Source organism: Dictyobacter formicarum, from assembly GCF_016587435.1.
Genome location: NZ_BNJJ01000003.1, coordinates 57,672 through 173,014, shown reverse-complemented (window position 1 = coordinate 173,014; position 115,343 = coordinate 57,672). Strand labels below are relative to the sequence as shown.

The 115,343-nt window shown below is 49.6% G+C and carries 107 protein-coding genes and 1 pseudogene (2 of these 108 cut by a window edge); 55 read left to right on the top strand and 53 right to left on the bottom strand.

The window, feature by feature from the left end; genetic code table 11:
- The 11 genes from JMI88_RS05865 to JMI88_RS05815 all read left to right on the top strand — a co-directional run.
- Positions 1-2,504, top strand: partial view of a protein kinase domain-containing protein gene (locus tag JMI88_RS05865; RefSeq protein WP_201360860.1) — the 3' portion only. The gene continues 1,072 nt to the left of window position 1, outside the view; the window shows 2,504 of its 3,576 coding nt (coding positions 1,073-3,576); its start codon lies off the left edge, out of view; the stop codon is at positions 2,502-2,504.
- Between the two features lie 830 nt (positions 2,505-3,334).
- On the top strand, positions 3,335-4,153 hold the full coding sequence (locus tag JMI88_RS05860) for a glycosyltransferase family 2 protein (protein WP_236022849.1): 819 nt from the start codon (positions 3,335-3,337) through the stop codon (positions 4,151-4,153).
- Positions 4,154-5,161 (top strand): glycosyltransferase family 2 protein, encoded by a 1,008-nt coding sequence (locus tag JMI88_RS05855; protein ID WP_201360857.1) that lies wholly within the window; start codon positions 4,154-4,156, stop codon positions 5,159-5,161.
- Between the two features lie 101 nt (positions 5,162-5,262).
- Positions 5,263-6,399 carry a glycosyltransferase family 4 protein gene (locus JMI88_RS05850; protein WP_201360855.1) on the top strand — a complete coding sequence of 379 codons (1,137 nt, stop codon included), beginning with the start codon at positions 5,263-5,265 and terminating at the stop codon, positions 6,397-6,399.
- On the top strand, positions 6,387-7,604 hold the full coding sequence (locus JMI88_RS05845; RefSeq protein ID WP_201360853.1) for a glycosyltransferase family 4 protein: 1,218 nt from the start codon (positions 6,387-6,389) through the stop codon (positions 7,602-7,604). Before JMI88_RS05850 ends, JMI88_RS05845 begins: the two co-directional genes overlap by 13 nt.
- A gap of 22 nt (positions 7,605-7,626) precedes the next feature.
- Positions 7,627-9,720, top strand: coding sequence for a hypothetical protein (locus JMI88_RS05840; RefSeq protein ID WP_201360851.1), 2,094 nt, complete (start codon positions 7,627-7,629; stop codon positions 9,718-9,720).
- Positions 9,701-10,477, top strand: coding sequence for a DUF8471 domain-containing protein (locus JMI88_RS05835; protein ID WP_201360850.1), 777 nt, complete (start codon positions 9,701-9,703; stop codon positions 10,475-10,477). Before JMI88_RS05840 ends, JMI88_RS05835 begins: the two co-directional genes overlap by 20 nt.
- Positions 10,478-10,564: 87 nt before the next feature.
- Complete coding sequence (locus tag JMI88_RS05830) at positions 10,565-11,419, top strand: polysaccharide deacetylase family protein (RefSeq protein WP_201360848.1); 855 nt, start codon at positions 10,565-10,567, stop codon at positions 11,417-11,419.
- Complete coding sequence (locus JMI88_RS05825) at positions 11,403-12,425, top strand: glycosyltransferase family 2 protein (RefSeq protein ID WP_201360846.1); 1,023 nt, start codon at positions 11,403-11,405, stop codon at positions 12,423-12,425. The genes JMI88_RS05830 and JMI88_RS05825 overlap by 17 nt, the downstream gene beginning before the upstream one ends.
- Entirely contained in the window at positions 12,358-13,917 is a 1,560-nt protein-coding gene (locus JMI88_RS05820) for a lipopolysaccharide biosynthesis protein (RefSeq protein WP_201360844.1), read from the top strand. The genes JMI88_RS05825 and JMI88_RS05820 overlap by 68 nt, the downstream gene beginning before the upstream one ends.
- Positions 13,918-14,031: 114 nt before the next feature.
- Positions 14,032-14,916 (top strand): glycoside hydrolase family 16 protein, encoded by an 885-nt coding sequence (locus tag JMI88_RS05815; RefSeq protein ID WP_201360842.1) that lies wholly within the window; start codon positions 14,032-14,034, stop codon positions 14,914-14,916.
- A gap of 119 nt (positions 14,917-15,035) precedes the next feature.
- On the opposite strand, the gene JMI88_RS05810 is transcribed toward JMI88_RS05815, so the two are convergent.
- Positions 15,036-16,319: a cation:proton antiporter domain-containing protein gene (locus JMI88_RS05810; RefSeq protein ID WP_201360841.1), complete on the bottom strand. Its 1,284-nt coding sequence runs from the start codon at positions 16,317-16,319 to the stop codon at positions 15,036-15,038.
- Between the two features lie 752 nt (positions 16,320-17,071).
- Between JMI88_RS05810 and JMI88_RS05805 the strand changes: the two genes are divergently transcribed.
- Both JMI88_RS05805 and JMI88_RS05800 read left to right on the top strand, forming a co-directional pair.
- Positions 17,072-17,905 carry a class I SAM-dependent methyltransferase gene (locus JMI88_RS05805; protein WP_201360840.1) on the top strand — a complete coding sequence of 278 codons (834 nt, stop codon included), beginning with the start codon at positions 17,072-17,074 and terminating at the stop codon, positions 17,903-17,905.
- 194 nt (positions 17,906-18,099) lie between these two features.
- A complete protein-coding gene (locus tag JMI88_RS05800) occupies positions 18,100-18,852 on the top strand; it encodes an MBL fold metallo-hydrolase (protein WP_201360838.1) in 753 nt (250 codons plus the stop codon).
- Positions 18,853-18,979: 127 nt separating this feature from the next.
- Here the strand turns inward: JMI88_RS05800 and JMI88_RS05795 are convergent, their stop codons facing one another.
- A complete protein-coding gene (locus JMI88_RS05795; protein WP_201360836.1) occupies positions 18,980-19,762 on the bottom strand; it encodes an SDR family oxidoreductase in 783 nt (260 codons plus the stop codon).
- A gap of 153 nt (positions 19,763-19,915) precedes the next feature.
- On the opposite strand from JMI88_RS05795, the gene JMI88_RS05790 reads away from it, so the two are divergent.
- Positions 19,916-20,845, top strand: coding sequence for an RNA polymerase sigma-70 factor (locus tag JMI88_RS05790; RefSeq protein WP_201360834.1), 930 nt, complete (start codon positions 19,916-19,918; stop codon positions 20,843-20,845).
- 114 nt (positions 20,846-20,959) lie between these two features.
- The gene (locus tag JMI88_RS05785; RefSeq protein ID WP_201360832.1) at positions 20,960-21,106 is read left to right on the top strand and encodes a hypothetical protein; all 147 of its coding nucleotides are present in this window, start codon (positions 20,960-20,962) and stop codon (positions 21,104-21,106) included.
- Positions 21,107-21,136: 30 nt separating this feature from the next.
- On the opposite strand, the gene JMI88_RS40030 is transcribed toward JMI88_RS05785, so the two are convergent.
- Positions 21,137-21,268, bottom strand: coding sequence for a glycoside hydrolase family 15 protein (locus tag JMI88_RS40030; RefSeq protein ID WP_268905967.1), 132 nt, complete (start codon positions 21,266-21,268; stop codon positions 21,137-21,139).
- A 115-nt stretch (positions 21,269-21,383) separates the two neighbouring features.
- Entirely contained in the window at positions 21,384-21,659 is a 276-nt protein-coding gene (locus tag JMI88_RS05780) for a hypothetical protein (RefSeq protein ID WP_201360830.1), read from the bottom strand.
- A gap of 109 nt (positions 21,660-21,768) precedes the next feature.
- On the opposite strand from JMI88_RS05780, the gene JMI88_RS05775 reads away from it, so the two are divergent.
- From JMI88_RS05775 to JMI88_RS05755, 5 genes are all read left to right on the top strand, one after another.
- Positions 21,769-22,020: a hypothetical protein gene (locus JMI88_RS05775; RefSeq protein ID WP_201360828.1), complete on the top strand. Its 252-nt coding sequence runs from the start codon at positions 21,769-21,771 to the stop codon at positions 22,018-22,020.
- 21 nt (positions 22,021-22,041) lie between these two features.
- Complete coding sequence (locus JMI88_RS05770) at positions 22,042-22,284, top strand: thioredoxin domain-containing protein (protein ID WP_201360827.1); 243 nt, start codon at positions 22,042-22,044, stop codon at positions 22,282-22,284.
- Between the two features lie 185 nt (positions 22,285-22,469).
- Positions 22,470-23,150: a response regulator transcription factor gene (locus tag JMI88_RS05765; protein WP_201360826.1), complete on the top strand. Its 681-nt coding sequence runs from the start codon at positions 22,470-22,472 to the stop codon at positions 23,148-23,150.
- Positions 23,151-23,180: 30 nt separating this feature from the next.
- On the top strand, positions 23,181-24,716 hold the full coding sequence (locus JMI88_RS05760; RefSeq protein ID WP_201360825.1) for a sensor histidine kinase: 1,536 nt from the start codon (positions 23,181-23,183) through the stop codon (positions 24,714-24,716).
- A gap of 221 nt (positions 24,717-24,937) precedes the next feature.
- Positions 24,938-26,068, top strand: coding sequence for a PAS domain-containing sensor histidine kinase (locus JMI88_RS05755; protein WP_201360824.1), 1,131 nt, complete (start codon positions 24,938-24,940; stop codon positions 26,066-26,068).
- A 176-nt stretch (positions 26,069-26,244) separates the two neighbouring features.
- Here JMI88_RS05755 and JMI88_RS05750 read toward each other — a convergent pair whose 3' ends face one another.
- Positions 26,245-27,144 carry a hypothetical protein gene (locus JMI88_RS05750; RefSeq protein WP_201360823.1) on the bottom strand — a complete coding sequence of 300 codons (900 nt, stop codon included), beginning with the start codon at positions 27,142-27,144 and terminating at the stop codon, positions 26,245-26,247.
- A gap of 711 nt (positions 27,145-27,855) precedes the next feature.
- Between JMI88_RS05750 and gvpJ the strand changes: the two genes are divergently transcribed.
- The 5 genes from gvpJ to JMI88_RS05725 all read left to right on the top strand — a co-directional run bounded on the left by gvpJ (position 27,856) and on the right by JMI88_RS05725 (position 32,547).
- Positions 27,856-28,086 carry a gas vesicle protein GvpJ gene (gene gvpJ / locus JMI88_RS05745; protein ID WP_201360821.1) on the top strand — a complete coding sequence of 77 codons (231 nt, stop codon included), beginning with the start codon at positions 27,856-27,858 and terminating at the stop codon, positions 28,084-28,086.
- Between the two features lie 234 nt (positions 28,087-28,320).
- Positions 28,321-28,869 carry an Hsp20/alpha crystallin family protein gene (locus tag JMI88_RS05740; protein ID WP_201360819.1) on the top strand — a complete coding sequence of 183 codons (549 nt, stop codon included), beginning with the start codon at positions 28,321-28,323 and terminating at the stop codon, positions 28,867-28,869.
- Positions 28,862-30,997 (top strand): CDC48 family AAA ATPase, encoded by a 2,136-nt coding sequence (locus JMI88_RS05735; RefSeq protein ID WP_201360817.1) that lies wholly within the window; start codon positions 28,862-28,864, stop codon positions 30,995-30,997. The genes JMI88_RS05740 and JMI88_RS05735 overlap by 8 nt, the downstream gene beginning before the upstream one ends.
- 142 nt (positions 30,998-31,139) lie before the next feature.
- Positions 31,140-31,412, top strand: a complete 273-nt coding sequence (locus tag JMI88_RS05730) for a gas vesicle protein GvpO (RefSeq protein WP_201360815.1) — start codon at positions 31,140-31,142, stop codon at positions 31,410-31,412.
- Positions 31,413-31,440: 28 nt separating this feature from the next.
- On the top strand, positions 31,441-32,547 hold the full coding sequence (locus JMI88_RS05725) for a GvpL/GvpF family gas vesicle protein (RefSeq protein ID WP_201360813.1): 1,107 nt from the start codon (positions 31,441-31,443) through the stop codon (positions 32,545-32,547).
- 25 nt (positions 32,548-32,572) lie between these two features.
- On the opposite strand, the gene JMI88_RS05720 is transcribed toward JMI88_RS05725, so the two are convergent.
- The 7 genes from JMI88_RS05720 to JMI88_RS05690 all read right to left on the bottom strand — a co-directional run bounded on the left by JMI88_RS05720 (position 32,573) and on the right by JMI88_RS05690 (position 38,770).
- Complete coding sequence (locus tag JMI88_RS05720) at positions 32,573-33,466, bottom strand: hypothetical protein (RefSeq protein ID WP_201360811.1); 894 nt, start codon at positions 33,464-33,466, stop codon at positions 32,573-32,575.
- A 30-nt stretch (positions 33,467-33,496) separates the two neighbouring features.
- On the bottom strand, positions 33,497-34,444 hold the full coding sequence (locus tag JMI88_RS05715) for a DUF6895 family protein (protein WP_201360810.1): 948 nt from the start codon (positions 34,442-34,444) through the stop codon (positions 33,497-33,499).
- Between the two features lie 112 nt (positions 34,445-34,556).
- Positions 34,557-34,883, bottom strand: a complete 327-nt coding sequence (locus JMI88_RS05710; RefSeq protein WP_201360808.1) for a hypothetical protein — start codon at positions 34,881-34,883, stop codon at positions 34,557-34,559.
- Between the two features lie 427 nt (positions 34,884-35,310).
- The gene (locus JMI88_RS05705) at positions 35,311-36,234 is read right to left on the bottom strand and encodes a hypothetical protein (RefSeq protein WP_201360806.1); all 924 of its coding nucleotides are present in this window, start codon (positions 36,232-36,234) and stop codon (positions 35,311-35,313) included.
- Positions 36,235-36,797: 563 nt separating this feature from the next.
- A complete protein-coding gene (locus JMI88_RS05700; RefSeq protein ID WP_201360804.1) occupies positions 36,798-37,037 on the bottom strand; it encodes a gas vesicle protein GvpG in 240 nt (79 codons plus the stop codon).
- Between the two features lie 4 nt (positions 37,038-37,041).
- Entirely contained in the window at positions 37,042-37,998 is a 957-nt protein-coding gene (locus tag JMI88_RS05695; RefSeq protein ID WP_201360802.1) for an ArsA family ATPase, read from the bottom strand.
- 10 nt (positions 37,999-38,008) lie between these two features.
- Positions 38,009-38,770 carry a GvpL/GvpF family gas vesicle protein gene (locus JMI88_RS05690; protein ID WP_201360800.1) on the bottom strand — a complete coding sequence of 254 codons (762 nt, stop codon included), beginning with the start codon at positions 38,768-38,770 and terminating at the stop codon, positions 38,009-38,011.
- A gap of 637 nt (positions 38,771-39,407) precedes the next feature.
- On the opposite strand from JMI88_RS05690, the gene JMI88_RS05685 reads away from it, so the two are divergent.
- The 4 genes and pseudogenes from JMI88_RS05685 to JMI88_RS05675 all read left to right on the top strand — a co-directional run bounded on the left by JMI88_RS05685 (position 39,408) and on the right by JMI88_RS05675 (position 41,489).
- Positions 39,408-40,409 carry a GvpL/GvpF family gas vesicle protein gene (locus JMI88_RS05685; RefSeq protein ID WP_201360798.1) on the top strand — a complete coding sequence of 334 codons (1,002 nt, stop codon included), beginning with the start codon at positions 39,408-39,410 and terminating at the stop codon, positions 40,407-40,409.
- Positions 40,410-40,430: 21 nt separating this feature from the next.
- A pseudogene (locus JMI88_RS40575) lies at positions 40,431-40,610 on the top strand (gas vesicle protein); the annotation flags it as partial.
- A gap of 261 nt (positions 40,611-40,871) precedes the next feature.
- Entirely contained in the window at positions 40,872-41,126 is a 255-nt protein-coding gene (locus JMI88_RS40570) for a gas vesicle protein K (protein WP_373323779.1), read from the top strand.
- A gap of 132 nt (positions 41,127-41,258) precedes the next feature.
- A complete protein-coding gene (locus JMI88_RS05675) occupies positions 41,259-41,489 on the top strand; it encodes a gas vesicle protein (RefSeq protein ID WP_201360795.1) in 231 nt (76 codons plus the stop codon).
- A gap of 109 nt (positions 41,490-41,598) precedes the next feature.
- On the opposite strand, the gene JMI88_RS05670 is transcribed toward JMI88_RS05675, so the two are convergent.
- Together JMI88_RS05670 and JMI88_RS05665 are read right to left on the bottom strand one after the other, a co-directional pair.
- The gene (locus tag JMI88_RS05670; protein WP_201360793.1) at positions 41,599-42,012 is read right to left on the bottom strand and encodes a hypothetical protein; all 414 of its coding nucleotides are present in this window, start codon (positions 42,010-42,012) and stop codon (positions 41,599-41,601) included.
- Between the two features lie 710 nt (positions 42,013-42,722).
- Complete coding sequence (locus tag JMI88_RS05665) at positions 42,723-43,493, bottom strand: SIR2 family NAD-dependent protein deacylase (RefSeq protein ID WP_201360791.1); 771 nt, start codon at positions 43,491-43,493, stop codon at positions 42,723-42,725.
- Between the two features lie 290 nt (positions 43,494-43,783).
- On the opposite strand from JMI88_RS05665, the gene JMI88_RS05660 reads away from it, so the two are divergent.
- Positions 43,784-44,671, top strand: coding sequence for an alpha/beta fold hydrolase (locus tag JMI88_RS05660; RefSeq protein WP_201360789.1), 888 nt, complete (start codon positions 43,784-43,786; stop codon positions 44,669-44,671).
- A gap of 135 nt (positions 44,672-44,806) precedes the next feature.
- On the opposite strand, the gene JMI88_RS05655 is transcribed toward JMI88_RS05660, so the two are convergent.
- The gene (locus JMI88_RS05655; RefSeq protein ID WP_201360787.1) at positions 44,807-45,526 is read right to left on the bottom strand and encodes a B3/B4 domain-containing protein; all 720 of its coding nucleotides are present in this window, start codon (positions 45,524-45,526) and stop codon (positions 44,807-44,809) included.
- A 372-nt stretch (positions 45,527-45,898) separates the two neighbouring features.
- On the opposite strand from JMI88_RS05655, the gene otsB reads away from it, so the two are divergent.
- Positions 45,899-49,153: a trehalose-phosphatase gene (otsB, locus tag JMI88_RS05650; RefSeq protein WP_201360785.1), complete on the top strand. Its 3,255-nt coding sequence runs from the start codon at positions 45,899-45,901 to the stop codon at positions 49,151-49,153.
- Between the two features lie 88 nt (positions 49,154-49,241).
- Here the strand turns inward: otsB and JMI88_RS05645 are convergent, their stop codons facing one another.
- Positions 49,242-49,988: a COG4705 family protein gene (locus JMI88_RS05645; protein WP_373323778.1), complete on the bottom strand. Its 747-nt coding sequence runs from the start codon at positions 49,986-49,988 to the stop codon at positions 49,242-49,244.
- 327 nt (positions 49,989-50,315) lie between these two features.
- On the bottom strand, positions 50,316-51,167 hold the full coding sequence (locus tag JMI88_RS05640) for an LLM class flavin-dependent oxidoreductase (RefSeq protein WP_236022847.1): 852 nt from the start codon (positions 51,165-51,167) through the stop codon (positions 50,316-50,318).
- Positions 51,168-51,433: 266 nt separating this feature from the next.
- On the opposite strand from JMI88_RS05640, the gene JMI88_RS05635 reads away from it, so the two are divergent.
- Positions 51,434-51,985 (top strand): GNAT family N-acetyltransferase, encoded by a 552-nt coding sequence (locus tag JMI88_RS05635; RefSeq protein WP_201360780.1) that lies wholly within the window; start codon positions 51,434-51,436, stop codon positions 51,983-51,985.
- Positions 51,986-52,276: 291 nt separating this feature from the next.
- On the opposite strand, the gene JMI88_RS05630 is transcribed toward JMI88_RS05635, so the two are convergent.
- The 4 genes from JMI88_RS05630 to JMI88_RS05615 all read right to left on the bottom strand — a co-directional run bounded on the left by JMI88_RS05630 (position 52,277) and on the right by JMI88_RS05615 (position 57,322).
- Entirely contained in the window at positions 52,277-53,320 is a 1,044-nt protein-coding gene (locus tag JMI88_RS05630; protein ID WP_201360778.1) for an aldo/keto reductase, read from the bottom strand.
- 313 nt (positions 53,321-53,633) lie between these two features.
- Positions 53,634-56,342, bottom strand: coding sequence for a peptidase domain-containing ABC transporter (locus JMI88_RS05625; protein WP_201360777.1), 2,709 nt, complete (start codon positions 56,340-56,342; stop codon positions 53,634-53,636).
- A gap of 7 nt (positions 56,343-56,349) precedes the next feature.
- Positions 56,350-56,928, bottom strand: a complete 579-nt coding sequence (locus JMI88_RS05620) for a hypothetical protein (protein ID WP_201360776.1) — start codon at positions 56,926-56,928, stop codon at positions 56,350-56,352.
- 121 nt (positions 56,929-57,049) lie between these two features.
- Complete coding sequence (locus JMI88_RS05615) at positions 57,050-57,322, bottom strand: hypothetical protein (RefSeq protein ID WP_201360775.1); 273 nt, start codon at positions 57,320-57,322, stop codon at positions 57,050-57,052.
- 727 nt (positions 57,323-58,049) lie between these two features.
- On the opposite strand from JMI88_RS05615, the gene JMI88_RS05610 reads away from it, so the two are divergent.
- The 4 genes from JMI88_RS05610 to JMI88_RS05595 all read left to right on the top strand — a co-directional run bounded on the left by JMI88_RS05610 (position 58,050) and on the right by JMI88_RS05595 (position 61,538).
- The gene (locus JMI88_RS05610) at positions 58,050-58,601 is read left to right on the top strand and encodes an RNA polymerase sigma factor (protein ID WP_201360774.1); all 552 of its coding nucleotides are present in this window, start codon (positions 58,050-58,052) and stop codon (positions 58,599-58,601) included.
- Complete coding sequence (locus JMI88_RS05605; RefSeq protein WP_201360773.1) at positions 58,594-60,099, top strand: hypothetical protein; 1,506 nt, start codon at positions 58,594-58,596, stop codon at positions 60,097-60,099. The genes JMI88_RS05610 and JMI88_RS05605 overlap by 8 nt, the downstream gene beginning before the upstream one ends.
- A gap of 132 nt (positions 60,100-60,231) precedes the next feature.
- Positions 60,232-61,131, top strand: a complete 900-nt coding sequence (locus JMI88_RS40025) for a hypothetical protein (RefSeq protein WP_201360772.1) — start codon at positions 60,232-60,234, stop codon at positions 61,129-61,131.
- Positions 61,132-61,310: 179 nt separating this feature from the next.
- Positions 61,311-61,538: a nitric oxide synthase oxygenase gene (locus JMI88_RS05595; protein WP_308438799.1), complete on the top strand. Its 228-nt coding sequence runs from the start codon at positions 61,311-61,313 to the stop codon at positions 61,536-61,538.
- Between the two features lie 309 nt (positions 61,539-61,847).
- Here the strand turns inward: JMI88_RS05595 and JMI88_RS05590 are convergent, their stop codons facing one another.
- Together JMI88_RS05590 and JMI88_RS05585 are read right to left on the bottom strand one after the other, a co-directional pair.
- Positions 61,848-62,468 carry a LysE family transporter gene (locus JMI88_RS05590; RefSeq protein ID WP_201360770.1) on the bottom strand — a complete coding sequence of 207 codons (621 nt, stop codon included), beginning with the start codon at positions 62,466-62,468 and terminating at the stop codon, positions 61,848-61,850.
- A 31-nt stretch (positions 62,469-62,499) separates the two neighbouring features.
- Positions 62,500-63,384 (bottom strand): TIGR03560 family F420-dependent LLM class oxidoreductase, encoded by an 885-nt coding sequence (locus tag JMI88_RS05585; RefSeq protein WP_201360769.1) that lies wholly within the window; start codon positions 63,382-63,384, stop codon positions 62,500-62,502.
- Positions 63,385-63,508: 124 nt separating this feature from the next.
- Between JMI88_RS05585 and JMI88_RS05580 the strand changes: the two genes are divergently transcribed.
- The 5 genes from JMI88_RS05580 (at position 63,509) to gltX (ending at position 69,893) form a co-directional block, all read left to right on the top strand.
- Positions 63,509-64,009, top strand: coding sequence for an Lrp/AsnC family transcriptional regulator (locus JMI88_RS05580; protein ID WP_201360768.1), 501 nt, complete (start codon positions 63,509-63,511; stop codon positions 64,007-64,009).
- Positions 64,010-64,822: 813 nt separating this feature from the next.
- Entirely contained in the window at positions 64,823-66,505 is a 1,683-nt protein-coding gene (locus JMI88_RS05575) for a penicillin-binding transpeptidase domain-containing protein (RefSeq protein WP_201360767.1), read from the top strand.
- 299 nt (positions 66,506-66,804) lie between these two features.
- The gene (locus JMI88_RS05570; protein WP_201360766.1) at positions 66,805-67,467 is read left to right on the top strand and encodes a dienelactone hydrolase family protein; all 663 of its coding nucleotides are present in this window, start codon (positions 66,805-66,807) and stop codon (positions 67,465-67,467) included.
- Between the two features lie 147 nt (positions 67,468-67,614).
- Positions 67,615-68,250: a P-loop NTPase family protein gene (locus JMI88_RS05565; RefSeq protein WP_201360765.1), complete on the top strand. Its 636-nt coding sequence runs from the start codon at positions 67,615-67,617 to the stop codon at positions 68,248-68,250.
- 122 nt (positions 68,251-68,372) lie between these two features.
- Positions 68,373-69,893, top strand: coding sequence for a glutamate--tRNA ligase (gene gltX, locus JMI88_RS05560; protein WP_201360764.1), 1,521 nt, complete (start codon positions 68,373-68,375; stop codon positions 69,891-69,893).
- Between the two features lie 91 nt (positions 69,894-69,984).
- Here the strand turns inward: gltX and JMI88_RS05555 are convergent, their stop codons facing one another.
- Both JMI88_RS05555 and JMI88_RS05550 read right to left on the bottom strand, forming a co-directional pair.
- Positions 69,985-70,857, bottom strand: coding sequence for an MBL fold metallo-hydrolase (locus JMI88_RS05555; RefSeq protein ID WP_201360763.1), 873 nt, complete (start codon positions 70,855-70,857; stop codon positions 69,985-69,987).
- A gap of 4 nt (positions 70,858-70,861) precedes the next feature.
- Positions 70,862-71,425 carry a TetR/AcrR family transcriptional regulator gene (locus tag JMI88_RS05550; protein WP_201360762.1) on the bottom strand — a complete coding sequence of 188 codons (564 nt, stop codon included), beginning with the start codon at positions 71,423-71,425 and terminating at the stop codon, positions 70,862-70,864.
- A gap of 314 nt (positions 71,426-71,739) precedes the next feature.
- On the opposite strand from JMI88_RS05550, the gene murI reads away from it, so the two are divergent.
- A complete protein-coding gene (gene murI, locus JMI88_RS05545; RefSeq protein ID WP_201360761.1) occupies positions 71,740-72,543 on the top strand; it encodes a glutamate racemase in 804 nt (267 codons plus the stop codon).
- A gap of 553 nt (positions 72,544-73,096) precedes the next feature.
- Complete coding sequence (locus tag JMI88_RS05540) at positions 73,097-73,978, top strand: TlyA family RNA methyltransferase (RefSeq protein ID WP_201360760.1); 882 nt, start codon at positions 73,097-73,099, stop codon at positions 73,976-73,978.
- A gap of 117 nt (positions 73,979-74,095) precedes the next feature.
- Here the strand turns inward: JMI88_RS05540 and JMI88_RS05535 are convergent, their stop codons facing one another.
- The 5 genes from JMI88_RS05535 to JMI88_RS05515 form a co-directional block, all read right to left on the bottom strand.
- On the bottom strand, positions 74,096-75,205 hold the full coding sequence (locus JMI88_RS05535; RefSeq protein WP_201360759.1) for a glycosyltransferase family 4 protein: 1,110 nt from the start codon (positions 75,203-75,205) through the stop codon (positions 74,096-74,098).
- 257 nt (positions 75,206-75,462) lie between these two features.
- The gene (locus tag JMI88_RS05530) at positions 75,463-76,293 is read right to left on the bottom strand and encodes a GNAT family N-acetyltransferase (protein ID WP_201360758.1); all 831 of its coding nucleotides are present in this window, start codon (positions 76,291-76,293) and stop codon (positions 75,463-75,465) included.
- Between the two features lie 81 nt (positions 76,294-76,374).
- On the bottom strand, positions 76,375-77,478 hold the full coding sequence (locus JMI88_RS05525) for a winged helix DNA-binding domain-containing protein (RefSeq protein WP_236022828.1): 1,104 nt from the start codon (positions 77,476-77,478) through the stop codon (positions 76,375-76,377).
- Between the two features lie 369 nt (positions 77,479-77,847).
- The gene (locus JMI88_RS05520) at positions 77,848-78,951 is read right to left on the bottom strand and encodes a hypothetical protein (RefSeq protein WP_201360757.1); all 1,104 of its coding nucleotides are present in this window, start codon (positions 78,949-78,951) and stop codon (positions 77,848-77,850) included.
- Between the two features lie 127 nt (positions 78,952-79,078).
- The gene (locus JMI88_RS05515; protein ID WP_201360756.1) at positions 79,079-79,219 is read right to left on the bottom strand and encodes a hypothetical protein; all 141 of its coding nucleotides are present in this window, start codon (positions 79,217-79,219) and stop codon (positions 79,079-79,081) included.
- A 335-nt stretch (positions 79,220-79,554) separates the two neighbouring features.
- On the opposite strand from JMI88_RS05515, the gene JMI88_RS05510 reads away from it, so the two are divergent.
- Entirely contained in the window at positions 79,555-80,499 is a 945-nt protein-coding gene (locus tag JMI88_RS05510; protein ID WP_201360755.1) for a universal stress protein, read from the top strand.
- Positions 80,500-80,553: 54 nt separating this feature from the next.
- Here JMI88_RS05510 and JMI88_RS05505 read toward each other — a convergent pair whose 3' ends face one another.
- From JMI88_RS05505 to JMI88_RS05490, 4 genes are all read right to left on the bottom strand, one after another.
- Positions 80,554-81,231 carry an HAD hydrolase-like protein gene (locus JMI88_RS05505; RefSeq protein WP_201360754.1) on the bottom strand — a complete coding sequence of 226 codons (678 nt, stop codon included), beginning with the start codon at positions 81,229-81,231 and terminating at the stop codon, positions 80,554-80,556.
- A gap of 277 nt (positions 81,232-81,508) precedes the next feature.
- Positions 81,509-82,954: a tagaturonate epimerase family protein gene (locus JMI88_RS05500; protein ID WP_201360753.1), complete on the bottom strand. Its 1,446-nt coding sequence runs from the start codon at positions 82,952-82,954 to the stop codon at positions 81,509-81,511.
- 2 nt (positions 82,955-82,956) lie between these two features.
- A complete protein-coding gene (uxaC, locus tag JMI88_RS05495; RefSeq protein WP_201360752.1) occupies positions 82,957-84,369 on the bottom strand; it encodes a glucuronate isomerase in 1,413 nt (470 codons plus the stop codon).
- A 17-nt stretch (positions 84,370-84,386) separates the two neighbouring features.
- Positions 84,387-85,706: a Gfo/Idh/MocA family oxidoreductase gene (locus JMI88_RS05490; RefSeq protein WP_201360751.1), complete on the bottom strand. Its 1,320-nt coding sequence runs from the start codon at positions 85,704-85,706 to the stop codon at positions 84,387-84,389.
- Between the two features lie 304 nt (positions 85,707-86,010).
- Between JMI88_RS05490 and JMI88_RS05485 the strand changes: the two genes are divergently transcribed.
- Complete coding sequence (locus tag JMI88_RS05485; RefSeq protein WP_201360750.1) at positions 86,011-87,069, top strand: LacI family DNA-binding transcriptional regulator; 1,059 nt, start codon at positions 86,011-86,013, stop codon at positions 87,067-87,069.
- A gap of 83 nt (positions 87,070-87,152) precedes the next feature.
- Here JMI88_RS05485 and modA read toward each other — a convergent pair whose 3' ends face one another.
- From modA to JMI88_RS05470, 3 genes are all read right to left on the bottom strand, one after another.
- Positions 87,153-87,995 carry a molybdate ABC transporter substrate-binding protein gene (gene modA / locus JMI88_RS05480; protein WP_201360749.1) on the bottom strand — a complete coding sequence of 281 codons (843 nt, stop codon included), beginning with the start codon at positions 87,993-87,995 and terminating at the stop codon, positions 87,153-87,155.
- Positions 87,996-88,501: 506 nt separating this feature from the next.
- Positions 88,502-89,368, bottom strand: a complete 867-nt coding sequence (locus JMI88_RS05475) for an alpha/beta fold hydrolase (RefSeq protein ID WP_201360748.1) — start codon at positions 89,366-89,368, stop codon at positions 88,502-88,504.
- Positions 89,331-90,041, bottom strand: a complete 711-nt coding sequence (locus tag JMI88_RS05470) for a TMEM175 family protein (RefSeq protein ID WP_201360747.1) — start codon at positions 90,039-90,041, stop codon at positions 89,331-89,333. The genes JMI88_RS05475 and JMI88_RS05470 overlap by 38 nt, the downstream gene beginning before the upstream one ends.
- Before the next feature lie 393 nt (positions 90,042-90,434).
- Here JMI88_RS05470 and JMI88_RS05465 point away from each other — a divergent pair, with 393 nt between their 5' ends.
- Positions 90,435-91,040 (top strand): CGNR zinc finger domain-containing protein, encoded by a 606-nt coding sequence (locus JMI88_RS05465; RefSeq protein ID WP_201360746.1) that lies wholly within the window; start codon positions 90,435-90,437, stop codon positions 91,038-91,040.
- Positions 91,041-91,483: 443 nt separating this feature from the next.
- Here the strand turns inward: JMI88_RS05465 and JMI88_RS05460 are convergent, their stop codons facing one another.
- The 3 genes from JMI88_RS05460 to JMI88_RS05450 form a co-directional block, all read right to left on the bottom strand.
- Positions 91,484-91,711, bottom strand: coding sequence for a hypothetical protein (locus JMI88_RS05460; protein WP_201360745.1), 228 nt, complete (start codon positions 91,709-91,711; stop codon positions 91,484-91,486).
- Between the two features lie 218 nt (positions 91,712-91,929).
- The gene (locus JMI88_RS05455) at positions 91,930-92,154 is read right to left on the bottom strand and encodes a hypothetical protein (RefSeq protein WP_201360744.1); all 225 of its coding nucleotides are present in this window, start codon (positions 92,152-92,154) and stop codon (positions 91,930-91,932) included.
- A 126-nt stretch (positions 92,155-92,280) separates the two neighbouring features.
- Complete coding sequence (locus tag JMI88_RS05450) at positions 92,281-92,793, bottom strand: NAD-dependent epimerase/dehydratase family protein (RefSeq protein ID WP_201360743.1); 513 nt, start codon at positions 92,791-92,793, stop codon at positions 92,281-92,283.
- A 161-nt stretch (positions 92,794-92,954) separates the two neighbouring features.
- On the opposite strand from JMI88_RS05450, the gene JMI88_RS05445 reads away from it, so the two are divergent.
- Positions 92,955-93,809 (top strand): C40 family peptidase, encoded by an 855-nt coding sequence (locus JMI88_RS05445; protein WP_201360742.1) that lies wholly within the window; start codon positions 92,955-92,957, stop codon positions 93,807-93,809.
- A 46-nt stretch (positions 93,810-93,855) separates the two neighbouring features.
- On the opposite strand, the gene JMI88_RS05440 is transcribed toward JMI88_RS05445, so the two are convergent.
- Complete coding sequence (locus tag JMI88_RS05440) at positions 93,856-95,031, bottom strand: FAD-dependent oxidoreductase (RefSeq protein ID WP_201360741.1); 1,176 nt, start codon at positions 95,029-95,031, stop codon at positions 93,856-93,858.
- Between the two features lie 428 nt (positions 95,032-95,459).
- On the opposite strand from JMI88_RS05440, the gene aroA reads away from it, so the two are divergent.
- Complete coding sequence (gene aroA / locus JMI88_RS05435; RefSeq protein ID WP_201360740.1) at positions 95,460-96,827, top strand: 3-phosphoshikimate 1-carboxyvinyltransferase; 1,368 nt, start codon at positions 95,460-95,462, stop codon at positions 96,825-96,827.
- Positions 96,828-96,851: 24 nt separating this feature from the next.
- On the opposite strand, the gene JMI88_RS05430 is transcribed toward aroA, so the two are convergent.
- Positions 96,852-97,616 (bottom strand): nucleoside phosphorylase, encoded by a 765-nt coding sequence (locus JMI88_RS05430; protein ID WP_201360739.1) that lies wholly within the window; start codon positions 97,614-97,616, stop codon positions 96,852-96,854.
- A gap of 359 nt (positions 97,617-97,975) precedes the next feature.
- On the opposite strand from JMI88_RS05430, the gene JMI88_RS05425 reads away from it, so the two are divergent.
- Together JMI88_RS05425 and JMI88_RS05420 are read left to right on the top strand one after the other, a co-directional pair.
- On the top strand, positions 97,976-98,281 hold the full coding sequence (locus JMI88_RS05425; RefSeq protein ID WP_201360738.1) for a hypothetical protein: 306 nt from the start codon (positions 97,976-97,978) through the stop codon (positions 98,279-98,281).
- A 66-nt stretch (positions 98,282-98,347) separates the two neighbouring features.
- Complete coding sequence (locus JMI88_RS05420) at positions 98,348-99,631, top strand: radical SAM family protein (RefSeq protein WP_201360737.1); 1,284 nt, start codon at positions 98,348-98,350, stop codon at positions 99,629-99,631.
- A gap of 256 nt (positions 99,632-99,887) precedes the next feature.
- Here JMI88_RS05420 and JMI88_RS05415 read toward each other — a convergent pair whose 3' ends face one another.
- From JMI88_RS05415 to ispE, 7 genes are all read right to left on the bottom strand, one after another.
- On the bottom strand, positions 99,888-101,042 hold the full coding sequence (locus tag JMI88_RS05415) for a glycosyltransferase family 9 protein (RefSeq protein ID WP_201360736.1): 1,155 nt from the start codon (positions 101,040-101,042) through the stop codon (positions 99,888-99,890).
- 14 nt (positions 101,043-101,056) lie between these two features.
- Complete coding sequence (locus JMI88_RS05410) at positions 101,057-101,893, bottom strand: GNAT family N-acetyltransferase (RefSeq protein ID WP_201360735.1); 837 nt, start codon at positions 101,891-101,893, stop codon at positions 101,057-101,059.
- Complete coding sequence (gene waaF / locus JMI88_RS05405; protein WP_201360734.1) at positions 101,874-103,238, bottom strand: lipopolysaccharide heptosyltransferase II; 1,365 nt, start codon at positions 103,236-103,238, stop codon at positions 101,874-101,876. Before waaF (JMI88_RS05405) ends, JMI88_RS05410 begins: the two co-directional genes overlap by 20 nt.
- Positions 103,239-103,495: 257 nt before the next feature.
- Positions 103,496-104,728, bottom strand: coding sequence for a glycosyltransferase family 9 protein (locus JMI88_RS05400; RefSeq protein WP_201360733.1), 1,233 nt, complete (start codon positions 104,726-104,728; stop codon positions 103,496-103,498).
- Positions 104,725-105,849, bottom strand: coding sequence for a lipopolysaccharide heptosyltransferase II (waaF, locus tag JMI88_RS05395; RefSeq protein ID WP_201360732.1), 1,125 nt, complete (start codon positions 105,847-105,849; stop codon positions 104,725-104,727). Before waaF (JMI88_RS05395) ends, JMI88_RS05400 begins: the two co-directional genes overlap by 4 nt.
- Before the next feature lie 56 nt (positions 105,850-105,905).
- Complete coding sequence (locus JMI88_RS05390; RefSeq protein ID WP_201360731.1) at positions 105,906-106,697, bottom strand: zinc ribbon domain-containing protein; 792 nt, start codon at positions 106,695-106,697, stop codon at positions 105,906-105,908.
- Positions 106,698-107,036: 339 nt separating this feature from the next.
- Entirely contained in the window at positions 107,037-107,960 is a 924-nt protein-coding gene (gene ispE / locus JMI88_RS05385) for a 4-(cytidine 5'-diphospho)-2-C-methyl-D-erythritol kinase (protein ID WP_201360730.1), read from the bottom strand.
- 285 nt (positions 107,961-108,245) lie between these two features.
- Here ispE and JMI88_RS05380 point away from each other — a divergent pair, with 285 nt between their 5' ends.
- Entirely contained in the window at positions 108,246-109,223 is a 978-nt protein-coding gene (locus JMI88_RS05380; protein WP_201360729.1) for a hypothetical protein, read from the top strand.
- Positions 109,224-109,300: 77 nt separating this feature from the next.
- On the opposite strand, the gene JMI88_RS05375 is transcribed toward JMI88_RS05380, so the two are convergent.
- Complete coding sequence (locus JMI88_RS05375) at positions 109,301-110,098, bottom strand: hypothetical protein (protein ID WP_201360728.1); 798 nt, start codon at positions 110,096-110,098, stop codon at positions 109,301-109,303.
- A 520-nt stretch (positions 110,099-110,618) separates the two neighbouring features.
- Here JMI88_RS05375 and JMI88_RS05370 point away from each other — a divergent pair.
- Positions 110,619-111,491 (top strand): tyrosine-type recombinase/integrase, encoded by an 873-nt coding sequence (locus JMI88_RS05370; protein WP_201360727.1) that lies wholly within the window; start codon positions 110,619-110,621, stop codon positions 111,489-111,491.
- Between the two features lie 66 nt (positions 111,492-111,557).
- Entirely contained in the window at positions 111,558-112,397 is an 840-nt protein-coding gene (locus tag JMI88_RS05365; protein ID WP_201360726.1) for a purine-nucleoside phosphorylase, read from the top strand.
- Positions 112,398-112,497: 100 nt separating this feature from the next.
- Here JMI88_RS05365 and JMI88_RS05360 read toward each other — a convergent pair whose 3' ends face one another.
- Positions 112,498-113,166, bottom strand: a complete 669-nt coding sequence (locus tag JMI88_RS05360) for a hypothetical protein (RefSeq protein WP_201360725.1) — start codon at positions 113,164-113,166, stop codon at positions 112,498-112,500.
- Positions 113,167-113,723: 557 nt separating this feature from the next.
- On the opposite strand from JMI88_RS05360, the gene JMI88_RS05355 reads away from it, so the two are divergent.
- Complete coding sequence (locus JMI88_RS05355) at positions 113,724-114,041, top strand: Sec-independent protein translocase subunit TatA/TatB (protein ID WP_201360724.1); 318 nt, start codon at positions 113,724-113,726, stop codon at positions 114,039-114,041.
- A 121-nt stretch (positions 114,042-114,162) separates the two neighbouring features.
- Positions 114,163-114,516, top strand: a complete 354-nt coding sequence (locus tag JMI88_RS05350; protein WP_201360723.1) for a 4a-hydroxytetrahydrobiopterin dehydratase — start codon at positions 114,163-114,165, stop codon at positions 114,514-114,516.
- A gap of 62 nt (positions 114,517-114,578) precedes the next feature.
- On the opposite strand, the gene ispF is transcribed toward JMI88_RS05350, so the two are convergent.
- Both ispF and ispD read right to left on the bottom strand, forming a co-directional pair.
- Positions 114,579-115,058: a 2-C-methyl-D-erythritol 2,4-cyclodiphosphate synthase gene (gene ispF / locus JMI88_RS05345; protein WP_201360722.1), complete on the bottom strand. Its 480-nt coding sequence runs from the start codon at positions 115,056-115,058 to the stop codon at positions 114,579-114,581.
- Positions 115,055-115,343, bottom strand: partial view of a 2-C-methyl-D-erythritol 4-phosphate cytidylyltransferase gene (gene ispD, locus JMI88_RS05340; RefSeq protein WP_268905966.1) — the end only. Its footprint extends 404 nt past the window's final position; only the last 289 of its 693 coding nucleotides appear in the window; its start codon lies off the right edge, out of view; its stop codon occupies positions 115,055-115,057. The genes ispF and ispD overlap by 4 nt, the downstream gene beginning before the upstream one ends.

Sequence of the window (115,343 nt, the reverse complement as noted above, 5' to 3'; positions counted from 1 at the left end):
CTGTTGCACAGCGGTCACGTACCACTTTCCGTGATGGTGTGTGTTTTGTCTCACTGGCCCCTATCTGTGATCATCAGCTGGTTATGTCCACGATTGCTCAACAGCTCGATGTGAAGGAAGAAGGAGAGCAGCCTATCCTGAAGTTGCTGATCGCGGCGCTGCGTGATCAGCAGCAGCTGCTTGTGCTAGACAATATGGAGCAAGTGGTGGCTGCAGCACCGATGCTCGCCGAACTTCTGGCAGCCTGCCCTGGCCTCAAGCTTCTCATTAGCAGCCGGGCTCTTCTGCATCTGCAAGGAGAGCATTCGTTTCTTGTTCAACCATTGGCTCTTCCCGACCTCGCTCATTTGCCCGAGCATGAGGTTCTCGCGCAGCAGGCTGCAGTCGCGATGTTTCTCGATCGAGCGCAGGCGATGCGACCAGACTTTTCTTTAACCGCTGACAATGCTAGTGTGATCGCTGAAATTTGTGTACGTTTGGATGGTCTTCCGCTTGCCATTGAACTGGCGGCAGCGCGCATCAGACTTATGCCACCAAAAGCATTGCTGGCACGGCTTGCGCAGCGCCTATCTGTTCTTACGCGAGGCGCTTCGAGCCTCCCTGAACGACAGCAGACACTACGCAAAACACTACAGTGGAGCTATGATCTGCTGGATATTTATGAGCAACGTCTCTTCCAGTATCTCTCCATATTTGTTAGCGGTTTCACTCTGGAGGCCGCAGAGGAGATCTGTGGTGAACTTCTGCTTGATGGCGGTGAAACAGAAGGTTCGGTCCTTGATGGATTGGACTCGCTCCTTGCGAAGAGTCTGCTACGCCTGGTAGAGTGGCCAGCTGGTGAGTCACGCCTGACAATGTTGGACACAATACGTGAATATGGACTGGAGTGCCTGACGGCAAGTGGAGAACTGGCGATCGTTCGGCAGAAACATGCGACATATTATCAGGCGCTGGCGCGCAAAGTGGGGGCGGATATTAATAGCCCCGAAAAAGAAAATTGGTTTCGTTTATTGGGGCGGGAAAAAGACAACCTGCTCGCTGCCTTGAACTGGTTGCTTGAGCAAGGTGAGATAGAGCAGGCCTTGCGCCTGTGCAATGATATTTTATGGTTCTGGTGGGCGCGAAACTATCCACGTGAAGGACGAATGTTCCTGGAACGGGAACTTACTGCTCATAGGAGTGATGAGCATGACGTCTGGGGATGGGGGCTGCAGACACTGGGTATTCAGGCCGACAATCAGGGTAATTTGACTCGTGCAGTGGAGCTCTGGCAAGTGAGTCTGGCATTGTTCCGCAAAGCCGGTGCAACACTGGGTATCGCCTGGGCACTCAGTAATATAGGCATTGCGACTATGTATCAGGGGGAGTATAACAGCGCGCGGCAATTCTTAGAAGAGAGCCTGGCTCTTTTTCGAGGACTGGAAGATCAGGGAGGCTGTGGTCCTTTGCAAATAGGGTCATCGTCAGTCTCAGGTGGGGTGCCGTTTACCCTTTTTCGTCTCGCTTCCATCGCAAACATCCAGGGGGACTACGCCAGGGCTCGTGCTCTCGCTGAAGAGAGCCTGCCGCTTCTCAGAGCAGCGGGGGATAGTAGTAGAATTTCTCCTGTTTTGGAAATCCTGGTATTGGTGGCTCTCAATCAAGGTGATTATGCCCGCGCTCAGACGTTCCTGGCAGAAAAACTCACACTCGATCGAGAACATGGCGTCAAACGGATTATCGGCACAACCATCTCGCTCCAGGGGCAACTGGCGCTCCTGCAGGGAAAAATTGACAGGGCGCATGACCTGCTTACAGAGAGCGTTGCCATCCTGAAGGAGATTGCCGCGAGCTGGATGCCATCTCAGGATAATCTGGCTGAAGCCCTCTCCCTGTTGGGGAGAATCATTGCTCGCCAGGGAAATTTAGCTCATGCACAGACTCTTCATGAGGAGAGTCTGGCGATGGCAAGGCATATGGCGACGCCACAGGTTGTTGCTTTTAGCCTGGAAGGGCTTGCCGAAGTTGCCGCCCAGACTAACCCTGCCAGGGCGGCACGGCTCTGGGGCGCCGCTGAAACTTTCCGCGAAACCAGAGGAACACCTCTACCGGCTGCCTGGCAACAGGAGTATAAGCGCGCGATCAAGGTTGCCCGGTCCTCTCTGGGTGCAAAGGTTTTCTCTGACCTCTGGGCGACCGGACGGAACCTATCGCTGGACCAGGTGCTCGATAACCAGAAGCCTATGCCGTTGCCTCCTCCTTCACCGCCTGCGAACGAAGTTGTCGCTCCTGCAGCGCCGTCTGATGCCGAACTCCCGCCAGCGGCGTCTGCTGTTGGACTGACACTGCGAGAGCTGGAAGTACTGCGTCTGCTTGCCCTGGGCCTGACCAGTGTACAGATAGCTGAAAGGCTTGTCCTCAGTACACGCACGGTTAACGCGCATTTGCGCTCAATTTATAGCAAGCTCAATGTTTCCTCGCGTGTCGCCGCGGTGCGTTACGCATTTGATAACCAGCTTGTTTGAACCGGGTTCAGGTACATTAGTCGCCAGGTAAAACGAACTTTAGTAGTTAGTTTTACCTAACCTCCTCTTGATTCAGATTTTCGCTCATCATGGATGTTTCTCTACCATCATGTTCTAGTTAGACTTGCCTACATGGCACCTCTATTAGAGATCTAACAATTAGGCAATTCTAACGATGTACATTTCTTGCCAGTCATCTATACTATTCCCCGGGTGGAAGAAAAGAGCTGTTAACGTCTACCGAATAATGAATAGGCCCACAATGATGTGAGTGTAAGAAGGAGATGTGAAAAGCGATACGTTGCAAGGGTATGTATGCAAAAATGTTATTGTGGTGGGGGATAAAGATACAATGAACGTATCTAGACAATATTGAGCAATGAGAAGCGGGAGCTCCTCATTGCTCAATATGTGTAACTGTATCATTTATATTTTCTTGGGCAGAGCAAGCCTCCAGAGCAGCTGGTATTACTGCAAAAATAGAGCCTGGCGCATTGATTGAGAGGCAATGTCAATTATGCCACTACTCGGAATGGGAAAATAATGGGGTCAATAGCTTACTCCCAGAACGTGGATTTTGATTCTCAGTGCTGATGAACGCATATTATGACATGCGTATGATGCAAATACATTCAAGTTTTTGTCCTCACAAAACTTTTACCTGGGAGAAACAAAGTATCAAAGGTTTTCAACCGATTAGGCGAAGATATATTCAGTACATTAGATCGCGATATTGCCCCATCAAGCAGTGGGATGGATGGGTATAGTTATGCAAGAGGAGGGCGGCATGTCTTCCACGTCAGAAGGCGTGGTACCTTGCCGTGACGAACATGGAAAAAGAAAAAATTGCCATTCTAATACCATGCTATAACGAAGAACAAGGCATCGCCAAAGTAATAGACGATATTCCCTATCAGACATTGAATAAATACGGCTACGAAGCCATCATTATCGTCATTGACAACAACTCTTCTGACCGGACTGCCGAAGTTGCAGCGAGCAAGGGTGCTCGTGTCATTTTTGAGCGTGTAAAAGGCAAAGGCAATGCAATACGCCGAGCATTCCAGTGTATCGACAGCGATACAGATTATATTGTTATGCTTGATGGTGACGCCACCTATCATGCTAGAGAAATGCTAAGGTTGATAGAACCTATCAGCAATAAGTTTTGTGACGTTGTTATTGGCTCACGCCTCGGCGGAAAGATCACGAAAAATGCTTTTAAGATGCAAAATCGTCTAGCAAATTGGATGTATACTTTTCTCGTAAGATGTTTTTATGGCGCGAACATCACTGATGTGCTAAGTGGCTACTTTGCCTGGCGGGGAGATGTGATCGTAGGGATGAGGGATCATTTAGAATCAGACGGGTTTAGTATCGAAATGGAAATGATCTCCAAGATGGTGAAACTCAACTACTCTATCTACTCAGTGCCAATTACCTATAGTATCCGTACCGGTGAGACAAAACTCGCTCCAATGAAAGATGGGCTAAAGATTCTTTATACTTTTTCTCGTAATCTTTTCTGGTCTCCTCCAAAGGAAGCACCTGGTAAAAAGGCTATTGTGAATGAGCACAACGGCAGAGAACACTCCCTGGCGCGCCAATTAATTGTGAGTGGGTATGCAGGGATGGAAAGTGAGCAGTAGATGACTCATCGAGCAGACGGCATTTCCGTAATTATCTGTGCATACACAGAAGAGCGTTTTGACAATCTTGTTATTGCCATTGAGTCAGTAAAACAACAGACTGTTCCTGCGCGAGAAATTATCATCGTTATTGATCACAATGCCCGTCTTCTGATGCGTATTCGGATTAAGGTCCCTGATGTTGTTGTCGTGGAGAATAGTGGAGATCATGGGTTGGCTGGTGCACGGAATACTGGCCTTGCTGTGGCTACTGGTTCTCTCGTTGCATTTCTTGATGATGATGCTATCGCAACACCAAGTTGGTTAGAACAACTCTGTGTGGGATTTGCTGATCATCGCGTTATTGGTACTGGAGGGACTCTTACTCCATTATGGGAGCTGAAGGAACCCGCCTGGTTTCCCGCTGAGTTTCATTGGGTTGTTGGTTGTTCTTATCTGGGTATGCCACAAACGGTTACAAGCATACGTAATCCAATAGGCGCGAATATGGCCTTCCGACGCCGGATATTCGATGAAATAGGGGGATTCCAGGCAGGAATAGGTCGGGTTGGATCACATCCCATCAGTGGCGAGGAGACGGAACTTTGCATTCGAGCGCGTCAGCTTCTGCCAGGTAGTATGTTTCTTCATCAACCTCAAGCCAACGTCTTTCACCACGTACCAGTTAAACGAACTACCTGGGACTACTTTTGCTTGCGCTGCTATAGTGAGGGCCTTTCTAAGGCAATAGTGACACAGAGTACAGGGACCAGAGATGGTCTTGCCTCAGAACGTGCGTATATGTTTCGCACATTGCCGATCGGAGTGCTGCGCGGTTTTTCTGATGGGCTATTTCGCCTTGATTTTGCTGGATGGGCGCGTGCAGGTGCTATTATTGCTGGCCTGTCAATTACTGTATGGGGATATGTTATCGGCAAGGCCAGTATCCATGTAGCGATAGATCATAAAAAGCTTGTCCATAAGATAATTCAAGAAAAACAAGAAAAAATGTTATCCGGTAAGTATTGAGGCTTATGCATACATAAATCTGCCAGCATGGAAAAAGTTTCTATATAGAAAAATATATATAGAAAAGGTATCCTTAGACATTTCCGAGGAGCAAAGTTGTCGTGGCTCAAGCAAAAAAATTGCGTGTACTAATGGTGACTGCGGTATATTTTCCTTTTATGGGGGGCATCCAGACCCATGTTCATGAGGTTGGGCGGCGCCTGGCGCAAAATGGAGTGGATGTAACTTTACTTACAACTGTGGCTCAGCAACCAGCGTCCCCTCTACCACGAGAGGAAGAAGTGGAAGGCATGCGTGTAATTCGTATACCATCATGGCCTTCTCAAACGGATTATTATATAGCACCCGAAATAGCTTCTATTATCAAACAGGGAAACTGGGATCTTGTTCACTGTCAGGGCTGTCACTCGTTTGTGCCTTTGTTTGCAATGTATGCTGCTAGAGTGGCCAGAATCCCTTACATTATGACCTTCCATACCGGCGGACACTCATCCAGTTGGCGCAACAGTATTCGTAGTGTGCAGTGGCAAATCCAACGTCCATTATTGATGCGTGCTACTAAACTTATCGGGGTATCGCGTTTCGAGGCTACCTATTTCCGCACGTTGCTTCGTCTTCCACAGGAACAGTTTACTGTAATTCCCAATGGTGCTGTAGTGCCGGAGGTTGTATCACGAGCTACTCCGGAGTCTGGAACACTGCTGATTACCTCTATTGGACGGCTGGAGAAATATAAGGGGCATCAGCATATGATCAGTGCTATGCCGAGGATTTTGGAGAAACGACCAGAGGCTAAGCTCTTGATTTTAGGTGTTGGCCCATATCAAGCAGTTTTGGAAGCAAAAGCTAGAGAGATAGGGGTAGCTGAGCGTGTCGAGATTCGTTCGGTTCCAGCCCATGATAGGCAAGCGATGGCGGACATTCTTTCACGATCGGCGCTTGTTACCCTGTTGAGCGAGTACGAAGCCCATCCAATAGCTGTGATGGAGGCCCTAGCACTTCAACGTCCCGTGTTGGTCGCAGATACCTCGGGTTTACGTGAGATAGCTGAACAAGGATTCGCTCGTGCCGTACCGTTGAAGAGTAGTTCCGAAGAAATCGCTCAGGCTGCACTCCAGCAGATTGAAGACCCCTTGCTTCCTCCCAGGCAGTTTGCGCTATCAACGTGGGATGATTGTGCGCAGAAATTGCTAGAGATATATGCATCAGCAGTGGAGAGGAAACTATGCGTATTTTAATGCTTGCTCAGTTCTATCCTCCTACTATTGGTGGTGAAGAGCGCCACGTGCGCAATCTTGGCATTGAACTGGTGAGGCGTGGCCATGACGTAGCCTTAGCGACGCTCTGGCATAAGGGGCAAGCTGAGTTTGAGATAGATCATGGCGTGCGTATTCACCGCATTCGTGGCACGATGCAGCGTATCGCCACGCTGTTTAGCGAACAAGGGCGTCAGTATGCGCCCCCCTTTCCAGATCCAGAGGCTCTCAATGCTATACGTCGTGTAATTCTCGTTGAGCGCCCTGATATTATTCATGCTCATAACTGGATTGTTCATTCTGTGACGCCATTAAAAGCCTGGAGTAAGGCAAAGCTTATTGTAACATTGCATGATTATAGTCTGGTTTGTGTGCAGAAGCGCCTGACCTATCAAAACCGTGTCTGTGACGGTCCAGCTTTTGTAAAGTGCGTCCAGTGTTCGAATGATTTTTATGGGATTGCAAAGGGGGTTCCGTCAACAGTAGCAAACTGGATATGGGGATTGGCAGAACGGCGGGTGGTGGATATGTTCTTGCCGGTGAGTGAGGCGGTTGCGCTGGGTACCCAATTAGCCAGGCATAAGGTGCCTCACCAGGTCATTCCGAATTTTGTGCCAGATAATGTGGCTACGTTGCGTGACGATGAACATCCATTATTAGCACAGTTACCTGATAAAGAATTTTTGCTTTTTGTGGGTGACGTGACACGAGATAAAGGTGCGGATGTGTTGCTACGAGCATTCGCAGGCTTGCGGAATCAAATTCCTCTGGTACTCATTGGACGACCAGGAAAAGACCTGGAGATAGAGTTTCCGCCCGGCGTGAGAGTTTTGCAGGGCTGGCCACATGAAGCCGTGATGGCGGCCTGGAATCGCTGTGCCATTGCGCTTGCTCCTTCGATATGGCCAGATCCCTGTCCAACAGTTGCCATGGAGGCCATGGCGTCTGGTCGGCCCGTAATTGCTTCCCGCATAGGTGGGCTCTCGGATATCATAGCCGATGGCGAAACAGGTTTTCTTGTTCCTCCGAATGATCCAGTGGCACTTCGTGATGCTATTCAGTGCTTGCTTGATGATCCGGCACGAAGAAGTCAGATGAGTATAAAGGCCAGACAGAGAGTTGCTGAATTTCAATCCAAAGCGGTAGTCTCGCGTATAGAGCGAGTATATCAGGAAGTATCTGCATGAAATATAGAAAGATGCAATACATATGAAAATAGTAACAGGTATAGATGAAGGAAGAGGTTCTTCATCTACTAGTGGATTGGAAGCAGCACAGAAAAAAGATACCAATGTAATCGATCGGCTGCTCAACAAACTTCCGCCACCTATGAGCCAGATGGGCATCGCTTTTCTCAATCGAGCGCACGACCCTGATCCGGAGGACACCTGTGTAGATAGGCAACAAGCAGGGAGGGCGTTAGTTTGTGGATGGTTTCCAGCGTTAACCTTGAGCTGTGCTCTCGGCCTATTCTCAACAGCCTATGCTTTTGCGGTAGCTCGTGATGGTAGATCTGGACTAGAGATTTTTTTTATGCTCGGTCTGTCGCTCATCCTTGCACCTGCTCTGATACGCTTGCTCTCACCCGCAGCAACACGTTTTGAGCGTATAGCTATTGTTTGTACGACAGGGATAAGCCTATATTTGGTGAAAGTGTTGACGAGCCCGGTGTACTTCTCAATGTTTGATGAATTTCTGCATTGGCGTTCAGCAGATGACATCAGCCAGACCGGGCATCTTTTCACCAGTAATACATTGCTTCCAGTCGGTCCATATTATCCAGGTGTGGAGATTGTCACGAATGCATTAAGTATGCTCAGTGGGATGAGCATTTTTCATACTGCCTTGATTGTTATTGGGGTTGCTCGTTTGCTCATGGTATTATCGCTCTTTTTGCTGAATGAGCGACTGACGAATTCCCCACGTATGGCTGGCATCGCCACTATTATTTACATGGGGAATCCCCATTTTCTCATGTTTGATGCTCAGTACGCATATGAATCGTTGGCGCTTCCGCTGTTGACGTTTGTTTTGCTCGCTATCGAACTGCGCCAGGTTGCTTCAGTACGTTTTAATGGCTTAAAACCGATGGCGCCCATTGTCATGTTTGCGAAGATACAACATAAATCACTCCGTGGCGATCTACGCTGGATGTTCGTGACTATTCTGATCGTACTGGCGACTGTTGCTGTTACGCACCATATAACGGACTTTTTTCTTGATGGCGTACTTGTTCTCTGGGCAATTATCTATATGTTCCTACGCCTGAAGCCACTGTATCGCTCCTATGTAGCCCGCATTGCTCTGATTGGCATGGCATTCTCTCTGGTAGTGGCTTTGCATATAGGTAATCCAGTCGTCGAATATATCTCCTCATTCATCAAACTGGCAGTAACAGAATTGAATCATATTCTGACTGGTATGAGCACTGCACGGCCGCTATTCCAGAGCTACACGGGGCAACCTACCCCGATCTGGGAGCGAATACTGACCCTCTTATCACAATTGCTTGTACTGTCAGGTTTCCCATTTGGATTGCTATGCCTCTGGTTGCGTTTTCGCAGAAATGCCCTAGCCATTACTTTTGGTGTGCTTGTATTGTGCTACCCACTTGTGCAGGTATTCCGCTTTACTACATCAGGGAGCGAGCTGGTGGATCGCTCAGCGGCATTTCTCTATATTCCTATCTCTACTGTATTAGCTATCATGATCATACAACTGTGGCCGACTCGTTGGCTCACATGGAAGCATCTTCTCTCTCTTACAACTACTCTTTTAGTGATAGCGTTAGGTGGCACCATACTTGGAGCGGGGCCATCGATGTCACTTCTACCTGGCTCCTATGCGGTTGCAGCTGATACACGGTCCATTGAGATGGAGGGTATTCAGGCAGCGACATGGACACGCACCTATCTTGGTCCCAATCAACGCATAGCAACTGATAGGACCAATCAGATCCTGGCGGCAACGTATGGTAAGCAAAGGATAGTTGATTCGATTGAAGATCACGTAGATGTGTCTCCCATTTTCTTCTCAACCCAATTAGGACCTGATGAAGCAGGCATAATTCGGACGGCAAAGATACATTTTCTGGTTGTTGATATGCGTATGAGTAAGGAGCGTCCGTTATTGGGATTTTACTTTGACGAGGCCGAAATAGGAGCGTATCAGCATACCAGGCCAGTTGATCCCCGTAGTCTAACCAAATTTAATGCTATCTCACAGCTCAATAAAGTCTTCGATAGTGGAAATCTTGTCATTTATGATACTGGAGGGTTAATTAATGCGCCAGAAAAACATTGATCTGCTATTGATAATGGCAGCTGTGATAGCAAACATCCTATGGGCTGTTTTTCCTTCCCTGCCTCATTTTATTGGCATCATAATAGCCCTACCTATAGTCCTCTTCATTCCAGGTTACTTGCTATGTGAAGTAATGTTTCAACAGCGAATGCCTGGCGTCTATCATCGGTTGGCATTCAGTCTGGCATTAAGTCTGGCTATTGTGATATTAAGTGGCTTTGCGCTCAATGTGCTCTCTACTGGATTGAACCTGGTCACGTGGACATTACTTCTAGATGTATTTAACACAGTTTTTTGTCTTGGTAGTTTTCTTCTGCGGGGTAAAGCACAGATAAAGAATAGTGGCGCGCGAAGAATTCACTTTGCTGTTCATGATTACATCTTTCTGGTGCTTGCCATTATTGTTGTTGCCGTCTCTTTCCAATACTCAACCAATAGTATCTTGCATCAATCAGGCGCGGGATATACACAGCTCTGGATGCTTCCTTCACAGGTAGATCGTAACAACTGGACGATCAATCTTGGGATGCAGAGTGAGGAGACGACTGTGAAGCAGTATAAGCTCTTAGTGATGGTCAATGGAAAACCGTTCAAAACCTGGTCATCAGTTTCGCTTGCCCCTAAGAGTATCTGGAAGCAACAGGTGTCATTGACACCAGATAAAACTGGCAAAGTCGATGCGAGTGCACGCCTGTATTTAGTAGATGCGCCGCAGGCTATATATCGAGAAGTGCACGTAACGCTTCAGAGAAAATAAGCTGCCAGTGAACATGTAGAGGATGTTCCTGGCTTGCTCGAAGCATGAATGTATCTGAATGATTTTTATTATCAAAGGGATAATCAGATGTCTATGTCTGTAGGAATGAAAAAGATTCCTATTTTGATGTACCACAGTATTTCGCATACGACCAATACGAGGTTCCGCCCGTTTACTGTTTCTCCAGAACTATTTATGGAGCAGATGAGTTATCTGGATGCTCATGGCTACACGCCAATAACAGTCACGCATTTTGTACAATCTCATGCCAATAATGTAGATGCTCTACCTGAAAGGCCCGTTATATTGACATTCGATGATGGTTTTGCTGACTTTCTCACACATGCAATACCCATATTACAGAAATATAACTTTACAGCGACGTTATATGTTTCAACCGCTTTTCTTGATGGCACAAGCCTCTGGCTGAGTAGAGAAGGTGAGTCGAAGCGGCGAACGTTGACGAGAGACGAGTTGCGACAAATTGATACGTACGGCATAGAATGTGGAGGCCATAGCCATCATCACCCTCAGCTTGATATGCTTCCTCCTCATGTGGCGCAAGAGGAAATTGTGACCTGCAAAGATAGCTTAGAACAAACGCTTGGCCATCAAGTGTACAGTTTTGCTTATCCCTTTGGCTACTATACTTCACAAATCCGACAGTGTGTGTATGCCGCGGGCTACACTTCAGCATGTGCGGTGAGGCATATGATGAGTTCTGAGCAGACCGATCCTTTTGCCCTGGCGCGCCTCTGGGTCAAGCCGACCACAACGCCTGATGTATTTGGCCAGTTGTTAGAAGGAGTTGGCCAGTCGGCACTCCAGACTTTCTATCTTCAGGTGCGTACCCCTGTCTGGCGCGCTATACGTCGTTGTTCATCGTTTGTTACCCCATATAAGTGGGTGGAAGGAGTGACCGTTCGTGGCTACAACATGTAATGTAACTGTAATTATTTGTGCCTATACACAAAAGCGCTGGGATGATCTTATCGCTGCTGTAGAGTCGCTGCATAAGCAGACACGCCAGCCAGATGAAATTATTATTGTAATTGATTACAATACCGAGCTTTTTGAGAGAGTACGCCAACGGTATCCGAATATTACGGTTATTGAAAATAGCCACTTGCGTGGCTTATCGGGGGCGCGTAATACCGGTGTGGCGATTGCACATGGCTCATATATCGCTTTTCTCGATGATGATGCAGAGGCGGAACCCCATTGGCTAGAACTTTTGTTGAAATGCTGCATCGATCCACACGTATTGGGTGTGGGTGGAACCGTGCTCCCGTGCTGGCAAGGCTCACATCCCGCGTGGTTCCCCTCTGAGTTCTACTGGGTAATTGGTTGCTCATATCAAACTCTTCTAGAAAGTCCCGTTGTTGTGCGCAACCCCTATGGGGGATGTACCTGTATCAAACGAGAAGTATTTCAGGAGACTGGTGGGTATCATGAAGGTATCGGGCGCGTTGGTATTAATTTTATGGGAGGGGAAGAGGCCGAGCTCAGTATTAGGGCTGTCCAGCACTGGCCGGAGAAAGTCTTTCTTCTCGAACCTAAGGCGCTTGTTTACCATCATATTTCAGCAGAACGCACCCATTTGCGCTATTTTCTCTCTCGTTGCTATGCTGAAGGACTTTCAAAAGCTCTTGTCAGTCAATATGTAGGTGCTAAAGATGGTCTCTCAGCGGAGCGTTCCTATGCTTTCGTTACTCTTCCATTGGCTGTGTCAAGATATATCGGTAGTGCATTGAGACATGGAGACCTTCATGATCTTTTACGCGCAGGTGCTATAGTATTGGGTCTCACTATGACTGCCACCGGGTATATTAAAGGATGCTTGCGGCGTCAGTCTGTCCGGCACTTGGGCATTCATACTGATGCCAATATATCTTTTCAGCCTACCTTGTCCTTCCATAATGGCGATTCTAAAAAGGTGCACTTTTAAAGGTGCGTCTTTACTTGAAGAAAGGGGACTGGTGGTGTTGAAGTTTTTCATCCATTGGTTTAGGGCCAATAGCGTTATTTTAATCAATACCAGTTCACTGGTTGGTGCGACAGCCATTACCTCTGGACTGGGCTTTATTTATTGGTGGGTTGCAGCTCGCTGGTTCCCTCCTGAAGCCATTGGAATAGCCTCGGCTTCTATCTCAGCGGTGACGTTGCTGGGTAACATGAGTATGCTAGGGCTGGGAACATTGCTGATTACGGAACTACCGCGCAATTCCAGGCAATCCGGCTCAATGATCAGCACTGCTCTGTTGGTAGTTGGTGCGCTAGGAGTACTGGTTGGATGTGTTTTTGCATTGATTGCTTCACATATCTCCACTGGTTTCCAACCACTAGGAGCAGAACCCATCGATACACTTACATTTGCGGCCGGGGTAGGTTTCTCTGCAATTACACTGGTACTTGATCAGGCTCTAATTGGTTTGCTGAAGGGTGGCCTCCAGTTCTGGCGCAACGCTTTTTTTGCTGTCTTGAAGCTTGCTGCACTTTTAGTGGTTAATTGGTGGCCCTCGAACCAGCCAGGTATGAAAATCTATGCAACGTGGATGGTGAGTAGTGGAATATCATTAGGATTAATTGCTGCGAATGTCGTGCTGAGAAGAAACTGGAGAAGCAAAAGTTACAGACCTCGTTGGTATCTTTTGCATAAATTAGGGCTTGCTGCAATTCAGCACCATATGCTGAATTTAACATTACTCGCTCCTACCCAACTCCTCCCGGTTTTAGTCACCTTTATGTTGTCTGCACGAATGAACGCATGGTTTTATGTGGCGTGGATGATTGCCTGCGTTATCTTTATCTTTCCTGGTGCACTTACTACAGTATTACATGCAACTAATGCAGCGCAGCAGACAACACTGGCTCGTAAAGCGAGGTTAACTATTGGTATCTCCCTGCTGGTGGCGCTATTGGCCAATCTGGTTCTTCAGATAGGTACGCAACAGATATTAGGGATTTTTGGGAAGGCGTATGCAAATGAAGCAGCGTGGTGTTTGCGGCTTCTGATCTTAGCCGCGTTTCCTCTGACGGTGAAAAATCATTACATATCAATATGCCGCATCCAGGATCGTATTATGACAGCCATGATAGCGATGATACCCGGTGGGTTACTGGAACTAGGAGCAGCAGCCCTTGGTGCGCATGCCTATGGCCTGCTGGGATTGAGCCTTGGTTGGATAATAGCGATCTGTATCGAGGCCATTTTTATGTTTCCTACTGTATATAAAGTTATTCGTTCTGTACAGCCAACAATGATTCAGACGCAGATAGAGTGGGCCACCATTCAGCCAGTGGATGTATGGCAGTTGGATACAAGGCCGCTGCCGACGATAAATATGCAGGAAAGCCTCTGGCTTGCAGAAACACTGCCTATACCAGCAGTTCAGTCTGGCTATTCTAAAGAAACCAGGCAACCTTCATCATTTTACTGATTGGCGTGATGTTGCGAAAATCGGTTTAATAGACACAAGCTTGCATAAAACATGATGAGCGTAGATAGCAATGGATGAAAGACTTGATCGATGTGAGATCGAAGGTCTCTAGTAATGGATAAGATAAAGCAACCAGCGCAAGACTTAGAATCCCCATCAATGCCAGTGAAGCATATGCGCAAAACCAGGTCCAGGAAATTCGTTTTCATCGGTCTGATTTGTTTCTGCCTTCTTCTATTTGTTATTGGGGGATATTTTCAGTGGGGGTACACTCCACCGCAGCTTCCTGGCTGGACATTAGTATTTGATGATGAGTTTGATGGAACAAGTCTTGATATGCAGAAGTGGAATATCGAAGATTCAGCTGCAGGTGGATATCAAAGCTGCTGCCTCGATTACGGGGTGCAGCGTTTTACTCCCCAGGCTCTCTCCCTTTCGCGGGGATCGCTGCGGATAACAACGAGACAGATACACAATATGGATGGTTATCTTTACACGTCTGGTGCTATTACCACCGAGAACAAATTCAGCTTTAAGTATGGACGGGTAGATATTCGAGCAAGGTTACCTAAAACACAGGGATACTGGCCTGCTCTCTGGTTGCTTCCCAAGCGCGTGGTAGGTATTGAACCTTTTGAAATAGATATTATGGAGTTATTAGGAAAAGATCCAAGAACTGTGCATATGACAAACTATTGGGGTACCAGCAAAAATACAGAAGGTTTTATTGGCCCGGATTTTTCACAGAATTATCATGAGTTTAGCGTTGTCTGGACACACACATCAATTAGCTGGTATATTGATGGGATGCCACGCTTTAAGTCAACGCAAGGCATATCAGATCAAAGCATGTACCTTATCATTAACTCGACTTTGGGAGGGAGTTGGGCCGGTAATCCCGATAAATCCACTGTCCTACCACAGTATATGGATGTTGATTATGTGCGTATATATCAGCCCACACCTGAGATATTAAATGGGCAAGTCCGGCGAGTCTAAGGAGCAGATATAAACTCTATTTGTGCTTGGCTCACTTTCATGGAGAAATGAAATGCGGTTTATTTGTGTCATGAAAGTGGAAACAGTGTAAATGATCGCATTTTCCTTGTCTTCCTGGCTTATGAGAGTTGCTCCTTTCCTGTTAATGGAGTTTCCACGACTGAAGCAGGATCTTCGGCTGTTTTTAGGGATTGCCGTTGCGTTTTATTTTTATAGCCGAGCATGGTCAGCAGTGGTGAAGATAGCATCGTTGTTGTGATGGCCATGAGCACAAGCATTGAGAATAATGCCGGTGAGAGCACTTTGAGTTCCAGGCCGAGGTTGAGTACGATCAGTTCAACCAGGCCTCGGGTATTCATTAATACTCCTACAGCGAGTGCTTCTCGCCATGTGTCGCCGCTGAGCCGAACGGCCAGCGTTCCACCACAAATCTTTCCCACGCAAGCAATGACGATAATCAAGAGGCATACCAACCAGAGGTCCAGGCCCTGGATCTGCGCTACTTGCGTTCTCAGTCCGCTGAAGACGAAGAAAAGGGGGAGGAAGAGGAATGAGTTGAGCTGGTCGATATGCCGTACATGGTTGGTGAAGAACACGTTGCGAGGCAATATAATCCCTGCGATAAAGGCTCCAAAGACAGGATGTATTCCAATCACGTTCGATATATATGCAGATACTAAAAGTAGCAAAATGCTGAAAGCGATAAATGTTTGTTGCGACTGTATTTTCCGGGCAACATATTTTAGCAGCGGCCGGACTGCAAGCCCCATTGTCAGGGTGAATGCGATGGTTTCTACGACGGTGAGCAGGCTGGCGAATATTCCTTTGGAGGTAATGATGGAGGCAACAATGGCCAGGAGACACCAGGCGACAACATCGCCGATGGAAGCGCTGGCTATTGCGATACTGCCAATTTTCGTATCGAGCATGCCTTTATCCACTAAAAGTCTGGCGAGAACAGGGAAGGCGGTGATTGACATCACTATGCCCATGAGTAGAATGAATGCAATTGGCGTAGCATTGGCACCGGCCAGACTTGTATAGAGAAATGGGGCCAGGCCAGCTCCTAAGAGCAGTGGAAAAAGCATTCCTGCGCCGGAGACGAAAAGCGCTTTGCGGCTCTGATGGACCAGTAATGATATATCCAGTTGGGCCCCTAATGAGAACATATAGAGCACAAGCCCGATATCTCCCAGTGTTTGCAAGGTGGGGAGTGTATTGGCTGCAAATAGTTGTGCCTGTAGGGCAGGAAAAAGAAGACCCAGCAAGGACGGTCCTAGCGCGAGTCCAGCAAGTATCTCTCCCACAACCCATTGTTGGCCAAGGCGCTGGCAAAGATAACCAAAGGCTTGTACTACTAGCAAGATGATGACTAGCTGCAGGAATATTTGCCCTGTGAGCATGTGGGCCTCCTCTACGTTTGCTGATGCATAGCTGGATCGCGCAATGGCTCTGATTTTGTATACGCCAGAGCTCTTGCATACATTATGGGTAATTATTTTTCATGCTTCGATACTCTTCTGCGGTATAAACGATGGAGTCCTGATTTTTAGTATAGTCTGTATCTTCGAGCATTCATGAGCACGCTTCGACAATGTCGGAATTGTCATCCATAATGCGCACGTCTTTTCTGTTATTCATGGATTACTTTCCGTTCAATACTGTGAGCATCGTGTGTATGGGGGCCTGGTTACTTTGAAGAGGTCACTATAACCGTTGTTGCGTTGGGCGAATACTTAATCGCATTGGTGAGCAGATTCGTGAGGATTTGCCCAATGTGGTCTTTGTCACCATAGACTGTTGTGTTGGTGCAGGTCATCTAATACCATGACTACTGGTCAAAGAGTTGGCAATGCTGCGTAGCTACGCAACTACAGAATGAACTTATCTTGCTGCCAAGGCGTACTAGTCTCGAGAAAGCACGCTGCTCACGGTGTTTAAGAGATCCATTTCCGATGCTTTTTTGCGTCCGGTGTGACCGGACATTGCACTTGTATGCTCGTCGCCTGACCATTTATACTGGAAGCGGGTCAGTCAGAGAAAAGTTTTTGAGTCGCAAGGGCAGCGAGGTGACACAGAACAGATGTCTCAGGGAAATGGATGTGAAGCTGCGTGTGATAGAGAAAAAGGATAAAACGAGAAAGGATTATATACATTGGATTATCTGCGTTTTACTTATGACCCTGGCCAGCCAGATACCGTCTCGGTATTTGATGAATGCTCACTTTGGGCTGCCAGATTCGGTTCTTTGCTCCTGAACAATCTGGAATTACATCCCAACTTGAACATATTAGACCTGGCATGTGGGACAGGCTTTCCGCTGTTTGAACTGGCTCATATGTATGGCACCTCTTGTCAGATAACCGGAGTCGATAGCTGGAAGGAAGCGATCGAGCGAGCTCGAACAAAATTAAACGTTTACCAGGTGCCCAATGTACAGCTTATTGAGGCAGATGCCAGACACCTTCCATTGCAGGATGAGACCTTTGACTTGATTGTTTCTAACCTTGGCATCAACAATTTTTCTGATCCGGAGGCCGTTGTAGCGGAATGCTTCCGTGTTGCCAAACCGAACGCTCGTCTTGTTCTGACGACAAATCCTGTCGGGCATATGCATGAATTTTATGAAATATTTCGGGCCACGTTGAAAGAACAACAAAAAAACATCTATTTAGAACGCTTAGAGAAGAATGAGTCCCACAGAGGATCAAAAGAAGCTCTAATCAAGTTATTGCAAAGGAGCGGATTTCGTATAGTTAATGCCAAAGAAGATCAATTTCAGCTCCGCTATCTCAACGGTCATGCCCTGTTCAATCATTCGTTAACAAAATTCGGTTTTTTAGGTGGCTGGAGACGTGTGGTTAATCCCGAGGACGAAGAGCAGATCTTTGCGCTGCTTGAACACAAGCTCAACCAGATCGCGGAGGCACGTGGTGAGCTTCGTATGACGGTGCCCATGCTCTACCTGGAAGGAGAGAAAGCTAATTAAGGAAAGCTCACCTTGTGCATGACAAGGTGGACGATGTTATATGCCGATGGGGGTATATTGAAAGTGCAATATGTTCTTTGTGATACCATTGAGGAGATACCTCTTCAATAGCCCTGCTAGCCGAACGGAGAGGGTAATAAACTCTCTTCCTCTAGGCTGCTTGAGAGCGAAAGGTGAAGAAATCAGGAGAAAATATGCAAATACAACTTATCCGTAGTGCAACGCTACGCATCACTTATGCCGGGCACCTTTTTCTTATTGATCCTTACCTGGCCGCAAAGCATTCTCTACCATCTTACGCTGGAAAGTCTCTTAATCCTCTGGTGGATCTTCCCTGTGCCCCGCAAGAAGTGCTTACAAATATAGAGATGGTTGTCATCTCGCATCTCCATTCAGATCATTTCGATCAGGCGGCCCGAGCAGTACTTGCCAGGGATCTGCCTATCTTTTGCCAGCCTGGAGATCAGGCGTTGATTGCCAATCATGGTTTCCAGCATGTAATGCCAATTGAGCAATCAGTAGTATGGAACGGTATCATCATCACGCGAACGCCGGCTCAGCATGGCAAGGGTGAGGTCCTTGCGGACATGGGCCACGTATCTGGCTTCATATTCCAGCATGAAAAGGAACCTACTTTGTATTGGGCCGGGGATACAATCTGGTATGAAGGAGTCAAAGAAACCATTGAGCAGGTGCGCCCGGATGTTATTGTCACGCATTCCTGCGGCGCTACCTGGAAGCAAAAAGGCTACATTGTGATGGACGCGGAACAGACCGTTGCTGTCTGCCAGGTCGCGCCCGAAAGTGTAGTAGTCGCAACGCACATGGATTCCGTCGATCACGCAACTATTTCGCGTACCGACCTGCGCACATTCGCTAGTAAGCACGGTATTCATGATACACACCTTTTGATTCCTCAGGACGGCGAAACGCTCACCTTTGATTGATTTTTAGCCGGCTTTTAGAACACAAAATCGGTAGTTCCTGGCTCACGCGCAACAGGCGGCACGCATCGTGGCGTCGATCGCACCTCTTTGTCGGCCGCTAAGGCGGGCTAGACCTGCTGTCGCGTGACTAACTCACCCGGTCGGCCAGGAACTCCTCCCAGGTCCGCTGGCCCACCGCTCGCCCGGGAGCCAGGTTGGCGCCGGACCCGAACGCGCGTGCGGCCTTGCCTGGCAGCCAGACCGGAATGATCGGTCGGTGCCGGCGACTGGCCCGCAGGTATCCGCGGAGCAACTCAGCCGCGCTGTACACCTTCGGCCCGGCCATGTCAGGCACCAGCCCGGCTGGCTCGCCGAGTGCCAACTCGGCGAGCCGGGCCGCCACCTCTCCGGCGTCGACCGGCTGGACCTGGAAACCGGCCGGGAGCGGTATCACCGGCAGCCTGACCATCTGCTGCGCCACTAGCAGGAGCAGGTCGTGGAACTGGGTGGCGCGCAGCGTTGTCCACGGCAGGCCGGAATCGGCCACCACGCGCTCGGCGGCCAGCTTGGACGCGAAGTAGCTGAACATGGCACGGTCGACGCCGCTGACAACTGGGATCCGGTCGGCGCCGACGACCGAGATGTACACCAGGTGTCGCGTTCCGGCCCGCGACGCCGCCCGGACCAAGTTCAAGGCCTTATCCTCGTCGCCCTTGCTGCTGCCCGCGCAGTGCACGATGATCTCGGCCCCCTTCACTGCAGTTTCGATCCCCTCGCCCGTGGCCAGGTCACCGTTCACGAACTCGATTCCCTCCCGGGCCTCGCGGCTGTTCCTGCTGAGTACCCGTACCTTGCAGCCAGCGTTCAATAGTCGGGGAACGACATGGTGACCGAGCGTACCGGTGCCGCCTGTGACCAGAATATGTTGCATAGTATTTCCTCTCTTATCTCTCTGTGCTTTGAATGCTTCTCAGTGGCTCGTACAGATAGGAGACGAGGGAGCGCGGGCAGATGTGACACACCACTCTGTTTGTTATCTGTCCTGATATGGGCCTATAATAAGACAAAAGGAGAAATGTAAGCAATGGATGAAGCCATGCGAAAGGGGAACCAGGGAGAAGAGTTCGAGCACTATCGCGTGCTGCTCTTTTCCATTGCCTATCGGATGACTGGGAGCGCGAGTGAAGCGGAGGATCTTGTGCAGGAGGCTTATCTGCGCTATCAGGCGAGTGCCAGCCAGGAGATAGTTTCCTTGAAGGCGTATCTCAGCACAATTATTACCCGTCTGGCGCTGGATTATCTGAAATCGGCTCGTGTTGCCCGCGAACAGTATATTGGAGTCTGGTTGCCCGAACCTATCCTCACATCGGAGGACGATGGGTTCCCTCTAGCAGACCTTGAGCAACAAGAAGCGCTTTCGCTGGCCTTTTTACGCCTGCTAGAGGCACTCAGCCCTCCAGAGCGCGCCGTTTTTCTCTTGCATGAAGTTTTTGATTACCCTTTTAGCGAAATCGGCAGCATGCTGGAGAAAAGCCCGGCCAATTGCCGCCAGATCTTTCATCGAGCCAGGCAGGCTTTGCAGGACAAACGTGCGCGTTTTGAGCCGGAGCCGCAGCGCCAGCGCCAGCTCCTGTTCAGTTTTCTTTCCGCCAGCCAGGCCGGGGATATCACGGCTCTGACCAGCCTTCTGGCTCAGGATGCCGTCTCCTGGTCGGATGGTGGCGGCAAAGTGCAGTCGAACCTCAAGCCTATCCATGGCCAGCAATCCGTGGCGCGTTTCTGGTGCTTCTGGCTGAGTCTGGCGCGCAAAAATCAGCGGCCTCTGACCTTTACGCTGGCCGAGATCAATGGCAGCCCGGCTATTCTGTGCTGGGAAGAGGGCAGCCTGGCCGTAGTCATCAGCCTGACCCTGAGCGCCGTGGGCATTCAGGAGATCTATGCTCTGCTGAACCCTGAGAAACTGACCTACCTGCAAAAACAGCTCTCCAGAGGACGAAGCAGTTTTGAGTCCTGAACCAGTGAGGGGTCTCGACAGCGATGTGTGTCTCCTGGCGTAGTGCTTCTCTGGCCACAAGAAGCGGAGCCTGCTCAGCTTGCCTGAGATAGGTAGGTTTATTGTATCTTCTGGGTGATCGAGTGTAATCTCTGTCAACTCTTGCTCCCCATCGATGCCATACATTGGCTGCAGCATGCCGCCGTTCTTCAATTGATGGCAGCGAACGTCCAGCCAGCCCATAAACGCTTCGGCTTCTTGAGCCAGGCCGAGCGTGAGTAAGCTATAGAGCGAGAAAGATGCGTCTCGTATTCAGGTGTAGCGGTAATCCCAGTTGCGTTTTCCCCCGCGCGACTCGGGTAAGCTCGTCGTGGCTGCCGCCACAATCGATCCGCTTGGTGCATAGGTGAGCAATTTCAAGACGAGGGCTGAACGCTGCACCATCTCGCGCCAGCGCCCCTGATACCCGCACTGCGAAAGCCAGTTTTGCCAGTAGTGCGAGGTTTCATGAAAGGCGGTCTGATAGGTATGCTCTGAGAGCGGCTGCGGCGCGTGTTTGTTATCCTGGCTGCTCTCCAGCAGAAAATGCAGGGTTTTGCCACTGTGAAGCGTAAACGTAGCCTTTCACTCCTCCTTGTCCATCAGGCTCAAGCGAGAGAGGTGAGGCGAGCTTGAGATGAAAGTCCTGATGCTGGAAGGTGGCTCCCCCTTCTGATTTATGGTTATCCTGGTGATGGCTAACACCCATCGTGGCCTGCTTGTTCTTGCCACGACCGCTCTTATGAGCCTTGCTGGCGCGGCCTTTCTGGGGAGAAATCGATGAAACCAGAAGCACTCAATTTTCGTATCGATCTTGATATTACTATCGTATTACGATATAAAAATTGAAAAGAGGAGCCATTGATGTGTCTTGATGGGCTCCCTGGAAAGTGGATAGAATTACGATGAGCACCCATCTGGTGATTGCCGTGCTAGGATTTCCTCTCTGGCTACGGATTACGCACTATATTAACTTGCTCTTTATCGGCTTGCTGATCCGCAGCGGTCTTCAAATCCTTGCGGCCTATCCCAGGCTCTACTGGAACGACAATAGTACACCCGGTAAGGAATGGATCAGGTTCACGAAAAAGAAGGTACCGCTGAAGGCTGCTCAGCATAATGAAGATTCTAGTGAATTCTATCAATCCAGATCCTAAAATAAAACAAAGGAGGATGCTATGCAGCATATGGAGTATCGAGAAGGTTGCGCAATGTTGCGCAAAGCTGGCTTCACCGAATTAGAGATAGAACGCTTGAACAAACTACGCACAGCGTATCATGAAGAAGAGCTTCATCCAATATCCGAGACGCCGCCGTGTGGAAGTTGGTTTAACCGAGCTATACGCAAGCTCGGCAGCCTATGCTTCCAGCTGGCCTATAGTGGAAGTATTTTCTGGCCGTATGATCATACCGCTTTCTGATGCTTCCCTTGCGTAGAAATAATTGTAGTATGGGTCGCTGCTATTGGTTCCTTCCGCAAAAACAGGGAGTGCCTGCCTGACGGCTAGGGGATAAAAATTCTTACCACGTTCTAACAAAAAGGTAGTAGAGTGAAAGTCAAGAGGATGGCTTGTCTCAGTATACCGGCATAGGCAGGGTAGTAAAGATGACAAAAATACTTGTTGTTGAAGACGAAAAGCAGATCATGAGTTTTTTGCGCCGGGGGTTGATGTACAAAGGGTTTGAGGTGATTGGCGCTGCAAATGGCAATGACGCCATCAGACAAGCACACGATGCTGCGCCGGATCTCGTTATTCTCGATATTATGCTGTCCGATTTCGATGGTTTTGAGATTTGCCGCTATCTCCGTTCTACAGGCAGCGAAACGTTGCCTATCCTGATGCTCACCGCCAGGGATGATCTCACTGATAAAATAGCTGGCCTGGATTGTGGTGCTGATGACTATATCACCAAGCCTTTTGACTTTGAAGAATTGATCGCCCGTATTCGCGCGGCCCTTCGTCGCGTCGAGAGTTTGCATCAGGCCAATCAGCGAATAGAAACAGGTGATCTTGTAATTGATACCAGCGCCCACCAGGCCTGGCGTGCAGGACAGCTCATTGAACTGACGAGGCGTGAGTATGATCTGCTCGAATTTCTCGCCCAGAATCCAGGACATGTATTGTCGAAGGAACGTATTTTTGAGCGCGTCTGGGGTTATGACAACGAGGCTGAACTGGAAGTTATTAAGGTATATATTAACTATTTGCGTTCGAAGCTAAATGCCGGTGGAAAACCAGATCTCATTCATGCTGTGCGTGGCATTGGATACGTTTTGAGAGCGTGAGTGTTCTCTTTTTCAGAAAAGAGACTGTTTATGAGTGATACTACGACTCAAGCTGAGAGCATATGTCGTTCTTTCTCTGGCTTCAAAAAAATGTGGCCATTGCGTAAGCGCCTGGCCCTCTGGAATGTCTTGATTTTTCTGCTTTCCTTCCTTATTTTGGGCTGCCTCGTTTTTGTTCTTGTCACTTCGTATCTGGAGACCAGTCTGGATAAGCGTTTGTCGCTGCAGAGCGAAAAGATGCAAATGGCGACAACCATCTGGTTCTCGTCGGGCCACCAGCTCGACGCTCAATTTTTCAGCCAGCTGCTACAGGGAGAGCCTGGGAACGAATTCACGGCGGACAATCCGTCATATATCAAGTTCATCGATATCCGAACAGGGAAGACACTCTACCATTCATACAATCTGAAAAGTGAAAGTTTTACTCTCGATCAAGCAGATGCGAAAATGATCCAGCAGGGGCAGAATGTGTTTCGTACGTACCAGCAAGATGAGAGTCAACAGGTCCGCACCCTGACCTTTCCAATATGGAATCATGCCCATGCCATCATTGCAATCGCTCAGGTTGGTGGATCTCTCGCGTCAATCAATGAAATGCAACACATCCTTCTCTTGTTCCTGGGTGGAGGAATGCTTGCTGCAGCCTTGCTGGCTTATGTCATCAGCTCTGTTGTCGCCAATCGAGAACTACGCCCATTGAGTAATTTAAGCACCACACTGCTCGATTTAAGCGCGGATGGCCCTGGTGTACGCCTTGCACCTACCTCATCGGCCACTGAAATACAACAATTAACCGACGCATTCAATCAAATGACGGAGAGGCTGGAAAGCAGCCTTCAGCTGCAACGCCAATTTGTTGCCGATATCTCACACGAGCTGCGTACCCCCCTCACGAATATTCGCGGACAAATAGACATTCTTTTAATGGACCGGGATCTCAAAGCTGATGTGTATCGAGATGTACGGGCAATCAATATAGAGCTCAAACGAGTTTCATGGCTGCTGACGAATCTTCTGCTGATAGCCCGGGCAGAAGTGGGCATCGTACCAGAGTTGAGTGAGAAGCATGTACAGGCTGTAGAGATAGACACGCTCCTCATAGAGATCTTACGACAACTTCAGGGAGATAAGCAGACGGTTGTGCTGGAAATGGGGCAATTAGAGCAGACAAGCGTGAAGGGTGATAGAGAACTGCTCAAACACATGATTCTGAATATCTTAGATAATGCGCTGCATTATACATTGGATGGAGGGCGCGTATCAGTAGAATTGACTACGCAGCATGATTTTCCTGGTAGTGTAAACAGCGCGCAATATAATCAGCACGCCACATGGGCAACGATTCACATCCGCGATACGGGTCCGGGTATCGCGCCCGAAGACATGCCGAATATCTTTGAACACTATTATCGTGCGGCGCAGTCAAACTCCCGTAGTAAGCATGGAGCCGGCCTGGGTCTCTTCGTTTCCCGTCTTATTGCCAGGGCCCATGGTGGTGATATCACCGTTGATAGTGAACTGATGAAGGGATCATGCTTTTATATCTGGTTACCAATGAGTCGTTAATTAAGCACCGAGACGTACTAGCGTCTCTAACGGATAATAAGGATCATCTTGTTATCTCATTTCTCCAGGCAGTTTCCCTTTCTTTCTTTCTTTCTTCTTGCCCTCGGCTGCATCGTTGTATCTTTCTTTTTCATCGGGCCGTAATGTCATTGTGGCTCTCTCTCCTAAACTGATATTGCCTGTTATTATTGGCCATGCCCGATGTTTTTAAGGATGATACCATGCTTCCAAACAAATCAACACAGCCTGATAGCTTCTGGCCGCAATATAAACCAGGTGAAGTACAAGCTCTCCTGAATAAGGATGAGCAATTTCATTTATGGATTGAAAATATCGCCGATATTATCACGGTTTTTAAAGCTGATGGCACCATTTTCTATCAGAGCGCATCTATTACACGCATCCTGGGCTGGGCGGTTGAGGAACGCGTCGGTCAGAATATATTTACAAATCCCATTACCCATCCTGACGACGTACAGGCGCAGCAGGCCTTTCTGATCGATGCCATCAATAATCCCAACAAAATAGTGACCAGCACTTTTCGTCTTCAGCGTAAAGACGGTTCCTCTTGTTATATCGAGGCGATTGGCCGTAATCTGCTGCACCATCCCCTGGTTCAAGGTATCGTTACAACTTACCGAGACATCACCGAACGAATGGAGTTAGAGAAACGGAAGGAAGAGTTTATACGCGTCGCCAGCCATGAACTGCGCATACCTATAACTAATTTAAAAGGTCATACACAGGTCCTCAAAATGATGCTTGAAGATCATGATGCTATGGAGGAGCCTATCGAGTACCTCTCTATTATGGATAAACAAATTGATCGTCTGACCAGGCTCATAAACGATCTGCTCGATGTAACGAAGATCAGTGCCAGCATGATGGACTATAAGGATACCCTGTTTGAGGTTGATGCTTTCATACACAATATAGTGACTCTGCTCCAGCACATCAGCCCACGGCACACACTCAGGATTACAGGACAATCCTATGCCACGCTCTGCGCCGATAAGGATCGCCTGGCGCAAGTAATGATTAACCTTATCATGAATGCCATCAAATATTCGCCCGACGCTCAGTACATCGACATAGAGGTAGCTTCTGAAAATGGTTGTGTACTGATACACGTGCGTGATTATGGGAAAGGTATACCCTTGCCTTATCAACAGAAGATATTTGACCGCTTCTATCGCGTTCCTGATATGGACACTGAGAGCAGTTCAGGCCTGGGCATTGGCTTATACGTTGCGAGAGAAATCATCGCACGGCACCACGGCGAGCTATGGGTTGAGAGCCAGCCAGGTGAGGGTTCAACCTTCTCCATTTCACTGCCAATCAATACCAGATAACCGGTCTGGATTTTTTCCCGCAGAGATACCACTCCAGGTTGACTTATGAGCGACGTGGCGAGGAGATTCGGGCGCGCTTTGCTGACGCCCTGACAGCCTTGTCCACTGATGAAGCGGTTCAGGCATCACCAGTGGACAAGTAGAAGGATCTTGAATGCAGTATAGTCTTCTTGAGGCTATCTGCCACTCCAGATGAGGATAAAATGATCTGCATTTCCTATCATTCCCCAACCTTCTGCTTTGGATGGCACCTTTTCGCGTTTCTTGCCCTTTAGCTTTGAGGCGATTCCACCCTTAATTATGTCTGCCTCCTTCAATGCCTCTAGCTTTTTGGCTGGAGCTCCACCTTTCTCTTTTACCGTGTCGACCGCTTCTTTAGTTGCCTGAGTGATATTCTTTGATAGCTGTTTGGGCTGGCTTAAAAACGCTATCGCTTTACGCAGCAGTTCCTGGACTACTTCAACTGCGCTGGTTAACTTTTGGAGAATATCATGGACCAAACCTACTTCCTCTTTTTTACCGACCAGTGGCGCGAGCTTATGAATGACACTGACGCCCTTTGTCGCCTTTGTCAGCGTCTCTTGTAGCTCATCAACTTTATCTGTGACCCTGTTCAATAGCTCCAGCGCTGTGCCAACCCCTCCTTGTTTATTGACAAGCGGTTCAACTTTACTTAAAAGCATCTGTCCTGTATGCGCACGCCTATCTACTGTATCCAGTATATCTCGCAGTGGCTTAAGGGCTTCTTTATTCTCTAGAAGCGGCTCGAGTTTATCTAGTATCTCTCTAGCTATCGAGACACTGAGTGTTATTTTCGTCAAAATTTCTTGGGCTTTGTTGACATTTTCAGCTACTCTACTTAACAGGTCTTGCGAGGGACCCTCACCTTCTTCTGGTTGTTCGGGCGTGCCCTTTTCAGGCTGTTCGGGCGTGCCCTGCTCTTCAGCAGGTTGTGCTGGTTGTTTAGAAGTATCCTGCTCTTTCTCGGTAGACTGTTCAGCCTGCTCAGTATTTGTCTGTGTGGCCTCGTGGGTAGAGGCGTTTTCAGCATTCTCTTTAACACCTTTATTGGTCATGTGTATCCCCTTTATGTATTGGTACAGATTGCAGTGCACCAACTCTTGTTTACAAACTTTTCTACTAATTTAAATGGCACGTACGTAGTAAAAGCTGTAAACAACAAACCTTCGAAGTTGCTCAAGTTTATCGGCCTCTTCCCAAAAGCCGTTCTGTTTTTGCTGCTTGAACATCTATACGATTTATTCACGCCAGATACCCACATTAAGAAAACTGAGTTGCCGGGGCGTTGATGTAATTGTAAATTACATCAATATATAGTCAATCTAAAAAGTTAACTATTGTAGTTGTTTTCCATTTAAGAATAACATATTTACACCCGGTCTAGCCTATTGATAATCCATTTGCGAGCGAGGAACTTCGGGAAAAGACGCGAGAAAGATTGGCCTGGCCTTGATGTAGCTTATTTAATCCTGGCAGAGGGTCGGAAACTTATGATGTTTTATCATCGTGTATAGATATAATAGGCAGCGAAAATAGAAATATTCCAATGCCTATCGGAACCATTTTCTATATGTTCAACCCGATGTAACTCACTTATTGTCGAGGAATAAGTAGCAGTTGCATGCATAAAAAGTTTTTAAGAATTTTTGAGGTTTCACAAATAGAATCTCAACCTCTAGTTTGAACAACGCATCAGGTCTAGTGTAGGTAAAAAGAACTATAGACACCTAAAAAGTCATACGCTTAAACAGCATGAGGAGGAAAAGATGCCGGTAGAAAAAGTTGGAATGACATCCAGTCTGGCAGACGTAATTGATCGCATTCTTGATAAAGGGATCGTCATCGATGCCTGGGTCAGAATCTCGTTAATCGGTATTGAAATTCTGACCATCGAAGCCAGGGTCGTCGTTGCATCTGTCGAAACATATATCAAATATGCTGAAGCCATCGGTTTAGTCGCCTCAGCATCAGAAGCAAGCGCAGCAGAGGCGAGCTAAAGAGCATTAAGTTTCTCTGAATTAGAAGAGGGAAAGATGCTGTAACGAAAGTCGTAGTGTCATCTGTCTAAGCTATGCTACTGCGCCTGGCCTGATTATTTATGCTGCCAAGATATGGATGCGGTTTTTCACCACGAAAAACTTCCTGGAGAAAAGAGGCAGGTTGAACGGTGTAAATAATCAAGCCGACGCGCTAAAAATAATGGTGAAACAAACAGCAGGGGAGGGAGTTGTATGGCAACAAAAGATGACGATCAAAAGAAACTACAGCAGAAAGAAAGTGAAGATAATTCCGGTACTAAACGTGGCTCTTTTACCGAGTTTTTTCGAGGCCTTGAATCGTTGCTTAACACGATTATTACCGTAGAAGAAGGGGAACAAGAACAGAAATATGAGGGCGAATCGAACGCCCTCGCAGGTCGTTTAAAAACAGGCTTTAGTCTTTCCATTAAAACCAACCTGCTAGATACCATCCCCAGGCAGCCATCCGAACCTGCAAGGGTCGTTACTCAACGGCCTATGGCTGAGGCGGAGATAGAGCCATTCGTTGATTTCTTCAATGAACAAGACCATGTGCTAATTGTTGTTGAACTTCCAGGGGTAGGCGAGGCAGACATACATGCCGAAGTTAATGGTGACATTTTTATACTTTCAATCACTAACAGCAATCGTACATATACCAAAGAGATTGTTTTGCCAGAGAATACGGATGCCAGCACTATAACAAAGAAATATACCAATGGTATCTTAGAAATAAGAATGAGTAAGATGCAACATGGCTGATACGATGGTTCAACTCAAAGTAGCTGAAGCAAATGCGCGCGATGTTGGCCGTGGTATTGCCCGTGTTGACCCAGATGTGATGGCTAAACTGGGTATCGACGACACTGGAGAGGTTACTAGTCTTAAAGGAAAGCGAGAGACAGTAGTCAAAATCATGCCAACGTTTCCAGATATGCGGGGACGTGGCATTGTCCAGATCGACGGTATCATCAGAGAAAATGCACAAATCGGCCTGGACGAACAGGTCAGGCTGGTCCGAGTTCAGGTCGCGCAAGCGCGAAAAATAACGTTGTCTCAATTATCTTCACTAGATAAAATGACTATTGATCGAGCCTATTTTTCCAAGCAACTGGCGACAATGCCTGTTACCAGGGGCGATAGAGTTCAGATCACCTTTCTCGGTACCAGAAAGCAAGATTTCAATGTGGTAGATACACAACCCGCTGGTGCGGTACTGATTACACCACAGACGACCATCTCCATCACTGGCGAAGGCAAAGCCACTGATGTGCGCATGACATATGAAGACATTGGGGGATTGGGAAATCAGGTAAAACGCATTCGGGAAATGATCGAGCTGCCTTTACGTTTTCCTCGCATCTTTGCTCGTTTAGGGGTCACACCCCCTAAAGGGGTACTTTTACATGGACCACCTGGCTGTGGTAAGACATTGATTGCCAGAGTAATCGCCAATGAAACCGATGCCACCTTCTTACATCTCTCAGGCCCTGAGATTATGCATAAGTTCTATGGCGAGTCCGAAGCTCATCTACGCAACATCTTTGAGAAGGCCAAACATAATGCTCCCACCGTTCTCTTTTTTGACGAGTTGGATGCAATTGGCCCTAAAAGGGAAGAGCTAGGTGGGGAAAAACAGGTTGAACTGCGCGTTGTATCTCAGCTTCTGGCCTTGATGGATGGTTTGGAGGAGCGTGGCCAGGTGATTATTATTGGCGCCACAAACCTTCCCGACATCCTTGATCCAGCTTTGCGCCGCCCTGGTCGGTTTGACCGTGAAATCGTGATTCCGATTCCTGATAAAAATGGGCGTAAGGAAATTATCACAATTCATACCAGAGGGGTGCCCCTGGCAGACGATGTAGACCTCGACCGATTAGCATTTCTCACCCATGGTTTTGTGGGAGCAGACCTGACCGCCCTGGCTCGTGAAGCCGCTATGTACGCGATCCGCCGCTTCCTGCCAAAGATTGATTTTGAGCACGGCATTCTTCCCGAACATGACATGCTCGCCCTTGAAGTAACGATGGACGATTTTTTGCAGGCCTTACGTGAGATTGAACCATCGGCTATTCGGGAGGTTTTTACGGAAATCCCAGAAATAGGTTTTTCTGACATTGGTGGCCTGGACGATGTCAAACGGATTTTGACTGAAACGGTTAAGGACCCCCTATATCATCCCGAGGTTTATGCCAGAGCAAATACAAAGCCTGCCAAGGGAATTCTGTTGTCCGGTGAGCCCGGCACGGGCAAGACGTTGATCGCCAAAGCGATTGCTAGAGAATCAGAGGTGAACTTTATTGCGATTTCGGGCCCAGAACTGATGTCCAGATATGTAGGGGAAAGCGAACGCGGTATTCGTGAAGTATTCAAAAAGGCCAGGTTGGCCGCCCCATGCATTTTGTTTTTTGATGAGATCGAGACCCTGATTCCCAGGCGCGGATTAAGTGCAGGCGACCAGGTCACGGAACGTGTGACAACCCAGTTTTTAACCGAAATGGATGGCATTGAGGAATTGCGGGGAGTATTGGTGCTGGCCAGCACTAATAGACCAGATTTAATAGATGCAGCCATGCTGCGGCCGGGACGTTTTGATCTGAAGATTGAACTGCCAAAACCTGATGTACAGGCACGTGAAGCAATATTTAAGGTCCATACCAGAGGAAAGCCTATCGCAAAGTCGATTGATATACACCACATGGCTCAGGAGGCAGAAGGGTTGGTTGGAGCAGATATTGCCTCGATTTGCCAGAGAGCAAGCTTGCTCGCAATTCAAGAATTCTTAGAGAGCAAAGAAGAAGACCTGGATAAATTACTGATCGAAGAGAAACATTTTATCGCAGCCAGAAGTGGTTCAACGGCAGATACATGGTGGCATTCTCGCCTATAGTTATTCGGGGAATCAGCGCTGAAACTGTGAAATTTTTGATAAATAGTGAAAGAATGCCACATAAATACCTGACTTTGACCCACTAAAGTACAGATGATACACTGAAAAAAGGTGTTCCACTAGCAGAATAGGATACGGAATTATGATCAACGCTGTCAAAGAGAAAGTCCTACAATTTTTGCAAGATACGCTTGAGATTAAAGAACTAGGTGAGGGTGTGAAAATTGTCGGCATTACAAAGATTGGCAATGGGTGGGTTGCCGAGGCGGAAGTGGTCGAAAGAGAACGTACCCTACCAGGACACCGCGTATTTAAAACTGAGCACTACATTGTTAAGTTAAATAAGGATCTTGAAGCCTATTCTTTCAGGCAGGCGAATCGCAGTCGACCAGAGGAGATGGAGGAATCGGAGTAGGGATAGCTCACCAATATGAGGGAATCATATGGATCGTAGAGAGCCAAAAATCAATGCACTTTCCACTTCCAACCAGCTAGAAAACAATCACGAAGAGCAGCCAGAACCAGGAACAAGCATGCTAGCTCTGCTCGAGCAATGCAGAATGGAGATGCAAAAAGTTGAGCAGCGATTTGCTGAGGTACAGGCACAATTTGAGGTTACTCAATCACGCTTTCAGGCGCTGCAAGTAGAGATAACAAAACAACACGCCCCACCTCCTCAAGCTGATTCTACAACTGCTTCTCATGTAGCTTCCCCGGAAGAGACGCCTGCTGCAGATTCTGTATATCCAACCTATGGATTATATGCCTATGGCTTCGTCAAAAAGAGCCCCCGTCATTTTGATATAGTCGGCATAGATCGCCAGAATAAAGTATATCCTGTGAAAGGCAATGGTCTCTCTGTAATAGTAAGTGAGATCAATATTAGCCAGTTCCAGGATCAGGTGAAAGATCTGTATACAGCCCTGACCCAAACTTCTGGCACGCTGCAGAACCAGGATGGAGCAATATTGCAGGCCCATGAAAATGTCATCGATGCTATTATGCAGTACACCACGATTGTTCCTCTCAAGTTCGGTACGATTCTAAAGGATGAAAAGGCCGCGCTAAAATTGCTAGAAGAGCAGGGGGAGCATTTTAAAAGCTTGCTCGCTAAGTTCCGGGGGAAGGTAGAATGTGGACTCAAGGTCTATGTTGATAAACGGGTTGTGCTGCAGCATATGATGCAGAGTGCTCCTGAACTTGCCGGTTCACAAGAACAACCAGAGCCACGATCGAAAGGGACCGCCTATCTATTTGCCAGAAAAAAAGAGGAGCAATTTAAGGAGCACGTCAATAACGAACTTCTCCGCATTGCCGAGCATATTTTTAATACATTCGGGCAAACGGCTTTCGATATGAAACAGAATAGCCTTCTCCCACAAAAAGCGACTGGCAAGAAGAAAGAGATGATCCTCAACGCTGTCTATTTAGTTGGACAAGAACAGGTTTCTACGTTCTATGAGCAGGCAAAAAGTATTACCGAGCAATATGCTCCCATCGAGCTAGAACTTGATTTCTCTGGTCCCTGGCCTCCATACAACTTCATGTGAAGTTGAGCAGCAAATATGCTGTGACTTAAAAACTTTGTGCCAGCACGAATTGGGGATGAGCGGTCTCAGCAATGGTCCAGAGGAAAGATACGGTAAGAGGCAGGTATATATAAAGGTCTGGCGAGCTTTGTTGCTCCGTTGATTGTAGCTGCGTCAATTCGTAGGCGAAAAACCCAAAGCGACCATCTGCTTGCTGCTGAGCGAGCAGAAAGTTCAGTCCTGATCTTCTGCTCTTATTTTCATACAGGTGAAGGTAGCGCATGCAGCGCAGAACTTGCATGCCTGTTTCAAGGTTATAGTCGCGAAAATAGTCGAGCATTATAATCGGGAGGAGCGAGGACAGCGTGCACATAAAGTCTGTTTTCAGTTCGCGTGTGACTTGTCCAAATTGTGTAGCGGCCGCTATGTTCTTTACCAGCATGTCAATGGTTGCATCGTCTGCATGAATGAGCTCGGATGGGGTCAGCGCGCGTAACGTGTACGCCGGCAATGGTGGATATAGACGTAAGCGCCGCAGCAGAAAGCGCACCAGAAAGAGCTCACTGGCCTCCTCTTCATTTTGATCCACATGCCCTTGCAATAACTCGCTGATTTTAGCCGCAAACAACTCAATCTGATCACTATGCACATCAAAGAAACGCAAAATACCGAGGGAAAACAATACCAGCGCGGGATCCGCATAGAGGAAATCCTGTGCCTCATCCATGTTCTCAGGTATGCACTGGCATACTTTGTGCGTATATGAGCTGGTGCACGGATAGCTCTGATCTTCGATCAGGGCTTGTTCGCAGATCCAGAGCCCCACCAGTATCTGGAAAGCATACCTGGGATTTAAAGTGGAAGCAGACTTTATCAGGTCTTGCGCTGCTATCAACCAATCTCGCGCTCGCGCACCAGCTGATCTTACCTGTTCAGACATCAGAGAACAAGACTCCATCGCTTATCCCTTCTATTTTGCGCTAGCTGACATTTTCAAATCCTGGTAGGTCAGAAAACTCGTGATGGCGTTCACAATAGTTGTATGATAGTTTTCCTCAAAGCAGTAATGTATGCTAGCGGTACTATCCAACTTATCCCGTTGCTCCTGTGAGTAGCGAGGTCCTGGAATCGAGCCATCTGGTAACTGGTGCTTTCTTATAGTTTCCCAGGCCAGATCAAAAACGGTACCAGGGTACCAGTGCAAGCAATAGCAATCGAGCAATAGCTCTCCAACCAGATCCCAGTTTTTGTTACGTAAGTACAATCCCAGCAATGTTTCGATACTCCATTGAATCGTTGCCAGGTGATCTCCCTGGAGAATGGGTGACGAAGAACGTCCAAAATCCGTGAGATAAAAAAGGGTGTGGGTAACGGCATACACATCAGTATCTGTTAAGTATGCCAGCTCAGGGGTCTGCGCCAGCAGCGTATTGTGATAGAGTTGCTCGTAGGAAGGCAGGGAATGATGGAACTGACCACAATCTAACATATGTCGACGATCTAATAATCTCATGGGGGTTGTTTCTGTAGCCGTAACGTATCTCTGATCAATCACGAGCTGAATAAGCTCTTTATAGTCCTCGGTAATGACATTACATTGTTGCAGGACGATGTATATCATCGTATAAATCTGAAAATATTCGGGCCTGCGTATGATCCGTTCTTGATATTGCGGCTGCTGCCAGACGCCGAAGATGAGTTGCAAGAAATGCTGTATGCGTGGCTCAACGTCTCCTTCTTTACTACGATAGTAAAGCATACATAAGAGCCCCAATTCACCTAATGCTTTGGTCAGATAGATGTCCGCTGATGGATTGTCAGACTTATCTGTGAGAGGATTAAACAGTTCTCGATGTTCATCTAGCCAATCTAATGCATGGTCATAGCAAAGATAGATTTGCTCGAATTTTTCAGCCATGAATCGACTATTCTCCCTATATTGGTGCCCTGGAAGCGACAACAATAGGCCTGCGCAATTTTTATCTGGCAAGACCTATTGTTGCTCTACAAAGCTGCTATATACGAAGCGCTTAGTCATGCTTTTTTTGCCAGACTAGAGCCCAGTGTCCAGTGTCTCCAATGAGTCCCCACTCTGATGATGGGTCTGTCTGTATATGTTGAACCTGATCGAACAGCGATTTCAAAGGCATATCCAGGTTTATCAGATTGGAATTCTTTAAAAAATCCAGAACTTGTAGGAGTGAGTTCTCTGCTTCTTTTGATTCACTTGCCTGCTCCTCGGCTTGAGCTTCTGGCTTCGATTCCTGACCGGATTTGCTACTTGTCTTCGATTCCGTACTTTGTTCTGACTTTCCGCTTGAGCTCTCTGTTTTTTTATCGCTATCCTGAGCAGCCATAAGTCCTCCTGAATGAAAACTGTGTTCTGCACTGACATTTAAGCACGTTCTCTACACCAACAACACGCAATAGACACTGTATGAAGACAATAATGCTGCTCTCACGGTTGTGAAACATGGCGTTGAGATTGATGCGCCAATTTTTACTCTATACCAATGAGAGGGGCCTGGATGCTAAATAGGTAGGAACAGGAGAGGAAGAACCCCCCAGGTTACCTGATACCCGGGTGTTCACTGACTGCATGTACGCCACACCAATCCACTGATGCATTGAGTCGCAGGCAGCCTTAAACCGTGTTAGCTGGCTGCTTGCTTTGATCTACATTGATAATAGAAGATAGAAGTAGCTTTGTCAAGGTTAGCTAATTACGCGAAAAAATCGTTGCCACAACAATGCTATGATTTTTCTGCCGGATAGCTCTCCTGTCTACTCCTCTTCTTTTTCTTCTTTCCAGACAAAAAGCATATGGCCTGGATAGCCAATGATTCCCGCTTCCTCTGGAATGTTCAGGCGCAAATTTTCAAGCTCCTTATGAAGATCCTCAACGTGTACATCTGGATTTATTATGTTCGCCTTTTTCAACGAGTCTAGCATGTCATCTTCTGATTTGGTAGTTTCCTTCTGAGCTTCAGCCTTGTCGCCGCTGGCTGGAACTTCAGGAGCAGGCTCTTTTTTAGTTTCTTTCTCAGTTTTAGCTTCAGAGGTAGGAGGAGCTATTTTCTGCTGAGGTTCTTTGCCGGCCTCAACTTCTGGTGCTGGTTCCACATACTGAGCCGGAAGGGCTATGATCTTCTCTAATGCGGATTGCACTACATCGACACCGGTTGTGGCTTTATCGAGTATAGCTTCGACCTTTCTAACGATCACTGTCACCTTATTCAGCAGGTTGCGTGCTGTACTGACTTCTGATTTCGATTTCTTATCGATAAGGGGTGCGGCCTTATCTAAGGCTTTAAAGACAACCGCGACCCTGTGCAAAATTGCTTGCAGCGTATCAACTCTGTCCTTGGCATTACTCAAAAGTCCCTGCAGATTATCCACGCTCCCCGTAAGCTTTTCCAGCACCTCTCTGATTGTTGAGGCATCTCCTCGTTGATAAAGTAGTGTCTCAATTTTATCTATGACATCTCTGGCTGTTTTGACGCCTGGCTCTACCTTGTTTAGTATCTCCTGTAGCTTTTTTATACTTTCTTGCTCTCCGAGCAGAGGAGCGGACTTCTCGAGTACATCCTGCACAACGTCGATTGCGGCAACCGTTTTATCTAGCGTGTTTTTAGCCAGGATAATGCTCTGTGCCAGCTTATCTATGAGCTCATCTCTATTTTTTTGATCAGATAGCAGATCGATCAATATATCCTGTGGTTTACTCTTTGTGGGTGCAACGCCGTCGGGCGTTTTTTGTGCTATCTTCTGGCTATGCGATGGTGTTTCTGTTCTTGCTTTTTTGTTATGCTCGCCTTTTGACCCATGGCTGCGAGATTCCTGAATAGCATTGGCCCCCGTTTGTAGGGCTGACTGTACTCCAGCTTGCAGATTATCTCTCATCGTCTCACTGGCATTGCTCAGGTTAGCCTTGAGTTTCCGTATGTTCTCCTGCAGCTCATCCTTTACTACCTCTTGAAGAACCTTGAGCCCTGCCTGTAAACCCGTATGCCGGGTACCGGTTCCTAAAAGATCTTGCACGCCCTTGAGGTCGCTTGCACCTTTAAGACCCTGTACCCCCTTAAGATCGTTTGCGCCTTTGAGACCCCGAACACCCTTAAGGTTGTTTGCGCCTTTGGAACCCCGGGCACCTTTGAGATCACTGGCACCTTTGAGTGCACGTATCCCCCTGATCTGCCTGTTTCTGTGCGCAGGATCTTTGGGCCGTTCTTTGTGTTCTGGCTCTCCCCATGCCTGTGGTTCTTCTGGATTCATGATTTGTGTTCTCTTTCTCTTGCCAGGTTAAGCCTCTCTACAAGCTGGTCTTCCCTTCTCTTGTACTCCTCTTCGGTGATTTGATCGGTGACAAATAATGTTTGCAGCATAAGGAGCTCTTCTTTTATCTTGGATTCATCTGTTAATTCCTCCTCTGCCATATTAGCAATGGTCCTAAGGATGCCAACAAAGCCTTTGACGGGTAGACCGATCAATAGATCATCGAGGATAAACATGACTTTAACCATCCTCTTCTGGCGTTCCAGTAAATAACCGTGTACTTAATGTTTGTAGTCTTGCAATGCCCTGAACTTCGGTGGCCTGTAAAACAACCTCTGTGATGGTATGGTGAAGAAAAATCTCCTTCATTTTCTGGATATATTGATCTTGAAAGCTTCTTCTTTGCTTCATAAAATCACACTCATCCTGAGGAAAGATATTGTTAATAATAATATCTTGAGATGGGATCTGCATTTTCTCCAGGCTGTGTATTAAGTCCTGTGTTTCCGAGACAGCCATTTTCTCAGGAATCGTGACTACCACGAACTCTGTTTTCTCCTCATTCTGTAAGAGTGAGTGAACCTTCTTCACCGTCTTTTTCATATCCACCAGAAACTTATCGGCACTCTCAATATGCTCTTTTTGCGCAAAGTGTCTGACCATGGTATGATACTTCCAGCGTAGAGTACCAAGAAACTTTATCCAGTTATCTAAAAGGTCCGGTAGCATAAGGAGCCGCAATGTATGGCCGGTTGGTGCAGTATCGACAAGGTACATCTCGTAGTCTGAGCTCTCCATAAAATCCATGATCTTTTTAAAGCTCATGACTTCATCCAGCCCGGGAATCTCAAGTTGAAAGAGCTCTTCGGTTTCTTCGTCCGCCAGATAGGTGCCTTGCTGCAAGATCTCTAAGATTTCGTTGCCATATTCCTCTTTAAACTCTTTAAGTACTTTGCTGGCATCTATTTCCATCGCGAAAAGGTTCGGCACCTGTTCAACAGCTGTGGGCTCGTTGCCAATAGTCTGCCCAAAGCTATCTGCCAGCGATGGTGCAGGATCGGTTGTAAAGAGCAGTACTTTGTGTTTCCGGGCCAGTTCTACTGCAGTAGCCGCCGCCATTGTGGTCTTGCCAACTCCCCCTTTGCCTCCAAAGAGAATAAATTGGAGTGATGACTGCGATACATGGCGTAATGACAAAGGATCCTCCTTACCATTTGACTACTAATTCCACAAAGTTGTAAGGAACAGCTGAAGAGTTATAGATTAGTAGCGTCCTGTTTTCATGTTCTTTTTGCAAATCGTTTACTTTTTGATCAAAATCACCTTCCTTTGCTTTATCTACTAAAAAGGCCGCATTCAAAAGGTTCATATCCCCATAAAGTTGGTTCTCTTTATAATCCAGACTCAGCGGTTTGATTGCGTCGAGCAATGCCTGTGTCTCCCTGGTTCTCTTTTGTTCGAGTGCCTTCTGTACCATTTCACCGATTTTGACACTGTCGGCATATTTTTTTTGCTTATCTTTTTCACGTAAGGCTGCTTCTTTCATTGTTTTTATGGTTTGGTTCTCTTCCACCACCTCGGCAAAAATCGCATCCATATCCTGCCAGCGAGCCCTTAAGCCCAGCTCTATCTTCCCTTGCATCTCTTGTAATAACTGAACAAGTTCTTGATGACGCTCCTTCAACAGCTTACTTATAATCATTTCTTCATCTGTAGCAATAGTACAATAGCGTACGGGGAGAACCGTATAGTCTTTCGCAACCGTTTCTAAGACCTGGGCATGGCCAGATACGTTATCCCTGGTGACATCATATTTTTGAATGGGTGATTTAGAAATTACTGCGGCAATATCCTGGTATGCCAGCGCATAAACTTTATCACCTCTGCCGCCAATACCAATCGGACCAAAATCCTGTTTGTTGTTGGTGGCAATGATACCATAAAGATAGAAGCCTTCTTCACCATTCATTGTTTGCTCCTTAAATTGTTTGAATGAGGAGGATATCTGCGATGCATCAACGCTCCTGGCCTGCGCTCCATATTTAGGACTAGCACACCTTTATTGATTGACAATCCCTTTTGTGTTCTCTCAATAAGAGGACTTTATCGACTTCAGCTTGAAGAGCTACTATAGACTATACTATCACTCAAATTGGAATTTTATCAAGCACAACCATCTCCAAATGTATCATTGAAACTCTACCAATAATTTACATATTTCTAGCAATAGATTCTCGACTGCAGTGCAGCATAACTATGCTTTTTCATACTTCGTTGTGGGAATGTTGGGTGCGGGTTTTTATGGATCAATCAAGCTTACAATGGAAGGGCTCGCATTTAATACTGCTAGCTTGTATACTAGCAGTATTAAATGCTATTCATTTGGATAAGCGAAGCTGCCTCGGAAGCCATTACCATTTCTGGAAACTAAGTCATTCCAAATGATGAGCTGTGGCGGCGCAGCGAGCCGCGTCCAGGTGGTGTTTCCAAATGCTTTTTACAGCATGGGGTGACTTACAGAGATAAAGTATGAGTTTTGTGATCTCGAACGCACATTCAATGCGCAATTTTGCCCGCGTTCCTGATTTGATATACCAGGAGATTTTATGACCAGTGGCATCTATATCTACGGCATTATCAAAACCAGTGATCCTCAAGAATCCCCGGGCTTCAGCATTAATAACGCAGCAGTTCCTCGGGTGTTTACTATAAACTTTCAAGGTTTAGCTGCTGTTGTGTCTATCAATCCCTTTACCCGCTACGAATCGCTCGAGCAAGAAAAAGCCGTCAAAGACCTGGCGATTCATAACCTTGTCGTTGAGAAAGCAATGGAACGATTTGTCATCCTACCAGTCAAATTTGGGACCATGGTAGAAACGAAGGATGAGGTGATGGCGTTATTGGACAAAGGTCAGGCCCTCTTTCGTGATATGTTGAGCCAGATGGAGGGACATATAGAACTGGATGTTGTGGCACGTTGGGAATTGCCCAAGATACTAGCCACTATCTCTCAGGAGAATGGCCAGGTGCGAGCAAAGCAACAGGAACTGACAGAAAAAGGTGGGAGCGTTAGTCTTGAGGATAAAATCATGCTCGGACAATATATTGGACAGGCAATGCAGACAAAGAAAGTGGAATATCAGCAGGCCATTTTGCGTGCCCTCCAACAGGAAGTGGAAAATGTCTGTCAGCATGATCTTGCCAGCGATGAGATGATCTTCAATGCTGCGTTTTTGCTGGATAAGCAGCGCGAGGACGTTTTTTATCGTGCTATTGATATCCTGGATCAAGATCTAGAGAGCCGTATTCATTTTCGCATCGTCGGTCCCCTGCCACCATATAGTTTCTCTACCATTGAAGTCCAGAGATTTGATCCAGCCAGTATTGAAGAGGCTAAGAAGACCCTTCGTCTACCTGCTGAGATCACTGATGAGTCGGTTCGCAATGCTTACCATCAACTAGCCAAAGAATATCATCCAGATAAAAGCAGCGCAGAGGAAGCGGGAGAATTCCAGCGTATCAACGCGGCCTACACCACCCTGCAAGATTTCGTTGAGAACGGCTTAATATATCCACAGGTCTATCAATGGCCAAATGAGATGAAGTAAAGCAGCGCATAATAATCCACAATGCGACTGCCAGGAGTGCCGATGGAAAATCAACGAAGACAGGTTGATGATCAGACAATCAGAAATTATCAGGTGACACTTCTTGAGCTTTTAGACAGGTTGATTGATAAAGGCGTGATGGTAAAAGGTGAGATTTTGCTCACGGTGGCCGATGTTGATCTTGTCTACCTTAATTTATCACTACTACTTGCTGCGGTGAAAACGGTTGAGCGTGCTGCGAGAAGTGGCGATCGCGGTGAAAGAGACATTCCTGCAAAGGAAGGGCCATCCCCGCAAGAGCTTTTAAACCAGTCGTCGGCTGCGCATAGCACTACTGCTCCAAAATCCGGAGAAGAGACAGATGTTCGCCACGCGCGGAACGCTCAACGCGATCATGACACAAGTGTCAAAGCGCCATTCCCTTTTAGTGATACCAGGCCACAACAACGTGCTGAATCCGGTATCAACATTGATCCTGAACATGTCGAAAAAGGGTTGGTGGCCTTAGTTTTAACCCTCGTCGACTTGATACGGCAATTGATGGAGAAGCAAGCTATTCGACGGATTGAGGATGAGCAACTGACGGAAACCGAGATTGAACGTGTCGGCAATGCCTTTTTTCTCCTGAATGAGAAGATCGCAGAATTGAAAAAGACGTTTGATCTCACCGATGAAGATCTCAACCTGAACTTAGGGCCTTTGGGTGATCTCCTATGAGTTTTATCAAAAGCTATCATGGCATGCCGTGTGGACATGAACTGGATTGTCTTCTCGATGCATCCAGCCCGTGTCTGAAAACAGTAATGGTATGCTCAACCCGCATAATCAAAGGAAGAGAAGAGGCTAATTATGGCAGAACAGGTTACTACTGCACAAACGACGAATGTAGCTGATCTCTTAGAGCGTATCCTTGACAAAGGAGTAGTTATTGTAGGAGATATTAAAATCAACTTGATCGATGTGGAACTTATAACCATCAAAATCAGATTGCTCGTTGCCTCAGTGGATAAGGCAAAATCACTCGGCATTAACTGGTGGGAAGAGGATCCATTTATTACTTCGCCCCGCATTAAATCCTGATACTTTTGCTTGATACGTGTGAACCCGCCGCAAACCACGAGGTGCAAACCTCTGGCCGATAGGCGGGTTTCTTTGTGGGCTTTAGCCAAAAATTCGTCTGACTTCCAGATTAGAGACCTTTTCTTCTCCAAAGGAGCAACCAGTGCCCTGATGCCAGCAGGAGACCCCACTCCTTTGGCGGCACAATTTTGCCTTGCTTGATTAGAGATTTTAACGAAGCATCCATATTGATTAGCTTCGCTTGCTTCAGAATTTCTAACACTTGATTTAGTGATTTGTCCGTTGCTTCAGGCTTGCCTTCCTGCTCTTCTTCCTGATCAGGTTTCTGTTCTGCATCAGTACGTTTTCCTTGCTTAGGTTTTTGTTCTTGCTTATCAGTTTGTTCAGATTTTTCTTTTTGTTCCTGGTCAGTATTTTGTTCAGATTTTCCTTTTTGCTCCTGGTCAGTATTCTGCTCAGGTTTTCCTTTTTGCTCCTGGTCAGTATCCTGCTCAGGTTTTGTTTGCTTTTTCCCGAAGCGCATAATTTCCTCCTGAGATCAGATAAAACCTATCGAGTACATAACATCATGAGAATGTTCCCTACACTGGCGGCATCTCTAAAGAGGAGGACATCTACAAAGAGCTTGCTTTAAACTGACCAGATATCTATAGTACACAAAAGTAAGAGGGAGGATCTGAATAGCGGGTTCCAGGAAGAAGATTTCATATATAATTGACCCTTTCTAAATATTCCCAGGTACCTCCTTGTTGTCTAACCTCTCATACATGGAGCTTGTTTACAAGTGCTTTAAGGAGTAAACAAGCGCACTCGCGATTTATTGTACGGTTGCTTTAACCTACACTGAGAATAGAACATGGAAATAGCTTTGTCAAGTTAGCTCTTACGCGGGGTGCAACGTAAATTTTTACAATTTCTTATACTAACGACCACAATCATCAGTGGAGCAATGATGCTCTTGCTCTAGGGAATGAGTTTTGCCCTGCTTTTTATTCCTCAACAACAGCGTTTGTTAAACGTTGTACCCGAACACGCTAATGTGATTCTGGCGCTCAATAATTCAGCTCTCTATCTGGGGATTGCTGGTGGTGCTGCTATGGGGGCCTGGCTTTGCGTTTCTTTGCGATTACATAGTTAGTCTCGATCGGCGTGATGAGCATGCTTCTGGCACTGCTCATCGTGGCAATCAACACTTGCCTGGACAAATGACATTCGCCCCCATGCTATGGAGATTTAATCAGCTTCCGATGGCCAGGTTTCTTGTATCAGGGCTGGCAGCATCACGCCAGCAGGGCCACACAGAAAATCCACATCTTCATGCAGAAGCGGCGTCTCTTCCGGGTTGACGAGGACCACACGCGCACCTCGTCGGACTGCGATTAGTGGCAGGGAGGCAGCTGGCTCGACGAGACCCGAGGTACCAACCGAGAGAAAGACATTGCTGTCCAACGCCGCTAACGCCGCATCATTGAAAGCCTGCACCGGAAGTACTTCACCGAACCATACCACATCTGGACGCAACCATCCTCCGCAGTTAGGACAACGCGGTGGAACCTCGCCAGTCTCCTCCCATCGTTCAATGACTGTACCTTCCTTAGCGCATTTTACGCGCTGGATGTTGCCATGAAGTTCTATTACGTCCTGGCTGCCAGCTCGCTGGTGCAGCCCATCAACATTCTGGGTAATCAACGTCAGGCGTGGAACGCGTTGTGCTAGATCTACCAGAGCGCGATGTCCTGCATTGGGCTCGACCTTCGAGACTAGCTCGCGCCGCCAGGCATACCACTCCCAAACGAGCTTGGGATCACGCTCGAACGCCTGCGGAGTTGCCAGTTTCTGTGGATTATATTTTGCCCATAGTCCAGTCATGACATCACGAAATGTTGGCACACCGCTTTCGGCAGAAATGCCTGCCCCGGTAAGCACCACCACATGTCGTGCCTCGCGCAGAGCGTCACAGAGCCCAAAAAAGCGAAAGCTTTCTGATTGATAATCGTTATCCATAACCCTCATCCCTTCTATCTGCGAAAAATTAACAAAACGACTCTCTTAGCTTACAAAAGCATTCATGCATGATTATATGTTATAAATGGATAATATGCAAGTAAATTGTATAAAGGTAAGTGTTGTATTCTTGATTAAATGCCTCAGCCTCTTGCCATTGGTTTGTGGATTGAGTATTATTTGACGGACACGCCAGCAATTAAGAGACAGTGCAGTATCTATTTAGCCGGGTCGTAACAGGCCGGGCTAATTTGCATGGCTGAAGCATGTTATTTCAATGGAGGGATACCATGAATACTATCAATAATACCGCAAACATCAAACCAGGTCGTGTGCAATCGGGTCGTGTGATAACCGAAGGCGACGAACTGTACTATGAAGTACGTGGCCAGGGACAACCGTTCCTGATAATCGCGGCTGGTGAGGGGAAGTATTATACAGCCGTTGCGGATTTGCTCGCGGACGAATACAAAGTTACTACCTACGATCGGCGCGCCAATGGGCGCAGTACAATGAACAATCCCCAGAATTTCGAGATCAGCCAGCAGAGTCGAGATGCGGTGGCTGTGCTGCATGCGGCCGGTGAGACCTCTGCCTTTGTGTTTGGTAATAGCGCCGGCGCTGTCATTGCGCTGGACATGGCGAAAACGCAGCCGCAGGCGGTGCGGGCAGTCGTGGCACACGAAGCGCCGCTAGCACGCGTGCTACCAGAAGCTCGGAAATGGCAGCGTTTCTTTGCCAGCATCTATATGACAGCCTTCCGCTTTAGCTCATCCCTGGCTACCTTTCAGTTTATGCTGGGTGCGCAGTTGCCCATCCTCCAACTGCTCAAGGCCAGCGGCGAGGCAAAGAAGCACGAAGAGGTGAGTAACGAACCCACCATCAGCGAGAAGGATGCAGCGGATGTCCAGATAAAGCTAGAATTGCTGCCAGTCACCAATTATCTGCCAGATGTTGAGTTGATCAAGCAAAACGGAATCAAGGTCTTCATCGCAATTGGAGAATGGGGACTGAAGAAAAATGCCTGGTATGCTCGAGGGGCTCGTATACTGGCAGGGCGATTGGGTTGCGAACTGGTAGCGTTCCCTGGTCACCACTATTCTTTGATCGATATGCCGAATGAATGGGCCGTTACGCTGCGTCGCCTCTTACACCAGGCAGAAACGGCCAACCGCTAGAATGCAGAGCTGGCATCAATCACGTTTGGTCACTGTAGTTGAACAAAAAAGTCAGCAGGAAATATATCTCTGCTGCCATCCCAGATGGTACTTCGAATTGATATATTTCCTTTTACGTTAACAAGAATATTGTTCTTAATCCTCTGGTAAGTAAATCAAGGCCGGGTTGTGCGCATCCAGGATGGAGGAAGTAAAGGTGCCCCCGGCATATTCCTTCACCAAGGTGAGCAGGTCATGCACGGCGGCCTCGATGTCATGGTGACCTGCGGCATGGTGCGCTTCGACGGTAATCAGGCACTCTCGCGTCTGCTCGACTGCAGCGCTGGACTCGCTCTGTCGCCAGCACCAGCGGCGTGCGACCACCTGTTTGGTTTCATCAGAGAACACCACCTCACCAGGTTCTGGATGATCTTCAGCGCTTTCGCCCAGCTCGCTGTAGCGCTCTGATCCATCGGCAAAATGTACCGTCACCGGTCCCTGCAGAGCACGCAACTCAAATACCGCCACAGGCAAGCCATAGCGAATGCTCACAAGATTACCAAGATCGACCAGTAGATTGATGCTCGGAATATCCCCTTTTTTTGTCAGGCGGCGCAACAGGGCTTCAGCGGCGCTACGGTACTGAGTTGGATCAACCCCAAAACCACGAAAAGCGCGCCGCCAGGCGGCCAGGGACTCAATCTGGCTCAGAGGAGTGTTGCCAATGCGTTCCAGGACCTGTTGCTGTTCGGTCTGATAGAGAGCCTGTACCTGCGCAGGAGTCGGTCCGTTTGTCACATTCCGTGCCAGAATAGCTCCACCAACGACTTGCGGATAGCGCTTCAAAATGTCCGGATGATATTGGAAGATATGCATCGCTGTCTCCACTTTTCGCAAAATTTATTTATAAAGCTCTTGCTCTGTATTATAAACGAAAAAAGGAAACAGGGCCAGATGTTATCAGATGAGGTAAGGAGGATGCTAAGCTTATCATTTATACTAGTGATTCTCAAAAGGTGGATGCATCTGAAATGATGTGTTTAAATTCGAGCAAAATAACAAACTCACTTTCATTTTTACTAGAAATTTGATGAAAAATATGGTACTTATATCAAGGTAAGCTACATTTCTGCGTTTAGACCAGCAGTATTTGTTGCTTTGCGATTTGCTGATAACAATCGACTAAAACACAAGTTTATACTACTGCTACTTCTCATTCTTCTCGTAAAGTCACATAGGCGGGCAACTATGGCGAAGCATATTGGTGACCTACCGCACGCGCTCAGTGAGGATGTGGCGCTGGCTCGACGTTTGGCTGGCAAGCAGCCGGCTGTTTTTCTCGACTACGATGGGACCTTGACACCGATCCGCGACCGGCCGGAAGACGCCGTGATTTCAGATAGCATGCGGAAGGCGGTGCAAAGGCTAGCCGAGCGGATGCCCGTGGTCGTGGTCAGTGGTCGTGATCGCAGGGTCGTGCAGGAACTGATGGGCATCAATAACCTGATCGTAGCGGGCAGTCACGGTTTCGATATTTGGAGTCCGGATGGTGGGGCCATACAGCGTGAGGAGGGTGCGTCTTTCGAGGGCTTACTGCGAGATGTGGAGACAAGGTTGCGTGCCGATTTGTCTGACCTTCCGGGCGTCCTGATCGAACCCAAGAAGAGTTCAGTGGCCGTTCATTATCGCCTTGTCGCAGAAGAAAAACGCCCTCGCGTCAAAAAGGTTGTTGATAAGATCCTTGGCGAGCACCCGGAGGAGCTCAAGGTTACTCCAGGCAAGATGGTCTTTGAGATTCAGCCCAAACTGGACTGGGACAAAGGCAAGGCGGTGCTCTACTTGCTTGAGGCGTTGGGCCTGGACCGAGATGATGTAATTCCCATCTATCTGGGTGACGACATTACCGATGAGGATGCTTTCAAGGCCCTGGAGGGGCGCGGCATCGGCATCTTTGTTGGTAGCGCCGATGACCCGGAGACCGCCGGTCGCACCACCTCTGCAGACTATGTGCTGAACACAATTGAGGAGGTGGAAGAGTTCCTTAACAGGCTTGCCACCCTGGAATCCTCAGACAGAAAACAAACGCTGCCGCGTGGAGGTAAGCCCAATCCACAGGACTGGATACTCGCTTATGATTCCTTCAATCCCGAGCAAGAGAGGTTGCGCGAGGTGTTGACCTCGACCGGCAACGGCTATTTCTGCACGCGTGGTAGCTTCGAGTGGGCCGATGTAGACGACGTTCACTATCCGGGCACCTACGCACATGGCTGCTACAATAAGGAGACAACCATCATGGGCGGTCGGCCGGTGCTCAACGAGGACCTGGTCAACCTTCCCAACTGGCTTGTGCTCAAGCTCCGCATCGGCGATGATGAGCCGATCAGTCTGAAGAATGTTGAGCTTCTGAGCTATCGGCACGAGGTGGATTTCCGGAATGCAACGGTGATGCGCAAGATGCGCTTCCGCGATCGCCGGGGCCGTGAAACGACGCTGGCCAGCAGGCGTTTCGTTAGCATGGCCGACATGCATCAGGGAGCTCTGGAGTGGACGATTACGGCTGAGAATTGGTCCGGCCCGGTAGAGGTTATCACGGCTCTCGACGCGCGCGTCTTTAACCAGGGCGTCGCCCGTTATCGCGAGCTTGAAGGCCGCCACCTGCATCCAGTGGCAAGCCGAACTCCACGTTGGGACACCATCTCCTTAGTTGCGTATACTCGTCAGTCTCGCATTTACGTAGCTGAGGCAGTAAGGACACGCGTGTACGGAGAGGCAGGCGAAATGGATATAGGGCGCAAGCGCTATCTGATGGAGGACTACGCCCATCAGACGCTGAGTTTTGATCTCCATCAAGGACAACCAGTCCGTGTCGAGAAACTGGTCGCATTCTATACCTCACGCGACCAGGCGATCAGCGAACCTCTGACCAACGCTGAGAAGATGGCCAAACGTTTTGGTACCTTCGATGAGGCCTTCGAACGTCATAAGCGTGCATGGAACGAACTGTGGGATGATTGCGATATCCGGGTGCCCAACGACGACCGGGTTCAGTTTCTGCTGCGCTTCCACGCCTCCCATGTTTTGCAGAGCTGCTCTCCCCATACGGCCGATCTGGACGCCGGAGTTGCCGCGCGCGGCCTCAACGGGGAGGCCTATCGCGGCCACATTTTCTGGGACGAGCTCTACGTCTATCCCTTCCTGAACTTCCGGCTGCCGAAGATCACGCGCGGCCTTCTGATGTACCGATACCGCAGGCTCAACGAGGCCCGCGCGCTGGCTCGCGACGCCGGCTACCGGGGCGCAATGTATCCCTGGCAGAGCGGCAGCGATGGCGAGGAAGAGACCCAGGTTGTGCATCTTAACCCGCGCTCCGGATTGTGGGAGCCGGATCTGAGCCGGAACCAGAGGCACGTAAGCGCGGCTATCTTCTACAATATCTGGCACTATATCCAGGCCACCGGCGATACCGACTTCCTGCTTGGTCCGGGTGCCGAGATGATGTTGGAGATCGCGCGTTTCTGGGCCAGCATCGCTCACTTCAACCCGGAACGTGGCCGCTACGAAATCCATGGCGTCATGGGTCCTGACGAGTTCCACGAGAAATATCCCGACTCGGATAAGCCCGGTCTGCATAATAACGCTTACACCAACGTGATGGTGGCCTGGATCTCGGATATTGCGAGCAGGTTGCCCGTCATGTTGGCAGAGCGCCGCCGCCGCGCACTTCGTGAGCGCATTAACCTTACCAGTCAGGAGATTGAGACCTGGAAGGATATGAGCCGCAAGATGTATGTCCCCTTCCATGACGATGGAATTATCAGCCAGTTCGAGGGCTGGGAAAATCTGGAGGAATTGGACTGGGAGGCCTATCGCCGAAAGTACGGCAACATCCAGAGGCTTGACCGCATCCTGCGTGCGGAAGGAAAAGAGCCCGACCGCTACAAGCTGTCAAAGCAGGCGGATACCGTGCTGTTGTTCTACCTGTTCCGGCCGGATGAGCTGAAGCAGATTTTTGATCGTCTTGGTTATGCTTGCACTCCTGAGATCATGCGCAAGAGCATCGATTACTACGATGCTCGCACCTCACACGGCTCCACCCTGAGCTTCGTATCGTATGCCGGGATCTTTGCAGATATCGACCTGGGGACCTCCTGGGAGCGCTACATGGTGGCATTAGAGAGCGACGTCGGCGACATCCAGGGCGGCACCACGGCTGAGGGTATCCACATGGGTGTAATGTCAGGGACGTTGGATCTGGTGCAGCGCAGTTATCTGGGCGAGGTGATTCGCGACGGCGTTCTTTACTTCAACCCCAAGGCCATAGACCATATGCGCGGCCTGACCCTCCCTATGCGCTTCAGAGGGCTACTGATCAACGTCACTGTCGAAGAAGGTCGCCTGCGCGTCGGCGCCGAGGTCAACAGCTTGAACCAGTCCGTGAAAGTGGGCGTCGGAAACCAGGTACGGGTGATCGGGTCCGGCGAAAGCTACACCTTCGATCTCTGAACTGAACCAGGGCAATTCTAATCTTCCTTGGGAAAGTGGCTTTGAGTTCCCATAACTGCCACTTTCCTACCCTTCGCGCTCGAAAAAGCTATGGTTGTTTGCCTTTGCTATCTTTGTGAGAGATGGTCAGATAGACGATAAAGCCAACAATCAAAATTGCTAGAACCAGACTGACCGTGCCCGTACCGATTCCAACGCCACCCGCACTTTTTGGTTTTCCCATCCAATCGGCAAACGAGGCACCCAGCGGCCGCGTTACGATGTAGGCGAACCAGAAGGCAAGGATCTCATTCAAACCCAGCAGCCAGTAGGCGAGGGCTGGTAAAGCGAATAATACGGCAAAGAGCATACCCGAAGATAAGTAACCCAGTCCCAGTGTGCTCGCGGTCATATCGCCCAGGGCTGTGCCGAGCGCGAATGTTGTAATTATGGTCGCCCAGTAAAACAGCTCACGGCGGAGCGTATAAATGCTATGGATAGACAGGGTTTTCTCGCTCGCGTACCAGACACCAAAAATAACAGCAAGTGCAGCTGCAAAGAACACGGTTGATACGAGATAGGGGATGCCTAATCCAATGTGTAGTACATCGGCGGCCATCGTACCAAATATGGCGACCATGACGACGGCTAGCCAGTAGATCGATGGCACATAGCGGCGTACTACAAGCTGCAATACGAGTGCGGCAAGCAAGCCAAGACCCCCGATAGCTACCGCGATAACAGGATCGATATGGTTGACCATGTAGTCAGAGGTTGTCTCGCCCATCGCGGTGGTTAGCAATTTAATGATCCAGAAGTAGACGGTAATTTCAGGAACCTTTTTAAGGACGTGCATAGCGCGATTGATAGGTTCAGCCTTTGCGCGCACCCGTGGCGCAAAGGTTTCGGCCTGCGCGTCAGCTTGATGCTGTGATATAGGATTGCTCATATACTAATTTTCCCCGATACTGGTAATTATGTTTCTGTCATTGCTTTTCATATGCGATTGTGAAACAAAAGAAATTTACTATTTCAGTTCACTTGTCGTATTGATCGTATCATATCGGGGATCGTCTATCACATGCTCTGGTACTCTTGAGCCAGGATCGCTATCAGACTCTGTGGAACGTGGCTAGATGACAGGAAGCAACTCGAACGAAAACGCTTGCGATCTGAGCAGGACTTATTCGGGAGGGCCGCGACGAATACGTTCTCGATACGCTTCAAATGATTGTTCTGTTACCTGACCTGTAGTTTCTAGTTCTATCCACCACGTTGCTCCGGCTTCACGATACTGCTGGACGAGTTCGATACTCTGGTGTCGATCCGTGGAGGGTGTAACATTCAACGCCACATCAAACGGTTCTGGCCCTGTGCGATAAGTATTGATATAGGCGACGGCGTCGCGAACTTCTGTAGGAGTAAGCATTTGACCAGTCACCTGATTGGTGGTCATGAGATAAATGCCATCCCAGCTAGCCGCCCTCTGCAGTGGCTTGCGGCGCGGCCACCCTCCAGCAAGCCAGATAGGAATGCGCGGAGATTGCAGTGGTTTGGGGAGCAAGCTAACGTCATGAATCTGATAGTGCTTGCCCTGGAAGCTAAAGACCTCACCGCCCCAAAGGCCATTTAAAACAGTCAGGCCCTCATCCAGTTTCTCTGCTCGAATCCTGGGATCAAAAGTCTCTCCGAAGGGGATAAAATCGAGATCATGATAGCCTAATGCGGCCCCAAAGATGAGGCGTCCGTTGGATAAGTAGTCGAGACCCACGCTCTCACGAGCTACCTGCCAGGGACGCCGGCGTGGCAAAGGCGTCAGGAATGCTCCGAGCTTGACCCGTTGGGTGCGCATGGCGATCGTAGCCAGAGCAATCCAGGGGTCCACAACCGGAAGCTCGGGATGCCCAGGCATAAAGATAGTATCCCAGAGAAAGAAACCGTGCCAGCCGGCCTCTTCAGCCTCGGCAGCCAGGTCTGCTAATTTGCGTGGATCAGCGAATGCACCAGCCGTCGGAATATCCAGCCCATACTTCATCACAGTCGACTCTCCTTTCAAGCTTTTATGATTGAATTTACTCTCATGTGAAATTTTAGCTGTTCTTAATGACACCTTCTGTCATATTTCCTTGCCATAGCATATGAATCTGACTGAGCCAGCTGGAGAAACACTGTATGGTAAAATAAAAAGCTACTCATACGCTGAACGAGTATGTAAATCGAAATGAACAGATAACGGCAGGCGACCCCTGCTTGCCTCTGTTTGCTTAAGTGCCATCGAGGCACTTCCGAAAGGAGATCGGAATGACCGCCAGCAGTAATCCACCGCGCGACCTATCTAACCAGAACGCAGTTCGTATCAAGCCATGGGGTGAGGGTGATCTGACCCTCTTGAAGCAATTACTGGGTGACCCAGAGATGACTACTCATCTTGGTGGCCCTGAGAGTGATGAGCAGCTCGCCAGACGCCAGATCCGCTACGAGCAACTCGCAGCATCTGGCAAAGGCCGGATGTTCAAGATTATCCATGAGGCTACCGGTGAGGCGGTCGGGTCGGTTGGCTACTGGGATAGTATCTGGCGCGAAGAGCCGATCTATGAAATGGGGTGGGCGGTGCTTCCCGCCTTTCAGGGACGTGGCATCGCGAGCGTAGCAACCGCTCAGGCCATCGCCAGTGCCAGGGCGGACGGCAAGCACCGGTTTCTGCACGCCTTTCCATCTATTGATAATCCACCATCGAACGCGGTCTGCAGGAAACTAGGATTCACGCTGGTTGAGGAATGTGAGTTCGAGTATCCAAAGGGCAACTTCATGCAGTGCAATGACTGGCGCCTTGACCTTTTCGAGCGTCGCTAGACTATCATCGGAATAACCAGACTGCCACGCATCTCGCGGTGCGCTCAATGAAGCGCATCGCGTCTTCTCATGCTCTCAATTTGGGTGGGGCTGGTTTTGGAGTGAAAAGCCCATTCGCAAAAATACGCTAAAATATCGCTGGTATTGACGCTCAGGTGCAGTGCCGCCGGCCTCATGGAGCAAGAAAGGTGGGTGGAATGTTTAGAAGAAATCTATGCGCTGGCAGAAATTACCAGCGCACAGAAAGAAAACTAGCAGGTAGCTATTGAGCGTTTGGCCTGCTCATCTGGCTTATCGCTCCTTGTAGTAAGGGACGGCTAGAGGGTTGCGTTCAGCAAAGGGGCGTTGATGCCAGTATGGGTAGATGGTTGGAATTTCGCTGGCCTTATCGAGCTTATCGACCTGCTCGGCAGTAAGATTCCAGTCGACCGCGCCGAGATTGTGTTTGAGTTGCTCTGCGTTGCGAGCACCAACGATAACGCTGGCGACCGTGGGACGCTGCAACAACCAGTTCAAAGCGATCTGCGCTACCGACTTGCCCGTCTCCTCGGCTATGGCGTCGAGTGCATCCACGATCTCATATAACTTCTCGTCAGAGATACGAGATCCCTCTGAGCCTATCTGCTGCACGCGACTGCCCGCAGGGGCTGGCTGGTTGCGGCGTATTTTTCCGGAGAGTACTCCTGAGGCCAGAGGGCTCCAGACGATCGTGCCGACCTTTTGATCGAGAGCGAGTGGCATAAGTTCCCATTCGTATTCGCGCCCGGCCAGAGAGTAGAAGGCCTGGTGGGCCGCATAGCGCGTCCAGCCGTAGTGCTGTGCGGTGGCAAGTGATTTCATCAGGTGCCATCCCGAGAAATTAGAGCAGGCGATATAGCGTACTTTGCCGCTCTGCACCAGGGTATCAAGCGTGCGTAGCGTCTCCTCAACAGGAGTAAGCGCATCGAAGCCATGCATCGTATAGATATCGATATGATCCGTATTCAGGCGGCGCAGGCTGTCTTCACAGGACTGGATCAGGTGATAGCGTGAAGAACCCAGTGCGTTGGGTCCTTCGCCGGTGCGGAAAGTTGCCTTTGTTGAAATAAGCAACTGGTCGCGCCGTCCCGCGATAGCCTTGCCTAGAATCTCTTCTGCCAGGCCTCCAGAGTAAGAATCCGCTGTATCGAATAGATTAACGCCCGCCTCCAGGCAGATATCGACCAGGTGACGTGCCTCGTCCACATCGGTCTTGCCCCAGGCACTAAAAAAAGCGTTTCCCCCACCAAAGGTTGCTGTCCCAAAGCTAAGTGTAGAAACTTTCAGGCCAGAACCGCCAAGTTGCCTATATTCCATCGATTGGCTCCTCTCTTCTACTGACTACAACGACATGTTTGAGCTTGAGAATGGACACATCCACGAACGTCGTTCCTTCTGGAAAGCCAAAAGCGTCAAACAGCCCATAGTGATTTCTCAATGGAGCAGATTGCACTTCCTGGTGAAAAATGATACTGGATGTGGAGGATGGATATCTTCCTGAACCCTTATAGTACAATAAAATGTAGACCAATTGCTCGTCTGACAGTGATACAGATAATGCGTCACTGTCAGACGAGGCTGGAGAGGACGAACAAAATGTCCGTAAATGAGCAGACATCAGAAATGGAGATCAGGCAACCCCAATCTCGCCATTCTCCATCTGTATCGCAATCAATTGAGCATAGAAGCCACCGCGTTGGACCAACCGCTTATGCGTGCCCTGCTCCACGATACGTCCTTGATCAAGTACAAGAATGAGATCCGCGTTGCGAATAGTGCTGAGCCGATGGGCAATGATGATTTGCGTACAAGAGAGATGATTGAGACTCTGCTCAACAGCCCGTTCGGTCGTCACATCCAGCGCGCTGGTAGCCTCGTCGAGCAAGATCAGTGCGGGTTTATTCGCCAGAGCACGGGCCAGGGACAGGCGCTGGCGTTGTCCTCCCGAAAAGACGCTTCCTCCCTCTGACAGCAAGGTTTCGTATCCCATCGGCATCTTTTCGATATCCTCATGAATAGCTGCAGCTTTGGCGGCCCTCATAATCTGTTTTATATTCAGATCTGGATTATTGAATGCGATATTTTCACGCACTGATCCACTGAAAATGAAGGATTCCTGCAGGACGACTCCAAACTGTTTCCGCACCTCCTGATAATTGAGCTTCTGAAGAGGAATGCCGTCATACAGGATCTCTCCCTGTGTAGGAGTATTCAAGCCGATAAGCAATTTGCCCAGTGTGCTTTTGCCCGAGCCTGTTTTGCCAACCAGAGCGACCTTCTGTCCAGGATGAATACGTATTGTAATATCCTTTAAAATCGGTGGAGAATTTTGGTCATACTGAAAACTCACATTCCTGAGCTCGAGATTTCCCTTCAGCTTAGGTGGTAGCTGAACCTGTTGTAGATCCTGCTCCGACTCACTACCAAGCACATCCGCCAGGCGATCAAAGTGTGCATGAGCTATCTGTAGCTTTTGTCCACTAGCGGCCAGCGAGCTAAGCGGCATCAGGAAAGAGACCGCCAGCGTACTGAGTGCCAGCATGGAGCCCATAGACATGGCGCCATTGATGACCTGCATTGCTCCTATCCAGAGAAGGAACAGAGGTGATAAGAATTGCAGGATTTCAAAGGCAATGCCAATGATAGCCTGGAGATAGTTGCGCTGGTTCGAGATATTCATTTCATCAAAAAAGAGATTTGTCCAGCGAGCCAGTGCCCGTTGTTCAGCGCCGGCCGCTTTCACAGTGGCAATGCCTGACAGTACCTCATTCAGGTAGCCCTGCGTTTTTCCCTGTGCAATCAGATCGCGCATAGTCAGTCGACGAATTGGCCCGGCAGTAGATAACAGCAATGCTACCTGAATGGCGCCAATGACTACCGTAACGCCAGCGAAAAGCTTCGATTGTATAATTAAGACGATAAGGTAGATGATTACAGAAGATCCGTCGAGCAATGTAGAGATTAACTGGCTCGTTAGCAGATCGCGGATGGCCGCATTGCTTTCTGTACGCGCCAGCAGATCACCATTCAAGCGCATTTGAAAGAAGCGATAAGATAAGCTGAGCAAATGCTCAAGGAAATTGAGCATCATTTTAGCATCAATACGTGTTTGCAAATAAATAAGTAAAGAGACGCGCATTAACTTCAGCACACCTTGCATCATGATGAGAAAAAGCATGCTTATCCCGAGCATGATTAAGAGATTTGTTGCTTTGGTTGGAATAATGTAGTCTATTATCATCTGCGTTAGCAGTGGCGTTCCTAGCCCGAAAATTTGCAGCAAAATAGAGATACCAATAATCTGGGTAACGATCCCGTGCATATTTGGTAGTGAGCGCATATATGTCCAGAGAGAAAGTGTGCGTGGTGAAGTTTGCCGCTCAAAGTTTGCTCCCGGTTCAAGCATCATTATGATGCCAGTAAAGCCTTCTTCAAACTCTGACAGAGATAACCTTCTGCGCCCGGCGGCTGGATCAATGATATCGATATATCTGCGAGTGCAGCGCTCAATTACCACAAAGTGATTAAATTCCCAGTGAGCGATAGCTGGCAATGTGATGAAACGAAAATCGTTCGTTTTTAACGAAACGGTGCGCGTGCGCAACCCATATTGGCGGGCAGCCTGAACGATAGTGAGAGCGGAGAGTCCATCACGACCCACGCCACAGCTTTCTTGGACATCAGAAACTCCGACTGAACAACCATGATAATTCAAGATCATTGCCAGGCAGCATGCACCACATTCCACTGCACTCATCTGCCTCATCTCATGGACGCGGCGCCAACGTTTTTTGCGGCGAGGAGAGGAGGGAGCCGATTTGGATTGCTGTTGAGATTTCTGTTTTTCTTGTTTCGGTTCTTGTTCCTGGACTAACTGCAGCGCAGGGGCGGCCTGATCCGCTACTACTTTTGTTTCTGCTACTTCCTGCGCGATTTGCGGTTCTTTGTTTATTTGGGACCCGGCGACAGAGGTCTGTGGAACTGCCTGATCATTGTCCGCAACTAGTGGACGGCTGGGCAGTGAAAGCAGTTGTGGTCCGGAAGATTGCGTTGTATTTGTTTGCTGGTTTTGAGCGGGCAGTGTGGGACTGGTGGGATTTGATACGGGATGCGCCTCGTTTTCCGGCGTAAGACTGGGCAATGAAAGCAACTGCGGTCCGGAAGATTGCGTTTGCTGGTTTTGAGCGGGCAATGTGGGACTGGTGGGATTTGATACGGGATGCGTTTCGTTTTGCTGCCCAAAACTAGGCAGCAAAAGCCGGGGAGGCACCTGAAGTTTTTGTTGATCTTTTGGTATTATGCCTTTCTGCAAAAACTGCGACTTCTTTTTCTGTTCCATAATGCGTCTATACCTTTAATTTTTCGAGTAGTTGATTGACGCCAGGGAGTAAGGAGAATACGCTCTGTGATCCCGTCTGAATCTGAGCATTGCATAGGCTGCCTGCATATAGTCGTGCTGAAGCTGTGGATCCGATAGAAATAGTGACAATGGTAGATGGTCCAATGACTACCTGTGCCAGTCCTCCTTGTAGCTTGAAACGACTGCGGGCTTCATCTGGACTGATAATATTTGTATCCACATGTTCGACAACGCCAGTTACATTGATTGGAGGCGAGCCAATACTTATGACTGCGGGTTGCCCGGTATGTAAATGTGTCCTCTGATTTGGTGCGATGAAGAGTTTTGCTACTGTTGCTGTTTCGTTTTGTTCGCTTATCTTCTGCTCTATAACCACTCCCTGACCCTGAATTACGACCGGCACCTGGATAGAAAGGGCAAATCCTCCCGCGCCCACAAGTGCCAGCAAGAAAATCCAGAAGAAGATCAAGGCAGGCGGATAGGATACGCGTAACAATACTCCCTGCTCATGTTTCTGCTGATATCGCTCGATAGCACTCTTTCGGAATATCGGTCGTTCTGACATGGATATAACATTTCCTCATAAACAGACGAGGCAAAGTCTAACACATACCGCTGCCCTGTGTTATATCTTTGCCTCGTCAACATTGGTATTCCTGAGCCTAGAACAGGAAGACTGGTATCAGTTATGGAAGCAGGGTGCTGATTGAATTGCCGTTTGCATCAACATCAACTGTAGGATTGACCGCTACATTGTTGCTGCCAAGACCAACAGATCCAACAACTCCAGTAACTGTGTGTGTTACAGGGGTAGCAACGGAGTTAACGGTGCCAAGCAGGCCTTTTACGCTGACATTGTCAAGCAGGCAACCACCAGCAACCTGGTCCAGCTGCTCGTCTGTGATTTCTTCCATAATCTGCTCTGTGACTTCTTCGTTTTTCTTGCCAAATTTGAACATGGTATACTCCATTCCATACAACGTTTGCCTATACCAGTACCAACCATCCGGGTTTGCTGGCAGCAGTGAATGCTGGCAAACAATATTTCGTTTCGGGCTTACACTACCGATGCGACAAAATATCCACCCTTGCCGGCAAAATCCATTTATGCCGTTAGATATTCGCACCAGTAACAATAAGCATTTCCAAGAAATAAGTGCTTTTCTTGAAATTGTTGAGATTGTAGAATAAATGCCTTGCCGTTATCCTTGGAGCGTCACTATTTTCCAAAGCATTTTCTGCAGTCTCACTCTGTTATCGTAAAAAAGAAAAAAATGTTGCGCGGGATTTATTCGATCACACAAAAATACATCCAGGTAACAAGCTTATTATAGCCATTTGTGGTCTATATTTCTGATCAAATAATCTAGTAATTTTAAGTGCCATGAAACAGCCTGGTAGGCCAATCGACGCCGTATTGATCCTCTAAAAATTTACCTGGTGTAGTAGAAATGACTTTTAGGTTAGCGTTTTGGCTGATAATATATTTCCTGTAAGAAATCATCTGATTGAGAAATAAATCAGGAATAGCCTTTTTGGCTGATAATATATTTCCTGCTAAGAAATCACCTGGTTGAGAAATAAATCAGGAATAGCCCTTTCGGTTGGCTTTATGGCTAGCCGCGCAACATTACCATATCACTCCCGATAACTATGTGAGATTCCAAATTATCCTTGAGGAGCATCATGTATCAACGACAACGGCAGGCCTTTGACCGTTCACTGGTTGAAAAGCTTTATGATAGACATTCTCGTGATATTTTAAGATACATTCGTAGATATATATACACAAATGAGGATGCCGATGATTTGCTGGTTGAGGTTTTTCTCGCCGCTATTGAGAGTCAGACGCTGCCCACATTGAAAATAGATGAACAATTTGCCTGGCTGCAGCGTGTGGCACGCAACAAAGTGGTTGACTACCAGCGAAGAGTTACCAAATATCCAGCAGTAACTCTGGACGAAATGCTTGATAGCCCATTCGATGCAGATCTGATTACTCCGGAGAAAGCACTAGTGGAGAGAGAAGAAGCGGAACTATTGCGCGCCCATCTGTCTGTACTACCAGAACTGCAGCAGCAGGTGTTGCAGCTTCGTTTTGGAGATGGCTTGCGCACAAAGGAGATTGCATCGAGACTGGACAAGAGCGATGGGGCTATTCGTTCCTTGCTTTTACGTTCGCTCAATCTTTTACGGGACCTTTATATCACGCACAACAAGGAGCGGATTAATGGATAGGGATGACGAAAATCAAACAATAGAGAATGTAAATGAGAGGGACGAAAAGCTTACAATAGAGAACGTAGATGAGCAGGTAGAGCACTATCTTTCGCTGTTGCCTGCTCCTGTGAATGCGATGCCGTTGCTGAGTGCTATCAGTGATCTGCAAAGTATCTATACTGAGGATCGCAGACTGGAACAGGCCTGGAAGCGTATCAACAACTACGTATCGGTTCTTAATGCTGGCAACAACGTTTCTACGGAGGAGTTGTCTACGATCCAGCTCGCTCGGGAAGAAAAAAAGATCATACCAGTTGCTGGATTGTTTTCTCGTTCGGGTCCATATAGAACCGGTAAACGCTCACTGCGGCCTTCCCGTTGGAACTGGCGCATAGTGGCGACTGGTCTTGTTGCAGCCATTCTGTTGCTCACTATCTTCGCCTGGCCATTTGTATCTTATGCTCTGCACGGCACACTGCTTGCTGGTCTACCATCAAGCACACCGCAAAGCCAATCCACGGTGAATGTCTCCAGTATGAAGGAGTATAGCGGCCAGTACTTTAAGATTCAGTATCCATCCGACTGGGTTGTGACGCAGGTCGCGACTGGTGACGGCTACCTGCAAACGGTTCATCTGCGCCCATCGACCACGAGTGCTGTTTTTGTCAATATTAATGTGTTGACCAATAGTACCATTTCAGCTGATCAATTGTTGCGGATGGACTCTGATGTGAAACTGGGAACCAGACTCAAAACGAGTGCGATCACTTACCATGGCATTCCCTGGAAAGTTGGCATCGTTGAACGTACGGGTTCCACCAACACCCAGGCAGGCAAGCTTAAGGTTGCCTATTCTAATCAGGGGACTCCTTACAGGATTGAGTTTGGTGCAACGGCGGACAAGTTTGGCGCCTATACATCTGTTTTCGATGCTATGTTTGCCTCATTCTATGCGCAAACCACGCCGGTAGTCAGATCAACGGCTACAACGACGAGTACGACAACAGTTACAACGACGGGTACGCCTGAAGCAGTGGCCACGCCATCCGCCCCTGCCGCACCATCACCAACAACCGGCACACTCGGTCTGAAAGTATATAGCGGCCAGTACTTTAAGATTCAGTATCCATCCAACTGGGTTGTGACAAAAGTCACGACTGGTGGCGGTTACCAACAAACGGTCCAACTGCGCCCATCGACCACGAGTGCTGTTTCTGTTAATATTGATGTTTTGCTCGATAGCCCATTGCCAGCTGACCAATTACTGCAGATGGACTCTGATATAAAGCTGGGGACTCTGCTTAGCACAAATTCAGCCACCTATCACGGCGTCTCCTGGAATATAGGTATTGCTAATATTCTGGATCCGGTATTGAATCAGCCGCGTAAAGTAGAGGTTGCCTATTCTAATCAGAACACTCCTTACAAAATCGAGTTTAGTGCGCCTCCAGATATATTTAATGCGAATATACAATCTTTTAATACTATTCTGACGTCATTTAACCCGACAAATTAGTGAGGGATTACGAAAAATCAATTGGTTATGAGCTAGCAGAGGGTGACAACGCGTTGTGCAGAGTGAGTTGTGTAGGAGCAAATTCTGCATACGCGTTTATCCAGCGATGCTTTTGAATGAGAGAGGTGCATTTTGGAGAAGAATAATATACACGTTCAGGATGAGCTAGATGGAACTGGGCAGTCGCATGTCAAACAGTATTATCACAAGACATCAATGCGCCTGATCTCTCTGCGCATTAGTATTGTTACACTTTTGCTCGTGGCTTGCGTAAGTTTTTATATCGGAGCTCCGAGGCAGCATGCCTATGCAAAGAGCATGTGTGGCGTGATTTTTCCCTGCCCAACACCTACGCCTACATCACCCCCACCACCCAGGCCCACACCGATTCCCACATCAGCGCCGAATCCGATTCCCACATCAACACCGGTTCTGCAGCCGTCTCCCACTGCGGGGTCAGGGCCAGTTTTAGCACCAACGGCCAGCGCATCACCTACAGCGATCGCGACCGCTACCCCGACCAGGGTAGCGAAAAAAACACCTGTTCCCAACCCGACACGTATACCTGTAACCCACAATCAGCAAACAGACGGCCATATACCGGATCAATCGGCGGGAAGTGGATTTTCACAGATGCTGATGATTATCGCCCTTGTTTTCTTCGGCCTGCTCTTTGTTCTCGCCGTCGGCCTGCTGATTTTCCGCCGTATGCTCTTGCCCCCGATCAAGGTTAAGACGCCATCGAGTGGTGCTTCTTCCTGGACGCGTACTCTCGCGCCCGACTCCTTCACTGGATTAGAAGGGATCAACGGTATACAGGAAGCACAACCCACCGGGTCTGCCTTTCCCCCTCTTGCAACTATGGATAATGATGCTGCTACTCTCGCAAATATAGTACCATCGTCTCAACATTTTCCACCGGATACTGCAGGTGTAACCTCCGCCAACGCAGAAACAGCCTTGGATCTGCGGGCCAATCATGATACTACCAGTCCCTGGTATGATATAGCTGATGAGCCGTTCACCACGTAGAAATGGATATCCGCTAATCGGTCTTTGTTGCCTTACCTGCATATGTCTCGAAATGTACAAATTAAGCAGAAGAGAGATTGCATAGAAGGAGTGGAATGCTTGTGTGATAGTAGTGAAAAGGTGAAAAAAAGTACGTGTAGCGCTATGAATTTTCAACGTCAATTCAAGCTTAATGAGAAATTTGGATTGCCTTATCGGCAAAAGACAGTCACAGTATCACCAGCTATAGTATCAAAAGAACTGCTCATTATGCAGATTGGGGATGGATTGTACCGCCCATGTCAGGCTCAACGACACCGGTTTTTCATACCCCTTATGAAAATCGCCAGATCATGCCTAATTTCTTTTATCAAACTGCCCCCTGGCTGGAAAAACGCTTTTGGTCTGGCCCTCTTATGGAGGAATAGCATATGCACGGTTTAATCTTCGTAACATGGGAGAGATACCTGGTCAATCGCTTTGGTAATTCATTTCTCACTTCCTATCGTGTAAAAATTGGCGTGCTCCCACCTTCGATGTCTAAGCGTCCCCCTCGCTTCTATAGTCTGGTGAATCCCAGAATTCCGATATGAAAGCGATGAGAAGACGTGGATAACTGCGTCTTCCCTTCTTCTTTTATCGTCGATAAATAGCTGCCGTTCTTTATATATAAAGATATATATCCGAAATATATATTTCGAAGAAAGGACCAGATAAAGAGCTGGTTTGTAAGATGGCTAGCTTTTGAGCAATAGCAATAGCAGTTTGAGGGCGAAAAAGCCGAGTGCGAGACCACACAGAAGGTTGATGAAGCGGAAGAACAGGGGCGTCACAAAACGCCGTCCCCAGGCGATCAGGCCTGCCATAAAGAAACACCAGAGCAATGCGCTGCAGAGAAAACCCGCCAGGAATATCACGAGGTTTTGTGGGTTGGGCGAAGTTTTACTACTTGTTGTCATAACAGTACTTCCGATGCCAAGCCAGAATGCAATCGGCAGCGGATTCGCCAGGGAGAGGGCTGCTCCCAAAGCGAAATCACTACGGGCACTTGATGCTTTTGCCTCTGCTACTTTTCCACGATAGGCATCTCTGAGCGCCTGCCACGTTAACAGCAGTAGTAACAGGATGCCGATAGCGCCTAAGATCAGACGGACGAGGGTATTTTGTACCAGTATGGCGGCGCCAATGAATGCGATGATTGCCCACAGTGTGACGCCAATCAAGGCACCAAGTTGTAGAAACAGAGCGGAGAAAAAGCCTCGATCCAGGCCGCGCCGTAAAAGCTGGGCCGTGATGGCACCAGGCGCGGCAAAAAAAGCGAGGCCAATCCCGAACGCGGATAAAAAAAGTAGCATCATAGAAACCTCCGTGATAGCTGGCAAAAATGCTTTATGCCTGATTGCCAGCCTTATCGTATTCAGCGCGTAGAGGCTCGGCGACTTCTTTTGCCAGGCGGTGCAGAATCCCCTGTGGGTCGGGAACGGGCACGTGATAGATGATGTGCGTTGCTCCTGCGTCGATGAACGTGCGCGTCTCCTCGTATGCTGCGTGCAGATCAGAGGGATCAACAGAGATATGCCTGGAACGTTCGATGGTAGCTGGATCACGTCCAATGGTCGCACAGGCGTCGTCCAGGACTGAGCTCTTATGGCGATATTCCTCTGGGGTATTGACGCTGCAATCCCAGATATCTGCATGGCGGGCAACCACGCGTAGCGTCTGTTCGCCTTCGGCTCCGATAACAAAAGGCGGATGTGGCCTCTGAATGGGCCTGGGTTCACAATATGCCTCATGCAACTGATAGTAGCGGCCTGTAAAATTTACAACGGGTTGTGTCCACAACTGCCGGGTTAACTCGCATGCCTCATCCAAACGGCGAACACGCTCACCGGGAGGAGGTAGTGTGATGCCGTAGGCACGGTGTTCTTGTTCCGACCAACCGGTCCCGATGCCAAAATTCAGCCGACCATGGGCAATGATATCGATGGTCGCCGCCATCTTTGCCAGTATCGCAGGATGGCGATAGGTATTGTCCGTGACCATGACCCCAACGCGCAAACGTTGAGTGTGGGCGGCCAGCGCTGCCAGTAAGGTCCAGCTTTCCAGACAAGGATCGGTGGGATGGTCTCCGAGGGACATCAGATGGTCATTGAGCCAGGCATGTTCAAAAATGGGGAGCACATCAGCTGCCTGCCAGACTTGCAGCAATGCTTCATGCGTTGCATGTGTTGGCGCCGTTTTAATGCCAAAGTGTAGTGATTTGTGTTGCATCATAAGTACTTAACACTCCTTCTAGTATCTGTAATGCTGCTAGTATATGGTGTTTATGTGTTAAGATACAGACAAAAAGTAACGTATATACAGCTAACGACATAAGATATAGAGGAAGAATCATAGTATGGCCTTAGAAACTGAAAAGCTACTTGATGAAACTGGCTGGCGCCTGCTTCAAGAGTTGCAGCAAAATGCACGCCTCTCCTATACAGAATTGGGACAGCGGATCGGACTTTCGCTGCCGTCTGTCGCTGAACGGGTGCGTAAGATGGAGGAAGCGGGTATTATTACTGGCTATCATGCCGAGGTTAACCTAAGCAAACTGGGGATGCCGGTTCAGGCTGTTATCCAACTGCAGGGCATTGGGGGACAGAGTTGCCGTAACGCCGTTTCACAGGTGTGCGAGCTGCCGGAGGTGCTGGAATGTTCGCGCGTGACGGGCAGTGATTCGATCATCGTCAGAGTTGTGGCTACCTCGCTTGATCACCTGGCTAAAGTCATTGACCAGCTCTCCCTCACAGGCATACCCGCCACGTCGATTATTCGCGCCAAACCGATGAAGCGTCATGTGATCCCGCCCGAAATTCTTGAGCGCGGTGCAAGCGAGGATGACTTTACAGCGTAGCGCCTGACGTGTCGTGCCGATGCGACAACTGTTTTTAAGGTTGATGCGATGGCAGGCGAAACGCATTTCCAAGGCTGAGGGCGCAGATGATCAGAGTCAGGAGTGCGATACCCATGGCCATAAGCGAGAAGTTTAAATGCGTGCCCGCGATCTGTCCTTTGCACTACAATCTGTCGGTCAGGACATTGAAAACCTTGTCGCTGCTGTTGTCGAATCATCTTCACAGCTATTATTATGGTGAGCTTGATGTTGTGCGTGAGCTTTGTACGAACAATGCAGGTGCAGAAGAGATCATCTTATTCTGAGTAATAGCACATAGTATATTCGTTATTGATGATATGCCAGCCCTGGATGACTAACAATGGTTGTTTGTAATATTGGCTAATATTAATTGTATAGATCCCTTAAACTTGAAAACGCTGCAATATATATTCTTGCATAGATATATACAGTCAAGAATGCTCTATTACTATAAACATTTATGGACGTAAAATAACAAATAATTCTATGATATTCTAAAAAATAAGAGTTGTGAGTAGCGAATAAACATGCTTATCCTGGCCATCCGTGAAATAAAGAGGTTTCCCCTGATCCTCAAGAGTATCTTTTTGTGTATCGTTCTTTTTCTCCATACCTCACAGCAATTTGTTACTATACAATTGCATTTTAGTGTTTGTGATGAAAATATAATCGTTTAAATATAGAGGGAAGGTACCTATGGTTTATTTGGGGAGGACAAATATATATTTTTGAGAAGCGATGTGAAGAAAGTGATACGATACTGATAAGTCTTGATAAGGGAAGGATGTATTTATGAGCATAAATGCAAGCATCCGTAAACTAACAATTATATTTATGGTTATGTTTATTGCTGTCAGCGGATTTCTTGTATATTGGCAGGTAGTGAAAGCGGACCAGGTGACGGCATCGCCACATAATCCGCGCCTCTGCCAGCCAGAGAATGTACCTCGGCGCGGGAATATCTATGATCGCAATGGAGTAGTGCTGGCGTATTCGGTTCCCGATGCAAAGGCATGCGGTGGATTTATTCGCCGCTATACCGATCCTTCATTAGCTGGACTGATTGGTTATTATGTGCCGGGAGGCCTTTATCCACCAACTGGCCTGGAGGCCCAATTCAACGATACCTTGAGTGGGGGAACAGGACAAACGGCTATCAATAATCTTGTGAACAAAACCTTGCATACGTCCCAGGGTGGTAACAATATCTACCTGACTATTGATGAGCGCATTCAGAAGATTGTGGCGCAGGATTATAGTGACTACACGCCTGATCCAACGGGAACTGCTTACGTCAATCATACGTATCCAACGTATCCAACGTATCGAGGATCAGCCATAGTGACCGATCCTCATACTGGCGAAATTCTAGCTATGCTCAGTTCTCCCACTTATGATCCAAATAAAATGGTTGAAACCTTGACACATTCGCAGGACCCGACTTCATATTACAGTCAGCTGATCAAAGCTCCAGATAATCCTTTGCTCTATCGTCCGACACAGGGACTTTACTCGCCGGGCTCAACTTTTAAGACGGTGACCATGCTGGCGGGGCTTGATTCGGGAGCAACAACGCTGGATCAAGAGTGGGATATGCAGAATGCGTATAAGCCCTGGCACGTTCCGGCGACGGCCAACAGTCCAGCTACGACGGTTGTTGGTGATAATCTAGGCTACGGACAATATGTTTTCCATTTTCCTGTTAATACCGAGTTTGGGTTCGCCAACTCGGACAATATTATGTTTGCCCATATAGGGGTGAACGCTGGGGAACAGAAATGGCTGGATTATACCAGACGTATGTATTTTGATCAGACTATTCCGGCTGATTTTCCGATTGCCAAAAGCCACGTTTTGCAGGCTGATGGAAACCTCAATTTCGCCAATTTTGTCAACGATGTATACGGGCAGGGCGTAGATTTTGTGACGCCACTGCAGATGTCGCTGGTGGATAATACAGTGGCTAACAATGGTACGTTGATGCGCCCGATGCTTATCTCCAAAATTACGGATCAGCAGAAGAATGTAGTGCAGGATTCTGCACCAGAGCAACTCAGCAACGTTGCCAGTCCCGATGCGGCCTATAATACGCGCATGGGTATGAACGCAGTCACGACCTGTGGTAGCGCCTGGCATATCACCGAGGACAATCGTCCACCGACTACCATTATTGGCAAAACAGGTACCGCCGAGGTTGGGGGCGGTCGAAGCCCACATGGTTGGATGATTACGCAGGGTCCCTTCGATATCAACAATGCGCAACAGGTGCCGGCACTTACTATCGTAGCTATGCGCGAGAACGGTGGTGAAGGTGCTTATAGTATTGGACCCGCCATCTGGCACATGTACAGTGACATCTTTAACCAGAACCTGGTCAAAACACAACTGCCCGCCTGGAATAATCCAAATACGTTCTGCCCGGCCCATAATTTATGGCAGTCATACTCTGGTCCTCAAGTGCATGGCAATCAATAGATACCAGCACTGATTGACTGCTCCTGGTCGAGCGCGTGTAATAGTGCCTGACGATTGCCAGCATGGTGAAGATTATAACGGCCCTGCTGGCGATCGAACAGGGAAATCTCCATCAACAGGTTTTAGTCAGGCTGGAGATCGCTTTTCTCAACCAAATTGCTGCATGCATACTGTGATTACTGTGAGATATATGCAGGGATGTTTGTGACCTATCTGTGATTCTACGTCGTTAGCATAAAATTTTAATCAGAGAGATTGCTCACAGAGGAAAGACGAAGGATGAGAAAAAAGGAGAGAGCATGATGGAAAAAACTCAGCTTGAGAAGGTGGTACAGATACCCGCTGACGCGGCCCTGCTGGCAGGATCGCTTGTGCTTCCCGAACATGCCGTGGGCCTGGTGGCGTTTGCTCATGGCAGTGGGAGTAGTCGTTTTAGTCCGAGAAACACCTTTGTTGCCCGGCAATTGAATCAAGCAGGCATTGGCACCCTCCTGATGGACCTGCTCACTGAGGATGAAGATAGGCGTTATGAAACGCGTTTTGATATTAATTTATTGACCGAACGCCTGCTTCAGGTCACACACTGGATGCAAAATCAACCGGACACAAAGGACCTGGCGATCGGTTACTTTGGAGCAAGCACGGGTGCCGCCGCAGCCCTTAAAGCCGCCGCATCACGGACCTCTTTGATCCGCGCTGTCGTCTCTCGTGGTGGCCGTCCCGACCTGGCAGAAGAAGCACTGGAGCACGTTCAATCTCCTACCTTGTTGATTGTAGGTGGGAATGATCAAGTTGTCCTGCAACTGAATCGTGCCGCTTTTGCACAACTTCCTGGTGAGAAAGAGCTCGTCATTGTTCCCGGCGCAACGCACCTGTTTGAAGAGCCCGGTGCTCTGGAGGAAGTCGCCCGATTAGCAACCATCTGGTTCAAACGATACCTGTATAGCATGTCAGAACCGTAGCTTCATCCCATCACTTGATGAGGAATCCTCTTCTATGCTCCATCATCCTTTTCATGCAGCACATGATCAGGTATTATAGTGTTGTACCTCAATTTAGTGAAGTATAACACTTGATTATGTTTTAGCGCATGTAAGAAAGTTGAATTGATGGTAAAGGTTCATATTATTGGAGGGCCTGGCAGCGGGAAAACAACTTTAGGACAGATGATCGCAGCTCAATTACATATTCGGCATCAAGATCTGGATTGGATCGATCTGGCTCCCGGCCATGGTGAGGGTGAGGAGGCATATATCAATTATGCTTTTGAACTAGCCGAGCAGCCTGACTGGGTCACTGAAAATATCGGCTTGATGTGGACGGATCCGTTTCTCTATCGAGCCGATTATATCGTGTTGATGGAGATCTCCTGGCCCGTGGCTGCCTGGCGCATCATTCGTCGCCATATCTCAAAAAGCCTCCGTGACATCAATCCATATCCCACCAGACTGCTTTACAGCTTCCTGAAAGGTACACGCCAATATTATCTCAATCAGGTGACCGCTGATACAGCGGCTACCATGTGTGCGTACTTGGAAGAACACGGAAACCATGTCGAGCCACCTGACACCAATATCTTGCTCAACCGTCTGGCCACATATAGGATGGATGGTCCTCCTGGAGCGCCACCTACGGCAGAGTTTACGCGCCGGTACCTGGCAAAATACAAAGAGAAAGTCTTTGTGGTCAGAAACAATGCCGATAGAGAGCATTTGCTCGAGCTTCTCGCGAAAGATAGCAAGTAGTAGACTGACTTTTTGCCTCTATGGAGCTCAGTAGTAATAAATCTCTTCTATTTCTATCCATGCTTCCTTAACTATGTTAAAATAGTTACACATTTGGCATTATCGCGTAGAAGAGGTGTTTTATGACGCAAACAGATCATAGAATTGAAAGGCCGCATCCGTTAGCCGCTGGCAAGAAGCCACGCCTGCGCTTTGCTCCCAGTCCGACTGGATTGATGCATATCGGGGGATATCGCACGGCCCTTTTCGATTGGCTCTATGCTCGCCAGACCGGCGGTTCATTTATTCTGAGGATTGAAGATACCGACACGTTGCGTACCGTTGAGGGAGCCGTCGAATTTCTTATAGAAGGTATGCAGTGGCTGGGTATGGATATCGATGAAGGCCCCGACGTGGGCGGCGACTATGGTCCATATTATCAGACTCTTCGTCAGGCACTCTATCAGCAGTATGCCGCACAGCTTATTGCATCTGGCTATGCCTATCGCTGCTATTGTACGCCCGAGCGGCTGGATAGCATGCGCAAAGAGCAGCAGGCTCAGAAATTGCCGCCGCGCTATGATCGTCGTTGTCGTTATCTCACTGATGAAGAGCGCGCCGCGAACGAAGCGGCTGGTCTCAAATCAACCGTGCGCTTCGCTATGCCTTTAGAGGGGGAAACAGTAGTACGAGACGAGCTACGTGGTGATATCACGTTTAGAAATGCCGATATCGACGACGCCATTCTGCTCAAATCGAACGGGCTTCCCACCTATCACCTGGCACATGTCATCGACGATCACCTGATGGAGATCACCCATTTGATTCGTGCAGAGGAATGGATCTCCAGTGCCCCGCTGCACAGCCAGATCTGGAAAGCACTAGGCTGGGAAATGCCGTTGATCTATCACGCGCCCGATGTGCTGGGCAAGGACAAACGCAAGCTGAGCAAGCGACACGGTGCCTTTTCCTGGAAGGAGTTGCGCCAGCAGGGCTTCCTACCCGAAGCGGTTTTTAATTTTCTTGCCTTGATCGGCTGGTCTTTTGACGATAAAACCGAATTCTTCACACGTGAAGAACTAATTCAATCCTTCTCGCTGGAGCGTATCAGCGTGTCGGGGGCAATCTACGATGCTGAGAAACTGGCCTGGATGAACGGCGTCTATATTCGCAAACTTTCGCTTGAAGAGCTGACACGGCGTACCCTGCCCTATATGGAGCGTCCCGAGGCCGAGGGCGGTCTGCCAGATGCCATCCAGCGTCCGCTCGATCCTGCGTACACGCAGCGTGTGCTGAGCCTGGAGCACGAGCGACTGCGCACGCTGGGCGAGGCTGCGCATGCTGTCTCATTTTTCTATACCGAGGATTGGGAGTCTGAAACGCCACTGATCCAAAAAGGGATGGATGTGGAAGGCACAAGAAACGCCCTGCTCCGCTCGCGCGACCTGCTGGCAGGTGTGGACTCCTGGGAACATACTCATTTAGAGGAGCATCTGCGAGCTCTGATGACAGAACTGGCCCTCAAGCCCGCTCAGTTTCTCGGCACCTTACGCGTTGCAGTCAGTGGGCGCAAAGCCACGCCACCACTGTTCCAGATGATCGAAGCGCTGGGCCGCGAAAGCACGCTGTCCCGGATCGACCGCGCCCTGAACAGTCTGGCATAATCTGTACTTCCTCACATGCTTGCCGGATACGACACCCGAGCGTGTCGTATCCGGCAAGCAGAAATTCTTCCATTGTCTGGTTATGTTGTGGTTATATGTTGATGGAGACCGGTTGGCCGAGCGGGAGAAAGCGCAATCGCTGCTCGAGTCCAGTGGCCTTAAATGTTTGTTCGATCTCGGCGTGGCCCTCGGTGAGGTGCGTCCAGCCCTCGTAGTGAATAGGGATGACGGTGGCCTCACCCAGCATCTGCGCAAACTGCGCTCCTTCCGCTGCGCTGAACGTCAGATTGGCCGCCCCAAACCTTTGCGTGCGGGCCGCCCCGAAGTGGAGCAGGGCCACGCCGAGCTGATAGTGTTGAGCCATCTCTACCAGTCCCTCGAATAAGACGGTGTCCCCTGAAATATAGAGGGAGCCGTGGCGTTGTCCCTCCCATTCCAGTAGCCAGCCATTGACGTGGCCGGTGGCTTCCTTTATTTCTGCGGGACCGTGAGATGCTGGTGTGGCCGTCACGCGAACTTCCAGACCATCCCCAGTTTTTAAGGCGACTGTTTCCCAGGTAGCGACCCCGTGAGCGTTGCCGCCCAGGTGCTGCGCGGATGCCGGGGTTGTCAGGGTTTGTTTCCCCTGCGAGAGATAGGCCCGCCCGGCTGGATCAAGATTATCGCCGTGCTGGTGATGGCTCAGCAGAATGGCATCTACCTGTCCAAGGTCCGAAGTCGAGACAGCCGGGGATGTGGTTTTGCCCACTATTTGCTCTCCAGCTCTATACTGGTAGCCTGCGGGCTCCAACGTTGGGTCCGTTAGAAGGCGCAACTGGCCAATCTCGATGAGGACGGTAGGGCCGCCAATGTGAGTGAGACGTAGTTGATCAAAGGATAACTGGTTATCCATGCTTTGCCTTTGCATTTCTGTTAAAGTAGCCTTGCCAAGAAAGCGCATGTCGAATGTTTGCTCTGTAGACATGTTGTTATCTCCGTTCAATGGTATCAAGTAGCGTCAGGGCGCCATCTATCGCCTGATCCATCTGCTGTGGATCTTGTAACGCGCGCGCTAAGACATAGCCTCCTTGCACGACCGCGACGAGCATGGTTGCTATGTTGGTGGTATCGATACTCTCGCTGAGTGAGCCTTCATTCTGGGCTTGCTTCAGCGCCGCCGCAATCTCCTGTTGGGTATAAAGAAAGTAGGATGAGATAGGATGGCGCAGCCCTTCCTGGCTAAGTACCTCTTCCTGGGCCATTCTTCCCAATCGACAGCCGCGCAATGCCTCTCTTGGCTGTTTCAAGTAATCTCGCACGCGCTCAAGTGATGGCTTATCGCTATGCAGCGCCGCATTGAACGTCTCTCGCATCTCATCCGCAACCTCATTGAGGGCCGTCGTCGCTAGCTCGGCCTTACCGGCAAAATGATGATAGAAGCTGCCCTGTCCCGCCCCGCTGCGTTCCTGCACTGCCCGTGGACTCATTGCCTCATAGCCACGTTCCCAGAGCAACTCTTTCGCTGCCGTAATCAAATTCTCCCGTGTGGACATCGCATCTCCTTTTTTGGTAGCTCCCTATGTACACTAATTTTGTACCTACTAGTAGGTACAAAATTAGTGTACATACCAGTAGGTACAATTGTCAAGGAAGAAATATATTACGTGAATGTTCGAACAATTTTTGCACCAATCTTCGAACGTTTACATGAATGCTTAAACACTGGCGATTTTCGCCTACCTGATAGCTCATGGTAAGGGTGAGAGAGTTTTTGCATGAAAATTGGGCTAATATACTCATCAGATAAAGTATGTGAATGATATGATAGGGCAATGATAAGCTTTTCCATAGAGAGGACATTGGATTTATGGACAGATCTGCGCCAATTGGCGTTTTCGATTCAGGAATGGGTGGGTTAACAGTACTGCAAGCCATCCGTAAGGCCCTCCCCCAGGAGCATTTGCTCTACATAGCTGACTCAGCCCATGCTCCCTACGGCGATAAGTCTCTGGAGTATATCCAGCAGCGTGCGCTAATGCTTACACGTTTTTTGCTTGAGTATGGCCCAAAGGCATTGGTGATTGCATCCAATACAACGACGGCAGCAGCGGCAGATCTCCTTCGCTCAACCTTTCCTGTGCCGATTGTCGCGGTGGAGCCAGCTTTGAAATTGGCGGTCTCCTCCACTAAAACAGGTGTTGTCGGGGTACTTGTGACCGTTGCTACCTCCCAAAGCGCACGCTTTGCTACACTGCTTGAACGCTTTAGGCAAGATATTGAAGTGATCATACAGCCTGCTCCGGGGCTTGTCGAGCAAATTGAGGCCGGCGAACTCACCAGTTCGACAACGCGTGCTCTTGTCGAGTACTATGTCACACCACTTCTCTCTGCTGAAGCAGATACCATTGTTCTCGGCTCGACCCATTATCCCCATCTCCGTCCACTTATTACAGATATAGTCGGGCCAGAAGTCATGCTGATAGATACGGGAGAGGCAGTTGCACATCAACTACGTCGGGTACTTGAAGCTGGAGAATTGTTGAATGAAGATCCAGAACCTGGCGGCGAGCAATTTTGGACCAGCAGCAATACTCAACGTGCACAGCAAGTTATTTCTTTGTTATGGGGCACTTCTGTTGACGTGCAGCAACTGCCGAGCACATTCATCTGAGGAAATAGTCCCCTGACATGAATATTCGAACAGAAGGTATCGCCTGAGCTCATTTTTGTTCGAACATTCGTGCAATGTACCACCTATCGGGTGATTGTATTTACCTGATGTGATATTTGCAGCTTGACGTGACTGATGAATATACAGTATCCTGAAAAGATGGTGAAGCATTAATCCATTTTTATCGCTCTAGATAGGATAAGAACGATGATTTCTCGAAGTGTTTTCCGAAAAGGCATGTTACTTTTAGCTGCTTGTAGGCAAGTCAGTAGATGGAACAGAATTGCTTATTACTGACGAACCCGGAGCGCTAGCTCTGGCAGAGGGCACAGGCGATGACCATTCCTGATGCTCCTTGATGTTGTGTTGGCCTCAATGTAATATTCCCATTTCTTCACAACTTATGTTTCCTGGCTGATCCACGCCTCTTGCGAATGGATCTTTTTATGTTGCCTGAAACTCCCATACATCCGTGCCCCTCCCTTTCCTTTTTCTTTGCTTTTGGAGAAATCCTACATTTTTCATGCAGAAAAGAAAAAGAAAAGGAAAAAGAATGTCTTCATTTTCAGATCATCAAGTGAATGATCATAAAACAAAGCACATGAGGGGTGCATCTCTCAAACGTCGGCTTCCTCTTGCAACCTTGCTCGTAGAGCGAGGGGTCTTTACACACATTGATGAAGCCCGTCGATGGGTGATGGCTGGAAAGGTCCTGGTGAACGATCAGCTTCTGGACAAACCAGGGATGCTTGTTCCTCGGGAAGCACATCTTCGTGTGCGTGGAAGATCACGCTATGCAAGTCGAGCTGGATACAAATTAGAGGCAGCCCTGGATGCATTTGCTATCGAAGTGGCTGGGCAAGTAGCTCTTGACTGTGGCGCTTCCACTGGGGGATTTACCGACTGTCTTTTGCAACAGGGAGTAACGCTAGTCTATGCGGTTGATGTTGGCTATGGTCAACTCCTTGGTCGCTTACGCGTCGATCCTCGGGTGCGAAATCTTGAGCGAACCAATTTGAGCGATTTGACATTGGATACGTTAAGTCCTGCGCCAACGTTGATCACACTGGATCTTTCTTATCTCTCGCTTACCAAAGCATTGCCTGTTGCAACAACATTGCTTGCTCCAGAGGGGGAGATCCTGGTGCTCGTGAAGCCGCTCTTTGAAGTCGAGAGCCATGATGTAAGGCGGACCGGGCACATTGATGATGTAACGTTGCTGGTTGAAGCACTTCAACAGGTATTGGAAGCAGGAAGGACCTGTGGGCTGAGCCTACAAGGTATCGTCAAGCTGGCGCTCAAGCCGCGTCATGGTGTCCACGAATTTTTTGCTTCATTTGCTCGCCGTCCAGGTGCGCTCAACTGGCAGTATGATGAGCACACATTGCTTGCCATTATCCAGGGACCAGGTGTTGGTGAGGCTCAAGCAGAATAACCGCATTTTTTCAATTGCTGGAGGCTAGAGCTTTGCTCTAGCTCTCCAGTAGATTGTGTTGCTATCGAAATGTTGGGTGCGTCTTTGGAAAAGTTATTCAAACTTTACACCTGTTGTTTAGCCATTTGGAACCAAAAATGAAGGAGGGGGAGTGAAGTTATGGATGGCCTTTTGGTAAATGTCGTTATATTTACGAGCCATGGCCGTACATGAAAAATGTTCCTGGACATAGGCTCTGGCTTTTTCGCGCTTGATTTCATCTATGCGGCCGATCGCCTGGACCATTTCCTTGAGGTCCTCGACCAGAAAGCCGGTTTTACCATCTTTGACAATTTCTGGGGCCGCTCCGCGCGCAAATGAGATGACCGGGCAGCCCAGGGCCAGCGCTTCGATCATTACCATACCGAATGGTTCCTCCCATGTAATCGGATTGAGAAAGCCACGGGCATGACCCATCAGCGTCAGTTTTTCTTCGTACCCGGCTGGTCCATGGTTGCGTATGAGTTGCCCATCGATCTGGGGCTCAATAATCTCTTTGTAATATTGTTCCTGATTCTGGCTGATTGTGCCCGCCAACACCAATGGTACGCCGGCTTGCTGCGCTGCTTGAATAGCCAGGTGGGGCCCTTTTTCAGGCACAAAACGGCCTAGCCATAAAAAGTAGTCTTCTGGTGGATCAGATGGCACGCAGTATTGTTCCAATGAAATACCGTGATGGACTACTCCAATAAAATGAAGCGGAAGGCCCTGGTGCTGTCGCGCCTGTTCACTGATGGCGACGATTGGAACATGCTCAGCCCAACGAATAATATCGTTCTGGCTCAACTCTGGTGGAACTTCCTCTGGCTGGAACGGTAGATTACTATGTAGAGTGGTAACATGCGGAATACGAGCGTGCGCAAGGAGTGGAAATAAATACATATCTCCTCCCGATGATAGATGCGTGTGTATGATATCGAAGTCGTTATCATTAATATAAGCCAGAGCTTGCTGCAGATATTCACGTTCTTTCTGCGTATCGTGCCAGGAAAATCCCTCTTCCAGCAGACTATGGCTGGTCAACGAGACAAGATTGGCTGCCGTCTGACTGCCAGAAGCTGCAATCAAGGTGACCTCATGCCCCTGGGCAACCTGTTCTTCAACCAATATGTGGAGGACTGTTTCTGTTCCGCCATATGCTTTGGGCGGAACCTCTATCCATGGGGGAGCTAACTGGGCAATTTTCATATATACATGTCTCCTCGCGTTTTTTTGTGCCCCTTTTCTTAAAACAATGTTTTAACAGGAGGTGTCATATTGTACTTACCTGTAACACGGTTAACCATTTTCTATAGTTGCTATGAGAGAAGTTATGGTTAATTTTGGGGTCCGAAGTAGATTGTAATATGAGTATAACGCTGATAAGTATTTTTCATCCTATATAAGAGGTAGCAGGCAGGTGGCATATTCTAAACTATATGCCACCTTGACAATTAAATTATTGGCTAGAGATGGAGAAGCATGTCGTACTGGCTGAAGAATTCGTTGAAGCCAAGGCTTTTGTAGTGGGCGAGCAGGGGGCTCTCCTCGGGCTCGTTATAGAGTTGGATTTTAGCGCAGCTGGCGGCTAGCACGCGGAGCAGCTTACCGAACTCAGTAGCGGTCAACTGGCTGCGGAGCAGCACAGCCTGGATGCGCAATGTGTCGTTGCCGCGCTGCACAACGAAGGCGTTGATCTGGCCATCAGGACCAGCGATAGTGAGCGCTTCAACGTTGCTAGTTAGCAGACTGGCCAGCTCCAGACTCCAACTGGGCCACTTCGTGTAAAAGGGGGTCCAGGACAGCAGGGTTTCTATCTCCAGGCGTTCGATTGTGCTGGAAGGCCCGACAGGCAGATCCGAGGTCGCGATTTCCAGGCCGAGCAAGCGGCGTTGCGTAACAAAGCCGACACGTTCATAGAGCTTAATGGCAGCGATATTCTGGGTCAGCACCTCGAGCTGGAGCAGCGTTAGTCCACTATTTTTTGCCACGCGTACCATCTCGGTTGCCAGGGCCTTGCTCGCTCCGCTCCCACGAAACTCTGGCACGATGCCGAAGCCACCACACCAGCCGCGTGTGCCACGCGTGCCCATGCGAGCCATGCCAACGAATGTGCCCTGCGTATCATGCATCACAACACAACGATTCGCATCGATCTGATTGGTCCGCCAGAAATCAGCGACCTGTGCCGCAGTCATGGTAATGGGCATAAAATAGCCACTGAAGCTGCTATTGTGGAGCTCTGCGAGCTGTTCAAAGGTGTAGCCCAGGGCATTAGAAAAGCGATACTCGTGCATATAGATGTGTTCACTTTCTTTAAGTTGTTAGCCTGTAAAGATGCCAGGGTTATTATAACTCACGCATAGAGAGGGTTCTAATTATGAGAGCTCTTCTGTGCTTGCTCTCACTATTGCTGAAGACAAGGGTAATCCCACAAAGTTGCTGTACCATCTGGCGGCTTCGAGTACGGCCTCTTCTGAAGCCGCATGTTGCGTGAAGTTTTGGAGCAGTATCTCAATCGAGCGTTTTCCCATTTTGCGCTTCCACGTGCCGACAACGCTTCCTGTAACGACAAGCGTCGGTAGAAAAATGCCATTATTGCCTGGAACAATTTTATCAGCATGTTCGGCGGCCAGCACGGCACTGCGATCTTTATAGCCAAGTAAATATTCATCAAAGCCCGGCAGTAAGTAAATACTGGTTGCAGGCAGTGACTGATAATCTGGAATATGATTGGCCATCCAGTACTGCTGGCCATTGATTTTTTCCGCTATCAGCTCTGATCTGACGGCCTCCAGACCGCTTTTAGCATCGGTAACGGTTAATCCAGCCCACCTGGTGAAGTCCTGCACGCTGGCTGGTCCGTGGCTAGTGAAATAACGCCTGGCCAGCTCGGCCAATGCTTCCTCGCGGGATAATTCGCGCGGCTGCGGCACCCACTCGTCTAGCAGGACAAACGTTTGCTGCTTACCCTCAAGTGGACCCAGGCAAATCAGACCGGTTTGAGCCATGTGGAACAGGAGATGGTAGCCGCGCTGCCCCTCGGTGCGAATACCTGCATTTTCTAACAACTTCATCAGGTCAGGACGAGATAAGCGCTGTCCACCTTTAAGCGCGTCGTGAAAAAGTAATCTGGTGTGCTCAAGAATGGCATCATCCAGTTCGAGCTGCTCTCGTCTGTGCTTGCTAGAGGCGAGCATGCGTGCAACCGAGAGCTTCAGCATCCATTTGGCATCTTCTGCTGGTACAAAGTGCAGTGTACCACGCATAGGCCAGGTGCGCAGGATCTTCCTATCGACGATAGCCTGCTCAATCTCTGCCACCGTCGCGGCTTGCATGCGCAGGCCAATAGCCCACAAGGCCTGTAAATAATCCTGTGCCTGCATAGAGCCCATCCACCGCACCACCTCTTCAGGTGCCTTGAATTTCTCTCCCATAATACGTTGGCTCAATAGTCGCTGATGGGCGATATCCAGTTCCATCGTTTGTTTCTCCCATTATTTTATACAGCCATTCTTCAGCCCATGTTTTTGTTGTAGATGGATGAGCGCATCCGCGCCCGAGCTGTTTTTTATGGTGTTGTGCCAGCCATGCGCTTAAAGCGCATGGCTGGCACAACACCATAAAACCTTTTTGAGCGCCGAAGGCGCGAACCGCCAGGGGCCGAAGGCGCGAACCGTATGGTTTTCAGACGCATTCTCAATACGTAAGAGTATAGCAAAGTGCAAGAATCGTGCCAAGAGAAAACGAGGGGCAGGAGGAAAAGAAGAAAGAGAGGAGTTGCTAAAAAGCCGATAAGCGTGGAAATATTCCTACGCTTATCGGCTTTGATAGTATCAACCTGCTTCGACCTATGGGGTAGGTGTGGAGGAAGGTTGACCCTTGCTCAGGCGTACAGTACCGCACATGATCGGATTATACTGGGCTGGATCGTTGAGATTAGTACCATAGTGAACCTGTGCAGCCCAGCCGTTGTCCGGAATCGATGTGACGTTTGGGAACGTTTTAGTCAGGGTGGCCGTACCCTGGGAATCAGCGGTCAGGGTTCCCAGATTATAAACGATGTTGCCGATAGTCTGGCAGGTGCCTGTATGCAGATGAGCAGCGTGATTAGAGTTGGGAGCCAGGCCATGCACGTTCATCTGCACCGTCAGTGTGCCATTAGCCAGACTGAGCTGAGCAACGCCATTACTTTGCTCATTAGGATCAGCAGTTGGGCCTATTATAGCAGAGAATGTGTTGCCAGCGGCTCCTGGGGCTGTACCTGTAGCGACAGCTGTACTTGTCTCAGTAACCGTACCGGTTGCTGTGGCAGTTGCGCTAGCTGGATTATATGGCTTGATATTACCGCAGGCGATAGCTACTTTTTGTGCAGCTGCTGTACCCGTACCATTATAGATCTGGATACGCATATTAGATGCGGTCAATGGCGTGGTCACGCTAGTGATGGTAGCGGTATTCTTGATATTTCCGGTTGCGTCTGCCGTCAATGTGGTCGAATAGAGGCTAGTCGCTGCTGCTGTTGGTGCCGCCGTAGAGGTGCTTGTACCCGTGGGTGCTGGGGTCGCTGCGGTGCTAGTAGCGGCCCCGGCGGCTGCTCCAGTCGTGGGGCAGGTGCTCTGTTCAATATGGACAGGATGGGGACTGTTTGGCGTAAAGCCGATCAAGTTCGGATTTAGAGTAAGTGACTTGCTGCCGGCATTGTATGTCATGCGAATGACGCCGTTTGGCGTATGAACCATAACGGCACGCGCAGTGACCGCTGCCGTTGCCGTACCCGTTGCCGAGACAGTACCTGTTGCCGCAACTCCAGGAGGAGCGACCAGCCCCGTCACAGCTGCCTTCGCATTGGTACCCAATGCAATAAAGACTGTTGTAAGGATGAGCGTACAAAGCGTCATGCTGATAAAGATGGCATGAGAAATCGTGCTTCTCTTTCGGGATGACTTAAACACTTTACTCCTCCTTTGATGATGAACGTGTAGACCGCATAGTTGTGAGCTTGTCTCGCTGTCATGTAAAACGGCACATTGGCAAGTCCGAAAAATTACTGCTCAGCTTCTAAATGACGGTCATATTATATTATGCAAGCATTGTTGGCAAAACTGCAATATCAGCAATATGCTCGGCTAGCATCAGGTGTTTTAAAATAAGGCATACATTGATCAGGATATCTTGCTCTGCTTGCGCAACTTTTCCAGCTGAATATAGTATTAATGCCATTCCTCCATCTGGTAAGCTTGCACATCCCACCATTATTTATAGTGAAATAGCTTGTATATTCAATTAAAACATCTTATAATTCATAAGATCTCTTGTACATGTACCTATTTTCTTCTTATTTGTCGGTAAGATTAAAAAAAGATATAAATTTCTCCGATACTTGTCGATAAAGAAATGTGAAGCTGGCTGATTTGCATAGTATCTTTCAGCCTATGCTGTGATGAGAATGAGATGTACAGCTCGCTGTTGTGATGCCCTGGTGAGAACATATCTTTATGCTATGAGTAAAGAATGTATTTGTCCAGATGGGATAGTCGAGTTAGAGAGGTGCGCTCATGTTTAAACATATTCTGGTCCTGCTAGATGGATCACAGCGGGCTGAGCAAGCAATTATCCTGGCACAAAAGTTAAGTAGTCAGATACCCGTACGCCTCTCGCTTTTATCTGTCATTGATCCAGAATCAAAAGATCTGCGCCTCTCGCTCTCGAATGTTTTTGATGATCTCTCTACTGCTATTGAGGCGGAAGAGAAACGCATCACTGCGTATCTGATCAGCGTTGTCCAGAAATATCATCTCACAGATGTTCGTTTTCATTGCTATATCCAGGATGGGAGCGTTATTCCAACTATCTTGCGGGCGATCGAAGAATTGCAGTGTGATCTGGTAATTATGTGTAGCCATGGTCGATCTGAGCGGCGTTCTCAGCATCTGGGAGGGGTCGCGCAACAACTAACGCGGCACTGCCCCATCCCGCTACTGGTTTTGAAGAATGGAGAAGCCATTCCCACAACCGCCTACCCCGACCAGCGTCGTCCTCTGCACGCCATTGAAATCGCCGTAGCTTTGGACGGCACACCCGAGTCGGAGAAGGCCATTCTCCCGGCGGCCCAGCTGGTCGTGGCTATTGCTGCCCCCAATAAAGCCACCGTACACCTGGTGCATATCCTGCCCTTGCAGGCGCAGTCGATCAATGAAGGAATCAAGCGGCTCAGATATACACCAGAATACGAGCGCGCCTGTCACTATGTACATGAACTGGAGCGACGGCTGCAGGTAGAAGATGGTCTGAATATTATGACCACTTCCTCAGTGTTTCCAGCGGCGGATATCCCTTCTGCGCTGGCCTACTTTGCCGAGCAGCGTTATGGTAAAATCGCGGGTGGCAGTGATTTGCTGGCCATGTACTCACGTGGACGTCCAGACAGAGATCAGGCGTCCAGTGCGCACATGACCGAGGCCACTCTGAGTACTACAGATAAGCCAATCCTGATCATTTGATTGCTTATGAAAGCCTTCAGGCTTTCTCGCTACCTGCTGCACCTGTGTCGGGGATTAGAAATGAGCACGCAGATCGGCGAAGCGATTAAGGGTAAGCAACTGGCTATCCGTTGCCGGTTCAGTTATCTCTTCATGTTCGAGCACCCAGGTCTGTGGATGGGGCACATAAATAGCGTTGAGCCCGGCGGCCAGCGCTGGATTGATGTCGGATCGTGGTGAATTGCCGATCATCCAGGTGATTCGTGTTTGTAGCTCTAGCTGGCTGACAATCTGATGGTAGGTAGCGACATTTTTCTCTGGCACAATCAACACATTGTTGAAGATCTGCTCAATGCCCGAGCGCTCTACCTTCAGGCGCTGCTCCTCCTGGTCGCCTTTGGTCAGGAGCACAAGGTCATGGCGTGGTGCCAGGTATTCCAGTGTTTCCAGCACACCTTCTAGCAGCGTGAGCGGATGTGAATGGATCTGCTCTCCCAACTGGCGTACATACTGAAGCTGCTCATCACTGATGGTATCCTCGGCCAGTTGCTGATACGTAGCCAGTAGACTATTGGTGAAGTTGGTTGCCCCATAGCCCATCAAGCGCTCTGTCTCATTGAGCACCTGCCGCACCTCTTCATGGGACAGATTGGAGTGATCGAGAAAGCTGATGAAGTCATGAATGGCCTGCTCAAAGTAAACATTGTTTTCCCAGAGCGTATCATCCGCATCAACTAATAGATGTTGTCGCATTGTTCTCCTGCTTTGTTTTTACTGTTTTCATTTCTGTCCAGCGCATCTTCAAAAGGTTATACGTATAACTAATATTATACATATTAGCTCTGCGGATGTCAAAACATGGATGAGGAAGTGTAGCAACTCTTCGCGGACGGGCGCCTGCGCGCTCGAGCCCTGTTTTTATGATGAGTGACAGGAAAGGTACGCCGCACCTTTCCTGTCACTCATCAGGTTTTTTGTCTGCTTTTCAGAATATGTGATGCATCATATGTTCTGAAAAGCAGACATTTTGCTATTTCTGGGTTGATTGTTTGAATGGGGCGAGGTGTTTGTCAAAGTGGCGCTGGATGTAACCATAGTATCCGGGCAGGTTGGCGTGCAGAATACGCTGCAGGTCGGTGCCGTAGGTGTCGAGTACCGATCCGAAGGTGACGTGCAGGATCTGGCGCGGCGCGAACTGGTTTAGCAGTTCAGGTAGTTGCTCGTCGGTCAGGCGTTCGGCTGGTAGCGTTTCGTCCAGAACTGCGGAGACATGGTAGGTGCGCCGATCGTTTTCGTAGTGGTCACGCGTGAAGTCCCAGATCTCGCGGAACAGTGGGCGATCGACCGAAGCGATCAGGCGCAAGGCTTCCAGATAGCTGGTGCCAGCTGTTTTCAGGTGTACCAGTCCTCCTGTCGCTTGCATGGCGAGCGGATAGACCTCGAACTTGTCTGATCCGGTATGCAGGCTGAGCTTATAGCTGTTGTCAAAGTAGCGCATGATGCTGGCGTGCCCACCAATGTTTTGTGTCAGTTCGGCGATGTCGCCGATATAGCCGACCCCCTTCTCAAAGCGTCCGACGAAGCGCGGCGCCAGGCTCACAAAGGGAACCTGCAGGCGCTTGAGTTCAGCAGCGATGTAGAAATGTTCTAATAGTGCGGTGGTTGTTCCGGTTTCATCCACCGACATCTCCATTTCAAAGGGACGCTGACCCTGAAGCTGTTGCAGGCGTCGAGCCATACGTGCCGTGTGGGCCACCGCCCCACCATATTTGGCCAGGGCTTTGTACAGGTCCTCTTGCGTAAAGGTCAGCGTGCGGTCGTCCAATTCGAAGGCGCGCTGGTAGCGCTCACTGGTCTCTGCCAGCGTGGTCTGGAGATCGGCCCAGGGCAATTGCTCTACTTTATGGCGCAGCGTTTCAGCATCATCTGTCTCGACCGCGTCATCCACATAATCGCCGGGATCGATGGTGTAAAAGGTATAGCCAGCATCGACAAAAGGAGGAATATCCTCCAGTGTTTTCAAATGGTCGGCATCGGCTCCCCACGGCTCCTGCCAGCCAGCATGGAAAACGCCCCACATGGCGTCATCCACCACTTGTTGGGGCGTACGTCCCGTACGGCTATTCTCGCGCACAGATTGCTGGGCGTAGATGGGGGCGACGCCCGTTCCCCTCGTTGCCAATACATGGCCAGGCGTCGCAATTCCCAGGCGATCCCCAAAGCCAGCCGAAGTTTGCAAGCCCAATACCGCCGGCTGGAGCCAGGGAAGTCGCTGGCGTAAGACGGCCGCATTGTAGGCCGAGAGTGGTCCGATCAGGCTACCATCGGCCAGTGTATCGCCCTCAAAATCCGTGGTGACCCCCCGGACGAGTAGTTGACACTCTCCCGGCTTTTCGCAGTTGACCAGAGCATAGATAGTATCATCCCGTTTAGTCACGGACTCGGCAATCTGCGTAAATGGCTGTTGCTCAAACATAGTTATCCCTCCAGCCTGTAGCTTTGTTTTGCCAGCCGGTAGGCCAGATCAACAATCATCTCGTGGGCATCCTCTTCATCCACGATGCCTTCAACCACCAGTCTGGCCAGCCAATCGGCGCTCACACGGCGCCAGACATCGTGGCGGGCGGGGATAGACGGATAGGCGCGGGTATCATCGTTAAAGCCGGTCGTGTTGTAGATGCCTGCCGTCTCTACGGTATTGTCGAAGTAACGGCGCATACCCAGAACGCTATCAAAGAACCACCAGGGTGGACCCAGGCGCAGCGCTGGATAATGTCCGGCCAGCGGGGCCAGCTCGCGGCTATAAGTCGTTTCATCCAGATTGAACAGGATCAGCGAGAAGCGAGGATCGCGGCCGAATAGATCGAGCAGCGGTTTGAAGTTATGTGTGAACTCGCTGGCGGTCGGAATGTCGGCTCCCATGTCACGACCAAAGCGGGCCAGCAGGTCAGGATTGTGGTCACGTGAACTGCCAATATGGATCTGCATGACCAGTCCATCTTCCACGCTCATTCGGGCCAGCTCAATGAGCATATGGCCAGTGAAGCGCCGCGCATCTTCCGCGCTGGCTTCATTCTTCAAGGCACGCTGGAAGATCGCGTCAGCTTCATGCGCGCTCAGCCGTTCTGTATAGGCGCTCTGCGCGGCATGGTCCGTGGCGGTCGCACCCATCTCTTTGAAGAAACGCCGCCGCTGCTCCAGGGCCGTCAGATAGGTGCGATAGTCGCTGACATCGATCTCAGAAACCTCACCGAGCAGACGGATCTGTTCGGCGAAACCTGGTTGGATATTGACAACCGCGTCGGGTCGAAAGGTGGGAATCACGCGTCCGTGCCAGTCGGAGTCGCGCAACTTCTGGTGTTCTTCCAGCCTGGAAGTGGCGGCATCCGTAGTTGCCAGGATTTCTATTTTGAAGCGCTCAAACAGCCGCCGTGGTTGGAATTCTGGCTGTTGGAGCCGCTCAGCCAGCGCATCATAAATTGCCTGTGCATTGGCCGACGTAATTTTGTGCTCGATGCCGAAGATATCCTGTAGCTCATCGCGCAGCCAGAGGCTGGTCGGTGTGCCACGGAACAGGTACCAGTGATCACAGACCGTTTGCCAGATTTTGCGGTGATCCTTCTCGGTCGCGCCACCATCACGTCGCGGAATGCCCAGCTCTTCAAGGGCGATTCCCCGTGAGTAGAGCATACGAAAGACATAGTGGTCCGGGATAATCAAGAGGTCTACCGGGGAGCCCCAGTTATAATGCTCGCTGGCCAGCAGGCGCGGATCCACATGTCCATGTGGGCAGATCAAAGGAAGATCTTTTACCTGCGTATAGAGCGTGCGTGCCATCTGTCGTTGGGTGGGATCGCTTGCGAAGTAGCGGTCGTCTCGTGTTTGGGCCATCTTTCCCTCTCTTTGTATTACTGTGCCGCTTTAGTGGGCAGACGAAAAAGATCATCGATTTTGACCATCTGGCCCGTCTGCATTGACTGATTGGCGGCAATTCCTACCAGGATTGAGGCGGCACCATCGATATGTGACGCTGCCCGTCGATACGGATCATATGGAGGCTGAGGTGAAAATAAGTGCTCCAGCAATATCGGGTCCCCACCACCATGTCCTCCAACAGATTCCGGTACTTCTACAGTATATGGTACACCAAACATGGGGTACACACGGATACTCGTAGATTTGAATGGTCCCTTGCTAGCGCTCTCCTTGCCTTCCCCATCGCTTTGAATCTGGTGGATATTTTCCACGATATCCATTTCCAGACGGCCCTTGGTGCCAGTGATGGCGACCCGCAAGCCTTCCCAGGGAGAGTAGGCGATCAGAGAGTAAGAGAGCAGCACCCCGTTCTGGTAACGAGCGATTAGCCGCATTGTGTCTTCAATTGTAATCGGCTCGCCAAAGACGTTGCGATCCCGCAGGTAGCCCGTTTCTTTTTCTGCGTCCAGGTACAGGCCACGTAGCATCGGATTGGTCTCAAGCGTGAGCGCGAATGGATCATTGCGCGCCGCATCAACCCCGGTATAGCGTTGATAATCATAGCGCTCGCTGCGCTCCTCGGCGTTGTGCTGGCCATAGAACTGCAGGGCACCCATCGCGAAGACCTCGCTAGGATAGGTATCGAGCCACCAGTTGACCAGGTCGAAGTGGTGCGTAGCTTTATGCACAAATAGACCACCGCTATTCTGCTTCTCACGGTGCCAGCGGCGGAAATAGTCGGCGCCATGGCTGGTATCCAGCAGCCAGGCGAAATCCATCGCCAGCGGCTTCCCGATCACGCCGCGCATGATCTGTTCCCGGAAAGCCGTATACGCAGGCGTATAGCGATAGTTAAAGCTGACGCGCAAAGAGCGTCCGGTCCGTTCCTGGGCCTCGAAGATTGCCCTCATCTTCTCGATATCGATCGTCATCGGTTTTTCCGTGATGACATCACAGCCTAGCTCCATGGCCCGCACAATATAGATGTGATGGGTGCTATCCATTGTCGTCACAATGACTGTATCGGGCCGTGTTTCACCTATCATTTGCTCAAACTGCTCGGCCAGATAAGTTGGCAGAGGTGGTTCGCCAGTGCTTTCCTGGATGCGCTGATTATGCCAATCCATTCGCACCTGGCTCAGGTCACAGAGCGCCACCAGCTCCGCAATCTCATGGTAGGGGCCGAGAAGCGCGTCAATGAACATGCGTGAGCGCGATCCAGTGCCGACCAGTGCATAACGTTTTTTTTGCATTTACAACCTCTTTAAGAAATGAATTTTTCTGTATGACGATCGTATATGTGACCGGTAACATTACATATATGCACTATAAAATAATAAAAATCAAGTAAAGTCTGCTATGTTACGGCTTATTATTGGCATTATTTGTATTGACAGGCAGCTGTAAACTTCGGTATACTGTGACCGTTCACACCTTTTTTCTACAAAAGAAATAGCTCCAGGGATGGTACAGGGAACGCCTTTTTTGAGACATTGGTATTGATGGACGCGGATGCCATGGGTATCCTATGTCTGTCGGAGAGATGTTATCACGCGTATGGCTGTCAGGAAGAAGAAAAATACGATTCGCGATGTGGCGAAGCTGGCCGGCGTCTCTTATCAAACGGTATCGCGGGTGATGAATGAAAGCGAGAGCGTTGCCGAGGAGACGCGCAAGCGTGTACTGCAGGTGATGAAGGAGCTAGATTTTGTACCCAGCAAGGTTGCTCGCATGCTGACCACCCATCGATCGCATACGCTGGAGCTGATCGTGGTGAACATCCGCCACGGTGGGCGTTTTGCTGAATCTATTCAAACTATGGCTATGGCGGCTCGCGATGCTAGCTATGACCTACTCGTGACAATGACCGAGATCGAAAACCTGGGGGCGGCTCTGGAGAATGCGGCGGCCCGCCTGGTAGATGGTGTGATTATGCACGCACCTTCATTGGATATCAGCGACGAGCACCTGCTGGAGCTATGTGGGAGTATGCCGCTGGTCCGGCGCGACTACGTCCCCACCTCAAAGCTGGCCTGGGTCGGTTTTGACCAGGTCTACGCCACTCGTATAGCTGTAGAATATCTTATTCAACTCGGCCATCGCCAGATTGCGGCTATTCCTCCCTCACTAGACCTGATTAATGGACATCTACGGCATACAATCTGGCATAAGACCCTGTTGCGTCATGGTTTGCAACCAGGACCAATGTGCGCGTCCGAATATACTTTTAGCAGTGGCCATGCCGCTATGCAGCAACTACTGGCGACCGGCCAGCCGTTTACGGCAGTGATGGTTGGCTCGGACACTATGGCCCTGGGGGCGATGCGCGCCTTGCGCGAGCGCGGCCTGCGTATTCCAGCCGATGTTTCGGTAATCAGCTTCGATAATGCCGAACTGGCCGCTTTTACCGAACCACCTCTAACCACAATCGATTTCAACTTCGGCCAGCAGGATGCCACGGCCGTGAAATATCTCATTGAAATACTCAGTAATCCAGACATGAAATTGCATCAGCGTATTCTGTTACCAGACCTGATCGTTCGTGCGAGTACCTGTGAATTGCCTGCCGCTCGGGTGGCAGAACAATCTCAGGCTCCCAAAAATAGCGCTGACTAGCTGAGGAATGAGATACTTTCTTTGGATATGGAGGGAAAGGGAAGACCAATAAAGTAGTCCCTATTGGTCTTCCTGAGGTGGATTTATTTGTTGTTAGCCGTAATAAAGTGATATTTTTGCAATACGGCCTGTCCGTTGCTTGAGAGCACATAGTTAAGGAAGTCCCGGGCCTCTGTGCTATGCGGAGCGTTTTTGGTGACGGCGATCGGATATTGAGCGATCACATTAAAGCTATCAGGAATATCCAGCACCGTAACCTTATTGGCGACAGCATTGGTGACATCGGTGCGATAGACAAAGCCGGCATCCACCTCGCCTAACTGTACTTTCTGTACCACTGCCTTAACGTTCTCCTCTTGCGAGACAATATTCTTCTTCACATTTACTTCATAGCTCGCGCCATACTGAGGTGAGGCCCCCATTTTATCGAGCACCTGCTGACTATATTTGCCCGCAGGCACCGAGGCTGCGCCAACGTCAATCTTGACACCTGACTTGCTCAGATCTTTCAATGTAGTCACATTTTTATTGCCAACTGGCACAATGACCACCAGGCGGTTCTGTGCAAAAACCTTCGCACTCTCTACCAGTCCCGCCGCGTTGGCCTTCTTCATATTTGTCTGGTCGGCCGAAGCAAACACATCGGCTGGTGCTCCATTGGCTATTTGCTGTTCTAGCAGCTGCGAGCCATTGAAATTATATTTGATGCTCACATTGGGATGTTGTGCCTGATATTGCTTCGCTATTTCCGTAAAGGACTCAGTTAGCGAGGCCGCAGCAAATACCTGGAGTGAAATATTGGAAGTTGCCGGCTTCGAGGTCGTGCTGGCTGGCGCACTTCCCGTATCAGTGTTGCTGCCACCGCAGGCGGCCAGAAATAGAGCTAATAAGAGAAGAGCGCAGGCAACGGAACGAAATCGCTTCATAAATACTCCTCATAAGCATATATCTGTTTACATTTTTCTATATTAAGTACTCATCATAAGGGGAGCAAGGCAACGCCCATACTCATAGCATGAGTAATCATGCTATGAGTATACACTACTTTTAGAGGTCCCGGGTATATCTCTTTTGGTGGGTATTCTTGTTCAAGAAGGTGTTTTTCTTGTTTACGCCATCCAAATTTGTCCAGGTTAATTCAATCCTTATGGTGTCAAATCTGATGGCGCCGTCAAAACTGTGAACTGAAAGGCTTGTGATGGTTTCTTACACGTATTCGTGGCCCACATCTACATGCTGTACTATATTACACATCTAATACCTGTTGAAGAAAGCATCAAGAGCGCTACGGTCTCCTCGCACGAACCTGCAACGCTCGCCTTCTCTTTCACCAAACCAGGAAATGAGAGAATTTTGACTCATTCATAGCAGAAAGCAGAAATGTGGAGATATCCCCTGTTCACCAGGGGACGACATTCCGTGACAATCCCTTTCAAGTAGCCCTTTTTGCCGTGAGAAACCGGGTGACATGCTCGGCGATTACCTCTCCGTCTTCCTCTAGCGCAAAGTGACCGGTATCCAGCAGGTGCACCTCGCAGTTGGGGAGATCGTGCTTGAACGCCTCTGCGCCAGCTGGGCTAAAGATCGGATCATTCTTGCCCCACACGGCCAGGAGCGGCGGTTGATAGTGCCGGAAATACTCATGCCATTGGGGATAGCGCTGCGGATTGGTACGATAGTCCTCGAAGAGGGCTAATTGGATATCCGCATTGCCTGGCCGATCCAGTCCCAGTTGATCAAACGTCCAGGCATCGGGACTGATATGCTCTTTCTCGCGCACTCCGGTGGTGTATTGCCAGATCGTTGTCTCTCGTGTCAACAAGCCTCGTATGGGTTTCTCTGTTTCCGCATCGCGATGGGACCAGAACGGCCACGCCGCATCCCAGAAGGAAGTGAAGCCCTCGCGATAGGCATTGCCATTCTGGCTGATAATGGCCTTGATCCGCTCAGGATATTTGACTGCCAGACGAAATCCCACTGGAGCCCCATAATCCTGGACATAGATACTGAAGCGTTTGAGCTTGAGTGTGTCGAGGACCTTTTCTACGATCTCTTCCAGATGATCGAAGGTATAGGCGAACTGCTCGACACTCGGACTATTACTATAGCCATACCCCGGATAATCGGGTGCGACCACATGAAAGTGCTCGCCTAGAACGGGAAGAAGGTTCCGAAACATATGGGACGAAGATGGAAATCCGTGCAGCAATACGAGCGTCTGTGCATGCTGCTCTCCTGCCTCACGATAAAACACCTGAATGTCATCGACCTTTATATTTCGATAAGAAACGGTTGCCATGGTGATACCCCTTTCGATGGAAAGACATCGGAAATGCGTCCATGCTAGGTGCTCTAATGGTCCACACGACCCATAACGTGCCGCAGATGATGAGGGCCGCAGCGGGGCTCCAGAAGGTGATCCCCACAGCGACCAGATAGCAAGGGAAACCGATAAAAGAAAGGATCATGTTCGTGGGGGGGCGCCAGCCAGACGGATGGTTTCTGCAATGTTGCCGCACCACCACCCACCAGAGTAGATTGTAGGTGAAATTAAGAATCCCGATATAGCCAGCGTAAATAGCACTCGCGACCGAGGCCGCTGGCGTTGTCAAATAAGCTCCAAGCAGTGCCGTAGGGAAGGGAATCGCCGAAACGATGAGTAAGAGCATCCCATTGATAAAGAGTAGCCCTGTTTCCGCGTGTTCCGCCCATTGGAGCAGACGATGATGGTATACCCAGGCGATGAGCACTGTCACAAAACTGAACACGAAGGTCAGGTAGGTTGGCCACTTTGCCCCCAGGGCCTCTGCCAACGCGTGGGGGGTGATAGTAGTCAATACGGGCACCTGCAAATTGAGCGCGAGCAGTGTAATGGCGATCGCAAATATCCCATCGCTGAACGCTTCGAGCCGTTTTGTGCCCATGTCCGGTGACTGTGGTCGCTCTTGATCTTTTTGCGGATATAGCTGCATATGCGTTTCTTTCAGTCAGAATGTGTGTTATCTGAGAGTTACCTCGGTAACGTCTCTAGATCAAATGGCTTCGGCAGAACATGGGGAATTCCCTCCTCGATAAATTGTGGTAGCGCTACGGTATCCTCCGCAATCATAACTATATACATGGTAAAATGTATTTTGATTTGTATATAATGCTACCAGAAGGAAATATACTAGTCAATAGTGGTTTATCAGCGTATAATCCAGAAAGCAATACGTTGCTACCAAAAGAAAGGAAAATCGTAACTATTCAGGACAACTCATCGCCTGAGCCGATAGGCTAGGATGGCAGTCCGTTGGCACTCTACATACGAAGGTCGTTTGAGAACTCACACGAAAAGGAGGCCTGAATAGTTACGGAAAATCAAGATGGCCAAAGAGAAGATAGTCGGAGATGCCCTTTTCCTGAGTGGCTCGCTGGCTCTTGATCTAATCAATACGGAAATGATCGTACGAAGAAAAAAACGTGATGTGCTCTCATCTCCCGACGATCTAGCACAGTGGTGGCAGGCAGCGCTCGCACACCACCCGGAACATGACGATATAGCAGGAAACGAGACACCCATTGACTGGACCTTTGACCTCCTTGAAGAGGTAAAAAGGTTTCGACAGTCATTGCGGTCGTTATGTACCTATCTCGTTGAAGAGCAGACCACAACTCTACCAGATCTGGAAATGCTCAACCAGATCCTTTCTCTGGGATATCAGTCGGTACAATCAACTCCACAGGGAGAGGTTATTTCAGTCTATCGCGTGTATGATCAGCAAAAAGGAAAAATTCTTCTGCCTATTGCTCTGTCCGCCTTGCAGCTGTTAACAGAGGCGCAGAGACAGCGATTACACAAATGTAGGAATGAACGCTGCATCTTATTTTTTTATGACACCTCCAAAGGCGGAACACGGCAGTGGTGTAGTTTGGGATGTTTGAATCGGTCTCGATCCATGCACCATTATCAACAACGTCAGAATGGTTGAACTCTTTCATGTGCATCGTTGTCGCTTGCTTGTGCGTGTCAGACAGAGTAACAAGGCATAGCGCTACCTTGTATTGTTGAGAATGTCAATGAGATAGACAGCCATTTGGGTTTTATGTGAAGTGAGGATCATGAAACATAACAGATCCTATTGAGTTGCCATTGGTGAAATAGAGGCAACTCTCAGAGGGGTATGGCAAGGATTCATAATGAATGCGGATGTGTAGCACGCTGCTCAAGTGGCATCAAGGGAAAACATAGCGGCCTTGATGCCACTTGAGCAGCGTACCTGGATAAATGATGTCCCAACAAAAAAATACTCCTGGCTATGAGTGAGGAAAAACCTAATAGACAGGAGCAAAATGTATATGTGGTGGGTGTTGTTTTTGTTTCAGTGGAACTCATCGGCAGTGATGAGTGTTTTTTGTATCGCCAGCGTCTGCACTAGGATAATTCATGTCTGCGACGTACAGCCTGCAAGAAATTGAGTGTATCTTTGCCCAGGGTCTGGGTTGGAGTCACATCGGTTACCTCGCGAATGTCATAGATTCCCGAGCGATTCTCTACCATTTGTTTGCCCCGAAATGGTACCAGTACACCCTTGATTTCACCGTCCCTGGTTTTCGCCTGTACAAACTTGCCTAAATCTGCCTTTACTTTTTTCTTAAACATTCTCCCTCACCTCTCGACATGCTTTGCATACGGAAATGTGATAGCGCTACTTATAACTCATTACTTTATATGATATAACAGTTTTATTAGAGCAACAAGTCCATCCACAATGGTACGGAGGATATAGTATGAAGCCAATCCCTACCAACCAGAGTAGTTGTCTCATAATAAGTATAATCGCTAGGTTGTAATCTGGCAGCAGTCCTGAGCTATAGGTACTATTCTTCTATCTCTATCTTTTGGGTCGCACGGCCACCATCGGTGAAATCGACCACAATCTCAATTTCGCTTGGTGCATCTGCATCATTGGGAATAATCTCAATGTTCTCAACCGTCTCCATTGGCCGCTGCAGTTCTCCAGTAATCCAGGTGGTCAAAATTTGCACAATTGGATTCTCTCTGTTTTTATGCAGCCATTGTTGCGTTTGTGATAGTTCTGCCATGGAATATTTCCTTCTTTCCGTTTGCTTGTATTATCAAGAACACGCTCCTGTCTGCATTTGAGTTGCCGTGAAAAGGGGCGTGTCTGATGGTAATCGGACTATAGCAGTGCCTGAACCACCTGAGAGTTAGTTGGACGGTTCAAATTTCAGTATTTCTTTGGCGTGTTCGAGATCAAATAAGCGATTCTGATTATCTGAGACGCCATAGAAAATGTCAAATTGAACAGTATCAGCTTCGATACTCTTCTGGACTATCTGAGCGAAGTCTTCATAACTCATCCACATCGCAGGGCTGGGCTCGGCGGGATCGCCTTCAGGTTTATTGTCGGGATTAATCCAGCCAATACGAATACAGATCACGCGCAGGCCTCGGTGATTGGCATAGTAGGCGCCCATCGCTTCACCAAAGACTTTGCTTACCCCGTAATAACTATCTGGCTGCATCAGGACTAAGTGATCGAGCATCTCGCGCTGGCCGGAGGCGGCTTTGCTCACATATTCCTCTTCATAGCTGCCCACGGCATGATTTGAACTAGCAAAAATTACCTGTTCTACACCAGCCCTTTTGGCTGCTTCAAAGACCGTGTAAGTGCCAATAATATTATTATGCAGGATCTCGTCATTTACTGCACGGCCCACAGTGTTTTTTCGCCTCATCTCAGAGGGCTCGGGTGCGCCAGCGCCCGCCTGCAAGGGAGCGGTTACGCTGATAGGGATAAGAGTGGAAGTGATGAGATATAATAAAAGGACTATTACTTACATATGGCAAGTATTTCAATGTATGGAGGCAGAGGAGCATCTTGGAAAATAACGACACCACATCCTTTATTGTTGCAGCGAGTGTTGCCGACATACGGCGCGACCCCGACCCTGAGTCTGAACTGGTTACCCAGGCTTTGATGAACGTGTCCGTTATAGCTGGCGAAACATCTGGTGAATGGACCCATATCCAACTTCCCGACTATAGTGGCTGGATTCGTAGCAGCGAGCTGGAATTGCCGATTGTACGCGGAGTTTGCGATGGCGATGAAGGCACCTGCGGCGTTGCCCTGCCCTATTCCGCAGTAGTAACACTACCCGAGGCTCCCGTTTACGTTAATGCAGAGGGCGATGAGAAGCTGCTGGACCTTTATCTGTCGACTGCCTTGCCGTATATCAATTTGTCGCATCCGCAGCGCATTCGGATCGCTCTACCGGGTGATGCTGAAGGGTGGATCGCGCGCGAGGCCGTGGAACTGCGCAGTAACAGCGAACTCTATCCGCTGCAGGATATCGCGGCCGTTACCAATTATGCCAAAGCTTTTCTCGGTGTTCCCTATCTCTGGGGAGGCAATAGCTGGCGCGGTATAGATTGCAGTGGTTTTGTTCAGCTCTGTTATCGCATGGGAGGCAATATTATTCCGCGCGATGCCGATCAGCAACATGACTTCCTGACGCAGTCTGTTGACCGCCAGCAGATGCAGGCCGGCGACCTGATCTTCTTTGGCTCCAAAAGCATTACCCACGTAGGCATGGCCCTCAATGCACATGAGTTTATTCACGCCGAAGGTCAAGACTTTAACCGCGTCATCATCCATAGTTTCGACCCCCGCCATCCTGAATATCATGCCCGCCTCGACTCCATTGTCTGGGGTATCAAACGCGTACGCGCATAGGTTCGGAGCTTGCCTCCGATTATTTAATCGGAGGCAAGCTCCGAACCTATGCGACCGAGGGGGCTGGTGTTTGCCATTGGCGTGCAAAGCGAGCCAGGCGGAAACGCGTCAATGGCACCAACGGCTCGTCATCGCAGACCAGAGAACCCAATAATTCTCCTAACAGAATACCAAATTTAAAAGCATGACCGGTAAAGCCTGTTGCCAGCACAATGCGTTTATCATGTGGTAGATAATCAAGAATAAAATCTTCATCAAGGCTTACATCATAAATATAAGATTCAACTTTTGCTAATTCCGCTTGTTTTAATGCTGGAATAAGATCGTAGAGGCGGTGAGTAACATGCTTGATAACGTGCTCATCTATTACTGGTACCTCGTCCGGTTCTGCTGGCGCTCCGAAGGTATGTGAAGCTGCTTTCAGCCAGGCAGGCCCATTGTTGCCCTGCTTATGGATCGGGAAGCCATAAAGATCGTCTGCCATAAATGCCGGGAAGGCAGGGATGCTAAATTCTTTTAAAGGCAGATTTGCAAAGTAGAGTAAATATTGTCGTGTAAGTTGAATAGGTAGCTCTATTTCGTTGCGCAGCACACGATGCACCCAGGGACCAGCCGCGATAACGACGCGATCCGCAACTATCTCATTTCTTGCCGCCAGTTGGATGCGTATCGGTTGCCTGGCATTGTCATGTCTGATGGCGGTAACCTGGTGATGCTCTAATATCGTTCCTCCCATCTCGCGAATAGAAGTGCGCAAAGTTTGTAAACACAACGAGGCATGCAGCATACCCGCATTTGCATTATAAGACAGAAAATCATAATCTTGCATTCGAAACTGAGGAAAACGCTGGGCGCCGGCACTATGGTTCAGGCGTTCAAGAGTATAGCCCAGACTGCGCAATGTCTGGTAACTTTGCTCACTAAAGCTGTTTGGCCCCTGTCCTAATGCGAGCGTACCGGTTGGGGTGTAAAGGTATTGCCGGGTGCGCTGCTCTAACTGTTTCCAGCGCTTCAAACTCAGGCGTACCATTTCCGGATAGAAGGTGTCATTGCCATACTCAAAGCGGAGTAAGCGTGAAATGCCATGTGAGGATGCTTGCCCATGATCAACGGTTGCTTGCTCGAGTACCGTAACCTGGCGCATGCCTTGTCGCAGAAGATTATAGGCAGTGGCAAGACCAATAATACCTGCTCCTACGATCACAACATGTTGCTGATGCACGATGAAATTGCCTCCTATTCATTCAATCACGTCAATGATACGATTATAACAAAATATGTACTGAATTTCAAATAAAATCAACAAGTATATAGAGGAAAAGTTGGTTAAACTTTGCATGTAATATTTGATATTAAAAAGTATTATCAGTGTAATGCAATTGTAAATATATTTGTATAAGCTCATGTATAAACATTGATAATATCCTGTTATGGCTTATACAGCTAACCTGGTTGGAAGCGTTGCACAAGCGATGGCATCAGATATGCTAGCATGTTTTTTATAATGAGAATGTTGTCTCTCGACACAGAGAGAGTTGTCGCTTACAATGGTAGTAATGCCAGCTGGCAAGGTTGTCGCATCTCAGCTATTAGTTATGACGTCCTGGTGTCATCACTATCAATTTTGTAAAGAAAGCGATACTGTATCTTATGAGCGATAGACTATCCCCTTCCCTCCCTTCTACTGTTATGGTTTCTCCATCGAATCTTCTGCCTTCTCAGCCAGAAATACCCTCTTCCAAGTACTACACGTTACGCTATGCTCTGGCTGCGGCACTGGCGCCGGGGGAGAGTCGGATTATATTACCGGCCCACAGCGATGATAGCGATGCCTTATTCCGGGGATGTCGGGCCCTGGGTGCAGAGCTGCGTTGGGAAGACGAGCAAGAGCGGGTACTGCTCATTCGCGGTACTGGCCGTCCTTACCAGCCAGCTCCGGTTACAATCAATGTCGGCAACGCTGGAGCTGTCGCACGCCTGCTGATCGGACTGGGTGCGTTACTGCCCGAAGTTACCATTGTGACCGACCATCCGCAATCCCTGGGTAAACGTCCCAATCGAGAGTTATTGGAGGCTCTGATTACGTTAGGTGTGCAGTGCGAGGGGAGTGGACTCGAGGGCTGTCTGCCCATTACGCTGCGTGGAAGCGCTATTCATGGAGGACGGGTGACTGTTTCTGGCGCACGCAGTTCGCAATTTCTCAGCGCCCTGCTCTTTCTGGCACCTCTGCTTCCCGATGGCCTGGAGATTGATGTGGTGGATGGTTTGAAATCGCAGCCGCTGGTGCGCACAACCATAGAGGTGTTGCAAGAGGCCGGCATTCAGATTGAGTATGACACAAGCCTGCTCTACTTCCGTATCGCTGCCGGTCAGCACTATCAACCACGCGAGTTTCAAATTCCCGGGGATTATCCTTCGGCCGCTGCCCTGCTGGCCGCTTATGCCGCCTCTACCGATCCTACCAGCCAGCTGACCCTCTCTCGCCTGCGTCCTGGAGATGAGGTGGGTGAATATTTGTTTGCAACCTTTCAGCGCATGGGAGCCGATATTCAGCGTACCGGCGATACCATTGTGTTACGCGGAGGCCGTCGCCTTCATGGTTTCGAGATCGATGGCGATCCCATCACTGATTGTATTCCGGTCGTAGTCGCTGCCGCCTGTTTTGCGGAAGGTGAGAGTCGCATCTACAACGTTGAGAGCCTGCACTATAAAGAGTCTGATCGCATCAATGATCTGTGCGCGGAACTGCGCAAAGCCGGTTGTACGCTTGAGCCTGGACAAGATACTATCATTATCCACGGACGACCTGAGGGGATTGAAGGCGGCGTCACCGTCGATGGACATAATGATCACCGCCTCCTGATGGCTCTGGCGATTGCTGGTCTGCGTAGTCAGCGCGGACTTACCCTGACCGGGGCTGAACATATCGCTAAAAGCTATCCGCATTTTTTTGAGGAACTGCGGCGTTGTGGTGGCAACATTCGTTCTTTGACCACAAAAGAGGCGCGTCCATCATAGACGCGTCTGGCTCATTCCATAATGTTAAAGACTGAGGCAGGCCTCGGCTGCCAGCCAGAAGAGTTTCTCGCGCACCGAGGTCTGCGCTGTCCAGTCGCGTCCATTCCACTGCTCGCTACCAACATCATCGCCTCCATACAGAAGCTGGGCAAACTGGACTGAGCGGAACTGCGCTACCGCGAAGAAGGCTGCTGCCTCCATTTCAACCGTAATACAGCCCTCATCGCGTCGCAGCTTTACCTTCTGTGGCGTTTCGCGGTAGATGGCATCGGTGGTCCAGGTCTTTCCCAGCACATATTCACAGTGATGTTTCTGGAGCACAGCCTCAATTGCCCGCACGCCAGCCTCATCAGCTGCTACCTCGCGGCCGGGCGGCAGATAATGGTATGACACCCCCTCATCGCGTACCGCTGCTGTTGGCACTACCACATGTCCCACCGCCAGTGAGCTATCCAGCACGCCAGCGCCCCCGCAGGCCACGAATTTGCGTCCCCCCAGGGCAATCACCTCCTCTAACAATGCTGCAGACAAAGGCGCTCCTATCCCTGGATGAAACACCGTCAAACGCTGTCCTTCGAAATCCATCTCATAGATCGGATGTGTCCCGATTTCGCTGCGCAGATGTCGCACCACGCGGGCTGCATGTTTTTGTGACAGTTTCGTAATCACATCCTGAAAAAAGCAGGCGACCACATGTGGGGAAATATCCATTGGACGAATCAAGCGTGCAGGCTCCAGCATAGCTTCCCGAGCACTATCAAACTCAAGTATTGGATATTCAGACATCATATAAATCCTTTCAGTATCACAGCAAGTCCTGTTAGTGCGTGTTTGCAATCATGTTTTTCGCGCCTTCGGCCCTGACGCTTCGCGCCTGCGGTGCTCAAGAAGTTTTAGTGTTGTGGAGTGCAGAAAAATGCGCGCATGCGCGCATTTTTCTGCACTCCACAACACTAAAACGGTATGAAGAATTCAGCGCCCCAGGCTGGTTTGCCATCCCATCCCGATGGCATAGTTCTGACTGCTTGAATTATCAGGTATAGTAAATCTTGCAATAGAATGATACAATACTCTTCGGTCATAATGGAAGATTTTTTTGTCTGCGTGGTCGAAGTGCTGTTTTTTATATACAGCGAAAGGATACAATTGTGTATAGATATAAAGGCTTTGATAGCGCACTCTGTGGTGGAAATATCGCCGCACTAGAAGCCGTCGTCAACGCCTGGATGGAGGGGGAGCGCCCACGCATTCGACAGATGAGCCAGAGCGTTCGCGGCCAGCATATCATTTTAAGTTTTGTCTATGAAGATAGCCGTGAACTGGAGCAGCGGGTAGCTCTGCAGAATCAATCGACAACGATTACCGGTGCTTTCCCACGCTTATTCGACGATGACGCGGTTGAAGATCGGCCGACCAGTCCGAGCATTCCGGCGACCCCTCCTCCAATGCATTGAGCCCTGCTCTGCATTATCATATGCGTTAAAATCGAGTATTCATTCAAGGACAACATAAGGACAAATATGGCGACTCCGTATCTACTCTTCGTAACTCCCGAGGGAGAGATCCTCGAAGAGCCTCGTTTGCAGGCTCTTTCGTTTGGGGATCGCCCTTTAAAAGAATCTGATTTAATTCCACTACCAGACGGCGTGACGCTGTCTATGATGCCTGATCGCCTGGCTGTTGGCCAGAAGCGTTCGGGTGTGCGCCAGGTGGTGCCACAATCTCGTGGCTGGGCCGTGGCTGCCCTGTTACCGATTGGCTACACGCGTACCTTGTTGCCAGCCTATGAAAAGGTGCCTGATACGGAGCCGCTCCCATTCTTTGGTTATAGCGCGGTCGCTGGCATGAATGGCAAGCTTTATGTGGCCGCCGTCAAAACCGACGAAGTCAGGAAGTGGCATCCACGTGCTTTTAATCGCCAGAAGCTCGAGCGCCTGGTGCACGAAAAACAGGCTGCCTATCCCCAGAATCGCATTATTGGCCAGCATGCCCATTGCGCGCTGGACTATTCGTGTCCCACCGCCAGCAATCTGTTTTTTGAGCGCTGGGAGATGGCTATCGCCGTATCGCCGGGCTGTAATGCGCGTTGCGTTGGGTGTATCTCAAAGCAGGAAGAAGAAGAACTGATCTCGCCCCAGGATCGTTTAACCTTTATTCCTACGGTCGATGAGATCGTCGAAGTTGCGCAGAGTCACCTTGAGCAAGCGGAAGATGCGATTGTGAGCTTTGGCCAGGGCTGCGAAGGGGAACCATTGTTGCAGTGGCCCCGCATCGGCAAAGCTATCAAAGCTCTGCGCCAGAAAACTGATCGCGGCATTATCAACATCAATACAAATGGCAGTAATCCACGCTGGCTGCAGCATCTCTACGATGCTGGACTCGACACCATTCGCGTAAGTACGATCTCGGGCCATCCTGAGACCTATAACGCCTATTATCGCCCCATTGGCTATACGTTTGATGATGTCAAAGAGTCGCTGCGCCGGGCGGCAGCTTCTGGCCTCTACAGCTCGATCAATCTGCTCAGTTTTCCTGGTCTGATTGATCGTGAACGCGAGGTGGAAGCTTTACTGGCGCTGGCTCGCGACACAAACTTACGCCTCATCCAGCTGCGCAACCTCAATATCGATCCCGAAGTATTCCTGCCACGCATGCCCGACTTCAGCACAATGGGCAAAGCGCTGGGGATGCGTAAATTGATCCAGATTCTGAAACAGGAATTGCCCGATGTAGAGATCGGTAACTTTAGCCGTCCGGTTGCACGTGCCACGTCTGCGGCCCCAGCCGCTCAAGCTAATGGCTGAAACATAAAAAAAAAGAGGTGCATCATCTATTGATGTCATACCTCTTTTTTTTATGTGCTATGATCGTGGTTGAAAAGCCTGCATTTTATGCCTTCGCCCCATGACGATACGCGCCTGCGGCGCTCAAAGCAGTATGTATTGTGTAATGTAAAAAATGCGCATATGCGCATTTTTTACATTACACAATACATAAGAAGAGTGGGGGCGTCAGCGCCACCGGACTGGCAAGCCCGGAGAACATGGTAATAAAACCCCTCTATTGATGGATGTGGTTGGTTTTTAGCATGCGGCGGGCCGCAGCCGCCACGGGATCAACCCCTAGCATGGCGATACAGTCGCGCGTTGAGCAGCCTTCAGGCGTGCCAAGCAGGTGGCCGCTATAGAAGCACGGCATACAGGGCAGGTCGAGCCGGACCACCGTGGCCCGTTTGTTGGCCGGATCGCCGGTATAGGGTCCCCAGGCTTTATGGTTTGAGAGGCTAAAGATAGCGACGGTCGGGGCGCCCACGGCCGCTGCCATATGCATGACCCCTGCATCATTGCCCACGAAAAGATCTACCAGCTCCAGCACCGCCGCCGTCGTTTTAATACTTCCCTTACCGGCCAGGCTGCGTACAGGCATCGAGGAGCCCATCTGCTCGATGATATATTCATGCAACTCCTTCTCTTCAGGTCCACCTACCAGTAGTAGCTCTCCACCAAAATCAGCATATAACGTATCTGCCAGCTGCGCGAAGCGCTCTGGAGCCCAGCGACGAGCCGTACTATAGCTGCCGCTGCCGGCATGCATCGCGATCAGCGGCAGCCGCGCCTCATGTGTATTGCCTTCTCCATACACCAGCAGCCGGGCCTGCTGGCGGTCCGTCTCGCTTAACGGCAAGTACAACTTTTTATCTTGCACCGTTGCCCCGGTGGCCTCGGCGACCGCCATCGCATATTCGGCTTCATGCAGTGCTCCGAAGCCACGATCTTTTACACGCACATTAAGAAACCAGCCATGGCCATTATCCAGTCCAACGCGCCAGCGCGCTCCCGTTGCTCGCATCAAGAGCTGATGTTTTAAGCGTCCAAAGGGCAATGTCAGATGGTGTAGCAGCAGGACGACGTCATACTTACCTGCCCGCAATGTCTGCCATAACTCCTTTAAACGCAGCAATGCCTGGGGATTATTGAGAATCTGTCGTGGATGATCAAATAGATATTTATCCAGGACGATAGTCTGATCAACTACATCCCAACCATTCAATATGCCCGCAGAATCGGGCGTCACCAGCAGATCGATACGTGCCTGCGGATATGACTCGCGCAGTGCCCGTAGAGCTGGAGTGGCCAGTAGCAGATCGCCGATCCCTGCCATTTTTACGACCAGTATCCGTGCGTCAGGTGGCAACGTTATCTGTGATTTATGCATAAATGTTCTATTTCTTATCTGTGTTCTTCAGGAGAAGATATCCTGTAGTGATGGAGTTGACAATAATTTTCGAAGCCAAGGCGGCGATAGATAGCCTCGCTCATGTCGGACGGTGAGAGCGTGGCTATCGCGTAGCCCAGCTGGCCAATAGCGCCGATTACATGCTGCATCATGGCGGTAGCAATGCCCTGTCTGCGCACTTGCGGTAGCGTTGCTACGCCATAGATGCCCGCAACGCCCTGATGAAGCAGGACCGCCGCGACCGCGACTGCCTTTCCTTGTTGCCTGCCAACGTAGTGATGCCAGTGTTTTCCCGCGCCGAAGCCACTGGTTTTATAGGTCAGATAATAGTAGCGGGCCATCATTTCTGTAGCGCCAAAGCCGATTTTTTCTACCTCGCACTTGGCCTGCAACTCTTCAAGCGTCTGCACCTCGCGTATTTCCAGCCCGCTCGGTGTGGCAGTAACGTTGCGGGCCGAGGCAATGTCGAGGATCATACAGGACATAGAGGCGCGATGCACCATGCCATGTCTCTCCAGATATGTCCCCAGATCGGCTGGTTGTGTGGTAGGGCCGACGCGCCAGCCCGGGTCCAGTACCTGGTGACTCCTAAAATGAGCCAGCATCTCTTCAATGCGCGCATCAATATATGATGCCTCGCGTCGCTCAAAGCACGTTAACAATACACCATTTGGACCTGTCGGGCCAGTAATAAACCAGGTCAGCTCGTCATCCTGGTGCAAGATTGCCCCCGGTAAGTTGCGCCCAAAACAGGCCATCTCCTCAGCAAAATTACGCTCAACCGCCGCCAGCAGTCCGGGCTCAGACAAATTACAGAAGATCTTGCTCATGCGGTATTCCTTCCACCATGTGAGGCAGCTCCAGGGAGGATATCCTTTCCGCTGGCTGTTGCTTGCTTTCCTGTTCTAATTCTATAGCGTAGAGGGTCTGTAAAACCTGGTCGGGCGAGATATTTTTCATGCATTGGGTTGTAAAGAAACGGCAATTGGCGGGCGCTCCTCTGGCTTTATAACAGGGACTGCACCAGATCGGATCGCGCAGGATTGTTGCCAGTGGACTAACGGGGCCGCTCAGTGCCGGATCAGTTGGTCCATGGATCGCAATCACCTTGCTTCCCACGGCACAGGCAATATGCATGGGACCACTATCGCCAGTGATCACGATATTTGCCCTTTGGAGCAGGGCTGCCAGCTGGACCAGGCTCGTCTTGCCAGCCAGGTTGATGGCCTGTTCTTGCATACGAGTAGTAATCGCAGCGATCAACGGCAGATCATCGGGAGCTCCCGTAAAGACGACTTCTACCTTTCCCGTTTGCTGCAAGCGATCGATCAACCTGGCCCAGTACGGAATCGGCCAGCGTTTGGATTGTCCATTATTCGAGCTGACATGGCAGGCGATCAGTGTTTTCTCATCGCTGACTCCCATCTGTTGCAGTAAGCGTTCTACTTCCTGCTGCGCTTGCTGATCGACAACTAACGTTGGGATGCGATCCTCTGGTTGGAGTGTCGCGCCAGCGGCCTGGGCCAGTCTCAGACAATAATCTACCTCATGCAGATGGTCGCCTGGCTTCCAGTGCTGTCCGGGCACACTATCGGTCATCAGGCCGGGATAGCTCTCTTTTCCAAAGCCCAGCCTGCGCTGTGCTCCACTGACCAGTGCCAGCAGTGCTGCCCAGGGACCAAATACGCTGACCGCCAGGTCATAGTTGCGCTCCTGCAAGCGCTGGCGTAGTGCTCGCGCCTCGCGCCAGTTTTTGGGGTTGAGCAAGCCTTTAGGTCGTCGCCATATATTGGGATCATAGGTCAGCACAGTGTGGATGGCGGGATCTTTGCCCAGCACGCGCGCGCTGGATGGGAGCGCCAGGAGATCAATATCCGCTTCTGGATAGGTACGTTTTAAGATATGGACCACCGGCAAAGATAATACCAGGTCGCCGATCAGGTCCAGGCGAATCACCAGTATGCGTCTGGGATGGAAGTGCGATGGGTGTAGAGCTGGTGTTCGCCTCAGGCCCGTGCGCAGCCGCAGGTATAGACCGAACACGCTCATCAGGACATAGATACCTGAAAGTAATATCCGTTTACTCGTATGTACAACGCTATTGCGCAATCGTCTCCGCGAATCGGGTTGCGTGGGATAGCCGTAATCATCTCTATTTGCTAACGCATGTGCCATAATATTATTCCTAATACAAAATCACGTGATTTCATTGGCATTGTTTTGATATAATTCTCTCGTCGGGCGGCATGGAAGGCAGCAGCTTTTTTCCCTTCTTCCTTCGATCCGAGTGAGGATACTGCAATAAATCATCAAGCAAGGCTCTTTCTGTCATTATAGGAGGCGGGAATTGAAGTTGCAACGAAACGGTAGTTATGTGGGATTGTTTGCCGCTGAGGGCGAGGATGAGGAACCATGAAGAAGCTGATGCTTCTTCATGGTTGGGCTTGCTCGGCTGCAGTGCCGACCAGCATCTTGATGGCCTGTTCAACCTGCTGGTCGGTGATCAAGCGTACGCAGGGATGCTCGGGCAATTCTTCTGCTGTAAAATCCAGGCGACCGCAGGGGATCGACGGACAGCCGGGGCAACGATGGGTTGAGGCCAGGACCTGGTGCCGTTCTGGCGCTCCCCAGGGTCCAAAGATATGCGCGTCAGTTGGCCCGAACAGGCGCAAAGAGGGAGTATCCTGCGCTGCTGCCATATGCAAGGGACCATTATCGACTCCTAACACCAGATCGGCACGCACGATCAACGCTGCCAGCTGCCCTACTGTCGTTTCTGTCAGGATTAATGCTGATCCTTGCAGCGGAGCCGTAATCTCTTCGATCATGGGCCGCTCACTCTTACTACCGGTAAAGATAACATGAGCCGGTGATGGCAAGAGGGTATCATTGACCAGCAGTTGTGCGATATGGGTCCAGCCATCGTTCCGCCACAGCTTGACCGCACCTCCTGTGCCCACATGAATAACCACGATTGGCTTTCCTGTAGACATGCCTGCCTCTTGCAGGCGCGCATCGGCCCAGGCCAGCTCATCATCGTGAGGTTTAAAATAGAGTGGATAGCGCGCAGGGGTATAGGGCTCGATCAGTGCGGGCGCTCCCAGAGCCTGCAAGGCGACACTACCGAGGCGTAGATTAGAGATCGTCGCGTGTTCAGCGGCTGGAAATGGCAGGGCTTGGCTTAGAAACGGGGTGGTCAGCTCGGTAGCATAGCCAATGCGCTCAGGGATGGCTGCCAGATAGAGCAAGGCCGCACCCCACCAGAAATCTGGCCGCAGATTGATGGCGAGATCGTAATTACTCTGCTTGAGTTGCCTGGCCGTGCGCAAGAGGAGCTTATAGGGCTCCAGAGCCTTCTGCGTTGCCCGTTGGAAGCCTGGAAATGGACAGGTCAGCAGGCGATCGACGGCTGGATGGTGTGCCACCACCTCGCTTGACCATGGTCCGATCATCATCGTAAGCTGGGCGTCGGGCAGTTGCTCTTTGATGGCCTGTAATATCGGAGTCGTCATGATCAGATCGCCCAGGTGATCTGGCCGTACCAGCAGGATGCGTGGAGAGCGTTCTGCTGACTGCAAGCGGCGTCGTCGGCTGGCCTTCTTTGCCCCAAAACCACCATAAATGCGTACCAGGATCAGAATAAGAGCGCGCAGCAGGCGTTTCATGGTTGTACCTCCTGCTGCTGAGCGTCAGGAATCAAGCGCAGCAGAGCCTGCCATACATCATCAATCGTTACCGAGGTCATACAGGTACAGTGCTCGCAGGGCTGCATCTTTCCCAGGAAGAAGCAAGGCTGTCCTGTTGGATGACGCCAGAGCGCGATATGCTGTGGATCGTCCAGGGGATAGGGGCCGTATTCCTCCGGACTGGTTGGACCAAAGATAGCGATGACCGGGGTACCGACCGCGGCCGCCAGGTGCATCGGGCTGCTGTCATTGCCAATAAACAGCTTGCAGGATTCGATCTGGGCCGCCGTTTCTCCAAAACTCGTTTTGCCTGCCAGATTGACCACCATCTCAGGTGGGACATCCTTCAGCCCATCGATTAAGCTCTGGTTCAATGCCCGATCGCTTTCACCACCAATCAAGAGCACCTGCATTCCTGGCTCCGTGACAATGCGCCGGGTCAGGGCCCGGTAGCGCTCAATTGGCCAGCGTTTCGCCGTTAATTCCATGCCTGGATTGCTGCCGCCGCCAGTGAAAACAGCGACTTTCGCATAGTCAGACCTATAAACGGACTGGCGTTCATGTTCGGTTGGCACAAAGCGCATATGTGGATGATCGATGCGCAATCCAATCGCACGCGCCAGGTCCAGATAAATTTCAGCCTGGTGTTGCAGGTGAGCACGATCGGCCGACACGACTACGCGATCCGTCAATGAGAAGCCGCGTCCCAGGCTATCAGGGCCCACACGTCGCGCCACGCCCGCTAACCATGGCAGCAGTGTCATCATCGGCGATCGATCCAGGACAAACGCCAGATCGTAGTGATGTTGGCGCAACTGACCAGCTAGCTTGAGATAATCTTTGAGACTATAGCGACCGGGAATGCCAATGCTGCCACAGTCAATAATTTTATCAACGGCCGGATGATGTTCGGCAATGGTTTTTGACCAGGTACCAGTAATATATGTGATGGTTGCCGCCGGATAATTAGCGCGGATAACTTCAAGCAGAGGCGTTGTCATAATAACGTCTCCGATGCAGCAGGGCTTGATCAGCATAATCGATCGCGGCTGGCGTCTTGCCCGCCCGGTGAGCGGTTTGCTAATTGCGTTGAACAGCATAAACAGCAGCCGCAAACCGGTACAGAGTGTAGTAATAAGTTGTTGACGCAGAACTATTATCCTCTATCTTTCTCAGAGAATCCCGTATCGGTAGCAGGTGGTGGGTCCTCACTACGCACAGTTGCCTTATCCTCTATCTGATCCGGATGGAGTCCCGGATACGCTGGTGAGGATGAGGTGACTCGTGCCGTTGGAAGCTGCTCTGCCACGTGTGGATGGAGTGCTCTGCCGCAGGTTGGGCAATAGAGATCGTCGGCCTGGATGGCTGTACCACAGCCTGGACACTGTAACTGTTGGGCCTGAGCGGGCGCCATTTCGGGTCTTATCTGGGCTGCTGCCGGATCTATCTTGTCTGTATTGGGAACTACCTGTGCCGCCTCTCCTTCCACTATCATAGTCTCCTGCGAATGGATTGTCAAAGGTCCCATACCAGGAGGTGGCGGTGGGATGACCGGTGGTGTTGTTTCGCCAATAGCTGGTGAATAGGGAGGTGGCGGAGTATATCGGGCCGCATCGCCTTCGCCTGGCTGAGATGTATGCGTTGTTCCTGGTGTCCCCGTTGGTGCGACTGGCGGCCCCTGACTCTGCAGTGCCTGAAGTTCGTGCTGTGCTTGAGATAATTGTTGATGGGAATTGAAGAGATCCTGGCACGGCGTTAGCAGCTCTGGTTGTGTTAGCAGCCCTGCCGTATATAACTCCATTACTTTTTTGAGTATATCTTGTTCCTGTGCCGTAATCTGGCGTCCAAGTTTCTCGATCTGTAAACGCGTACGTTGGATTTTTGCAATGCGTCCTGCACTATTGGAAGCTTTCTCAAGACTTCGGTGAACTGAGTCCCATAGGTTCATCGCGGCCCCCTCTGTTTTCTATGCGCTTCACAGCTATTCCTGTTCAATCAATGCAAATTATAGCAAAGCTCTAAAAGGAAGTCGAGCAAGCTTACTGATCGGCAAGCTTGCTCGTTCTCGTTTTTGGTGCCTGTGTTAGAGTATGTCTGAACACATACTTTTCGCGTCTTCGGCCCCTGACGCTACGCGCCTGCGGTGCTCAAAAGAGCTTTTATGTGTTGATGCAGCTTTAGCGCTAAACGCGAAAGCTGCATCAACACATAAAAATGACTCGGCGCGCATGCGCCCGCCCGTACGAGGGCGCTTTATTTCCCATAGTGATAGGCTTCAGACACATTCTTAGAAAAATGAAATCTCGCTATTGTTGGCGGCGATGGGCCGGGTCAGGTATACTTCGTAGCCTCGGGCTTGGAGGTGTTGCTGTACCCTGGTCGCTGCTGGAAGCGTTGCAAAGGTTGAGAAGAGCGTTGGGCCGCTACCCGAAAGCCGCACAAAAGAAGCCCCCGCTTGCAACATATCGGTGTGAGCCTGCGCCACCTCGGGATACTGTTCGAGGACGCCACGTTCCAGGCTATTATAGAGATCATCAGGGTGCAGGGCGCTGCGGGTTTGCAATGCGGTCTCGGCCGCTCGACTCCATGAGCCATTGCTATAATCGCTGGCTGTCAACTGGCGAAAAACTGTGGCCGTTGACACGCTGATGGCTGGCTTTAACAATACGAGCCAGCGCATCGGAGCGGGCCAATGGGCGGCTAACGGTGTTATCTGTTCGCCGCGCCCTTCGCAGAGGGCCAGACCGCCGGTCAGGAAGAAAGGTATATCCGAACCAAGGGATGATGCTATTTCCCACAGATCATGCATTGAGAGCGGCAGTTGCCACCAGTGTTGCAGCGCCAGCAACGTAGCGGCCGCATTGCTACTGCCTCCACCCAGACCGGCCGCCACCGGGATACGCTTATTGAGCTCGATGGCCAACCCTCGGATGAGGCCCAGCTTCTGACGAATAGCCTGCGCGGCCCGCACAACCAGATTATGCTCATTGCTCAACTCGGGACGGTTGCAGACCATGCTGACCCGATCCTCATCAAGGATCGAAAAACACAGCGTGTCATAGAGATCGATTGTTTGCATGATTGTTGCCAGCTCATGATACCCATCTGGCCGCTTGCCCAATACATCCAGGGTCAAATTGATTTTCGCATAAGAACGCACAAAGCGAACCTTATTGATCGCCTCGGAACTGGCGTGATCATCTCTTGTCATCTCAGGTGTTCGCACTCCATCTCTTTTTGCATATGGCTGCCCCTTATATTGCAGGATGCTCACGCCATACGGATTTCTGTGTGCATTGTGCCCAGAAAAGCAGCACTTGTCAACTCTCTCTCGCTCGCCGCTTCCCCAGGGGCAAAATTGTCTGCTATGCCTAGCCTAAAACTACCTGCTTTTAGAATATTTTTAGACATCATGATATACTGTAGCGTGTGCATACGTAAATATTACGTTGCTCGCTCCTGTATTTTTCTTTTGCGACAACTGTTAGTAGGTAAGATGGATATAACTGTTGCATATTTTCACCCATTTTTTCACCCCGAAGCTGTAAAGCGTGATTTAGAGCATATTCGTGCTTCTGGCGCGAATAGCATTGTATACGCTATTCATGAGCAAGAAGAACAACGCTGGCCGCGTGACTTTGAACGTGGCTTGCGGATCGCGCAGGATGCAGGGCTGAAAGTCTATCTGAGCCTGGGACGATTTGGCAACCTTTTTGCGGGCCCGACGTTTATGCCGAGCTGGTATACATTCCGGCACCCCCAGTCCCTTGTCAAAGATCGCCATGGCCGTGTGCATGATATGACCTGTTTTAACCATGAGTCATTTCGCTCGTGGCTGTTTAGCGAAGTAGACTACTACTTGAACACCTATCCACTCAACGGCATTGTCATTGATGAGTTGCGTGTGCCCGATATTACCTGCTTCTGCTCGGTCTGCCGCGCCCTCTGCCCCGACATCACAGATCTACAACATTTTCGCCGCCGTTCCATGATCGATTTCTTGAATGAGCTTTTCTCCTGTGTCAAACGCGCGGATCGTCAGGCCAAAACAAGTATCGTATTATTGCCCCAGGATCTCAGCCTGACCGAAGAACTGGCCACCATTCCAAGCTTAGATACAATTGGCTGCCATTTATTCTGGCAATTGCTGGGCGCAGATGTTTCGACGGTTGAAACATGGGGGCAGCAGCTGGTAGATGTTGTCAAACGTCATGGCAAGCGGAGCCAGCTCTGGCTACAGAATTTTAACCTGGATGAAGCCGAGGAGGAAATGCTGGAGGCGGCTTTCTCAGGTTTGCTCAGATCCGAACCAGACGATATCGCATGCTACTATTTCTGGCGTAACAACGCCAATCCTGAACATGTCTGGCAGCAGACGCGTGGCCTGCTGCGCCGTATCCCTCGCCGTCAACTCTTCTGGCAAACACTACCCCGCATCCCTGTACCCAACATTGCTGGCAACGAGAGTTCATAACCCATATGTGCTCTACCTCAACATAAAAACGCGGGCAGGCGCGTCAGCGCCTGCCCACAAAAAGATGCTATGCTGCTTTATTTGCGACTCGTCGATGGCAACGAGGGGGTATCTTTATCACTCTCATCCTGATGGACTTTTTCTAGCAGTTCGCTCAAGGACTTAATCTGCTGCCGCGTGGCATCGCCATTATCTTTGGCGGCTAGAATCACCGCTTGAATGCCCAGGGTATTGATCGTGTAGGCATCTTCCTCGCTTAGTGTGCTATTGACATAGATGAAAGCAGGGAAGCGCACAGCTTCGCGAACCGCCCGATAACCAAGAATCTCTTCGATGGTCAGTTGGCCCACCTTCTCTGTCAAGCCAAAATCCAGGAGTACAGCAGCAATGTGTTCAAAGGCGGTCAGGTTGCGAATATAGAGCGGATAGTTCTCGTCTTCCCGCATCGGAACCACGATCACCTTTTCCAGGTCCTTTGTTTCCAGGGCCAGTAAACGGGCGGGCGCATTAAAAGGCAGGATAATATATTGGACGCCCACATCCTTCAACTCTCTCAGGCTCGCGGCAGTCAGGCCGTCCAGTCCCTCTGTAATATGCAGACCTGTGACCGTGCTTTCTTTCTGGGCCTTTGCAGCCTCGATTTCCTTCTTTAGCGTATCGAACTGGTCTGTATCTTTTCCATCCCATTTGAACAGGATGCCATCAGCGCCAGCTTTCAACGCAGCTTCGGCACTGCCAGCGGCAATTTTGTCTTGCTCAACAACGAGAGCCGCAGCGCGAGCCTTTCTCTCAGCCCGATTTTTGCCCACGAAGCCCATGCCGCCACCGCTTTGCGCCCGATGTGCCTGCGTAAACATATCTTGCAGTTTAGCCATTCCGACTCTTTCTCCTTATCACGAACGAGTTTGATGATATCGACTCGCATATGCATATGGACAAGTATCATAGGATACGACTCTCCGCCATAAAGTTATCTTCCGACCTTATAATGAGAGCGTAGCCGTACCTGTTGGGTAGTAACCATTAAGGGAACGCGCATAAAGCACGAACGTTAGTCCATTATAGCACTTTGTGAAGCACCCCATGTATACAGCAAGGAGCTATATATTGCCAAAATTTCATGTTACCCCGCCTTCCAAGCTGCCTTAAAAGGAAATCCCCTTATATCCCCATAACTGAAGTCAGAGGGTACGGGGCGCTTCGCTAAGAAAAAAGACGGAACCTCGTGGGAAGTTGACTGCATGCCAGTATTATTGCGCGGTATCTTGTCAAACATATAGCTGTATGTACTATATAACTTGCATGTATTACATGTATCGATTATACTGGCAACAGCCTCGGTGCGGAAACGGTTGGTTCGCTAATTTAAAATTGCATAGATGTGGGAAGTGTGTTATGTTGCAAGAAGCTGTTGATGATTTTGTTACCTCTATTGCCAATGGGGAGATGGAACGTAGTGGTGGTAGCCGCAATACTATTATGGCATACCGCAACGATTTGGGACAGTTGTGCAGCTATATACGAGCTTTAGGGATTACGAGCTGGCTGCATGTTACCCGTGAGCATATAGCTGATTATGTCCAGCAGTTACGTGAGGCCCAGGTCTATCGTCCGACAACGATCGCTCGCAAGCTGGCGGCATATAAGTCTTTTTTTCGTTACCTGTGTCAAAAGGGGCTGGTGACCAGAGATCCATCACTAGGGGTCTTATTGCCGCCCGTTGAAAGAGGGCTGCCCCAGATTATGAATGCTGAGCAGGTGCAGACGCTGTTTCAGCTTGCGGATAGAGATACCCCGATGGGGGTGCGTGACCTGGCTATGCTCCATCTTCTCTATGCTACAGGAATACGCGCATCTGAACTGGTTTCACTTAATGTTGATCACTTTTGCGCACAGGATGCCGCGATTAAATGTGTTGGCGTACGCGGCAATGTGCGTTTCCTGCCACTGACATCGGTGGCTATGGATGTGCTTGAACTCTATCTGTTGCGCGGACGTCCACGTTTTATACGCCATGCCAGTGAAGAAGCTCTGTTTGTGAATCATCATGGCGAGCGCCTGACACGCCAGGGGTTCTGGCTGATCATCAAAGGTTATGCGCGCCGGGCTGGTATTGAGGATTTGACGCCCCATAAATTGCGCCATGCGTTCGCTATGCATATGCTTGATAGCGGAATGGACCTTGGTTCTGTCCAAGAATTATTGGGACATGCGCATATTTCGACCACCCAATTCTATTGCCAGCTGGTCAGTGCTCAGCCGAAATGATGCATAGGTTTTGGCCTCCTTGTGTGCTATCCTGTAGCCATCAAATACAAGGAGGCAACAAAACGCGTGCTTTACGATCAAGTTGTGGAAGCCACGCAAGCGATTCAGCAACATACCGAGGTCAAACCTGCGCTGGCTATCATTCTGGGCTCAGGGTTGGGTGACCTCGCCAATGAGATACGTGATGCAGTGGCCATACCATATAGCGAAATTCCGCATTTTGCGCAGTCAACGGTAGTTGGGCATGCTGGTCGATTATTGATTGGCACTCTGTCTGGAGTACCTGTAGTAGCTATGCAGGGGCGCTTTCACTTCTACGAAGGGCATCCAGTTCACCTGACTACCCTGCCTGTACGTGTGATGCGCCTGCTGGGTGCAGAGACGCTGATTGTCAGCAACGCTGCCGGAGGAGTCAATCCAGCTTATCTGCCCGGCCATTTTATGCTCCTGCGGGACCATATTTACATGCCAGGACTGGCCGGAGGCAGTCCGCTGGTCGGACCTCACGATGAGCGCCTGGGCGAGCGCTTCCCAGCCGTTGGCAAGGCTTATGATGCTGAGCTACGTGCGCTGGCGCATGAGGTGGCTGACCGCTATCCAGAGATCACACTTCACGAAGGGGTTTATACCATGGTTGCGGGACCCAGCTATGAGACGCCGGCCGAACTCGCCTTTCTGCGCACCATCGGTACCGACGCCGTCGGGATGTCCACTGCGCCCGAAGTCGTTGTTGCTCGCCAGGTCGGCATGCGCGTACTTGGTATCAGCCTGATCACCAATAGCGCCACCGGCAGCGAGGCAGCAGAGGTCAATCACGCCGAAGTGCTCTCTACCGCCGACGCGGTCCGCACCAAATTTGCCAATCTCGTCATGGGTATTGTCGAACGCATTGGCGCACAGGTTTGAGTTGGAGTAAACACCGTCCAAACAAAAAAGAAGAGCTAACCTTATACTGGTTAGCTCTTCTTTTGGTCGCTTACGGAATGCTTATGTGGTAAATAGAAGTTTATTTTTTCTGCAATTGTGTTGACCAGCTGTAGTTAAAGTAGGTGCCATTTCCGGTCAGACCAACGATATAGTAATTTCCCTTCTCTAACGTTGGTGATAATGTCAGCGTCCACGCGGCTTGCCCTTGAACACAGGGTTGGGTTAGTGGTGCTCCATTACTAATAACCAGACCGGGAGTGATTTCATGTGGGAAGGTTCCGCTATAGTTGGCGGTATCTTTAAACAGTGCTCTATCAGTATCATCAATTACCGGTAAGCCATCTTTGGCTTTTGTTAATATTATACGGCAGGTTATGCCATCACTCGTGATATTTTTTTCTGCGTTGAGGTCACATTGACCGGCCACTTTGTGTTTGGCAATAAGGGTGATGGTGATTGAGCCATCCAAATTATAGCCTGTTCCTATACCCGGGCAACCTAGTGGTAATGCTTGTGCTGTTGCTGCAGTTGGGGTTGCTGTGGGGGTTTTAGAGACCACCACCTGGGTAGGCTTTTTGTTATTCCCTGAAGTATTGGTGACTGGCTGGGCGGAATGTGGGTGGGTGAAGGCACCTACCGCGAAACCCAGAATCGCGCCAGACAGGGCGAATAGCGTGATGGCCGTAATCATAATGGTTTGAATCTGTGTATTACCGCCGGTTTTTTGTGATTTTACTAATTGTTGCATTCCGTCAAAACTCTCTTCTTTATCTTTTTGGCTGATAGTTCTTTACTTTCATCATACCATGTCATGGCTTATGAGTTGACAATGCCTGATGATTGGTAGCCTAAATTGGTACATGTTTTACTATTCTTCAAGCCATAATAGTAGACTGATGAAGAATTTGACCACTGACAGGTATTTTTTTCCTAAAACTAAAATATTTATTTCCTAGAACTAAAAAGGAAGGGAGGCTGATCATCGTTCTGGGGGGACGTGATCAGCACACTCAGCTTGTAGGTGGGGAAAGTACCTGAGTGCGGTATTCCTTGGGATTGTCATGGCAGCCAGTTTATAGCGGTTGGCCTGATCTGGCGGACCGCAAGCCGCTCGTGCTATCCTGCAGTTTACTCTCTTTCTTAAAGAACAGTGCCCTGTATCTTTTTTGGGGATGGGCACGGCAAAAAAAAGAATATTTCTGCGCTTCTGGTTACAAGGGAGCACGATGATCTCCCATCCTGTGGTAAAATAGCAGTGTTGGAGTAACAAATAGCTGGCATAGATGCCATTGGTGAAGGAGTACGATGATGCATATCTTTGAAATTCTGATAGTTGCTGGCATTGCACTGGCCATCTTTGGTCCAAAAACACTACAATCACTGGCGCGTAGCGCAGGAAAAACGACTGGCGAGGTCAAGAATGCCAAAGATAAGTTCATGTCTCACGTGCCAGCCGATGATATCTCAAAATTACATCAAACCCTGAACAAGGTACCTACCAATCCGGCCCAGGCGGTTCAGATGTTGATGACTCCTGCTGAGAAGAAAGAGACTGCCAGCGAGACCAGGTCTGGCGCGGCGGCGAGCACAGAGGCAAAAGTAGCTCCCGGTAAAGAAAACTAGTAGTGCATCTCAGCCTTCACCGGTATCTTGCCTCTAACAACAGATTTGTGAGCAGAAATAGCTGTTCTGGTATAAACCCATTTAGTTTTATATCAGTGTTCACATCAAAGGTAGGTGGGCTATGGAAGAATTGACCCAACTGAAATGTGAAGTGTGTCGTGCTGGAGCGCCTCAAGTGACTGCAGAGGAAGCAGCGAACTACCAGAAACAGGTGCCAGATTGGATCATCATGGAGCACGACAACGTCAAGCGCCTGGAGCGTGTTTACAAGTTCAAGGACTTCGTGTCTGCGCTCTCCTTTACGCAGAAAGTTGGTCGCCTGGCTGAGGACGAGGGACATCATCCGGCTATCTTGACCGAATGGGGCTCCGTTGGTGTGGCCTGGTGGACCCATAAAATTCATGGCCTGCATCGCAATGATTTTATCATGGCGGCCAAAACGGATGAAATCTACAAAGATTTTGAGGCCATGTAATCATACACGGCCATCTATGCAAAATAAACATAACCCGTAGGGCGCCCTACGGGTTGTGTTGGTTATGCTTGCTCGAGCAATGCGACCGCGTAACAGGCAATGCCCTCACGGCGACCGGCAAAGCCGAGGCCGTCGGTAGTTTTGGATTTGATGCTAACCTGGTTGAGGGATAGCTGTAGATGTTCCGCCAGATGTTCGCGCATGGCCTGGACGTGGGGGGAGAGCCTGGGTTGTTCGGCGACAATCGTGGCATCCACGTTCCCAATGGTCCAGTTGTGCTGGCGCAGCAGATCAAGGGTGTAGGTGAGAAAGACCGTGCTGGGCTGGTCTTTCCAGCGTAGATCTTTGGATGGAAAGTGTTGCCCAATGTCACCCAGAGCGGCTGCACCTAGCAGTGCATCTACGATGGCGTGAATGACCGCATCGGCGTCAGAGTGACCTGCCAGGCCATAATCGTGGGGAATAGTGACGCCACCCAGCACCAGCGGGCGTCCCTCTGTGAATGCATGGACATCATAACCAGAACCAATGCGTGTAGTCATTCTTCTTGTCCTTTAATACATGCCTCAGCGAAGAGCAAATCTTCCTGAGTAGTGATTTTGATATTGGTGTAAGAGCCAGGGAAAATAGCCACGTGATGGCCCAGCCTCTCCAGAAGCAGCGCATCATCGGTGGCATCATCGTTAGCCAGCGGCGAATGATGAGCCTGGTGAATCAAGGGAAAAGAAAACACCTGGGGTGTCTGGATGGTCCAGAGCAGAGCGCGGTCTGGCGTATCCAGGATTTTGCCGTCGCGCACCTGTTTAATAGTATCCTTTACCGGTACG

Coding starts and splice junctions, on each gene's coding strand:
- JMI88_RS05740 (WP_201360819.1), top strand. CDS start 28,321: ATGGCAACAAAAGATGACGATCAAAAGAAACTACAGCAGAAAGAAAGT.
- JMI88_RS05605 (WP_201360773.1), top strand. CDS start 58,594: ATGGATAGGGATGACGAAAATCAAACAATAGAGAATGTAAATGAGAGG.
- JMI88_RS05715 (WP_201360810.1), bottom strand. CDS start 34,444: ATGGCTGAAAAATTCGAGCAAATCTATCTTTGCTATGACCATGCATTA.
- JMI88_RS05415 (WP_201360736.1), bottom strand. CDS start 101,042: ATGCATAAATCACAGATAACGTTGCCACCTGACGCACGGATACTGGTC.
- JMI88_RS05700 (WP_201360804.1), bottom strand. CDS start 37,037: ATGTTTATCCTCGATGATCTATTGATCGGTCTACCCGTCAAAGGCTTT.
- JMI88_RS05375 (WP_201360728.1), bottom strand. CDS start 110,098: ATGGCTAAACTGCAAGATATGTTTACGCAGGCACATCGGGCGCAAAGC.
- JMI88_RS05750 (WP_201360823.1), bottom strand. CDS start 27,144: ATGACCAATAAAGGTGTTAAAGAGAATGCTGAAAACGCCTCTACCCAC.
- JMI88_RS05505 (WP_201360754.1), bottom strand. CDS start 81,231: ATGCGACAACATCTATTAGTTGATGCGGATGATACGCTCTGGGAAAAC.
- JMI88_RS05645 (WP_373323778.1), bottom strand. CDS start 49,988: ATGCACGTCCTTAAAAAGGTTCCTGAAATTACCGTCTACTTCTGGATC.
- JMI88_RS05380 (WP_201360729.1), top strand. CDS start 108,246: ATGGATATAACTGTTGCATATTTTCACCCATTTTTTCACCCCGAAGCT.
- JMI88_RS05830 (WP_201360848.1), top strand. CDS start 10,565: ATGTCTATGTCTGTAGGAATGAAAAAGATTCCTATTTTGATGTACCAC.
- JMI88_RS05710 (WP_201360808.1), bottom strand. CDS start 34,883: ATGGCTGCTCAGGATAGCGATAAAAAAACAGAGAGCTCAAGCGGAAAG.
- JMI88_RS05615 (WP_201360775.1), bottom strand. CDS start 57,322: ATGTTCAAATTTGGCAAGAAAAACGAAGAAGTCACAGAGCAGATTATG.
- uxaC (WP_201360752.1), bottom strand. CDS start 84,369: ATGGCCCAAACACGAGACGACCGCTACTTCGCAAGCGATCCCACCCAA.
- waaF (WP_201360734.1), bottom strand. CDS start 103,238: ATGGCACATGCGTTAGCAAATAGAGATGATTACGGCTATCCCACGCAA.
- JMI88_RS05640 (WP_236022847.1), bottom strand. CDS start 51,167: ATGAAGTATGGGCTGGATATTCCGACGGCTGGTGCATTCGCTGATCCA.
- JMI88_RS05475 (WP_201360748.1), bottom strand. CDS start 89,368: ATGGCAACCGTTTCTTATCGAAATATAAAGGTCGATGACATTCAGGTG.
- JMI88_RS05670 (WP_201360793.1), bottom strand. CDS start 42,012: ATGCGCTTCGGGAAAAAGCAAACAAAACCTGAGCAGGATACTGACCAG.
- JMI88_RS05400 (WP_201360733.1), bottom strand. CDS start 104,728: ATGAAACGCCTGCTGCGCGCTCTTATTCTGATCCTGGTACGCATTTAT.
- JMI88_RS05675 (WP_201360795.1), top strand. CDS start 41,259: ATGGCAGAACAGGTTACTACTGCACAAACGACGAATGTAGCTGATCTC.
- JMI88_RS05350 (WP_201360723.1), top strand. CDS start 114,163: ATGGAAGAATTGACCCAACTGAAATGTGAAGTGTGTCGTGCTGGAGCG.
- JMI88_RS05420 (WP_201360737.1), top strand. CDS start 98,348: ATGGCGACTCCGTATCTACTCTTCGTAACTCCCGAGGGAGAGATCCTC.
- JMI88_RS05590 (WP_201360770.1), bottom strand. CDS start 62,468: ATGATGCTACTTTTTTTATCCGCGTTCGGGATTGGCCTCGCTTTTTTT.
- modA (WP_201360749.1), bottom strand. CDS start 87,995: ATGAAGCGATTTCGTTCCGTTGCCTGCGCTCTTCTCTTATTAGCTCTA.
- JMI88_RS05635 (WP_201360780.1), top strand. CDS start 51,434: ATGACCGCCAGCAGTAATCCACCGCGCGACCTATCTAACCAGAACGCA.
- JMI88_RS05580 (WP_201360768.1), top strand. CDS start 63,509: ATGGCCTTAGAAACTGAAAAGCTACTTGATGAAACTGGCTGGCGCCTG.
- JMI88_RS05835 (WP_201360850.1), top strand. CDS start 9,701: ATGCGCCAGAAAAACATTGATCTGCTATTGATAATGGCAGCTGTGATA.
- JMI88_RS05625 (WP_201360777.1), bottom strand. CDS start 56,342: ATGGAACAGAAAAAGAAGTCGCAGTTTTTGCAGAAAGGCATAATACCA.
- JMI88_RS05470 (WP_201360747.1), bottom strand. CDS start 90,041: ATGCAGCTATATCCGCAAAAAGATCAAGAGCGACCACAGTCACCGGAC.
- JMI88_RS05500 (WP_201360753.1), bottom strand. CDS start 82,954: ATGTTTGAGCAACAGCCATTTACGCAGATTGCCGAGTCCGTGACTAAA.
- JMI88_RS05515 (WP_201360756.1), bottom strand. CDS start 79,219: ATGGCATTAATACTATATTCAGCTGGAAAAGTTGCGCAAGCAGAGCAA.
- JMI88_RS05535 (WP_201360759.1), bottom strand. CDS start 75,205: ATGAAAATTGCCCAGTTAGCTCCCCCATGGATAGAGGTTCCGCCCAAA.
- JMI88_RS05620 (WP_201360776.1), bottom strand. CDS start 56,928: ATGTCAGAACGACCGATATTCCGAAAGAGTGCTATCGAGCGATATCAG.
- JMI88_RS05575 (WP_201360767.1), top strand. CDS start 64,823: ATGAGCATAAATGCAAGCATCCGTAAACTAACAATTATATTTATGGTT.
- waaF (WP_201360732.1), bottom strand. CDS start 105,849: ATGCTGTTCAACGCAATTAGCAAACCGCTCACCGGGCGGGCAAGACGC.
- JMI88_RS05660 (WP_201360789.1), top strand. CDS start 43,784: ATGAATACTATCAATAATACCGCAAACATCAAACCAGGTCGTGTGCAA.
- gvpJ (WP_201360821.1), top strand. CDS start 27,856: ATGCCGGTAGAAAAAGTTGGAATGACATCCAGTCTGGCAGACGTAATT.
- murI (WP_201360761.1), top strand. CDS start 71,740: ATGGACAGATCTGCGCCAATTGGCGTTTTCGATTCAGGAATGGGTGGG.
- JMI88_RS05455 (WP_201360744.1), bottom strand. CDS start 92,154: ATGGCAGAACTATCACAAACGCAACAATGGCTGCATAAAAACAGAGAG.
- JMI88_RS05810 (WP_201360841.1), bottom strand. CDS start 16,319: ATGCTCACAGGGCAAATATTCCTGCAGCTAGTCATCATCTTGCTAGTA.
- JMI88_RS05795 (WP_201360836.1), bottom strand. CDS start 19,762: ATGCAACATATTCTGGTCACAGGCGGCACCGGTACGCTCGGTCACCAT.
- JMI88_RS05860 (WP_236022849.1), top strand. CDS start 3,335: ATGGAAAAAGAAAAAATTGCCATTCTAATACCATGCTATAACGAAGAA.
- JMI88_RS05775 (WP_201360828.1), top strand. CDS start 21,769: ATGAGCACCCATCTGGTGATTGCCGTGCTAGGATTTCCTCTCTGGCTA.
- JMI88_RS05655 (WP_201360787.1), bottom strand. CDS start 45,526: ATGCATATCTTCCAATATCATCCGGACATTTTGAAGCGCTATCCGCAA.
- JMI88_RS05570 (WP_201360766.1), top strand. CDS start 66,805: ATGATGGAAAAAACTCAGCTTGAGAAGGTGGTACAGATACCCGCTGAC.
- JMI88_RS05755 (WP_201360824.1), top strand. CDS start 24,938: ATGCTTCCAAACAAATCAACACAGCCTGATAGCTTCTGGCCGCAATAT.
- JMI88_RS05765 (WP_201360826.1), top strand. CDS start 22,470: ATGACAAAAATACTTGTTGTTGAAGACGAAAAGCAGATCATGAGTTTT.
- JMI88_RS05585 (WP_201360769.1), bottom strand. CDS start 63,384: ATGATGCAACACAAATCACTACACTTTGGCATTAAAACGGCGCCAACA.
- JMI88_RS05790 (WP_201360834.1), top strand. CDS start 19,916: ATGGATGAAGCCATGCGAAAGGGGAACCAGGGAGAAGAGTTCGAGCAC.
- JMI88_RS05760 (WP_201360825.1), top strand. CDS start 23,181: ATGAGTGATACTACGACTCAAGCTGAGAGCATATGTCGTTCTTTCTCT.
- JMI88_RS05360 (WP_201360725.1), bottom strand. CDS start 113,166: ATGCAACAATTAGTAAAATCACAAAAAACCGGCGGTAATACACAGATT.
- JMI88_RS05510 (WP_201360755.1), top strand. CDS start 79,555: ATGTTTAAACATATTCTGGTCCTGCTAGATGGATCACAGCGGGCTGAG.
- JMI88_RS05465 (WP_201360746.1), top strand. CDS start 90,435: ATGGCCAAAGAGAAGATAGTCGGAGATGCCCTTTTCCTGAGTGGCTCG.
- JMI88_RS05525 (WP_236022828.1), bottom strand. CDS start 77,478: ATGGAACTGGATATCGCCCATCAGCGACTATTGAGCCAACGTATTATG.
- JMI88_RS05665 (WP_201360791.1), bottom strand. CDS start 43,493: ATGGATAACGATTATCAATCAGAAAGCTTTCGCTTTTTTGGGCTCTGT.
- JMI88_RS05460 (WP_201360745.1), bottom strand. CDS start 91,711: ATGTTTAAGAAAAAAGTAAAGGCAGATTTAGGCAAGTTTGTACAGGCG.
- JMI88_RS05730 (WP_201360815.1), top strand. CDS start 31,140: ATGATCAACGCTGTCAAAGAGAAAGTCCTACAATTTTTGCAAGATACG.
- JMI88_RS05610 (WP_201360774.1), top strand. CDS start 58,050: ATGTATCAACGACAACGGCAGGCCTTTGACCGTTCACTGGTTGAAAAG.
- ispE (WP_201360730.1), bottom strand. CDS start 107,960: ATGACAAGAGATGATCACGCCAGTTCCGAGGCGATCAATAAGGTTCGC.
- JMI88_RS05735 (WP_201360817.1), top strand. CDS start 28,862: ATGGCTGATACGATGGTTCAACTCAAAGTAGCTGAAGCAAATGCGCGC.
- JMI88_RS05410 (WP_201360735.1), bottom strand. CDS start 101,893: ATGAGCAAGATCTTCTGTAATTTGTCTGAGCCCGGACTGCTGGCGGCG.
- JMI88_RS05720 (WP_201360811.1), bottom strand. CDS start 33,466: ATGTCTGAACAGGTAAGATCAGCTGGTGCGCGAGCGCGAGATTGGTTG.
- JMI88_RS05565 (WP_201360765.1), top strand. CDS start 67,615: ATGGTAAAGGTTCATATTATTGGAGGGCCTGGCAGCGGGAAAACAACT.
- otsB (WP_201360785.1), top strand. CDS start 45,899: ATGGCGAAGCATATTGGTGACCTACCGCACGCGCTCAGTGAGGATGTG.
- JMI88_RS05845 (WP_201360853.1), top strand. CDS start 6,387: ATGCGTATTTTAATGCTTGCTCAGTTCTATCCTCCTACTATTGGTGGT.
- JMI88_RS05815 (WP_201360842.1), top strand. CDS start 14,032: ATGGATAAGATAAAGCAACCAGCGCAAGACTTAGAATCCCCATCAATG.
- aroA (WP_201360740.1), top strand. CDS start 95,460: ATGAGCGATAGACTATCCCCTTCCCTCCCTTCTACTGTTATGGTTTCT.
- ispF (WP_201360722.1), bottom strand. CDS start 115,058: ATGACTACACGCATTGGTTCTGGTTATGATGTCCATGCATTCACAGAG.
- JMI88_RS05485 (WP_201360750.1), top strand. CDS start 86,011: ATGGCTGTCAGGAAGAAGAAAAATACGATTCGCGATGTGGCGAAGCTG.
- JMI88_RS05840 (WP_201360851.1), top strand. CDS start 7,627: ATGAAAATAGTAACAGGTATAGATGAAGGAAGAGGTTCTTCATCTACT.
- JMI88_RS05770 (WP_201360827.1), top strand. CDS start 22,042: ATGCAGCATATGGAGTATCGAGAAGGTTGCGCAATGTTGCGCAAAGCT.
- JMI88_RS05550 (WP_201360762.1), bottom strand. CDS start 71,425: ATGTCCACACGGGAGAATTTGATTACGGCAGCGAAAGAGTTGCTCTGG.
- JMI88_RS05685 (WP_201360798.1), top strand. CDS start 39,408: ATGACCAGTGGCATCTATATCTACGGCATTATCAAAACCAGTGATCCT.
- JMI88_RS05855 (WP_201360857.1), top strand. CDS start 4,154: ATGACTCATCGAGCAGACGGCATTTCCGTAATTATCTGTGCATACACA.
- JMI88_RS05690 (WP_201360800.1), bottom strand. CDS start 38,770: ATGAATGGTGAAGAAGGCTTCTATCTTTATGGTATCATTGCCACCAAC.
- JMI88_RS05390 (WP_201360731.1), bottom strand. CDS start 106,697: ATGAACCTATGGGACTCAGTTCACCGAAGTCTTGAGAAAGCTTCCAAT.
- JMI88_RS05370 (WP_201360727.1), top strand. CDS start 110,619: ATGTTGCAAGAAGCTGTTGATGATTTTGTTACCTCTATTGCCAATGGG.
- JMI88_RS05555 (WP_201360763.1), bottom strand. CDS start 70,857: ATGTCTACAGAGCAAACATTCGACATGCGCTTTCTTGGCAAGGCTACT.
- JMI88_RS05490 (WP_201360751.1), bottom strand. CDS start 85,706: ATGCAAAAAAAACGTTATGCACTGGTCGGCACTGGATCGCGCTCACGC.
- JMI88_RS05355 (WP_201360724.1), top strand. CDS start 113,724: ATGATGCATATCTTTGAAATTCTGATAGTTGCTGGCATTGCACTGGCC.
- JMI88_RS05820 (WP_201360844.1), top strand. CDS start 12,358: ATGCCAATATATCTTTTCAGCCTACCTTGTCCTTCCATAATGGCGATT.
- gltX (WP_201360764.1), top strand. CDS start 68,373: ATGACGCAAACAGATCATAGAATTGAAAGGCCGCATCCGTTAGCCGCT.
- JMI88_RS05725 (WP_201360813.1), top strand. CDS start 31,441: ATGGATCGTAGAGAGCCAAAAATCAATGCACTTTCCACTTCCAACCAG.
- JMI88_RS40030 (WP_268905967.1), bottom strand. CDS start 21,268: ATGGTGCAGCGTTCAGCCCTCGTCTTGAAATTGCTCACCTATGCACCA.
- JMI88_RS05800 (WP_201360838.1), top strand. CDS start 18,100: ATGCAAATACAACTTATCCGTAGTGCAACGCTACGCATCACTTATGCC.
- JMI88_RS05540 (WP_201360760.1), top strand. CDS start 73,097: ATGTCTTCATTTTCAGATCATCAAGTGAATGATCATAAAACAAAGCAC.
- JMI88_RS05530 (WP_201360758.1), bottom strand. CDS start 76,293: ATGCACGAGTATCGCTTTTCTAATGCCCTGGGCTACACCTTTGAACAG.
- JMI88_RS05630 (WP_201360778.1), bottom strand. CDS start 53,320: ATGGAATATAGGCAACTTGGCGGTTCTGGCCTGAAAGTTTCTACACTT.
- JMI88_RS05430 (WP_201360739.1), bottom strand. CDS start 97,616: ATGATGTCTGAATATCCAATACTTGAGTTTGATAGTGCTCGGGAAGCT.